The sequence below is a fragment of the Candidatus Rhodobacter oscarellae genome, from assembly GCF_001078595.1.
Taxonomy (GTDB): Bacteria; Pseudomonadota; Alphaproteobacteria; order Rhodobacterales; family Rhodobacteraceae; genus Rhodobacter_B; species Rhodobacter_B oscarellae.
Genome location: NZ_LFTY01000001.1, coordinates 297,763 through 407,943 on the forward strand (window position 1 = coordinate 297,763; position 110,181 = coordinate 407,943).

The following is a 110,181-nucleotide window of genomic DNA, read 5'->3' on the forward strand; positions in this document are numbered from 1 at the left end:
GTGCGCTGGATCTGCTCTTGGACAGCATCCAGGCGATAGCTGGCCGTGCCGCGCACATCATCAATGGGGGAGAGGTCCTCGAGGTCCTCTGGCGTGACGCGGAGATCCGCCGGGCGCATCCCGATCAGCCTTTTCTCGAGCCCCGCCAAGCGCTGCGCGACCGCCGAGCAGGCCCCCACGGCGACGCGCGCCTCGGCAATGCGGCCCCGGGCGTCCAGCAGGACATTGGCCGCCGTCATGCAAATCGAGATCACCAGGTAGGTCCGACTGCCGAGCTTTTCGAACGCGGATTGCATGCCCTCGGGCTGCGGCGGAACGCGAATGCCGCGCACCAGCTCGTCCGGCGCCAGCGCGGTCTGCCGAACGCCCGTGATGAAATCCGCAAGGGGCACGTCGCGCGCGCCGCGCGCAGCGCTTGCGATCTCGACAACGGCCTCGAGCGCCAGCAAGGCCGGGACCCCATCCGCCGCCGGCGAGGCGTTGCACAGATTGCCGGCCAAGGTACCCGCGTTCTGGATCTGCACGCTCCCGACCTCCCGCCCCGCGGCCTTGAGCGCGTCAAACGCCGGGTGCAGGTCAGCGCGCACGATATCGGTCCAGGTTACGGTCGCGCCGAAATACGTGCCTGCCGCGTTTTGCCGGATCGCCGACAGCGCGTCTACGCGCGTGAGGTCAAGGAAATAGTCGGGGCTCTCGCCCGGCCTGGCCGACGGGTAAACATCCGTCCCGCCTGCGATAATCTTGCCCGGACCGCGTGAGAGAATGTCGAGCGCGTCTGCAAGTGCGGTCGGGCTGAAATAGCTCACGAGGGCCTCTCTTCAAATTTTCATTAGCACACAAATGATATTGCCGCAAGACAATTCCTGTCAACAGAGATTCAAGGGGCAATTGGCGCGCATTGCAAGGCCGGCATCCCGCGCCCCAGGCGTGCCATTGCCAGGCATCAAGTGCGGGGCGTCAAGCGGGGCCATTGCCGAACCGCCCAATCGGCCCCATATTCTCCCCATGCTAAAGTTCACGCCCATCCTCCTGGCGGTCCTCTACGGGCTGGCGATGTACCGCTTCTCGGCCTGGCGCACCGCGCGCGAGCTGGACGACAAGTCGACCGAGCTCGCCGACCCGATGCTGAAGCTGCTGACCGACAAGATGGCCGCCGCGCTCGAGATCGAGCGCATCCGCGTCCACATCTACGAGATCGAGCCGGTGAACGGGCTGGCCGCGCCGGACGGGCGGATCTTTATCACCCGCGGGTTCTTCAACAAGTACCGCAAGGGCGAGGTCAGCTCGGACGAGATGGCGTCGGTGATCGCGCATGAGCTGGGGCATGTGGCGCTGGGGCATTCACGGCGGCGGATGATCGACTTCTCGGGGCAGAACGCGCTGCGCACCGCGCTGGCGATGGTGCTGAGCCGGTTCATCCCCGGCCTGGGCGTCTACATCGCCAACGCTTTGACCACCCTGCTGGCGGCGCGGCTCAGCCGCTCGGACGAGTACGAGGCCGACGCCTATGCCGCCGCGCTTTTGGTGAAGGCGGGGATCGGCACCGGGCCGCAGAAGGCGCTGTTCGGGAAGCTCGAGGCACTGACCAAGACCAATATGGGGGCGATGCCCGCCTGGTTCCTCAGCCACCCGAAGGTCGACGAGCGCGTCAAGGCTATCGAGGCGCTTGAGGCGCGCTGGGCACAGGTGCCCTCCCCCGACCAGGCCTAGGGCGAAAACGCTTTGGCCGGGCGCATCCCGCGCGCTATGCCTGCCCGCAAAAGATCGAACCAACATGAGGAGTGAGCCGTGGGACGCGAGCTGGGCGCGCTGGCGACGTTCGAGCGGATGGGGCAGCAGTGGATGTTCGACCTGGCGCGCTCTTGAGGGCCGGTTCCTGACAGCTCCAGCGCCGCGCGAGTGGCGCGGTCGGATTTGCGTATTTGGAACAAGGTGAAGGGGCTGGGGTTACTGCACCAGTTTCGACGCCAAATCCAGCAGGCGGGTCGCGAAATCTTGGATTTGTGGGGTCTGTGCGGCGTAGATCGTGACACCAGCGCCGATCGCCCATTTGGTTCCGGTCTTGCCCACCTCTTTGGCGGATTCCTTTAGCGCTGCATCGCCCAGTTCTGCGCAATAGGCGCCTATGGCTTTGAGGGCATCTAGGATCGAGCGCGCGCGGGCCTTGAGTTCCTCGCGCTCCGGTTCTGGTTGTTGAAGTTCTTCGATGGCGGCCTCAACATCCTCACGAATGCGCTGGGTCTGCAGCAACACGAGCGGCGGCGTGTCCACGAGCTCTGGCGGCATGTTGTGCGAGCGATGCTCTGTCGTTGCGGATTGCGTGGTAGCGAGTGGTCCAGAGAGCAGGTCTTTACCTGCGGTGATCAGGTCGTATTTCTCGACAATCTCAGAAATGCGGGCGTTCACCTCGGCATCGGAGCCCTTCCAGAAGGCGAACTCGTCATCAACGTTACCTTGGGTGGCGATCTCGGTGAGCATCTCAAGGTTGAGGCTGCTTCCCGCGCGGGCGGCCTCATAGAATCGAATCCAGAATTCCCAGCCCTCTTGGCGGGCAGCCATGGCCTCTTTGGCCTCTTCCCACATCTCCGCGAGCGGGTCTTTTGCACCGTGTCGGATCGGGTGGGAAAGCAGGTTTTGTTTTACCTCGACCAGTCGGCAATCCTCACGCAAGTCCGTCCAGATCGCATCCGAGTCGGCGGCGGAGGCGGAGGCGGAGTGGGCGGCGGAGGCGGCGGAGTAGGCGGGGTAGGCGGCGGCGGCGGCGGCGGAGTAGGCGGCGGAGTAGGCGGCGGAGGCGGCGGAGAAGGTGGAGGCGGCGGCGGAGGCGGAGTAGGCGGCCTGTCTAATATCTGCGGTTGGCACATTGGCGGCAACCGCGGAAATCAATATGGCACGAAAAACAGCGCCATGTGTCACATCATCCTTCCGTGAGCGGTCAAAGGCCCAGTCGGCATAGACCGGCAAGGCCCGCAGCGCGCTGCGATGCGCCAGGGTGATCGCCTCGGCCTGGCGCGTCTCTTTCGGGCGCGCCTTTAGCCAAGCCTCGAAGCTTTCCTGGTCCTTGATCTCGCTTACATCCACCATGCGCCCCGACTATGGCGTGATCGCGAATTTAGTCAAACACCGCCGCGATCTCGTCGATGCTGACGCCCTCCTTGATCTCGCGCAGGCGGGCGTAGATCAGCGCGGCCAGGATCCCGCCCAGCCCATAGCTGATCGCGCTGACGGCGCAGTAGACCAGGACCCCCGCCGCGGTGCCCTGCGCGTCATGCGCCATGTCGGCCAAAAACACCGCCGCGTTATCCACGATGTTCACCACCACGCCCACCAGGATCAGCGTGCCCACGATGGGCCAGAGATAGCCCTTGGTCAGCGCGTGGCTGCGGTGCAATCCGCGCAGGCCCACGCGCTCGATCACCACCGCCGGGGCGAGCACCGAGAACATCGCCATCACCAAGAGCCCCGGCACCACCAGCAGCAGCAGCCCGCCGATGGTCAGCAGCACCGACACCAACGACAGCACCAGCACCACGGGCAGCGTGAACAGCGCCGCCATCCAGTAGCGCTGTAGCCGCAGGGGGCGGCCCAGCTTGGAATCGTAGGACAGCTGCGCCACCAGGGCTCCGTTGAGGCTGTATGCCATGATTTCGACGACAAAGATGCTGACTAAGAGCGCGAACGTCATCACCGGGTCAAAGTAATCCTCGTTGATCGCATAAAGCAGCGCGCCGTCCCAGCCCAAGAACATCGCCGCGTAGAGCCTCGTCAAGAGCACCGGCGCAATGCCCATCACCATCACAGCGGGGATGTGCTTGAACAGGATCGAGAAGCTCTCGGAGATGATGGCGCCGACGCCAAGGGGCTCTTGCGCGGGTGGTGTTCTCGTTTCGCTCATGGGGCGCCTCTTCGTCTGAAGCGCCGCGCCGGGACCGCGCGGCGCAGGTGTTGCTTGGCTCTAGTCAAAGACCGCCGCGATCTGGTCGACGCCCACGCCTTCCTTGATCTCGCGCAGCCGCGCATAGATCAGCGCCACGACGATCCCGCCCAGGCCATAGCCCAGGGCGCCGATCAGGCCCGCGAAGAGCAGCAGGATGATCAGGCCGATCCCCGTGGTGCCCAGCGCGGCCGCCAGCAGCCCCAGCACAAAGGTGATCACGAATTGCAGGATGAAGATGCAGACCCACACCAGAATCAACGTGCCCACGATGGGCCAGCGGTAGCCCTTGGTCAGGCCCGCGCTGCGGCCCATCCCGCCAAAGCCCGCGCGCTCGATCACAATGGCGGGCACCGTGGCCGAGAACACCGCATAGACCCAGAGCCCGCCAACGATCAGCGCGATCATCCCAATCGTCGTGAGAATGCCCACCACGATCGAGAGCACCGCCACCGGCACCACCGCCGCCAGCGCGGGCCCAAAGTAAGCGCCCAGCGGCCGGCTGCGCCCCAGCTTGGCATCATAGGCCAATTGCACCACGATCCCGGTCACCAGCCCGTAGACGACCATGCTGACCACGGTCGAGATCCCGATCCCGGCGTAAAACCCAGCCAAGTTGTTAAGGTCGATCTGGGGCTCATCGATCCCAAGGGCAACGTCGAACCCAAGGGTCGCGCCGTTGACAAGATAGCCAATGAGCGTCCCCGCGAAGCCCAAAAGAACCACCTTCACAAGGTTGCCGAAAAGCACAGAGAAGCTCTCGGAGACGATACTGCCCGCGCCGAGCGGCGCCGAGAAGTTTTGGTTGTCGGTTGAAGTCATAATGTCACCTTTTGATCGCTACGAAAGGATGGGTGTTAAACTGTGGGTCGGACGGGGCGCCGGATGGCTTCCCCTTCAATTGTGCAATTTAAAGGCGCATGGGGGCTCAAGTGCAAGTGTTTTGGTGGCTTCGCGCCGCCGGGCCACCACATTTAGCGCTACTGTGGCGTCTCGTCCGCCGCGTGATGCTTGTCGGCACGCTTATCCCCAAAGAGCTGCCGCTGCTCTAGATGCGCCCGCTGCGCGTTGTAGAAGCTGCGCAGAAACTCCACCGCGCGGGCCGGGGGGATGGGGTCGGCAAAGCCGATCTTCTGGCGGATCTTCTCGACGATCGTGGCGACGGTTCTGCGGTTGCGGGCATGCACGTCGGGCGACATGAACTTGTCCTGCGCGCGCAATAGCGTCTCGAGCGTTTGCAGCTCGAACGCGCCGTAATGGTCAAGCTGGTGGGCGAGAAAGGCAAAGCCTTTGGCGCCGGGTTTCGCCGCCGTCATAGGCTTTGCCTCGCCGGCGAGGTCCTTCAGCAGGATGGGCTGCGGCAGGTGGATCACATGGGTGCCCGCCAGGATGTCGCCCAGCCGCTGCCGGTAGGGGTTCATCAGCGGGATCGCAAATGCCATCGCCACCCAGGCCAGCGCGATCCAAGAGGCCACCGGGCTTTCCTGGTCCAGCGTCAGCAACAGCGTGCCCGGCAGGAAGATCTCGGCCTCCTTCATTAGGTTCCGCAGCACCAGCGCGTGGGTGCTCAACGAGCCGCCATTATGCGCGACCACCTTGATCTTGAGGAACCGTTTGCCCAGGGTCTGCCCGTTCCAGGCCAGCTCTGACAGGATGTAATAGGGGACCCGGATCACGAAGAAGAGCAGCATGGCGATGGCCATGATCGTCTGCGGGCGCGTCAGCTCGAGGGCGCTGAACAGGATCACCAGGCAGACCGCCGCGACGGTGGTGATCAGCACGTCGGCGATCTGCGCGGCGAGGCGCACGCCAATGCTGGCCACGGGCAGGTTCAGGGGCACGCCCTCTGGCGGCAGGATGGTGCTTGCGGCGCGGCCGCGCTCTGCGCGGCGATCCTTGCGGGCCAGGCGCTGGGCCTTGCGGACGTCCGCTGCCGGGCTTCTCATTGCCGCGCCCTCCCGCCCAGCATGAACCAGGCCAGCCAGCCGAACCCAACCGTCCAGCCGATCAGATAGCGCGTCCACATGTCCTGCACCGTCTGGCGAAAGAAGCCCTCTAGGATCGCCGCCGCCACCAGCATGATCGCCGCCACGATCGCCAGCTTCACCGCGTCCTTGCCCGCTAGCCGCAGCGCCTCTTTGCGGGTGTTGCGCCCCGGGAACAGCACCGCCATGCCCAGCTGCATTCCGCCGCCGCAGGCGATGCAGATCGCCGACAGCTCGGTCACCCCATGGATCGACAGCCAGCCGCCCAGGTCCCAGCCCAGCCCGCGATCCACATGCAGCGCATAGAACGCCCCCAGGATCAGCCCGTTATAGAAGGTCAGCAGGAACGCCGGCGCGCAGGCGAACACCCCCAGCCCGAACACGAAGATCGCGATGCGGGTGTTGTGCGAGAACAAATACGTCGCGAAGGCCCCCAGCCCGCTGCTGCTATGGTCGTCGTCATAGATCACCGAGCGCAGGAAGGCCGTGGTGCTGTCCGGCCCGCGCCCGCCCGCCATCTCGGGCGGCATGAACACATAGAACCAGGACGCGTTTTCCAGGTACAGAAGATACCCCGCCAGCGCGCCTAGACCCATGCAGAGGAACCCCAGCAGGATGTAGAACCAGGACCGCCGCATCGCCTGCGGCGCGCTTTTGGTAATGAACCGCCCCACCAGCCCGCCCAGCCGCTCCTGCGGGGCATAGACGCTAAGATAGGCCCGCGCGGTCAGCGCCTCTAGATACTCCAGCAGCGCCTTGTCCAGCGAGATCTCGCGCGCAATCGCCAACGAGGTTGTGGCCTGCCGATAGAGCGACGCCAGATCCCGCGTGCCCGCAAAATCCATGTTCTGCAGCCCGTTCTTCTCGGCCTTCTCCACCAGGTCTTCCAGCCGCCGCCAATCCGCCTCGCGCTCCTTGCGGAAGCGGGCAGAGCGGATCAGGGCGCTGTCTTGCGGGGTGACGCGGGCGTTCATATCAGCTCCCGCGCTTTGATCTCGAGATAGGCCGAGATGAGCCGCGAGGTGACCTGCCCCGGTTTGGCGTCCACGATGGTCACGCCCAGCCGCGAGAGGCGCTCTAGCACCAGGCGGCGCTCGGAAATGGTCTGGTTCGCGGCCACCAAAGTGGCCACCCCGTCCATGTGGTCCGGCGCCTGCTCGACCAGCGCCTCGACCTCGGGGTCGCGGATCGCCACGAAGATCAGCAGATGCCGCTTGGCCAGGATGCCGATATTCTCGATCAGAAGCTCGGCCGAGTTGCTGTCGACGAAATCGGTGAAGATGATGATCAGCGAGCGCTTGGGCGTGCGCGCGTTCAGCTCGGTCAGGGCCAGGGTGTGGTTGGTCTCGCGGCTGACATAGTCCAGCTCGGCGGTCCAGCTGCGCAGGCGCGCGAAGGCGGTGCGCCCGGGCTCGGGCTTGGCGAAGGCGCGGGGCTGCACGTCGTAAGAGTAATGCCCCACCAGGTCGCCGCCGATGGCCGCGGCCCAGGCGGTGGCCAGCGCCGCCGTCACCGCGTGGTCGATCTTGGGCAGCCCGGCGATCTCCTCGCGCATCAGATAGCCGTTATCAATCGCCAGGATCACATGGTGGTTGCGCTCGGCGCGCAGCTCCTTGGCCACCAGCGCGCGCTTGCGGGCCGAGCGCTTCCAGTCGATGGTCTTCACATCCATGCCGCTGACGAAGTCGCGCAGCTGGTGGAACTCTGACCCCTCGCCGATGGCGCGGTTCTCTTTGACCCCGAACAGGGTGCTGACCACGGTGGTGGTGATCTGCCCGGACTGCACCAGGCGGATGTTGGGCACGACGCGGATCTCGGCCTCAAAGCGCAGCTTGGGCACGAACTCAAAGAGCTTCAACCGCGAGACCCAGTGCAGCCAAAGCTCGGTGAAGGCCCAGGTGCCGCGGCGGGTCGCGCGGCAGGTCACGCGCGCGGCGTCGCCGGTGAAGTCGACGTCATCGGGGCCGGTCAGCCCCTCGGGCCAGGCGATCCGCAGGCCCAGCCCCGGCGGCGCGTCGGGCAGGCGCAGCTCCAGCGCCACATCCTCGCCCACGAAGACCTCCGGCGGCAGCTTGTGCTCAAGCGGCATCCGGCGCCGCATCGACAGCACCAGATCGCCCGCCGCCAGCAGCGCCAGCACCGCCCAGGGCAGCGGCGCGATGTCGCGCGCCGGGCCGCCGATCACCGCCGCGATCAGCGTCAGCACCAGCACCGCCACCGCGATGCCCAACAATCTGCCAGAGGGGCGTATCAGCGCGGGGCCTCGATCTGGTTGAGGATGTTCTCTAGGACCTGCTCGGACGAGCGGCCCTCGATCTCGGCGGCCGGTCCCAGCACCACGCGGTGCCGCAGCGCGGGCACATAGAGCCGCTTGACGTCATCGGGCAGCGCGAAATCGCGCCCGTTCAACGCCGCCATCGCCCGCGCGGCCCCCGCCACGGCGTCCGCCGCACGGGTCGAGGCGCCATAGGCGATGTCGGCGCTCTCGCGCGTGGCGCGGATCAGCCGCAGGATATAGGCCAAGATGTCATCACCCAGGATGATGCTGTCGATCAGCGCGCGGCTCTCGGCCAGCGCAGCCGCGTCCAGCACCTGCCCCAGATGCGCGGTCTCCAGCCCCGCCTCCAAGGGCTGCGCGGCGTGCTGGGTCAGGATCGCCATCTCCACCGCCTCGGGCGGGAAGTCGATGATCAGCTTGAACAGGAACCGGTCGAGCTGCGCCTCGGGCAGCGGGTAGGTGCCCTGCTGCTCGATGGGGTTCTGGGTGGCGACGACGATGAACTCGGCGCCCAGCGAGTGGTCGGTGCCGTCGATGGAGACCATACGCTCGTTCATCGCCTGCAGCAGCGCGGCCTGGGTCTTGGGCGGGGCGCGGTTGATCTCGTCCGCCAGCAGGACCTGGCTGAACACGGGCCCCTTCGTCAGCACGAAGTCATTGGTCTGGAAGTTGAAGATCGAGGTGCCCAGCACGTCCCCCGGCATCAGATCCGGGGTGAACTGGATGCGCCCGAAATCCAGGTCCAAAGCGGCGGCAAAGCTGCGCGCCAGCAGGGTCTTGGCGGTGCCCGGCGGGCCTTCAAGCAGCACATGCCCGCGCGCGAACAGCGCCACCAGCAAAAGGTCGATGACGTCCTCCTGCCCCAGAACGGTCTTGCCGATCTCGGCGCGGAGGGCGTCAGCACGCTGGCTGAGTGTTTCAAGTGTCATGTCGTATTCGCTCCAATACCCGTTCTAAGTCGTCGACATGCGCCATGGCCTGGGCGGCGCTGGCGCGGGGCGAGAGGCTTTGCAGCCGGTTGAGGATTTCGGCCAGCGGGGCGGCCTGCTCGGGGTGCTTGCGTTTGGTGTAGCGCAGGAAGGCCTCGGCGCTGGCGTAGTGGCGCGCATGGGCGGGCCCGAAAAGCTGCGCGGCGGTGGCGGCGATACGCGCGGCGGCGTATTCGCTGACCAGGGCGCCGTCCTGGTTCGACAGCCGCATCAGCCGCGCCCGCGCGCCCACCGATTGCGACTTGGCCGCGCCCATCGCGTTTAGCACGTCGCGCACCGGGCCGAACCGCACCGCCGCGCGCCAGAAGGCCAGCGTCAGCGCGATCGCCGCGCCCAGCCACAGGATCGTAAAGGGCGGCTGGAAGAACCGCAGCAGGTCGGACCAGCTGCGCTCGCGCTTCCGCGCGCTGCGCGGATCGGTCAGCCAGTTGCTGCGGCTATAGTCGATGACCACGTTCTTGTCGCCGGCGGCCTGCCGCGCCAGGTCAGAGACGATGCGCGCGTTATCCCCCAGCCGCAGGCCGTGGTTGTTGATCAGGTCGGGGTCCGTGAGGATCATCACGTCGCCAGCGTCACCCTCGCCAAACAGCGGGCAACGCGCCAGCAGCATAGCGCCCTCGCGCCCCAGCAAAGGCTCGCAGCCCTCTCCGGTCATCATCTGCGCGGCATAGATCTTGGCGCTCAGCTCGGTGCCATCGGCGGCGGTATAGTCGAACTCGGTGAAGGGCGCTCGGCCATAACCGAGCGTCAGGGATTTGCGGCCGGTCACGCGGTTCAGCGTCGCCTGGATGCGCGCGCGCTCGGCCAGAAGGATCGGGTGGCCGAACCCGGTAAGCCGCAGCCCGCTGCGCCACTTGGGCAGCACCACCAGCGTGGGCACCTTGCGCTGCTTGCTGTGGATGGCTTCGGTGACCAGGTCGTACTCGTCCTGCTGGAACAGCAGCTCCTCCTTCGTGGCCGGGGTGGCGCGGTCCCGCACCAGATCGGTGTCGTAGAGCGGCACCACAAGCAGCCCCACGGTGGTCTGGTCCATCGGCCAGCCGCCGGTGAAGTTCTGCGCGCTGGCGCCCTCGGCGGTCAGCCAAAGCTGCAGGCCATCCAGCCCGGTGGGCGAGCTGCGCAGGGCCTGCTGGCGCTGCGAGGTGACATAAATCATCGCGCCGATGATCAGCAGAACAAAGAGCCCAACCAGCAGGTACTCGGTGCGCAAGGCGGGCGCCGGGGCGGCGGTATGCGACTGGTCGCGGCTCATGGCAGGGCCCGCCGAAACAGCGGCCTTATGCGGGCCACATGGGCGTCGAACTCTTCCTCGCTGACGTCGCGCCCGCCGAACTGCACGCGCTCGCCGGCCAGGACCAGCGACTGCAGCGCCTCGCGGTGCTCTAGGTTGCGCGGCACCCGGCGCAGGGCGTCGCGTGCGGTCCAGCTGCGCTGCATCAGCACGCCCTGCGCGCCGACGGTGCGCGCCAGCACGGCCTGGGCCAGCGCCACCAGCGCCTCGCGGCGGTCCCGGATCCGTAAAACGGCCTCCAGGCTGTCCGGCAGTACCGGTTGGTCGCCGTGCCGGCCGCCGCTGCCGCGCCGCCGCCGGCCGCTGGTGGTGTTCTCCGCCGCGCGCCCCAGCGAGACAGAGATGCCGCCGCCGAAGGTCATGAACAGATAGGTGATCAGCAGCAGGATCCCGGCGGTGAGGATGATCGCGGGCATACGCGGCAACTCGGCGCTTGCTGCGTCGCGGTTCTGGCTGCGCTGGCGCGGGGTCTCGGTGGTCTCCAGCGGCGGCGCGGGGCGCGTGGGGTCGTAATAGGCCACGTCCGTGCCAATGCGCCGGTAGCGGATGGACTTTAGATAGGCCTCGCCGCTCTCGCCGATCTCCAGGGGCTCAACCGCGGCCTGCTGCGCGCCCGCCGGGGCCGCGAAACAGGAAAGGCATAAAGCAATCGCAAGGCCGATGCGCAGGAACATGGCCAATTCGTAGCTCGCCTCGCGGCGGGCCGCAACTGTGCTTGGCGGGCGGGCTAATGCACCCCAAGAGAGGCTATCTCTTTGACATCCGGCGCGCGGGGGGCGAAGACAAGAGCAACCGATTTTTCATGGGTACGCGCATGACGAAACCCTGCATCATTTGTGTGGCGCTCACCGGATCCGTGCCCACCAAGGCCGACAACCCGGCCGTCCCGATCAGCGTCGCGGAGCAAGTGGAAAGCGCGCAGGCCGCGTTCGAGGCCGGGGCCAGCATCGCCCATTGCCACGTGCGCAACGCCGATCAGACGCCCTCCAGCGACCCCGAGAAATTCGCGCGGCTCAAGGAGGGGCTGGAAAAGCACTGCCCCGGCATGGTCATCCAGTTCTCCACCGGCGGGCGCTCTGGCGCCGACCATGCGCGCGGCGGCATGCTGCCCCTGCGGCCCGACATGGCCTCGCTGACCGTGGGGTCGAACAATTTCCCAACGCGGGTCTACGAGAACGCCCCAGACTTGGTGGACTGGCTGGCGGGCGAGATGCGCGCCCATGACGTGCTGCCCGAGATCGAGGCGTTTGACCTTAGCCATATCCACCACGCGGCGATGATGCAGCGGGACGGGCGCCTGCCGCGCAAGCTTTATGTGCAGTTCGTGATGGGGGTGAAGAACGCCATGCCCGCCGACAAGGACGTGTTCGACTATTACGTCAAGACGGTGCAGCGCCTGGCCCCCGGCGCCGAGTGGTGCGGCGCGGGCATCGCGCGGCACCAGATCGAGGTGAACGAGTGGTGCATCGCCGCGGGCGGGCACACCCGCACCGGGCTAGAGGACAACCTGCGGCTCGATAAGGCGACCCTTGCGCCCTCGAATGCCGCTTTGGTGGAGCGCGCGGTCGCTCTGTGCCAGAAATACGAGCGCCCCGTTGCTACATGGCAGCAGGCCAGAGAGATTCTAGACGCGCCGCTTCGCGCGGCCTAACCGATCAGGAGACGAGATGAAGAAGATCTATGACAGCGCAGCCGACGCCCTGGACGGGCTGCTGCAGGACGGCATGCTGATCGCGGCGGGCGGCTTTGGCCTCTGCGGGATCCCCGAGAACCTGATCGCGGCGATCCGCGACGCGGGCACCAAGGACCTGACCGTGGTGTCCAACAACGCGGGCGTGGACGATTTCGGGCTGGGGCTGCTGCTGCAGACCAAGCAGGTCAAGAAGATGGTCAGCTCTTACGTGGGCGAGAACGACCTCTTCATGCAGCAGTACCTGTCGGGCGAGCTTGAGATCGAGTTCAATCCCCAGGGCACCCTGGCCGAGCGCATGCGCGCCGGCGGCGCGGGCATCCCGGGCTTTTACACTAAGACCGGCGTGGGCACCCAGGTGGCCGAGGGCAAGGAGCACAAGGATTTCGACGGCGAGACCTATGTGCTGGAACGCGGCATCGTGGCCGACCTGGCCATCGTGAAGGCCTGGAAGGCCGACGACACCGGCAACTGCATCTTCCGCAAGACGGCGCGGAATTTTAACCCGCCCGCGGCGATGTGCGGCAAGGTCTGCGTGATGGAGGTCGAAGAGATCGTGCCGCGCGGCTCTCTGGACCCCGACGCGATCCACATGCCCGGCATCTATGTGAACCGCATCATCCAGGGCAGCCACGAGAAGCGGATCGAGCAGCGCACCACCCGCGCGGCTTAGGTCGGTCTTTCGAGGAGCACCGGTGGACCAGGCCTCCCCTTATAGCGATCTGCCCGCCCGCGCCTTCTGGCGCACGGGCGTGGCAGCGCGCGCGCCGCTGGACCCGGGCGATCTCTATCGCCCGCGGTTCCGGCTGGGCAAAGGGACGCGCGTGATGACCGCCGGAAGCTGCTTTGCCCAGCATGTGGGGGCCGCGCTGCGCGACGCCGGGGTGCAGGTGATCGACACCGAGACCGTGCCCAAGGTCGTCGCCGACGCGGCGGCACGGCGCTATGGCTACCGGCTTTATTCGGCGCGCTATGGCAACATCTACACCGCCCGGCACCTCTTGCAGCTCCTGCGCGAGGCCACCGAGGATCACGCCCCCGCTCTGCCCGTCTGGCAGCGCGGCGAGCGCTTCTTTGACGCCCAGCGCCCCGCGGTGGAGCCCGACGGGCTGGCCAGTGCCGACGAGGTCATGGCCCATCGCCGCGCGCATCTGGGCTGTGTGACGCGGGCCCTGCGTCAGGCCGAGGTCTTCGTCTTCACCTTCGGCCTCACCGAGGCCTGGGAGCACCGCGAAAGCGGCACCGTCTACCCTACCGCGCCGGGCACCATCGCCGGTGCCTACGACCCGGATATCTTCGGCTTTCGCAACTTCAATGTCGGCGAGGTTTTGGCGGATTTCCAGGCCGTGCGCGAGCTGTTGCGCAGGATCAACCCGCAGATGCGGTTCCTGCTGACGGTCTCGCCGGTGCCGCTGACCGCCACCGCCAGCGGCGCCCATGTGGAGGCGGCCACGAGCTATTCCAAGGCGACCCTGCGGGCCGCTTGCGGGGTCCTCTACGACACGTTCGAGGACGTGGATTACGTGCCCAGCTACGAGGTGATCACCTCGCTGAACAGCCGCGGCGCCTATTTCGACGCCAACCAGCGCAGCGTGACGCCGCAGGGCGTGGCCGCGGCGATGGGGATGTTCCTGGGCGCGCACGGGTTCGCAGCAAGGCCCGCCGCCTTGTCCGAGGCCCCGGTAGCGTTGCCCGAGGGCCAGCCCAGCGACGCGATCTGCGAGGACCTGCTGCTAGAGGCCTTCGCGTCATGACCAGCGTGACCATCATCGGCAGCAGCCATGTGGCCGCGCTCAAGACCGCCTGGGCGCGGATCTCGGCAGAACTCTCGGACCGCATCAGCCTGCGGTTCTTTGCGGCCCCCCAGCCCGCCTATGGCAAGCTGCGGCTGGAGCCCTGCGGGCGCTACGGCCTGCCGGCGGATGCGGACGCCAAGGACGCCGTCACTGTCGAGAAGGTCAACGGCGCGACCTCGGTGGATCTCAACGCGGCCGAGCATGTGGTCTGGGTCAGCCAGAACAGCGCGCTGACCTTCTGCGCGCGGCTGGTGAACAAGCTCGATGTCTATGGCGACGGGCCTGCGATGGAGCGCGGTACGCTGGTCTCGCGCCAGGCTTTCTCGGCCTTTCTGGGCGCCCATGCCGAGCGCGCGCTGCCCAGCGCGGCCTGGGGCCAGCTTAAGGCGCGGTTGATGGTGACCCTAACGCCCCGGCTGTCAGAGACGGTGACGGGGTCCAGTGACCCGACCCATCGGGTCGTGGCGCAGGCCGCCGCGGATGGGGATCGCCTGCAACGCGCGCTCTCGCAATACGAGCAGGCCTACGCCCAGGCCCTCGCCCGCAACGGGCACGCGCTGCTGCCGCAGCCGGTTGATACTCTGGCTGCCAACGGGCTCACCGCGGCGGCGCATTGCGAGGGCTCGGTGCGCCTGCGCGATAACAGCGCGCACCCCGCCGAGGACCACGCCCATATGAACACCGACTTCGGAGAACGCATGCTGCGGGCTCTGTTTGACCGCCTCGCGGGGGCGCGCGCCGCCGCAGAACACCAGATGACGTGAACACGAACACCCCGGCGCAGCCGCCGGGAGAAGAGGAGACAGAGAGAATGGCTTGGGATCGCAACCAGATGGCCGCACGGGCCGCGCTAGAGCTTGAAGACGGGATGTATGTGAACCTGGGGATCGGCATCCCGACCCTGGTGGCCAACTACGTCCCCGAGGGCGTGGACGTGACGCTGCAATCCGAGAACGGGATGCTGGGCATCGGCCCCTTCCCCACCGAGGACGAGATCGACGCCGACCTGATCAACGCCGGCAAGCAGACCGTGACCGCGCTCAGCCGCACCAGCTATTTCGACAGCGCCACCAGCTTTGGCATGATCCGCGGCGGCAAGATCGCCCTGGCGATCCTGGGCGCGATGGAGGTGGCCGAGAACGGCGACCTGGCGAACTGGATGATCCCGGGCAAGCTGGTCAAGGGCATGGGCGGCGCCATGGACCTGGTCGCGGGCGTGGGCCGGGTGATCGTGGTGATGGACCACACCAACAAGCGCGGCGAGACGAAGCTCTTGAAGGAATGCACCCTGCCGCTGACCGGCAAGGGCGTGGTGAACCAGATCATCACGAACCTGGGCGTGCTGGAGGTGGTCGAGGGCGGCCTGCGGATCGTCGAATGCGCGCCCGATGTGACCGAGGATGACATCCGCGCCGCGACCGAGGCGACCATCGTCTAGGCGCCCCGGACCGGCAGCAAAGAGAGGATCGCGGGCCCCAGGCCCGCCTCCCGGCCCGCCGATCCTCTCCTACGGGTCCTGGATCACCGCGTTCTCCCATTCCTCCAGGAAGGCGCGGCGCTTCAGCGCATCCAGATAGGTCATCAAGGCGGGCTCCAGCGCGATGGTGGCGCGTTGGCTGCGCTCCCCTTGCGAGCCCAGCGGCGGCAGCGGAAGCGCGCCCGAGCCCGCCGATTGCTCGCGGATCAGATGCGCCACGAACGCCGCGGCAAGCTCTGGCTGCGGCGCGGCGCCCGACACCATCGCCGTGCGCATCATGCTGGTGGGGAAGTCCGACGGCAGCACGATGGCCAGCGCCGCCTCGGTCTCAGCCCGCGCCGCGGCGTAGCTGCCCAGCACGTTATACGCCACCAGGATCTCGCCGGTCAGCAGGTCGTCGATCATCTCGCCCGAGCAGCAGTAAAGCCGCGCGCCCAGCCCGCCCATCACCTCCATGAGCCGCCAGAACGTGTCCGAGGCGCGGGCGTCCTGCGTCGCAAAGAGGTAGCCCAGCCCAGATCGCCGCACGTCATAGGTGCCGACGCGCCCGCGGAACAGCTCGGGGCGCTCGCGCAGCGCGCGAATCAGCTCTTGCCGGGTGCCCGGCACCGGCACCCCGTCAAAGGCGGCGCGGTTGATCACGATCGCCGCGGGCTCGGACGTGAAGGCAAAGAGGCTTTGCCGCCACTGCGCCCAATCGGGCAGGCCGGTCTGGTCCAGCCGCCGCGCGAAGCCGTCATTGGCAAGCTTAAGCTGCAGGTCCATCGCGCTGGACACCACGACGTCAAAATCCCCCGGCGCGGCGCGGAAGATGCGGTCGATATCCGCCGTGCTGGTCACCAGATACTCCACCGAGACGGTGGGCGCGCCCTGCAGGAAGCTCTCGATCAAGGGCGCGAAGAACAAGGTGTCGGTGCTGGAGATAATCCGCAGCGTATCGGTGGCGTCCTCGGACCCGAAAACGCGCCGGTCCTCCCAGCCCTGCGCCTGCGCGGCGCAGCCACAGACCCAAATCGCTAAAGCAAGAAGGTAACGCATGCGCCGCCCCCGTCTCTGTTGGCCAGCTCCAGCCGCCCGCCATGGGCGGCCAGCACGTCTTGGGCGATGGTCAGCCCCAGCCCGGACCCAATCGTGCCCTCGGCATTGGCGCCGCGGCGGAACCGGGTGGCCAGGTGGTCGATCTCTTCGGGCGGAAAGCCCGGCCCGCTGTCGCGGATCGCGATAAGGGGCGCCTCGGTCACGGCGATCTCCACCGCGCTGTCGCTGGGGGCGTATTTCAAAGCGTTGTCCAGGGCGTTGCGCAGGGCGCTTTGCAGCAGGATCGGGTCGCCCCGGTAGGGCACCGAGGCCGGGGCGGTCAGTTGCAGCTCTAGGTCGTTCATCTCGGCGATGGGGCGCATGCGCTGCACCAGCTCGGTCACCATCTCGACCAGGTCGATCTCTTGCCGGGCGAGGTTGTCGGCGCGGAAGGTGATCATCGCATGATCCAGAAGCTGCCCCGCCGCGCGCGAGCTTTCGTCAATGGCCCGCACCATCGCGCGCAGGGCCTGCCGGTTCTCCTCCTTGCCGACGCGCTGCAGCGTGGCCTCGGCATGCGAGCGCACCGTGGCCAGGGGGGTGCGCACCCGGTGCGCGGCCTCGGCGATGAAGTCCTCGGATTGCTGCAGCGAATGGTCCAGCCGCCGCACCAGCGTATTCAGCGAGCCCACAAGCGGCGTCATCTCGGTCGGCACCGGCTGGGTGAAGGGGCGCAGGTCCTGCGGGCCGCGCCGGGCCACCGCATCGGATAGGCGCTGCAGCTGCCCTACGGCAGAGGCGGTCACCCAGAAGGACAACAGCGCCGCGAGCGCGAAGAACCCGGTGCCAAACAGCGCCGCGTTGCGCGAGATGCGCGCCAGGGTCACCGCCAGCGCGTCCTGCGTCTGCGCCAGGGTCACGCTGATCCGGGTGCGCGCGCCGGAGCCCACCAGCGTGCGCGCCGCCGTCACCACCCGCACCGCGTCGCCCTGGAACTGCGCGTTGGCGAAGGCGCCCTGGCGCTCCTGCGGGGCCTCCAGCGGCGCCAGCGTGTCATAGCCCGACAGGAACCGCCCGTCCTGGTGGATCGCGTAGAACACCCGGTCGTCCGACGGCGTGTTCAGCATCGAGAAGGAGCCATAGGGCAGGTCGATCTGCGCCGCGCCGTCCTGGATCGAGGCCGCGTCCAGGATCGAGGCCACCGCCGCGCCCAGGATGTTGTCCTGGCCCTGCTGCGCGATCTGCGTCGCGTAGCCCCGGATCAGCAGGTACAACAGCAGCGCCAGCAGGGCCGCGCCCCCGATCAGCGTCAGCACCAGGCGGTTGCGCAGCGACCCGGCGACGCGCACCTGATCCGCGCCGGACGCCGCCTTTGCCTTCGCCTCCGCCGCCTTTCCCGCCCTAGTCATGGTCCAGCCTATAGCCCAGCCCGCGCAGGGTGGTGATGCGCAGCTCGGTGTCCTCCAGATGGCGGCGCAGGCGGCCGATATAGACCTCGATGGCGTTCTCGGACACGTCGTCATCGTAGGAGAACAGCCGGTCGGCCAGCTTCTGCTTGGGGAAGATCTGCCCCGGGGCGTTGATCAGGATCTCCAGCAGGCGCAGCTCGCGGTTGCGCAGGTTCACCATCTTGTCGCGCACCGTCAGATGCCCGGCGACGGGGTCGAAAACCGCGCCGCCCAGAGCGATCACGGTCTGCGCCTTGCCCGCCTTGCGGCGCAGCACGGCGCGGCAGCGGGCCTCTAGCTCGGCATGGTCAAACGGCTTGGTGACGTAGTCATCCGCGCCCAGATCCAGCATGCCGATTCGGTCCGAGACCTGGCTGCGGGCGGTCAAGACGATCACCGGGGTGTCCTTCTGGCCCTCGCGATGCCGCTTGAGAAAGCTGCGCCCGTCGCCATCCGGCAGCATGATATCCAGCAGGATAAGGTCGTATTCCTCGCTGTCCGAGAACGCCGCCGCGTCCTCTAAATTCTCCGCGTGATCAATGACATGGCCGTCAATGCGCATCCGCGCGGCGACCGCGTTGGCCAGCTCTATATTATCCTCGACAAGCAGGAACTTCATTCCGGGCGGGTGCCTTCCTGTGGGCGTGACAGGTCTGTGTCAGGTTACCATGTTTTCATCCCCGCAACTGAGCCGCGCGGCGGACAGTTGTCAAACGGGAGGAAAATCATGACTGCATTGAAGATGGGCCGCCGGGCCCTGATCGCGGCTGCTGTGGCGGCCATGGGAGTCGCATCGCCTGTGATGGCGGGCGGGCATCAGGTGCTCGACAGCGTGCACTTCTTGATCCCCGGCGGGGCGGGCGGCGGCTGGGACGGCACCGCGCGCGGCACCGGCGAGGCGCTGACCAAGGCGGGCCTGGTGGGCACCGCGTCCTACGAGAACATGTCGGGCGGCGGCGGCGGCAAGGCCATCGGCTACCTGATCGAGAACGCCGAGAGCAACCACGGCACGCTGATGGTGAACTCCACCCCGATCGTGATCCGCTCGCTGACGGGCGTGTTCCCGCATAACTTCCGCGACCTGACGCTGGTCTCGGGCACGATCGGCGACTACGCCGCGATGGTGGTGGGCAAGGACAGCCCGATCAACTCGATGGCGGACCTGATCGCGGCCTATGACGCCGACCCAAGCGGCACGGCGATCGGAGGCGGCTCGGTGCCCGGCGGCATGGACCACCTGGTGGCGGCCGCGGTGATGGAAGCGGCGGGCAAGGACGCGCTGAACGTCAAGTACATCCCCTATGACGCGGGCGGCAAGGCCATGGCGGCGCTGCTCTCGGGCGAGATCGCGGCGCTCTCGACCGGCTTCTCCGAGGCGGTGGACCTGGCCAACGCCGGCGAGGTGAAGATCATCGGCGTGACCTCCGAGGAGCGCGTGCCGGCGGCCCCCGACGCCATGACCATGATGGAGCAGGGCATCGACACGTCCTTTGTGAACTGGCGTGGGTTCTTCGCCGCCCCCGGCCTGCCGGCGGACAAGCTGGCCATGTACCAGAACGCCATCGCCAAGATGTATGAGACCGACGAGTGGGAAGAGGTCCGCGCCCGCAACGGCTGGGTCAACATCCACAACTCGGGCGACGCCTTCCTGTCCTTCCTTGAGGAGCAAGAGAAGGTGATCGGCGACCTGATGAAGAAGCTCGGCTTCCTTTAAGGAAAATGTGCGGCTGCGCCGCGCTTTACATGAAGGGTTGAGGGGCTGTCTGCCCCTCAAACTCCCCGAGGATATTTTCAGCAAGAGGAAGGGGAGACCCAAAAGGACCTCCCCCTAGAAGAAGGTTGCGACCTTCCCCTTGCACGGTCATCGGCTTCCCAGCCTGTACCGTGAGATCGAAAATAGCAGGCATTTAGTTAAAATTGTCTTTCCTCTTGCTAATAATATCCCAGGGGGGGCGTCCATTGGGCGCCATTGGTTCAAGAACAATGGACGGCGGGGGACTGGTCCCCCCGCCTCGAACCTAAAAACTGGAGAAATCGATGGCTTTGGATCGCTGGGTCGCATTGGTGTTGCTGGGCATCTGCCTGGCCTATGGCTACGCCGCTTGGTTCACCATGGACGGCGCGCTGGCGCCCTTCATGCGCCGCAACCCGATCTGGCCGTCGACCTTCCCAAAGGTGCTGTCGATCCTGGGCGTCGTCTTCTCGCTGATCATCCTTCTGGGGCTGGAGAAGTCCGAGACCAAGATCGGCGACATCGATTACCGCCGCCTTTGGGAGTACCACCTGGGCCAGGCGCTCCTGCTGCTGGCGCTGATGGTGGCCTACGCGCTGCTTTTGCGCCCCATCGGGTTCATCCTGGCCACGACGGGCTTTCTAATGGGCGGCTCGGCCATCCTGGGCGAGCGGCGCTGGCTGATCATGCTGATCGTCTCGGGGCTGGCCACGGGCGTGGTCTGGTATCTGGTGCAGGTGGTGCTGGGGATCTTCCTGCGCCCGCTGCCCGCGTTTATGGGGATATAAGACGATGCTAGAGGGTATCCTGCTCGGCCTGCAAACGGCGCTCTCCGTCCAGAACCTGCTCATGGTGATCGGGGGCTGCCTGATCGGCACCTTCATCGGCATGCTGCCGGGCCTGGGCCCGATGTCGATCATCGCGATCATGATCCCGGTGGCGATCTCGATGGGCGACGCCGCGGCGGCGCTGATCCTGCTCGCGGGGGTCTATTACGGCGCGATCTTTGGCGGCTCGACCTCGTCGATCCTGCTGAACGCGCCGGGCGTGGCGGGCACGGTGGCCACCAGCTTCGACGGCTATCCCATGGCGCGCCAGGGCAAGGCGGGCAAGGCGCTGACCATCGCGGCGATCTCCAGCTTTGCCGGGGGCACGATCGGGGCGATCCTGCTGATGATCTTCGCGCCGATGCTGTCCAGCGTGGCTTTGCTGTTCCACTCGTCGGAGTATTTCGCGCTGATGGTGGTGGGGCTCTCGGCCATCGCGGCCTTCGCGGGCACCGGCCAGGTGACCAAGGCGCTGATGATGACCGTGCTGGGGCTGATCATGGCCACGGTGGGCGAGACGGCGCAGTTCAACGCGCCGCGCTTCACCATGGGGATCATGGACCTGCAATCGGGCTTCGGCTTCATCACGCTGGCGATGGCGATGTTCGCGCTGCCAGAGGCGCTCTACCTGGTGCTCAAGCCCTCGCACTCGGCCCAGGAGAGCGGCGGCGAGATCAAGGACCTGCGCATCACCCGCGCCGAGGCCCGTGCCATCGCGCCGGTCATCGGGCGGCAATCGCTGCAGGGCTTCTTCATCGGCGTGCTGCCCGGGGCAGGGGCCACGATTGCCAGCTTCCTGGGCTACGCGGTGGAACGCAACATCGCCACCAAGAAGGAGCAGGACGCGTTCGGCAAGGGCTCGATCAAGGGCCTCTCCGCGCCCGAGACCGCCAATAACGCCGCCTGCACCGGCTCCTTCGTGCCGCTGCTGACGCTGGGCATCCCCGGCTCGGGCACCACGGCGATCCTCTTGGGCGCGCTGATCGCGCTGAACGTCACGCCGGGGCCGCGGCTAATGATCGACAGCCCGAACATCTTCTGGGCGGTGATCATCTCGATGTATATCGGCAACCTGGTGCTCTTGATCCTGAACCTGCCGCTGATCCCCTACATCGCCAAGGTGCTGGCGATCCCGCGCAACTACCTGATCCCGTTCATTCTGTTCTTCACCCTGATGGGGGCCTATATCGGCCAGAACAACGCCACCGAGCTTCTGATCCTGGTGGGCTTCGGCATCGTGGCGACGATCCTGAAATTCGCCGACTACCCGCTGGCGCCGCTCTTGATCGGGTTCATCCTGGGCACGATGCTAGAGGACAACTTCAGCCGCTCGATGTCGCTCTATGACGGGCCGGCCTTCCTGTGGGAGCGCCCGATGACCACCGGCCTTTTGGTGATCGCGCTGGTGCTGGTGCTGCTGCCCAGCTACCGGGCGCGCCGGGCCCGCGCGCGGCAACAGGGCGTGGCCGACGGCGATTGATCCGGGCGCGGCCAGAAAAACCAGAAGCGTGCGAATAGGAGTTTTGAGGCCTGATCGGTATGTGCATGAAATAGTGTAAGAACATCACCTCAAAAAAACGACACGACACATGTGTATCGACCCAGTGAAATTCTGCTCATGCTACAAGGAGGAAAGTAGCGATGAGTGGACCATTGGAACACGATATCCAGAGATGGACGGCGAAGCGTAAACCTCCGCGCGTGGCCACAGTCGCCATGGCTAACAAGACTGCCCGGATCATCTGGGCGGTATTGACGCGCAACGAAAGGTATCGGCCTCACACAGCATAAACGCCAACAAAGGAACATCAGAGACGCAAGACAACTGAATTGATGAAGCAATGTCAGTTCGCCAACCAAGACACCCCGTCGAAAGTCAGGGACACATGGTCGTCCGCCAACCGGTTTGGGACTTGGTCAGCGGAAACCACCAGGGCCAGCAGCCGTGTACGCTGCGCAAACAGGCCGGACACACGACTGCATCTGACAGGCGCTCATATCAGGTGTAAAACTTCAGACTTGATCTGACGGACACTCAGCTTGCGACGCTGAGATCGGGTTGAGCACTGTCCGATTGGTCGTGCGTTTTGATCGTGTTCTCGGCGGAGATGTGTAGCGTTTCACGGAAGGTCTTCATAGGCGTTTTGCCGTAGCAGTGTCTTCCCGAAAGTGGCCGCTGTTCGTTGTCGCTGGCCAACCACGCGTCCAGATCGGTCTGCAACTCTTCGACTGCCCCATAAAGCTTCTTGCGGAACGCGATGTCGTAGAATTCATCTTTGATGGTGCGATGGAAACGCTCGCAGGTGCCGTTCATTTGCGGTGAGCTTGCCTTGGCCCTGGAATGATCGACGTCTTCGACCGCCAGATAAAGCCGATAGGCGTGGTTTTCGGCCTTACCGCAATATTCCGTTCCGCGATCCGTGAGCGCCCGCAGCAGGCTGATCTTGTGGTCGGCAAAGAAAGGGATGCCGCGATCGTTCAGCAGGTCCGCCGCTGTGATCGCTGTTCTCCCGGTGTAGAGCTTGCAGATCGCCACGCGGGCGAATGTTGTTGACCAGCTTTTCAGCCGCGTCTTTCGATGTTCCGGATCTCTTAGTCATCTTCGCTCCTTAAAAGCTACGAAGAACCAGAAACCCTCCACTATTCAAATCCGCAAATCTGTCCCATAGGTGCCGACGTCGGACATGCTGGCCAGCGCGGATCCTCAAAAATCTTGCGGATTCTTCGGGGTCTCTTGGGATACAATGCAAGAGGTTTACATTCACCATCACCCTGATCATCAAGACGATGTCGTCGAGGCGGTCAACAAAGGTGGCCGAAAGTGAAACCAAGTGGCGGTCAGACGGCTGCCTCAGTCATGTGGGACGTTAATATTCCTCCCCGAATTCTGGCCTTTTGAAAGATGAACGCCTTGGTTGGCGACAGCAATGCGGGGAATGAGAATGTTCGATTTGAAGGATTTCTGGAGCCGGCCCCAGATACTGGGAGTGCAATAAACAAAAAAGACGCCCCAAAGGCGCCTTGTTTTATTGGTCGGAGTGGCGAGATTCGAACTCACGACCCCTGCCTCCCGAAGACAGTGCTCTACCAGGCTGAGCTACACTCCGAACCGAGCCGTTGGGTTAAAGCCAATGCGTCCGATTGGCAAGGCAAAACCGGCGAAGGTGACGCGCTTTGGGTGAACTTGGGTGCCGGCGCGCCGCCGCGCGCGGTCTCAGCGCAGTGCCCCGCGCAGGATTGCGCTGGTTTTCGCCGCAAAGCCGGGCTATTGCGTCGAGCCGCGATGGAGGCTCCGAATGGCAGTAGGCGCGCAGGAAAAGATGGTGCTGGCGTGCCCCCAGGGCGGGTTCAACGACATGCTGTGCCAATTGGAGCGCGCCTGGCGCTATTGCCGCCGCTTTAACAGGGCCCTCGTGGTAGAGACCGGCGCCTCCGGTCTGAACGACGATCTGTTTCGCTATTTCGAACTTCGCCGATCCGGCCCCGTGCCCATCCTTGCGCCCTCGGATCTGGGGTGGAGGATCCGCCTGCGCGAGGGCCAGATCCAGGGCGAGGCGGCGGACGCGACGCCGCTGTTTGCCCAAGGCGCAAAGCTCGGCGACACGTTCGACATGGGCGCCGATCACGCCGATCCGGTCCTGCTGCATGCCACCGCGGGGGGTGGCGACCTGGGCGTGCATTTCCTCGAAAAGCTCGCCCTGCGCCCCGAAATCAAAGCCCAGATAACATCCGCGATCGCGCCCCTGGGCCAGGACTACCTGTCGATCCACATCCGCAACACCGACTGGCAGACCGATTATGTCTCGGCGTTCCGCTCGATTGAGCGTCTCATCGAGGGGCGCAAGGTGCTGGTATGCTCCGATGACAGCCGGTCGCTGCTGTATTTTCAGGACACCTACGGCACGCGCTGCTCCTTCGCCACGACCTCAGAGCTCGGCAATCTCGATGGCAAGCCGCTGCATCATGGGCGCTCTGGCGACGCCTATGCGGCCAATCTGCGGATGCTGACGGACCTCTATGCGCTGGCCTCCGGGGCGCGGATCGTGATGGTGGACACCCAGAACACCAAGCGATCCGGGTTTGCGGTTCTGGCGGCGCATATGCTGCGGCGGCTGCGCCCGCTTGACGGCGATGGGGCCTTTGACCTGGGCGGGCGCCTGGCCTCATACCGGCGCGCGCTGCTCAGGGGCAGACCGATGCGCGTCTACCGCGCGCGAGAGATCCGGCCCGGGCGCCACCTCTGCCACCCGACCTATGAGTGATGCACCTCGCGCATCTGCATGCGCAGCTGGGTGCCGGTCTCTGGCCGCCCCCGCCCGCGCAGCACCGGGCGCGCCAAGGTCGTGCCGCCGAACGCCTCGCGCGCCACGATGTAGAGCCCGCTGGCGATCACGATGGCCGCACCGGTCCAGGTGGTCTGGTCCGCGCGCTCGTTGAAGAAGATCAGCCCGAACACCGACGCCCAGACGATCTGCGAGTACTGCATGGGTGCGACCACGCCCGCGTCCCCGGCCTTGTAGGCCGCGATCAGGCAAAGCCCCGCCAGGAAGGCCAGCACGGACATGCCCCCACCAGGCCCAGATGCTCCACCGGCATCGGCTGGTACACGAAAGGCAGGGCCGCGCCCATCACCACAAAGTTTGCCATCATCGGGTAGAGCATCAGCACCGCGCTGCGCTCGTCCTTGCCGATCTTGCGCACGATGACCGAGGCCAGCGCGCCCGAGAACGCCGCGACCAGCGCCGCCGCGTGGCCTAGGCCCAGCTGCGCCTCCGCCGGGCGCAGCACCACCAGCACGCCCACCAGCCCCGCCGCCACCGCCGCCCAGCGGTGCAGCCCGACGCGCTCGCCCAGGACCGGGATCGACAGCACAGTGATCAGCAGCGGCATCGCGAAGAGGATCGTGTAGACCTGCGCCAAGGGCAGCACCGAGAAGGCGTAGAACGCGCCCAGCCCCGTCACCATCGCCGCCGCGGTGCGCAGCGCCGTCCACCAAGGGTGCACCGGGATCAGCGTCGCCTCCGAGCGGTCCCGCATCAGCATCAGCGTCACCAGCGGGAAGGACAAAAGCACGCTGAAGAACAGGATCTGGAAGGTCCCATAGCTCGCGCCCAGCACCTTGACGATCACGTCATGCGTGGCAAAGAGCCCAAAGGCCAAAAGCGCGAACAGCGCGCCGCGGAGGTTGGATTTCGATTGCGCGGTCATGCGGGGATCAATCAATTAAACGGTTTGAGATACCGCTAACAAAAGGGGTGAAAGCCTCTCATCTGCAACCCCTAAGACGGCATAGTCGCTCTGCGCCCCGCGCAGGGCTGCAGAGCGCGGGGCGCCCCGGAGCTTGTGCGAGAGGCGCCCAGAGGCTCAAATCCCCAGCGCCTGCGACCCGAAAATGAACCGGCCGTGACAGGTGTCGCACTACGCTTGGCCGCTTCCGCCATCGCCCCGGTTGCGCATCACGCGCCAAGCATAGCCCAGCGGGATGAACAGCAGAAACCAGAACTTTTTGAGAAAGATCAGCGCCACCGCAAATAGCCCGGTCTTGGCCAGGACCTTCCCCGCGATCAGGCCGCCAATGCCGACGGCGGCAACCTTATCCAGACCGGGATCGAAATCCGCGTATCTGTGGCCGTCCGCGAAATCAATCATCGCCAGCATGTCGGGCAGGACCTGTTCAACCTCGCCCAGCTGCTCCATTCCTGCGATGAAGTTCACCACCAACACGCCGCGCCGTCCGAGCGCGCGTATGTTATAGTTCAGCGTGTTTTCCGGATCGCCGGTGAAGCTTATCTCCTTGGCCCAATGCAGCTTGCGCCCGGCGCGCTCATAGCTCGGTTCGGCAGCCCAGCCGACCAACTCTATGCCCTGATAGCCGTTTTCGACCCGCCATTCGTTTGCCGCGCGCGTATCTTTCTTCATCTCGACCAGCAGCTCGGAATAGTCATAGCTCTCGGCGTCCTCGTCCTTGACGTATCCGATTTCGTCAAAGTTCATCTCGGCCGCCCAGGTGTCGCTATGGAACGGCGTCGCATCGATGGGAAAGATCATGCCCAGCGTGTCCGGGTTGGGCGGGTTGCCCCAGAACTCCTCCAACACGATCCGCGCGTCCTTGCCGTCAAGATAGTAATAGCGGTCCGGGTCCACGTTCAGCTTGGCGATCCCGCCGCCGATTTGTACCTCTCCTTGTTTGAAATCCAGCCGCTTCAGATCCTCGACCAGTTCCGGATCCCCGGTCTGGGCGAGAAGCGGAAAGACCTCCTCAAATGGTTTGGCCTGGGGCGCGGTCCCGCCCAGGGCAATCGCAATGGCCATCGCGGCCGCGGTCAAAATCTGTTTCATCAAAAAAAAGCCCCTCGCATTTAGTGCGAGAGGCTATTCACAATTTAAGATTGTGCCAAGCGATTTAGCTTGTTGCGTCCAGCTTGGCCAGGATCGCGTCGGCCATCTGGGTGGTCGAGACCGGCTCCACCCCGTCCTCGCCCAAGAGATCCGCGGTGCGCACGCCGTCGCCCAGCACGTCGTTCACGGCGCTCTCCAGGCGGTCGGCCTCGTCGCCCGCGTCGTAGGAATAGCGCAGCGCCATGGCAAAGCTCAGGATGCAGGCGATCGGGTTGGCCTTGCCCTGCCCCGCGATGTCAGGCGCCGAGCCGTGCACCGGCTCGTACATCGCCTTGGGGCGGCCGTTCTCCATCGGCGCGCCCAGGCTGGCCGAGGGCAGCATCCCCAGCGAGCCGGTCAGCATCGCCGCCGCGTCGCTCAGCATGTCGCCAAAGAGGTTATCCGTCACGATCACGTCGAACTGCTTGGGCCAGCGGCAAAGCTGCATCGCGCCCGCGTCGGCATACATGTGGCTCAGCTCGACATCGCTATACTCGGCCGCGTGCACCTCGGTGACCACGTCGCGCCACAGGATGCCGCTCTCCATCACGTTGGCCTTCTCCATCGAGCAGACCTTGTTGCCGCGCCGCCGCGCCAGCTCAAAGGCCGACTTGGCCACGCGCGCGATCTCGGATTCCGTGTAGCGCTGGGTGTTGATGCCGACGCGCTCGTTGCCCTCGGTGATGATCCCGCGCGGCTCGCCGAAATAGATGCCCGAGGTCAGCTCGCGCACGATGACGATGTCCAGCCCGGCCACCACGTCGCGCTTCAGCGACGAGAAATCCGCCAGCGCGTCAAAGCACTGCGCCGGGCGCAGGTTCGAGTAGAGGTCCATCTCCTTGCGCAGGCGCAGCAGCCCGCGCTCGGGCTTGACCGAGAAATCCAGCTGGTCGTATTTCGGCCCGCCCACGGCGCCCAGCAGCACCGCGTCGACTTCTTGCGCCTTGGCCATGGTGTCGTCATGCAGCGGGGTGCCGTGCGCGTCATAGGCCGCGCCGCCCACCAGGTCCTCGGTCACGTCGATGACAAGCCCGCGATTGGCGCCGAACCAGTCGATCACGCGGCGCACCTCGGCCATAACTTCTGGGCCAATGCCGTCACCGGGAAGAATGAGAAGCGAAGGGTTTGCCATGGGTCGCGGATCCTCTAATTATGCTCGGTCCCCGCCTATCCCGGCGCCCCGGCGGGGTCAAGAAAGCAGAGGCGACAGGCCCTCTGCCAGGTGATCCCAGACCCGCCGCACCCGCGGCGTCCGGCGCAGCTTCTCGTGGGTCGTCAGCCAGACCGGAAGCGTCGGCAGCGCGACCTCGGGCATGATCTGCGACACCGCGGGGTCGCTCCGGCCGACCTCCAGCTGGCTCACCCCAATGCCGCAGCCCGCCCGCACCAGCTCCCAATAGGCGGTCTGGTTGTCGCATCGCACGGCGAACCAATCCCGTTCCGCCGGCACGCCCAGCGCCCGCATGCCCTGAATGATCTGGTCGCTGGCGTCGTAGCCGACAAAGTCATGCTCGGAGAATTCGGCGATGTCTCGTGGCCGGCCCCGGCGCAGCAGGTAATCGGTGGCCGCGAAGAGACCAAGCCCCACATCCCCAAGATGCCGCGTCACCATATCCAGCTGCGTGGGGCGATACATCCGTATCGCGATATCTGCCTCGCGAAACAGCAGGTTGTCCGTGGCATCCGTCGCCACAAGCTCGATCTCGATCTGCGGCAGCTCGCGGCGGAGCTGCGCCAGGAGGCGCGGCATGACGTGATGCGCGAAAAAGACGCTGGCGGTCAGGCGCAGCGTGCCGGCCAGGTCCTCGGCCTCACCCGCGGCGGCCAGGGACAGCCCGTTGGCGGCCTCCTGCATCGCGCGCGCGGCGGGCAAGAGCGCCGTGCCCGCATCGGTCAGCGCCATCCCCTTTGGGACGCGGTGAAAGATCTCGACCCCCAGCGCCTCCTCAAGCCCCTGCACCTGCCGGCCCAATGTGGGCTGGCTTTGCCGCAGGCTGCGCGCCGCCGCCGACAGCGAGCCGGTATCGGCCACCGCCAGAAAGGCTTGCACCAGGGACCAGTCGAGATCACGCACATCCATTCATATCTGAATATACCACCCACAGTTTTTGGCAATTCTTATTCTGATCTGGATTGTTATTTCTGGATCAGCATAACGAGGAGACCCTTATGACCCGAACCGTTTTGATCCTTGGCGCCTCCGGACGCTTTGGCCGCAACGCCGCGCAGGCCTTTGCCGCGCGGGGCTGGCAGGTCCGCCGATTTGACCGCAGCACCGATGATCTGCACCGCGCCGCGCGCGGCGCCGATGTCATCGTGAACGCCTGGAACCCGCAATACCCGGATTGGCAGCGCCAGCTGCCCGCGATCACCCAACAGGTCATCGCCGCCGCCAAACCCAGCGGCTCCACCGTCATCATCCCGGGCAACGTCTATGTCTATGGCGCCGACGCGCCAGAGCGCTTTGCTCCCGACACGCCGCACCGCGCCACGAACCGCTTGGGGCGTCTGCGTATCGAGATGGAGGCCGCCTACCGCGCCGCGGGCGTGCGAACCATCATCTTGCGCGCCGGCGACTTCTTGGACACTGAAGCCAGCGGCAATTGGTTCGACATGGCGATGGCCAAGCGCGCCGCGCGTGGGACGTTCACCTATCCCGGCGCGATGGACCGGGCCCACGCCTGGGCCTATCTGCCCGACCTGGCGCGGGCGGCGGTGGGCCTCGCCGGGATGCGCGACCGGCTGGACATGTTCGAGGATGTCACCTTTCCGGGCTACACGCTGACCGGGGCCGAGCTGGGCGCGGCGGTGAATGCGGTCACGCCCGTGCGAGTGACTCAGATGTCCTGGTGGCCTCTGGTTATGGCCTCACCGTTCTGGCCCTTGGCGCGCTATCTGCGCGAGATGCGTTATCTCTGGAACAAACCGCACCACCTGGACGCGGCCCGCTTTGACGCGCTGCTGCCTGGCTTCCAGCACACGCCGGTGCAAGAGGCCGTCGCGCGGGCGCTAGAGTTCCAGGTCAACCCAGACCAGATGGTGGCGCAGCCCGCCACCTAGAAGCGCGCGCAAGGGATCATCCTCGGCGGGCCAGAACACTCCCGCCGCGGTGGCCTCCAACCCGGCGCTGGGCAGAACGTAAGAGACGCGCAGGTTGCCCGGCCCGTCCTGGTCGCGCCAATCGGCGGTATCAAGCGCGGGATCGCCCCGGTGCTGGGCGTTCACCCCGCCTTGTGCCAAGGCAGCCTCCGCCCCGCCCATGCTGCGCGGCTTCGGATCCTGCAGTGTGGGATGGGCGAGAAGGCCATTTATGGCCTCCCGGCGCCCGTCGCCATCCGTGGGGTCAAGGTTCGCGTTCCCCAGGATCACGAGCGGCACGCGGGCCTCCCCGTCTAAAAGACGCGCCCAAAAGGTGATCTCGTCGTGGTTGCGGCGCCCGTTGCGGTCCTCCGGCCCGTCAAAAACGGGCGGTCCCGCCGAGAAGGCCAAAAGCCGCAGCCCGGAGACCCGCACCTCCCAATGCCCGACCGAGGACAGGCGCTGGACCTCATAGGCCGCCTCCGAGGGGAAGAGCTTGCCGTCCACCACCGGCAAGAGCGCGCCGGGCTGGTCTGCCCAGAGCGCGGCGGAATGATCCACCACCTTGCCAATCTCATGCTTGGACAGCAGCACCATCCCGCCATGGCCCCGGAACCGGCCGTAGCCCTGGGCGTCCGCGGGCCCGCCCAGCTTGCCGTCGCCATCCAGATCCAAGCCGGTCATCAAGCCCGCATTCGGCTCCAGGCTCAGCACATGGGCAAAGCCCAACTGGTCCGCCAGGCTGCGCGCGGTGGCGCCGCCAAAGTCCCAATCAACGCCGGTCAATAGCAGGATGTCGGGCGCCACATGCGCGGTGACATCGGCCACGGCCTTCACTTGGGGGTCGCCCCGCCCCATGTCGCGCAGCAAAAGCCCCGGCCCTTTGCGCATAAGCTCAACATGCCAAGTGGCCACGCGTAGGGTCTCTGCCTGCGCGGCCAGGGTCCAAAAGAGGAAAAGGATTAGGCCGGCTGCAAGCCCTTTGCCTGCTGCCGCGCCGTTTTGCGCCGTTTTTTCTGCACCAGCTCGGCAATGCGCCCCATAGCGAGGCCGCGCATCAACAGGCTGGCGGGAAGGAATGCCCATGCCGCCACGATCCAAATCATCGACTGCGGGTTGTCCAGCGTCACCTGGCCGAACAGGCTCTCGGATGCTTTCAACGCCGCTGGGATGAAGAATGGCAGGGTAAACCCTACGATAATGTTAAAGCGCGCGTCGCGCTCAAGCCGCTGCACCACGTCGCCGCTGGTGGTCGGGTCGAATGTGGGCATGTTGATCCACACGTTGAACGGGCCGGAATTCATCGGCCAATTCTTAACGCGCACGAAGAAGTAGAAGATAGCCAGGGCCAGCATTGAGCAAAAATAGCTCAGTCCCGCGGCGATGCGAACGCGTTGGATGTGCTCGGCGCCCACGCTTTCCGGCAGCAGCAGAACGATCTGGCGCACCGGCGAATAGGGAAAGTCGATGGCCTCGCCGACGCCCGTTCCGAACCGCGTGACCCACTGGTTCAGCGTGGTCGGCGCGACCTCGCCCCGGATCACCAAAGAGATCAGGAACACGGTCGAGAACAGGGCAAGGAACCGCAGGCGGTTGAATGGAGGGGCGCTCCGGAATTCGACGATGCCGGGGTAAACGCTGGCGTATTCAAAGATTGTCAGGGCGGCGGCGAAGATCGCCACCAGGGCGACGATCTGCGTCACGTCTGCGCCAATGCCCGGCAAAAGCAGGGCCGGCGTTGCAATCAGCAACACCATCAACGCCGCGCGCAACACTGCGCCTGCCATTCGGGTGATCACCGCTCTGTCCCCTCAAACTGGCCGAGCGCGGTCAGTGCCGCGACCCTTGTTCCAACTTGATCCCGCCAATTAAGGCGGTGTGCCTCATCTTCGCCCAACTTTTGCCCACTTTCACTCTACCCGGCAAGTGCCTGGAATAGATAACAAAAAAAATGAGGCGTTTTCGGGGAGAAACTGGTGCGCCTTTGCATCAATTTCGCGGGCGCAAAGAGGCGCGCCCAAGGCACGCCCCAACATGTAGTGGCTAGTTGGAAATTAGGCCCAGGGCTGCGACGCCGCGTGCTTGGCCTCAAACGCGTCAATTTTGGGCGCGTGCTCCATCGTCAGGGCGATGTCGTCGAGACCGTTCAGCAGGCACTTCTTGCGGAAGGGATCGATCTCGAACGTGATGACCTCGCCGTCAGAGGTGGTGATGGTCTGCGCCTCAAGATCAACCGTGATGCGCGCGTTCTCGCCCTTCTGGGCGTCCGCCATAAGGATATCCACCTGCTCCTGCGGCAGCGGGATCGGCAGGATGCCGTTCTTAAAGCAGTTGTTATAGAAGATGTCGGCAAAGCTGGTGGAGATCACGCAGCTGATGCCAAAGTCCTTAATCGCCCAGGGCGCGTGCTCGCGCGAGGAGCCGCAGCCGAAATTGTCGCCCGCCACAAGGATCTCGGCCTTGCGGTATTGCGGCTTGTTGAGCACGAAATCCGCAATCTCGGAGCCATCCCGGTTATAGCGCATCTCGTCGAACAGGCTCACGCCGAACCCGGTGCGCTTGATCGACTTGAGGAAGCGCTTGGGGATGATCATGTCGGTGTCGATATTGACGAGCGGCATCGGCGCCGCGACGCCGGTCAGGGTTGTGAACTTATCCATAAGCGGGCCTCTTTTGCTGGCGGCTACAGGTAACCGCAGAGGTCGCCGGACGCAAGGGCGCCGCGCCGATGTAGAAACTCAGCGGCACCCTGACTGCACGAGCCTCCTTTAATCTTGAACGACCGGGTCCCCATGGCCCAAATCTCTTCACAAAGAGATTTGCCAATTTCTTGCAAGAAATTGGCACCGGCCCGTGATGGGCGCTTCGAGAAAATAATCTTGCGCTGTTGTGAAATATTATTGCGCGCAGAGCGGCGCGCGCGTAAGCTCCCGCAAAACGACCCGAGGGGATTATGCCAGGCGCCAAGCTCGATCCGATAGACCGCCAAATTCTGCATGAGCTGCAGGAGGACGGTCGCATGACCAATGTGGAGCTTGCCAAGCGGGTGGGTATCTCTGCGCCGCCCTGCCTGCGGCGCGTCCGCACCCTGGAAGAGGCCGGCTACATCCGCCGCTACCACGCCGACGTGGACGCGCGCATGCTTGGCTTTGAGGTGCAGGTCTTTGCGATGGTGGGCCTGCTGAGCCAGGCCGAGGCGGACCTTAGCGCCTTCGAGGCCCGTTGCCGCGAATGGTCCCTTGTGCGCGAGTGCCACATGCTGAACGGCGAGGTGGATTTTATTCTCAAATGCGTCGCGCCGGACCTGTCGACCTTTCAGAGCTTCCTGACCGAGGAACTCACCGCCGCCGATAACGTGGCCAGCGTGAAGACCTCTCTGGTGATCCGCGGCGCCAAGGACGAGCCCGGCGTGCCGTTCGACGTGCTGGAGGCCCGCCTGGCCGAGGAGGCTTAGACGGGACGTGGACAGGCTCGGTTGGTCTGGAACTGGGCGCGCCAAATCTCTTGCAAGAGATTTGCACTTTCCTTCAAAGGAAAGTTGGGCCCGCAGACCAGCAAGGCGTGCGTTTAAGGGATCAATTCGCGGCGCGCGAAAGAAACTCTTGCAAGAGTTTCGCAATTTTCTTGCAAGAAAATTGTGGCGCGCCAAGATCCGCTGGGGGTCACAGATGCAGCCCTCCCGCTAGCCCGTCGCCGTTCAAGCGGCCGCGCGTATCCCGAGACCTGCGGGCAGCAAGCGCGCAGAGGTGATCCTGGGCAGGTCCATCTCGGGGATCTCGCGCGCGGGCCGGGTCGCGTCATTGTCGAAGGCGAGCTCTTGGTGCTGCGGCAGGTAGGTCTCTGCCGCCAGCCCCTCGGCCAGGATCAGCTCATGGCCGTCCGTCTCGACGTGGTAATAGGTGAAGCTCTCGGGCATCTTGGCGACCTGATAGATCGTCTCGCCATTCACCAGCGCGCCGGCATTCACCAGGTACCCGTCCAGATAGACCCCGTGGTCGGGCGAGAGCAGCAGGTCGCGCTCGTTGCCCAGCGCGCCCGCCGAGATGCGGATCGGGTTGACCTTGGCGGGATGCGCCAGCGGCGTGTCGATGGTGCTGCGGCCCAGCCAGCGCACGGTCGTGGTGCCGCCATCCGCGGTGGCCAGCAAATCGCCGTCGCAGAGGTCCTCGACCAAGGAAAAGCCCTGCGGCGTGGCGATCCGCGTGCCCTCGCAAAAGCAGCTCAGCGTGGCGTTTAGGGAAGTTAGAAAGAAACTTGCATTGCTACCAGTAAACGCTGTCGGCGTGAATCGGATCGCCGAGAATGACCCGACCACATCGGTGAAAGAAAAATTGCCAAGATTAGCTCCGCCACCCGCCACGCGTACGACATTTGAGGTGCCGTCGTTAGGCCCGACAAAAGTGACGTCCATCGTCGCGTTACCTATGCGGCCAGCCAACGTAAGCGGTGCGTTTACGGTGCCGTTAAAGACAGTCTGACCCATAGCGGTTGCAAGAAGGGTAAAGACCTCTTGCGTGCCAGCATTGCCTGCGGCTCCAGTATTCCAACCGGCGTTCAAAGAAGAAATAGACGCACTGCTAAAAGATGCAGTAATCCTGTTAGCTCCGTCACCATTCAATGTTTGGAACCGAAAGCTGGCACCAGAGTTGGTGAATGTGACTGAACCGGTATTGATGACTGAAGCCGTAAAATCCGAAACGGAAATCTCATAATCGAGGAACTGCACCATCTGTGCCTCCTTTGCTCAACTACGACCCTGTGCATGACGGGGGTCAGTCGGCGAATCGCCGTATACATTGATATGGTAACGACATATCGTGCAGATGTACATCTGTTAAGGATCGCCCTGCGGCGGCGGCCCCGAACGGCTGTCTTCTGGGAAAGCGGGGGCACCGCGCGGCCTGTTAACCATGGGCTCCGCCCGACCCGTGCCCGACGCAAGTCCGACGCTTTGCCGACGTTTGGCCGACCGCCGAATTGCCTGGTTTTGTTAGGGTTAACGGGCGATTCGCGTCAAAAACCGTCGCGGCGCGTTTACGATCTCTTAACCGAGCTCGAAAGCGCGCCCGAAACCCGGCCCTCCGCCGCCGCGCAGGCTTGATCCCGGGCCGCGAAGCGCGTAGCTAATCCCCCCATGATCCAAGTATTCAATATCGGCGACCACGACCGCCTGCCCTGGCGGTTCTTCGGCGCAAGGCGCGGCGTGCAAGCTGGCCTTTAGGGGGGCGGCGGGGTAAACCCCGCCCTACGCGCCTTTCGCAACCGAATTCCACGACACATCACGGGAGAGGACCCCACCCATGTCCCCCAAGACGCTCTACGACAAAATCTGGGACGCCCATCTGGTCAACGAGGCCGAGGACGGAACCTGCCTGCTCTATATCGACCGCCACCTGGTGCACGAGGTGACCTCGCCTCAGGCCTTCGAGGGGCTGCGCCTGGCCGGCCGGCCGGTGCGCGCGCCCGACAAGACCATCGCCGTGCCCGACCACAACGTGCCCACCACCGCGGGCCGCGATGACCCGGCCAACATGACCGAGGACAGCGCCATCCAGGTCGCCGCTTTGGACAAGAACGCCAAGGATTTCGGCATCCACTACTACCCCGTCTCGGACGTGCGCCAGGGGATCGTGCATATCGTCGGGCCAGAGCAGGGCTGGACCCTGCCGGGCATGACCGTGGTCTGCGGCGACAGCCATACGGCGACCCATGGCGCCTTCGGCGCGCTGGCCCACGGCATCGGCACCTCGGAGGTCGAGCACGTGCTGGCCACCCAGACGCTGATCCAGAAGAAGTCGCTCAACATGAAGGTCGAGATCACCGGCAAGCTGCGCCCGGGCGTGACCGCCAAGGACATCACCCTGAGCGTGATCGGCGAGACCGGCACCGCGGGCGGCACCGGTTACGTGATCGAGTATTGCGGCGAGGCGATCCGCGACCTCTCGATGGAGGGCCGCATGACGGTCTGCAACATGGCCATTGAGGGCGGCGCGCGCGCGGGCCTGATCGCGCCGGACGAGAAGACGTTCGAGTATTGCATGGGCCGCCCCCACGCGCCGAAGGGCGCCGCCTGGGAGGCCGCTTTGGCCTATTGGAAGACGCTCTTCACCGACGAGGGCGCGCATTTCGACAAGGTCGTGACCATCAAGGGCGAGGACATCGCGCCCGTGGTCACCTGGGGCACCTCGCCCGAGGACGTGCTGCCGATCACCGCCACCGTGCCCGCACCGAGCGATTTCGATGGCGGCAAGGTCGGCGCGGTGGAGCGCTCGCTTGCCTATATGGGGCTGGAGCCCGGCACGCCCTTGTCAGAGGTCGAGATCGACACGGTCTTTATCGGCTCCTGTACCAACGGCCGGATCGAGGACCTGCGCGCCGCCGCCGAGATCCTCAAGGGCAAGAAGGTCTCTGTGAAACGCGCCATGGTGGTGCCGGGCTCTGGCCTGGTGCGTGCCCAGGCCGAAGAGGAAGGCCTGGCGGACATCTTCCGCGAGGCGGGCTTTGAGTGGCGCCTTGCGGGCTGCTCGATGTGCCTGGCGATGAACCCCGACCAGCTGGCCGAGGGCGAGCGCTGTGCCTCCACCTCGAACCGGAACTTCGAGGGGCGTCAAGGCTTTAAGGGCCGCACCCATCTGGTGTCGCCCGGCATGGCCGCCGCCGCCGCCATCACCGGCAAGCTGACGGATGTGCGCGAGTTGATGTGACGCGCAAGGCCAGCAAGAACGTCTCTTTTTTGGATAGGTTCCAACTGACGAACCGTCGTAACTAGGCGTTTTTGCTGGTTGCCGCTATCAGCGCGTCACCCTATGGTTGCGCCCGGCGCTAGGTGTCGACGGCATCCTAGCGCCGAAGGGGCAAAGCTTCTTCAACCACAACAAATTCCCCGGAGGAATGACATGCAAAAGTTTTGCACCCTTACGCTGATCGCCGCGCTCTCTTTTACCGCAGCCTGCTCAACCAAGTCGGAAAAGATCCTGGCGCCAGAGAGTGAGGCCACAAACATCACCCTGCGCAGCGGCCAGTCGCGCGACGCAATCTTGGGCTTCCGAGCCACCGAGGTCGTGGTCACCAGCAACAAGGAAGAGCTTGAAGCCGTGCCTTGCCGGATCGACGGCACCGAATTCTTTGCCGAATTTACCGCCCCGGCAACGGTCAACCTGCCCAGCTACGGCCCGGACTCCAAATCGATCCGGCTTTCCTGCGAAGTCGAGGGCCAAAAGGCAGAGAAAGTTATCGCCGCTGAAAACCTCTCAGCCGCCGCCCGGCAGGGCAACTCTGTGGCAACGGCGGTCCTGCTGAGCCCCATCGTAGGCGTCGCGATGGCCGCAAGCGCTGGAAAGCACAAGGACGGTGACGCCTATGGGTACAAGGACATCAAACTAGAGCTCTAGGCCTCTCCCGCGCCACATCGGGCCCCTGCGAACGCCACGCTGCGATTGCCTCTGGGAAGGCGCGGCGCGCAGGGGTATATCCTTCTGACGCAAAGACTCACCCTGACCAGAGGCCGACTATGACCGACACTCGCCACACCAAGGTTTTGATCATTGGCTCCGGCCCCGCGGGCTACACCGCCGCCGTCTATGCCAGCCGGGCGATGCTGGACCCGATCCTGGTGCAGGGCATCCAGCCCGGCGGGCAGCTGACCATCACCACCGAGGTCGAGAACTGGCCCGGCGACAAAGAGGTCCAGGGCCCCGATCTGATGGTCCGCATGGAGGAGCACGCCCGCGCCGTCGGCACCGAGATCATCGGCGACCACATCAACAGCGTCGATCTGAAGGCCCGGCCCATCGTGGCCGTGGGCGACAGCGGCACGACCTATACGGCGGATGCGGTGATCCTGGCCACCGGCGCCCAGGCCAAGTGGCTGGGGCTGGACACCGAGGAGGAATTTAAGGGCTTCGGCGTCTCGGCCTGCGCCACCTGCGACGGGTTCTTTTATCGCGGCAAGGAGGTCGTGGTGATCGGCGGCGGCAACACCGCGGTCGAGGAGGCTCTGTTCCTGACCAACTTCGCCACCAAGGTCACCCTGATCCACCGCCGCGACGAGCTGCGCGCCGAGAAGATCCTGCAGCACCGCCTGCTGAACCACGACAAGGTCGAGCTGCTCTGGGACCACCAGCTGGACGCCGTTCTGGGCGCCGACAGCCCCAAATCCGTCGAGGGCGTGCGGGTCCAGAACGTCAAGACCGGCGAGATGTCCGAACTTGCATGCGCGGGCGTCTTCATCGCCATCGGCCACGCCCCGGCGAACGAGCTGGTCAAGGACCAGCTTGAGACGCATATGGGCGGCTATGTGGTGACCCAGCCCGACAGCACCGCGACCTCCATCCCCGGCGTCTTCGCGGCGGGCGACCTGACGGACCACATCTATCGCCAGGCGGTGACCAGCGCGGGCATGGGCTGCATGGCGGCGCTTGAGGCCGAGAAGTACCTCGCCGAGATGGACATGGATGCCGAGGTTCAAGCGGCGGAGTAACGCAAAAGACCGTTGACACGACCCAGCCCCGGGTTAATAGCGCGTTAACTAAATCTTGGGGGCGCATCATCTCACCTTTGGACGCAATTGCGCGACTCGAAGACCATCAGGCACACGCCAATCGTCACGCGGAATATCCGGATGAAGCCGGACTGCGTGCCTATGGAGCGTTGTCGTTTCTGTATCTTCGCTCGGGTCGGCACCAAAACGAACCACTAAAGCAGATCCGGCGGCTGATTCAGCCGCCCGTTGATCTCGGCTTCTACAAAATACTGGAACTGGACGGCGTGCCGCGCGCGGCTGTTCTCTGGGCGTTCTTAAACCCAGAGACCGAGCATGACTTGGTACATCACGGTCGCATCCTGCCCAAAAGCTGGCTATCGGGCGACCGGATGTGGATCGTCGAGATCATCGCCCCCTACAACCAACAACTCGGCGCTACCGCGATGAACTGGTTGCGTCGCGCGGTCCCCGAAGACGTCAAGCGCGTTCGCTATATGCGCACGACCCCGGGCCGCCAGAACCGCATTGTCGAGGTATCACGGGGTCCGGGCGCAATCCGCGGGGCCAAAGTGATATCGCCGGCAGACCTCTAAAGAAAAGGAAACGAGTATGGGTGTATTTCCAGGTGGGATAGAATTCTTTGTTGCCGACAATGAGCCGACAACCGACGCAACCGATACCGATCCAGGTGGCGGCAACGCCCAAGGCGACAGCCGTGACAACTATGTCTATGATTTTGACCTCACTTCACTTGCCGTTCTTGACCTAACTGGCTCTGTCTTCACTCGCAGCGGTGAAGCAATCAGTAATGTTAGCACAAACTATGAGTCCGTCGCGACGGTGGGCACGTTTACGCTCGACCTTCCGTTGCCAGATAGCACCCTAGCCAATTATACATATCAGGTTACGCGGGACGAGTTGATCGCCAACGGCGTGTCCTCAATCACATTCACGGTGACCGGCGATTGGACCCAAGCTGGCGGGGACCCAGCGTTTGGAACAGACACCGACACCGTCACCTTCAACTTTACGCTGTGCTTCGCCGCGGGCACCGGTATCGCCACCCCGAGCGGGAAGACCGCTGTCGAATCGCTTCTGATCGGTGATCTGGTCACAACCGCCGACGGCCGCGATGTGCCTGTGAAATGGGTGGGGCGCGTGACTGCGAACCCGATGTTCAACCCGGCGGACCGCCTGGCCCCAGTGAAGATCGCCAAGGGCGCGTTTGGCGACGCTCCGACCCGCGATCTGATCGTCACCGCCGATCACGGCATGGTGCTGGACGGAATGATCATCAACGCCTCGGCCTTGGTGAACGGCGACACGATCACCTGGCATGACTGGAAGGCGCTGGGCGCGAGCATCACCTATTACCACGTGGAAACCGAAAATCACGACGTGATCCTGGCCGATGGTGCTTTGTCCGAAACCTATCTGGACATGCCTGACCGTAGCAGCTTTGATAACTTCGCCGAATATATCGCACTTTACGGTGAAGAGACGCCGATTGCGGAAAACCCGATGCCACGTATCAGCTCCGCGCGGCTGCTTCCGGCCTCGCTCAGAGCAGCGCGCGCCGCTTAGGCAAGCACCGACGCAATACCAACGTCATACCGATGTGGGTTTTGGCGTAAAAAAACGCCCAGGCGGGACGTCCCCCGCCTGGCCGCCGCCAGAGTAGCGCGAGCGTCAACGCAGAGGCCCCGGATCAAACCCGGGGCCGCGCTTCGACTGACGCACACGCCCTTCCAAGCAACGCTACTGCAGCCCCGCCGGATCAATCACCGCCGCGTCGCAGCCCTGCGGTTGCCGCTCCGCGGCCTGCATCAGCGCTCCAAAGCTATCGGGGTCCGCGTGGTCGATCACGCCGACCATGGCCACGCGGATCTCTTGCAGCAGGAACCGATTGCCGTCATTGCGGCAGTGGAACTGCACCGCATCGCCCGCGTTCCCGCCGAAGACCTGATCAAAGAGCAGCCGGATCTCGGCCATCTCTACCTCTGTGCCCACATGCGCCTCAAGGAAGTCACCGATGGCGCTGTCGTTGATCGCATTGGTCACGGCGAGCGTGTCGAGGTAATAGCCTTCGGCGCCGCCCGCCTTGTGGCAGGTGCCGTGCTTGATCCACTCGTGCCGGTGCAGGAAGCTCGCCGCGCCGGGCATGGCCACCTCCAGCGCCTCTCTTGTGTCGGCGGTCAGGTCCAGCGCGGGCAGCTCGCCCCAGCGCCTTGCGTCGTCCAGCCGCTTGAGGCTGTCGGGCACGCCGCAGAACACGTTCCCGCGGGGCTGCGGCCAGAGCCCATGCACCGAGAATTGCGCCGCGGCATGCGGCAGGTCGCCGTCGTTGAGCACCTGGCACTCCGCCTTGGGCCGTCCGGCGCCGGTCTCGCAGAAGGCGGGCTGCCAGCTGAGCGCCAGCAGGTTGTCGGCGGATTCGCCGCCCGGTTCCGGGGTGACCGCCGGGGGCTCGGGCGGCGGGGCGGGCGTGGCGGTGCCCGCCGCTACCACGTGGAGCCCGCAGCCTGCATGCACCCAGCGATCCTCGGTCACCGGCTCGCCCGGCATCTTGACCTGAAAGAAGTCCCCGCCCGCCTTGTTGATGCCGATCATCTCATAGGCGCGCATCGGCTCGACCAAGGCAAAGCCGGGGTTGGTGCCCTTGTTCTTGGACTGGAACCCCTCGCAGATCTCGGTGGCGATGAAGAACCCGTCCAGCTTTACCTGCGACAGGGCGGGCTGGGCGACGGGAAGGAGAAGGCAGAATGGAAGGATAAAACGCATGGGGGGCCTCGCTAAAAACTGGTTGATTGAACGCACCCAGCTTACGCGAGACTCGTGACGTTTTGAACAACCCTAAGGGTAGGGTATCCCCTACCCCGCCGCCGCGTGCGCCTTGGCCATCACGCAGAGCATCTCGAACATGATCGACACGCCTAGGAAAGCCGTGCCCCCGGACTGATCGAAGGGCGGCGAGACCTCTACGAGGTCCGCGCCCACGATGTTCACCCCGTCCAAGAGCCGTGCCACCTGCAGCGCCTCGAAAGAGTTCGGACCGCCCACCTCCGGCGTGCCGGTGCCCGGCGCGAAGGTCGGATCGACAAAGTCGATGTCATAGCTGACATAGGTGGGCGCGGTGCCGACGATCTCACGCGCCTCGGCCATCACGTCCTCGGGACCGCGGGCAAAGTACTCCTCGATGGGGATGATGCGGATGCCCTCGGCCTTGGCAAAGTCCCGGTCCTCGGTGTCATAGGCCGTGCCGCGGATGCCGATCTGGACAACGCGCTTGGGGTCCAGCAGGCCCTCCTCCACCGCGCGGCGGAAGGGCGTGCCATGGGTGTACATGGTGCCGTCGAAATAGGAGTGGAAGAGATCCGTGTGGCTGTCGAAATGCACCATGCCGACGGGGCCGGATTTGGCGACGGCGCGCAGGATGGGCAGGCTGGAGAGGTGGTCCCCGCCGCCGGTGAGCGGCAGGATGCCCGCCGCGATCACCTGGTCGTAGAAGGCGGTGATCCGCGCCATGCTGTCCTGGATGTCTGCCGGGTTCGGCCCCACGTCGCCGAGATCGGCGCAGTTGACCGCCTCGAACGGGCGCACCCCGGTGGCGCCGTTCTGGGCCCGGATCATGGTGGAGAGATCGCGCAGCTGGCGCGGCCCGTGCCGCGGGCCGGGGCGGTTGGTGGTGCCGCTGTCCCAAGGCACGCCGATCAAACCGATCTGGACCTCGCCGAACCGCGCGTGATCCGGCGCCACATGCGGCAGGCGCATGAAGGTCGGCACACCCGCGAAACGCGGTAGGTCCATCCCCGAGACAGGCTGGAAGAATGGGTCGCTCATCTGGGAACTCCTTTGCGTCTGGGCGGGGCAAGAATTTTGGAAAATTCTTCCACCGCCCGGACTAGAGCTTAGCTTTCGGGGGAACGCAAGGGGACGACCTCGGCCGTCTCTCCCTCGGGGGCGAGTTCTTCGAAGTCGAAGTTGTCCAGGCGCCGCGCGCGACGCCCGGCCTTGTCGGCAGAGATCTTGATATCGGCGATGTCCTTGGCCGCCTGCCCGAAATGCCGATCCAGGTTCTCCACCCGCGTGCCCAGCCGGTCGACATCCTTAAACAGCGCGCCCAGCTCCTTGCGGATCGCGCCCGCCTGCTCGCGCATCCGCGCGTCCTTCAGCACCGCACGCATGGTGGTCAGCGTGGCCATGCAGGTGGTGGGCGAGACGATCCAGACCCGCGCGGCGAAGCCCTCGCGCACCAGCTCGGGGAAGTTCGCGTGCAGCTCGGCATAGATCGCCTCGGAGGGCAGGAACATCAGGGCGCCGTCGGCGGTCTCGCCGTCCAGTATGTACTTCTCCGAGATCGCCTTGATATGCGCCTTCACGTCGGTGCGCAGCTGCCGCGCGGCCAGGTCCAGCTCGGCTTGCGTGCCCGCGTTGCGCAGCCTCTCATAGGCCTCCAGCGGGAACTTGGCGTCCACCACAATCGGCCCCGGCGGGTTGGGCAGCTTGATCAGGCAATCCGCGCGCTTGCCGTTCGAAAGCGTCGCCTGCCAGTCATAGCTGTCCTTGGGCAGCGCCTTGGACACGATGTCCTGCAGCTGGATCTCGCCAAACGCCCCGCGGGTCTGCTTGTTCGACAGGATGTCCTGCAGCGACAGCACGTCGCCCGAGAGCTTCTCGATATTGGCCTGCGCCTTGTCGATGGTCTGCAAGCGCTGCTGCAACTCGCCCAGCGAGCGCGCGGTGCGGGTGGCCGAGCCCTGCAGGTTCTCGTTCATCTTGGCGGTGACCTCCGCCAGGCGCTGCTCCATCAGCTGCACCGTGCGGGCCTGCTGCTGGGCCTGCGCCTCGGTGACCGAGTTCAACCCGCCAAAGAGCTGCTGCTGCCCGTCGGCCAGCCCCTGCACGCGCTGGCCCAGCCCGCCCATCTGGCGTAGCATCGCCTCGGTGGCCGCGGCGCCCCGCGCCGCGCGGCGCCCGGCCGAGACCAGCAAGACCACGATCAAAAGCAGCAGGATCGCGGCCAGAAGCGCCGCCGCCGTCCAGGGATCGCTGAGGTCGATCATGGTGTCACCGAGCTGGATCATGTGCGCCCGAAGAGCTTTTCGATGTCCGCGAGCTTCAGCTCCACATAGGTGGGCCGCCCGTGGTTGCACTGCCCGGAATGCGGCGTGACCTCCATCTCGCGCAAGAGAGCGTTCATCTCCTCGGCATTCATGCGGCGTCCGGTGCGCACCGAGCCGTGGCAGGCGACCCGGCTGAGCACCGCCTCGATGCGCGCTTGCACGGTCTGGCTGGCGCCCAGATCGGCGAGCTCATCAAGGATGTCGCGGATCATCGCCGCCGCGTCCACCTGGCCCAGGATCGCCGGCGTCTCGCGCACCGCTATGGCCCCACCGCCAAAGGGCTCGATCCCCAGGCCCAGCCGCCGCAGTTCCGCGCCCATCTCCAAAAGCCGCGCCGCCTCGGCCTCGCTCAGCTCCACGATCTCGGGGATCAAGAGCGCCTGCGCGGCCACGCCGTTCTCGGCCATCTGGCGTTTCAGCTTTTCATAAACGAGCCGCTCATGGGCGGCATGGGCGTCCACCAGCACCATCCCGTCCTGGGTTTGCGCGACGATGTAGTTCTCGTGCAAATGCGCGCGCGCGGCGCCCAGGGGGTGATCTCCGGGCGCGACGGGTGCGTCTTCGACCCGGCCCGCAACGGGCACATCCATCAGCTCCGCGCCGGGCGCGGCGTCCCACGCAACATGCCGCTCGGCCAGACCCGGCGCCCCTTCCGGAGCAAACGCCGCCCGCGCGGCACCGAGCGCGCCCTGGCTGGGCCGGTCCATTTGGTAGACCCGAGCTGGGCCCGGCCCTTCGGGTCGCATCGCACCAAGTGTCGCCCCGGCCACGGTGGTCGACGCCCGGTGCCCGGCCTCCGCCAGAGCATGCCGCAGCCCCGACACGATCAGCCCGCGCGCCACGCCGGGCTCGCGGAAGCGCACCTCGGATTTCGCCGGATGCACGTTCACATCCACCCGCGTCGGCTCGCATTCCACGAACAGGACCGCCGCGGGGTGCCGGTCGCGGCTGAGGAAGTCCATATAGGCGGCCCGCAAGGCGCCGATCAGCATCTTGTCACGCACCGGGCGCCCGTTCACGAAGAGGAACTGCGCCACCGCCGCGCCGCGCGAATAGGTCGGCAGGCCCGCAAAACCCGTCAGCGTCAGCCCCTCGCGTTCGGCATCGATCTGCACCGCGTTCTCGGTGAACTCGCGGCCCAGGATACGGGCCAACCGCCCCTGCAGGGCCCCAAAGAGATCACCGCTTTCGGGCTCGGCGCGGAAGATCACGCGACCCTCGCCGCCGCCAGACACATCGCGCAGGGTGACGCCCACATAGGGCTCGGCCATGGCCAGCCGCTTGACCACGTCGCCAATCGCCTGCGCCTCGGCCCGGTCCGTGCGCATGAATTTCAGCCGCGCCGGGGTGGCGTAGAAGAGGTCTCGCAATTCGACAACCGTGCCGGAATTCAGCGCGGCAGGCTTCACCGGGCCAGGCGCGCCGCCCGAGACAACGATCTCGGCTGCGTCCGCCCCGGCGACACGAGAGGTGATCCGCAGCCGCCCGACCGCGCCAAGCGAGGGCAAGGCCTCGCCGCGGAACCCGAAGGTGTGAATGTTCAGAAGGTCCGAGCCGTCGATCTTGGAGGTCGCGTGCCGCGACAGCGCCAGCGGCAGGTCCTGCGCGGCGATCCCGTGGCCGTCATCGCTGACCCGGATCAGGGTCTTGCCGCCATCGGCATAGGCGACGTCGATGCGGCGCGCGCCCGCGTCCATGGCGTTCTCGACCAGCTCCTTGACGGCGGAGGCAGGCCGCTCGACCACCTCGCCGGCGGCGATGCGGTTGATGGCGGCCTCGTCCAACTGGCGGATCGCGGGCGGCTCTTGGCCCATCTTGGGGCCTATCTTGGGGTGCGTGGCGGGCATGCAGCTAGGGATAGCATGCCCGCCCCCGATTCGACCATCTCAAATCACGATCTATGGCAGCACGCCGGGGATCTGGATGTGCAGCTCGGCCCGGTCATCCATGGGCGGTGTCTGCGTTGCATCGCGGGACACCTCGGTGCCGGTGCAGGCAGTCAAAGTGGCGGCGAGCAGGGTGAAAGCAACAATGCGGGTCATCTTTTTGGGTCCCATCCGTTCGGGTTTCGATGGGATAGATGTCAGCATCCAGGGCGCCGCATGCGCGCCGATTTCGAAATCGGCGCTGCAATTTCGACTATGGCGCGGCTTTTTTAGGAATCGGCGCGGAACTCGCTGGGGCTCTCCCCGGTGATGTCGCGGAAGGCGCGATTGAAGGGCCCGAGCGAGGCGAAGCCCACGGCGTGGGCGATCTCTAGCACCGTGCGGTCGGCGCGCGCCGGGTCACCCAGCACCTCCTGCGCGGCCCGCACGCGGTAGCCGTTGATGAACTGCGCGAAGTTGCGGTGCCCCAGCCCCTGGTTGATCACCCGGCGCAGCCGGTGCTCGCCGGTCTGCAACTCCTCGGCCAGGGCGCCAATCGTCAGCCCCTCGCGCTGCCAGGCGCCCGCCTCCATCGCGGCCTCAAGCCGGGTCAGCACGGCCTGCTCTTTGGCGCTAAGCGGCTCTGCCGCGGGCGGGTGCGGGCTCTCATCCAGAACCGCCGGGCGCGCGGCCGAGCGCCGCCCGAAAAGCCAAACCATCGTGGCCATCAACAGCATCACCAACGCGGAGGTCTGCATAACGCCGACCCAGAGCGGCGCGCCGCCGGGCGCGAACTGCAGCTCCACCACGGCGAACAGGATGCCCTCCACCGAGGCGAGCACTAGGATCACCCAGCGTAGGCGGCGGCGCTCTTCTACTAGGTCGTCGGAATGCCCCGCCACCGCGACCCAGATGATGTGCGAATAGATGAGAATGGCCAGGACCAGACAGACCGCCTGCAGGCCGTAAGGCACCAGCGTGGCATAAGTGAGCAATTGCAAACCGGTCAGCACCGGCACGCCCACCCGGCGCGGCCAGTCGCCCTGCTCAAAGACCTCCATGGCGAACCACCAGATCATCACCGGGAAGATCGCCGAGAGGAGCCGCGTGGATAAAGGCTCGACGTCGAAGAACCCCGGAGCGGAACCGATCAAATATGCGGTCAGGCAGACCCCCGTGCAGCCCATCGCCCAGGAGACCGGCTCTCGCGGCGCGCGCGCCAGGCCCACCAGCCCGATGGCCAGCGACAGCGCGATGCCCGCGCCGCGCAGCAAGAGTTCAATGGCGATCAATCCAGACATGACTGGTCGTAGATTTATGCGTTTCGCCGCCGTTTACCAGGGGTAAGCGCTAATTCGTGGCCTCCAGCCCCTCTGGCGCGCCGACCACAACGAAGGTCAGCATCTCGGGATCCAAGAGCCGCGCCGCGACCCGCCTGACATCCTCAAGCGTGACCGCCCAGACCTTGTCATTGCGGGTGGCGATGTAGTCGATCGGCAGATCGCCGGTCTGCATCCCCACAAGGATGCCCGCGATCCGGGCGTTGCCATCGAACCGCAGCGGGTATTGCCCGGTCAGGAAAGTCTGCGCGACCTCAAGCTCGTCCTGCGTCACGCCCTCGGCGGCGATGCGGGCCCATTCGGCCTTGATGACGTCAATCGCCTCGGCGATCCGGTCGTTCGCGCTGGCCACCTGCCCCACCACGAGATCCGCGAGATCCCGCGAGGCCAGGTAGGAATTCACGCCATAGGTCAGCCCGCGCTTTTCGCGCACCTCCGTCATCAGCCGCGAATCGAACCCGCCCGCGCCGAGGATCGTGTTCAGCACGAAGGCCGGGAAGAAATCCGGGTCATCGCGCGAGATGCCCGCATGCCCAAAGATCGCCACGGATTGCGGCGTCTGGAAGGGCACCACCTCTACCCCGCCGTCAAAGCTGATCTCGGCGCGGTCCGGAATGGCGGCGCCGGTCTCGGGCAAGCCGCCCAGAAGGTCATCCAAAAGCGCGCCCAGCTCCTCGGCGGTGATGTCGCCCACCACGCCGACGAACAGCTTGTCTTTCGTCAGCACAGCCTGATGCGCGGCCAGGATATCGTCGCGCGTCAACCCGCCAACGCTCTCCAACGTCCCGTTGGAGGAACTGGCATAGGGGTGGTCGCCATAGGTGCGCGCGTTGAAGGCCCGGCGCGCAATCTCGTTGGGGTCCTTCTCGTCAGAGCGGATGATCGACAGGACCTGCCCGCGCACCCGGTCCACGGCGTCCTGGTCAAAGCGCGGCGCGTTCAGCGCGGATTTCAGCAGCGCAACCGAGGCGTCCCGGTTCTCGGTCAGGAACCGCGCCGAGACCGATAGCGCGTCGTCATAGACATCGAACTCGAACCGCGCGGCGAGGCTTTCCTGCGCCTGCGCGAAGCCGCGCGCGTCGAGATCGCCCGCGCCTTCCTCGATCAGTCCGGTCATGAGGTTTATCGCGCCGCGCTTGCCCGGCGCGTCCAACGAGGCCCCGCCCTTAAAGCGGATCTCTAGGGCCACAAACGGGATCTGATGCTCCTCGACCAACCAGGCGGTGATGCCGCCCGGCGAGATCACCTCTTGGATGTCCACGGCGGCGCGGGCCCCCGGCGCGGTCAAGGACAGCGCGGCGAGGACGACAAAAAACAGGCGGCTCATTGGGTCACCTCGACACTCGGTTTGCGCAGCCATCCGGTGACGGCCTTGTTGCGATCAAATATGCGCGCCGCGGCGGCCATGACTTGCTCTTTGGTGGTGGCCTGCAGGATGTCCGGCCAGGCCTCGATATCCTCTAGCGTCAGCCCGGAGGTCAGCGCCGCGCCATAGCGGCGCGCCAGGGATTGCGTGCTGTCCTCGGCATAGATGCGCGAGGCGCGTATCTGCTGCTTGATCCGCTCGAATTGGGCATCGTCGATGCCCTCCTCCATGAACTCGGCGATGGCGTTGTCCAGCGCCGTCTCGGCCTCTTGCAGGGACACGCCGGGCTTGGGCACGATAAAGACACCAAAGCTGCCGTCGTCATAGCTGAGCCCCTGGTAGAAGGCCGAGGCATAGATCGCCTCGCCGGCCCCGAACACAAGCTTTTGGCCCAGGACCGAGGTGGCCGAGTTCCCGCCCAGCACATCCGCCAGCAGCGCCAGCGCTGCGGCTTCTTCTTGCGCGCCGGGGTCGCGTTCCGGGGCGAGATAGGTGCGCACGACATAGGGCTCGGAGGCGCGCGGGTCCTCAAAAATCAAGCGGCGTTCGGCCAGATGCGGTGGCTCCTGCGGGCGCTGCCGGGCGCCCAGGCCCGGCGTGGGCGCCAGCGGGCCGTAATGCTTTTGCGCAAGCTCCAGCACTTCTTCGGGCTCCACGTCGCCCGCGACCACCAGGATCGCGTTGTTGGGGGCATAGAACTTCTCGTAGAAATCCAGGGCGTCTTGCAGCGTCAGCGCGCTTGCCTCATGCATCCAACCGATGATCGGGATGCCATAGGGGTGGTTCAGGAACAGCGCCGCGCGCCGCTGCTCGGAGAACAGCGCGCCGGGGTCGTTTTCGACGCGCTGGTTGCGCTCTTCAATGACCACGTCGCGCTCGGCCAGGATCAGGTCCTCCGACAGGCGCAGGTTGCGCATGCGGTCGGCCTCCATCTGCATCATCAGCTCTAGCCGGTCGGACGCGACCCTCTGGAAGTAGCCGGTGTAATCCTGGCTGGTGAACGCGTTGTCGGTGCCGCCATTGGCGGCCACGGTCGAAGAGAACTCGCCCGGCGCCAGGGTGTCGGTGCCCTTGAACATCAGGTGCTCCAGGTAGTGCGCGATCCCGGATTTGCCGGGCGGCTCGTCAGCGGCGCCTGCTTTGTACCAGACCATGTGCACGACCACGGGGGCGCGGTGATCTTCGATCACCACCACCTGCATGCCATTGTCCAGCCTGTAGTCCGTGACCGGCACGGCCAGGGCGGGCAACGCAATGACAAGTCCGATAAAGCTAAAGAAAATGCGGCGCATGGGCTCTCCTCAATGACCTGGGCTGCCTTCATACCTACTGCGCAGGGGCGTTGCTTCAACCCATCAAACGCAGATGTGAGAGTGGCGCAACATGGTTAATTTTGTATTAGGCGTTAACGCGCCGTTAGGACGGCGTTTTAGTGCCGAGCCTAACCGGGGCCCGGGGGCCTATTGCTCGGCGACTTCGGGCGGCGGCGCGGCGGGCGTGCGCACGCCCGCGCGGCGGAACCGCTCTAGCTCGGCATACTGATCCAGGGACTGGTTCTGATAGGCGCGGAAATAGACGTTCACGTTGAACAGCCGCTCTAGAATGCGGCCATCATTTCGGCGCCTGAACTCCAGGTCCTCGGACGCGAGCTGTTGCCGGATCGTGCCGGACCGCCCGTTGCGGCTGGCGTAGCTGACCAGGCCGGAATCGCTGGACGGGATGCCCCGCGACGCCGCCGCCGGGTTGCCGCCGAGCGCAATAATGGCATCCGCCTCTGGCGCCGGATCCACCCGGTTGGCCCCGCCCGGCGTGGGCGTCGGCAATTCCTTGAAGCTGGGCGGCTCCTGAAGCGGCTTATTGGGCAGAATCGAGAACTCGTCCGGGCCGTCCGTCGAGGACGAAATGTTCAGCAGACGCGGCTCTTTATTGCGGCTGCAGCCCGCCATCAGGCTGACCGCCAGCAAAACCACCAGAATTTTCGTGCCCGTTGCCCGCATTCGAAACGGCCCCTCACCAGCTTTGGAGTGATTTCTATCGCATCCGCGCAGCGGCGTCACGCGGACTTTTTCTCGCCCGTGAAAACGATCAGCCCGATGGCCCCGGCGAAGACGGCGATGTCGGCCACGTTGTAGGAGAACGGGTTATCGAACCCGCAGCAGGACATGTTCAGGAAATCCGCCACCGCCCCGTAGAGCAGCCGGTCCACCACGTTGCCCAGCGCGCCGCCGATCAACAGCCCGGCAAAGATTCGCGCCATGGGCCGGTGCGGATGCGTCATCCACCAGGCCACCCAGCCCGTCACCAGAAGCGCCACCGCGATCAGCACCCACTTGGTCACCGGGCTGTCGCCAGACAGCAGGCCAAAGTTGATCCCGGTGTTCCAGGCCATCGCCCAGTTCAGGTAGGGCGGAAAGACCTCCACGAACCGGAGCGTGTCCAGATGCACCACGTATAGAATGTAGTACTTGCTGGCCTGATCCAGCAGGAACACTGCCAGGGCTATGAGATACATCCGCGACATTCTGGGTCAGTGCCTGAAGTGACGCATGCCGGTGAACACCATCGCCAGCCCAGCCTCGTCGGCGGCCGCGATCACCTGGTCGTCGCGCATCGAGCCGCCGGGCTGGATCACCGCGGTGGCGCCGGCCTCGGCGGCGGCAAGCAGCCCGTCCGGGAAGGGAAAGAACGCGTCCGAGGCCACGACCGAGCCCTTGGCGGGCGTCTCGGCCAGGCCGATCTCCTGCGCCATGCGCGCGGCCTTCAGCGCGGCGATGGTCGAGCTGTCCACCCGGCTCATCTGCCCCGCGCCCACGCCCACGGTGGCCCCGCCCTTGGCGTAGACGATGGCGTTCGACTTCACATGCTTGGCCACGGTCCAGGCGAACCGCAGGTCGGTCATCTCCTGCTCGGTTGGCGCGCGCTTGGTGACCACCTTCAAGTCAGCGGCAGCGACGCTGCCCGCGTCGCGATCCTGCAGCAGGAAACCGCCCGCGACTTGCTTGAACGCAGCGCCCTTTGCGCGCGGGTCGGCCAGCGCCTCGGTCGTCAGCAGGCGCAGGTTCTTCTTGGCGGCGAAGATCTCCTTGGCGGCGTCGCTGGCGCCCGGAGCGATCACGACCTCGGTGAGGATGCCGGTGATGGCCCTTGCGGTCTCTTCGTCCAGCGGCTGGTTCAGCGCGATGATCCCGCCAAAGGCGCTGGTGCGGTCGCAGTCAAAGGCGCGGGCATAGGCCTCGCCCAGCGAGGCGCCGGTGGCCACGCCGCAGGGGTTGGCGTGCTTGATGATCGCGCAGGCCGGGCCCTGGCCGGCGAACTCGCTGATCAGCTCGAACGCCGCGTCGGTGTCGTTGATGTTGTTATAGCTCAGCTCCTTGCCCTGGTGCTGAACCGCGGTGGCCACGCCGGGGCGCGCCGAGCCATCGGTGTAGAAGGCAGCGCCCTGGTGCGGGTTCTCGCCATAGCGCAGCCCCTGGGCTAGTGTGCCCGCAAAGGCCCGCCGCCGCGGGGTGGCCTGGCCAATCGCGCCCGCCATCCAGGTCGAGACCGCCGCGTCATAGGCGCCCGTGCGCGCATAGGCGATCTGCGCCAGGCGCTGGCGCTGCTGCATATCGGTGCCGCCCGCCTGGACGGCCTCCAGCACATCATCGTAGTCCTCGACATCGACCACCGTGGCCACGAAGGCGTGGTTCTTGGCCGCCGCGCGGATCATCGCGGGCCCGCCAATGTCGATGTTCTCGACGCATTCGTCATAGCCCGCACCCTTGGCCACGGTCTCTTCGAACGGGTAGAGGTTCACCACCAGCAGGTCGATGGCGCCGATGCCGTGCTCTTGCATCGCGGCCACGTGACCGGCGTCATCGCGCAGCGCCAGCAAGCCGCCATGCACCGCCGGGTGTAGCGTCTTCACGCGCCCGTCCATCATCTCGGGGAAGCCGGTGACCTCGGCCACGTCCCGCACCGGCAGCCCCGCCTCGCGTATCGCGCGCGCCGTGCCCCCGGTCGAGAGCAGCTCTACGCCAGCCGCGGCTAAGCCCTGCGCAAAGTCCAGAAGGCCGGTCTTGTCGGATACAGAAAGCAACGCGCGTCGGACGGGCAGTCGGTCGGTCATAGAAGTCCCCTCGGGTCAGATCACATAGGCGCTGTCGTCGCGCTCTAGGTCGCGCACATGCGCGGGGGTATCCTGAGCCTTGGCCAACGTCCAGCGGATGCGCGTGGCATATTCCAAAGCCTTGGCGGTTAGAACGATCTGCTTTGTCGCACGCGGCTTAAGACGGCCCTTCTCAAGGTAGACGCTGGGCTCCAGGCTCAGAGTGCTGGCGCCGTCATGCCGGAAGACCCAGATCTCGCCGCTCTTTTGCACAAGCGAGATCGCGGCCCCGCCGAGGTCCAGATTGGGGTCCACATCCGGGTGCAGGTGGAAATGTATCTGGAAGGGAATGCCCTGCAGCTTGGCCTCGTCCAGCGCCTTATCAAAGCGTTTGTTGTCCTCGGGCGTGATTGTGGCCAGCGTGTCATCGCCCGCGATGCTGCGCCCGTCGACGGACAGGTCGATGCTGCGCACATGGGTCAACCCGAAGGCCGCAGAGTATCCGTCATGGCCCGCGATGAGGCCCGTGCCGCCCTCGTCGCCATGCTGGCGCATGCGCACGTCCTTGGGCACGTCGGTCAGAACGTTGCGGGTGCCGCCGTTTCTCCAGGTGCGCTCGCCGAAACGAGAAGAGGACAGGCCCTTGATATCAAGCACAGAATGCGACCCCGTCGCGCGCCCCACCCTGGACCATTTGGCACCAAAGGGCGCGCCCGATCCGCAGCTGACCAGCAAGGGGCGCCGCCCGGAGGTCACCTCTATCGCCAAGGTCGAGGCATGGGCGTTGACCTCTCCGGCGCCATGCGCGGGCGCGGCCACGTCCACGATGACCGATGTACGCCCGGCCGAGAGCCGCGAGAACCCCATCGCCAGCCCCTGCCCCGGCGGCGTGCGGACCCCAGAGGCCGCCAAGGCGTGATCAAGCCGCCCCTCCAGCCCCTTGCCGCCGCCGTGGAACCGCGCAAGGCTGCCGTCGGAATGCCGCAAGGCCCGGAGGGTCGGCGCGATCCGCTCAATCGCGCTGAGGATGCTCTTTGGCGGGATCTGCCCGGCCTCGGACAGGGCGGATGTCGCCCAGTTCAGCAGGGTGAAGACCTCCAACAGCGCTTCGGGGTTGCGGCTAGAGATGCCGCCGAGCGCGTCGATCTGGTGCTCGCATTCCTTGGACAGCGCCGCCGTAGCGGGCGCGACGTGCTGCTCCATCCCGATCAGCGCGAGCCCGGCATAGATCAGCCCGGTCAGGGCCTCGAACCGCGGCACGCCGCTGGGCGTCGCGGACCAACGCCGCGACAGAAAGATCGTCTGCTGGCCCAGCGAGCGGTAATAGGCCTCTGCGTCCTGCCGGTCCTGCGCGTTCAGCAGGAAAATCGCGTGGTTGATCCAGCGGATCAGGCGCCGCCCGGCGCTGTCCGGCATCCAGCCCGGGCCGCGCCCGTGGCCGTAGCGCGCGATCCACTCCTCGGTCCAGGCCTGGGCGTTCATGCGCGCCTTGGCGTCGCCGGTGGCGGCCAGGTCGTCCAGCCAGGTGAAGCCGTGGAGTTCCTCAAGGAAGGCCTGATCGGGCGGGTCCAGATCCCAGATCGACTTGCCCGGTGCCTCGATCATATGCCCCGCGAACATGAAGTTGCCGGCGCATAGCTGACGCCCGCGCGAGACCCGACCGATGGTGCGGGGTTCCGGCTGCGACACAAAGCCAGCCGCGGCCCGCGCGAAGGCGGCCCGCCGGGCATGCCAACGATTCAACAGGCGCGTGACCGCCCCGGGTGTCCAATCGGACTGATACACCAGAATGCTTAGCCTCAACCTCTGCGCCGAGACAGGCGCTTTTTTAGGGCACCTTAATCGCGCGGTGATTCTCTGTCACCGAGAAAAACGCCCTTACGGCGTTTTGCGAAGCGCCGCGATGAAAAAGCCGTCCAACCCGCCGCGCTCGCCCCAGTGGTCCGGGCGCAGGCGCAGCCCCGCCTCGATGACCCAATCGGGTTCGATCCCCGCGACGCGCAGGGCCTCGGTGTCCCGCTCGACATCTGCGCACCGGCCCAGGGCGGCCGCGACCTGTTGCTCGCCCTCCTCCGGCAGCAACGAGCAGGTGCAATAGACCAGCCGCCCGCCGGGCTTGAGCAAGCCCACGGCGTGGTCCAGCATCGCCGCCTGCGTCTCGATCAATGCGCCAAAATCGCCCTCGGCTTTGGCAATCGGCAGGTCTGGGTGGCGACGGATCGTGCCGGTGGCCGAGCATGGCGCGTCCAGAAGCACCGCATCGAACTGGCCGGTGATGTCCATCGCGTCGGCGACCTGCAACTGCGCCACCAGCTTGGTGCGTGCCAGGTTCTCGGCCACGCGCTCCATGCGTTTGGCCGAGGAATCCACCGCTGTGACCTGCGCGCCGGTGGCGGCAAGCTGCATGGTCTTGCCGCCGGGTGCGGCGCATAGGTCCAGCACGCGCTCGCCCGGCGCGGCGTTCAGGATCCGTGCGGGAAGTGCGGCCGCCGCGTCCTGGACCCACCAATCGCCATCCTCATATCCGGGCAGCGTAGAGACCTGGCCCGGCGCGTCCAGCCGCACCGATCCTGTTGGCAGCAGCACGCCGCCCAGCGCCTCCGCCGCGCCCTCAAACCCTGGCTTCAAGGTGACGTCCAGCGGCGCGCCCGCCGCATGCGCCGCCTCCATCGCCTCCACCGCGTGCTTGCCATAGACCGCCACGAGGCGCTTGCGAAACACCTTCGGCAGGCGCGGCGGCGGCAGCGTCGGCCATTTCGCGACGTCCTGTGAGACGCGCCGCAAAACCGCGTTGATCAGCCCTGCGCCGCGCTTCGTGTTGCCCTGCGTCTTGGCCAGGCCGACCAGCGCGTTCAGCACGCCGTGCGGCGCGGCGCCGCTCTGCGCCATCTCGACGGTGCCAAGGCGCAGCACATCCATGATCGGGTCATAGGGCTTGTTGCGCAGATACGGCCCCAGCATCCGGTCCGCGCGATCCGACCAGCGCAAGACCTCCAACGCCAAGCGCTGCGCCCGGGCGCGGTCGGGCGCCTCAAGATGCGCCACGGCCTTTGGCAAGAGCTCCGCCAAAAGCTTGCCCGCGCGCACCTGCCCCACCATGACAAGCGCGGCCTGGCGCGCCGCGTCGGTCGGCAGATCTGTTGCTCTTTCACTCATCGGGCGTATATCAACCTTGGGGCCGCACAAGGGAAGAGCCTATGACGGATGAACCAAAAGAAGAATTGCCCCCCGCCGCGCAGCGGGCCCTGGCCGAAGCCGAGGCGCGGCGCAAGAAGGCCGAGGCGGCGAAAGGCTTGCCAACAGAGCTCGGCGGCCGTGACGGGCCAGAGCCCGTCCGCTACGGCGATTGGGAGAATAAGGGGATCGCGGTCGACTTTTGAACGCGACGCTCTGCCAATTGCCGAAATAGAGTGGGCCACAGAGGTCCTTCCCCCAAACGGCAAGAAGGGCGTGCGAGAGGGTGAGACTGGCCTGGAACGGGCGTTGCCAACCCGCCCCGGACTTGATCCGGGACCTCTGCTCCAAACATCCCACACATAATACGCAACAAGCCCCTAAAGCCCTTGTTTTGATCAGAAAAACTTTAGCCAAAAGGGGAGGTTAAATTCTAAAGCGCAAGATGCGCAATAGAACGCAACCAGATTTTTGGTCAAATCCCCCCGACCAACAAGGCGTTGGCCCTGAGACGAACCGGAGGGATCAATTATAATGTCCGCTCCAGCCCAATCCTACAAATTAACACGTCCCGACATCAGAACATAACCTGGCCCGCTCACCTTCACCCCGGAGATGGCGTGGCGCGGGCCCAGGATCTCCACATCGGCCCGCCCCGGGCGGCCCAGCCAATGCCCCTGCTCGGCCACCAGCCTTGGCGCCTCGATCATGCCGTGCGCCCAAAGATACGCCGCCATTGCCCCCGTCGCGGACCCGGTGAACGGATCCTCGGGCGGGTTGGGCGGCGCAAGCAGGAGCCGCGAGAAGGTGTTGCCAGCCTCCGTTGCGCCCTCAAGCACCACCCAGAACGGCTCAATCGCGCCCGCCATCTCCGGCGGCAGCGCGGCGCGCAGCCGCCCCAGCGCATCCACGTCCAAGACCGCGCGCCGCAAGGCCTCCTGCGACCGCAGCGGCGCGATGACCACGGGCAGCCCGGTCGAGACCAGTTGCGGCGGCGCCAGCATGTCCTGCGCGTCCAATCCGCCCACCGCGGCCACCAGATCCGCAGGCAGTTCCGCGCCGAAGACCGGCGCGATCTGGGTCATGGTGACGTTTGGGACGCCCGCCTCCACCCCGACCTCGATCGGCACAAGCCCGGCGCCGGTTTCCAGCGTCAACGCCCCCGTCCCCGCCACGCCCCGCGCGACCATCGAGGCGACCGTCGCCACGGTGGGATGGCCCGCGAAGGGGATCTCGCGCTCTGCCAGGAAGTACCGCACCTTGATGTCGGCCACATCGGACGGCTCCAGGAAGGTGCACTCCACCAGGCCGGTCTCGCGGGTGAAGGCCATGCAGGTCTCTGCGCTCAGCCCGCCCGCGTCATGCACCACCGCGCAGCCGTTGCCGCCAAAGGCGCGGTCGGTGAAGGCGTCGACCCAGTCGAATTCAAGCGCCATGAGGTTCTCCTTACAAAACCGCGATGCGTTTCCCCGGCGGAGGCGTTCTCAAGCGCACCGGCACGCGCGAAGCAGCCAGTTCAGTGCACATTGACCGGTGCGTAATCGTGCTGTCGGGCCAAGGCAAATGCCAGCTTGCGATCCTTGACCAAGGCCAGCGGCGCGCCGTCGGCATCGTGCACCGAGTACACGGTCTCTGCCGAGCCGACCTGCTCGCGCACCTCATCGGGCAGATCGGTCGCCGCAACTGGGCGCACATATACGATTTTGCTCTCTGCGACCTCGCCGAAATCAAATTTGCTGTCCATTCCCACCTCCTGCTTAGCTTCTGCTGATCTTGATCGTCTGCACGATCTTTTCCGGCGCCGAACGGGCCAGGTCCACATGCAAGAGCCCGTTCTCCATTGCGGCCCCGACGACCTCGACGCCGTCCGCCAGCACGAATGTGCGCTGGAACTGCCGGGCCGCGATGCCGCGGTGCAGGAACACACGGCCCGCCTCGTCCTCGGCCTGGCGGCCGCGGATGACAAGCTGCTGGTCCTCGACGGTGATCGCCAGGTCGTCCTCGGCGAAGCCTGCGACCGCAAGGGTGATGCGATACGCGCTCTCGCCGGATTGCTCTATGTTAAAAGGGGGATAGCCGTTGTTGTCGGACTTCGCCGTCCGTTCCATCAACCGCTCGAACTGCTCGAATCCCAGCAAAAAGGGATGCGCGCCCAAAGTCATCTTGGTCATCGACACGTCCTTATCAAAGCGACAGTCCAGCGGGCCCCGTTGCGGCGACCCACAGCTAGAATATGGGGGCACGCCACCCAATCTGCAAGGCGCGGCAAGATGCGGCGTTTGGTGAATTGGCGTTTTGCGGTTACCCTTGCGTTACCCAGTTCCCGACTCACGGACCAGGAGATGAACGACTCATCCAAAATGGAGGCGAAGGACATCATGAAAGTTGAGCTCGAAGTGTTGAAGCGGGAGCACCGCGACCTGGACGAGGCAATCGCGGCGCTCCATGAAACACACCGCGCGGATCCGCTCCGCGTTCGAAGGCTCAAGAAACAGAAACTGGCCCTTAAAGACCGCATCAGCCGGATTGAGGACCAGCTTACGCCAGACATCATTGCGTAGCCCCTAAAAGGCTCTATATTGCGCGCTCCTGAAAGCGAAAGGGCGCGGCAGTGCAAGCGAAAGTCGGCATCATCATGGGCAGCCAATCGGACTGGCCCACAATGAAGGCCGCGGCCGAAATCCTGGAAGAACTGGGCGTCCCTCATGAGGCGCGCATCGTGTCGGCGCACCGCACGCCGGATCGGCTGTGGGAATACGGCAAGTCGGCCGTCGGGCGCGGCCTGCAGGTGATCATCGCCGGCGCCGGCGGGGCCGCGCATCTGCCCGGCATGATGGCCTCCAAGACTCGCCTGCCGGTGATCGGCGTGCCGGTGGAGACCCGCGCGCTGAAGGGCGTCGACAGCCTCTATTCCATCGTGCAGATGCCCAAGGGCTTCCCCGTGGCCACCATGGCGATCGGCGGTGCTGCCAATGCCGGGCTTATGGCCGCGGGCATCCTGGCGCTGCAGGACGCCGCGCTGGCCGAGCGGCTGGACGCCTGGCGCGCCGCCCTAGAGGCCTCGATCCCGCAAGAGCCCTCGGATGGCTAAGATCGGCTTCATCGGGACCGGTCAGATCGCAGCACCCATGGTGCGGTTTCTGGCCGCGCGCGGGCATCAGATCACGGTGACTGAGCGCTCGCGGCATCTCTCCTCCGCCCTTGCCGCCAGCCACGGCGTTGCCGTGTCTGACGCCGCGGGCGTTCTCGAGGCGTCCGAGGTGGTGGTGCTGTCGGTGCGCCCGCATCAGGTGGACGAGGCCATGCAAGGCCTCCAATGGCGGGCCGACCACCGGGTCATCTCGGCCATGGCCGCCACCCCGAGGGCGCGGCTAGAGGCGCTCTGCGCCCCGGCGACGTCCTTCGTGCAAACCATCCCGCTGGCCTTCCTCGAACAGGGCGGCTGCCCCCTGCCCGCCTATGGCGATGACGCGCTGCTAGCGGAGCTCTTTGCGCCGGAGAACCCGGTGATCAAGGTCGCCTCCGAGGAGGCCCTGAACGCGCATTTCGCGATCTGCGCCATGGTGCCGGGGCTGTTGGACCTGATGAGCACCGGCGCGGGTTGGCTGGGCGACCAGACCGGCGACGCGGCGGGCGCCGAGGCCTATACAAGCGGGCTGATGGCGGGGTTCATGGGCGCGCTCAGCGGCACCCTGGCCGAGGCGCGCGACGCGCTGGCCACCGAGGGCACGCTGAGCCTGCACATGACCCGCACGCTGCATCAGGGCGGCGCCCATGGCGCGCTGACCAAGGCAATGAATGATATCGGAGAAAGGCTGCGCGACGCATGAGTGACGCACTTCCCATTGGCGCCACGATTGGCATCCTCGGCGGCGGGCAACTGGGCCGCATGCTTGCCGTGGCGGCCTCGCGGCTGGGCTACAAGGCGCATATCTTTGAGCCCGGGTCGGATTGCCCCGCCGGACAGGTCGCCCACGCCGTGACCACCGCGGGCTATGAGGATCTAGACGCGCTGGCGGGCTTTGCCGCCAGCGTCGACGTGGTCACCTATGAGTTCGAGAACATCCCCACCGCCGCGCTGGACGCATTGGAGGCCGTGCGCCCAATCCACCCGGGCCGCAAGGCGCTGGCCACCAGTCAGGACCGGCTGGTGGAGAAGGGTTTTCTGTCCGGTCTGGGTCTGGCGGTTGCGCCCTTCGCGGATATCACGGGCGAGGCCGACCTGCGGTCGGCGATGGCTGAAATCGGGCCCAAGGCGATCCTAAAGACCCGCCGCTTCGGCTATGACGGCAAGGGGCAGCAGCGCCTGGATGCCGACAGCGACCTCTCGCAGGCCTCGGCGGAGCTGCGGGGCAGCCCCGCGATCCTAGAGGGCTTCGTGGCGTTCTCCCATGAGGTCAGCGTGATCGCCGCCCGCGGGCTCACCGGCGAGGTCGCCGCCTTCGACCCCGGCGAGAACCTGCACCGCGAGGGCATCCTGCGCACCACCACGGTGCCCGCGCGGCTCAGCGCGGCGCAGCGCACCGACGCGGTGCTGCTGGCCAGCCGCATCCTGACCGAGCTTGATTATGTCGGCGTCATGGGCGTCGAGCTCTTCGTCACGCCGCAGGGGCTGGTGGTAAACGAGATCGCCCCGCGGGTGCATAACTCAGGCCATTGGACGCAGGCCGGCTGCGCCGTGGACCAGTTCGAGCAGCATATCCGCGCCATCGCGGGCCTGCCCCTGGGCGACGGCAAGCGGCACGCCGATGTGGTGATGGAGAACCTCATCGGCGACGACATGGACCGCGTGCCGGGGCTGCTCGCCCAGCCCGACACCGCGCTGCATCTCTACGGCAAGGCCGAGACCCGCGCGGGGCGCAAAATGGGCCATGCGAACATCATCCAACGCCGCTAGGGCGGACCGAGCGGGCTTGCCACCGCCCCGCCCCGCCCCTATCTAAACGCCAACCCCAAGCAGGAGCACGCCCCCATGTTCAAAGGCCTCGGCAACCTCGGCGATATGGCCGGCATGATGAAGAAAGCCCAGGAGTTTCAAAGCCAGATGGCGGAGATGCAAGAGAACCTGGGCAATGTGACCGTGTTGGGCGAGAGCGGCGCGGGGCTGGTGAAGGCCACCGCCACCGCCAAGGGCGAGCTGACGGCGCTGGACATCGACCCCTCGATTTTCCAGCCCGACGAGAAAGAGGTGGTCGAGGACCTGATCCTCGCCGCGATCAAGGACGCCCAGCAGAAGGCCGCGCAGCGCAGCCAGGACGAGATGGGCCGCCTGACCGAGGGGCTTGGCCTGCCCAAGGACTTCAAGCTGCCGTTCTAGAAACTGGCCGCGCCCTGCTGCGTTTATAGAATCGAACTGTTGGTTCTGACGTGACGCTTATGGTCTTGAGCGGTCATTAGAAAACCACCGCCCCGGACTTGATCCGGGGCCTCTACGGTGACCCTCGCGCGACTCGGGCTGCGGCCGACCTGGAGGCCGCATACGCATCAGGTCAATCGATCACATCATTTCTGGAAATCGAAACGTCTCAACTAGCCACACGGTTGCAGATGCGGCCTCCTGGGGGAGGTCGGCCGCAGCCCAGGCAAGCTGGGCGGTCGCTCTATGTGAGTCCCGTTACATCTGGTGTCGGCAAGCGTTGTTAGGGCGGTGCGCTTGAGATCAAACGCCCCCTCCAGGCCAACCGCCGCCCACGAGTTGGGTCAAAAACCGACGGACCTAACCGATCACCGGACCAACATCCAGATACTGCAAGCGCATCTCGGCGCCCTGGATCGTGGTCACCCCAATCTGCGGCGCCTCATTGGCGCGCGCGGGGATCTTCACCTAGGACATCCCCCTCAGCCTGAAAATGCAGGTCCGACATCCAAACAAGTTTGACCATGAGCCCCCCGTGACGCGATTGGCTATGGATCGCATCACGGCATGGAATTTGCCAGGCAATCTGGTGCCGTTTCCGGCGGGTTCCCTCCGGCTCTGCTCGGCGCTATTGTCCGCCTATGTTTCGCATATTTCTTTTTGCACTTTCCCTGGCGCTCCTTGCGCAAAGCGCCTCCGCGCAGTTCTGGGCGACCGCCGAGGCCTGCGCGGTCACAGAGCCCAAGCTGGAGCCCGCTGACTTCCTGGATCCCAGCTTTGAAACGCTGCAGGCGCGCGGCGCGGCGATGTCGAATGGCCAGGGGCGGCTCTGGCGCATCACCGCGCCCGATGGCGCCACGTCGCACCTTTGGGGCACCTATCACTCCAGCGACCGGTTCATCCTGGACCTGCCAGACAAGCTAATAGAGCTCATCACCAACGCGCGTGTCGTCGCCATCGAGATTGACCCGATCCATAAGTCGCGCCGCGGCTTCGAGCATAGCCGCGAATACAGCCGTAATGGCTGGATGCGCGCGCCGGTGCGAGGCTTCACCTTCCCAGAGTTGCATGGCGAGATCACGGAATGGATCCGCTCGCGCACGGCCAGCCTGGGTTGGGGGCGCGGGGCACCGGATTACCTGAGCCTGGGCGGCCTTGCTTCGCTCCTGTTTTCTGACCCTTGCGATGATTTCGCGGCCGGGTCGCTGCCGATCCAAGACAACTACATCCTGATGCTGGGGCAGATCGCGGGCGCGCAAGTCGTTGGGTTAGAGGCGCCTGGTGACTTCTTACGCCACCTCAACAAGCAGCAAAACGAGGCGCTGGCCTATGATATGATCGAGCTACACGCCAGCTACCTTGACCCCAAAGGTTTCGGAACCGGGCGCGCGGCGCATTTTGCGGCCTATCTGCAAGGGCGCATCGGCCTCATAATGGCCTGGGACGAGGCCCACGCGCGCGGTTTCTTTGGCGACAACCGTGGCGCCGAGATCATTGCGCAGTTCAACGGCTACGTTCTGGCGGAGCGCAATGAGAGTTTCATGCGCATCGCAGCTCCCCTGGTCGAGCAGGGCGGCGCTTTAATCGCGGTGGGCGCGGCCCATCTGCCGGGTGACACCGGGATGGTCGCGCTTCTGCGCAAGGCCGGCCACATAGTGGAGCGCGTGCCGGTGCCAGGAGAGGTCGGCATGCGCTGAGCCTTGGTTGTGGTGCAAGTATGGCCTGGCGCGGGCGTTGGAGCGCCGCAATTTTCTTGCAAGAAAATTGCGAAACTCTTGCAAGAGTTTCTACAGCGTGCCCCAAAATGATCACTCTATCCCAACCTCTTACCAACGCGCGGGGCCACTTTCCTTGGAAGGAAAGTGCAAATCTCTTGCAAGAGATTTGGCGGGCCCAAAGGCCGGGGCTCCAGGCCAACTCCGTCCAACGTGACAAGCGCCGCATCCTCGCCTAGCCGCGCCGCCGCTCCCACCAATCCGCCGCATGCATCGCGCCATACATGCCGCGCACGCCCAGCCAGCGCAACGGCTCGCGCTCCCAGCGCCGCACCTGGCGGTTCACCCAGGGCAGATCGGTCAGCACGCTCGCCTGGCCCAGCACCAGATCCGCCAGCGTGCGGCCCGCGAGGTTCGATGTCGACACGCCCACGCCGACATAGCCGCCGGCCCAGCCGACCCGGGTCTGGGCGTCGAAGCCCACGCTCGCGCACCAGTCCCGCGGCACGCCCAGAACGCCGCACCAGGCATGGGCGACGGGCACCGTCGCCGCGACCTGCGGGAAGTAGCGCCTCAGGATCCCGCGCAGCCGCGCCACGGTGACCCCATCCGGCGCGCCGTCGGTGTCGGTGGCCGAGCCCCATTTATAGGGCACCCCGCGCGAGCCCACGGCGATGCGCCCATCGGCGGTGTGTTGGCAATAGCAATAGACCTGGGACATATCGCCCAAGAGCTCGGCCTTCTCCCAGCCGATCTCGGCCCAAAGGCTCTCGGGCAGCGGCTCGGTCACGATCTGGGCGGAGTTCAGCGGCAGCCAGTCGCGATGCGCTTGCGGCAATCCGGCAGTGTAGCCCTCGGTGGCCCGCAGCACCGCGCCGGCGCGGACAATGCCCCGGTCGGTCGCGACCCGGCCCGTCTCAATGCGGGTGGCCGAGGTGCCCTCGGCGATCCTCACGCCCATGGCTTCAACCGCCTTGGCCAGCCCCTGCACCAGCTTCGCGGGCTGGATGCGCGCCACGCCGGTCTCGACCAAGGCGCCCTGCACGCCGGGCACGTTAACGCGCGCCTGGGCCTCCTGCGCGCTGATCTCAAAGAGCTGTTCGGGCCCGTCGCCGATCCTGCGGCGCTCTTCGAGCCCCAGGCGCATGCGGGCCATCTGACCCGCGTTGGTGGCGATGGTCAGCTCGTCGGTGCGGTGGATATCGGCCTCGATCCCTTCGGCCTCGGCCACGCCGATCACCTCGTCCACCGCGCCATGCAGCGCCCGCGCCATCCGGTCCACGCCCGCGCCATAGGCGCGGTGGTCCCAGGCGAAGCCGCCGGTCAGCCAGCCGCCATTGCGCCCCGAGGCGCCGTAGCCCGCGAACTCTTTCTCCACGATCAGGATGTCCAGCGCAGGGTCCGCTTTCTTCAGGTAATACGCCGCCCAAAGCCCGGTATAGCCCGCGCCGACGATGCAGACATCCGCGCGCGCGTCGCCCTCCAGCGGCGCGCGGCGCGGCGGCAACCCGCCCAGCGCGCGGTACCAAAAAGAAACGTCCCCGGTTTTCATTCCTGCATTCTCCGCTACAACATGTCGGGTGACCAGTCTAAACCTGTCCATATGAGCGACGCGCCCAAAGAGATAGACGCCCTGATCGACATGATGGCGCGCCTGCCCGGCCTGGGCCCGCGCTCGGCCCGGCGCGCGGCGCTGCATCTGATCAAGAAGCGCGGCATGCTGATGAAGCCCCTGGCCGAGGCGATGGGCGCGGTGGCCGACACCGCGCGCGAATGCCTCAATTGCGGGAACATCTCCACCGCCGACATCTGCTCGATCTGCACCAGCGAAAAGCGCCGCATCGGCGAGATCTGCGTGGTCGAGGACGTGGCCGATCTCTGGGCGATGGAGCGCGCGGCGGTCTTTAAGGGGCGCTACCACGTGCTGGGCGGCACGCTGTCGGCGCTGGATCAGATCGGGCCAGAGCAGCTTGGCATCCCCAAGCTGATCGAGCGCGTGTCCAGCGAGGAGGTGACCGAGGTGATCCTGGCGCTCAACGCCACCGTGGACGGGCAAACCACGGCGCATTACATCGCCGACCAGCTAGAGCACCGCGTGCGGGTGACCTCATTGGCGCAGGGCGTGCCGATCGGCGGAGAGCTGGACTACCTTGACGATGGCACGATCACGGCGGCGCTCCGGGCGCGCAAGCAGGTCTGAAGGCGGCGAAGCCGACAAGGGCGCAAAGAGCGGTCGCCTTACCCCGCCATCATCTCGCAACTCGCCGCGTCGAACCGGATCGCGGCCCAGCCCACGGCCACGACCTCGCCCTCCGTCATGGCCTCGACAAAGCTGTACCCGTCCGCGTCCTCGTATTGCAGCAGCAGATCGACCCCGTCGAACACGGTCGCCATCTTCGCCGCGTCCTGCCCGCGCCCGGCAAAAAGCGACAGCGGCCCGCCGCGCCACCCGATGCAGGCGCTCTCATATATCGACGGGAATGGCTGATCGGTGAGCCGCTTGCGCGCCTCGCTAAGCGACACCGAGACCCGGCCCGCGGATGTGTCCACCCGGCAGCCCTCCTCCGCCTCGCTGGCGCGCAGGCGCGCCACGAACGCCGCCTGCCGCGGGGCCAGCGTGACATCCTTGCCGACACAGCCGAAATTGCCGAACACCGCCTGCCCCAGATTGGACCCAAAGCAGTACCCGGCCTTGTGGAAGGCCATGTTGCGCGCGAACCAAAGCTCCTCGCAATAATCAAGCGCCATCGCGGGCCCGCCAAGGCACAGCGCACCCAGGGCGGCGGCCCGCAGCAGCGGCGCGGGTCTCAAAGCGCCGAGGCCAGCAGGCGAATGGTGGTCTCGCGCGTCACATACCCGGTCACCGCCAGCCCTGCGGCGCGCTGGAAGTTGCGCAGCGCCTTGCGGGTCTGCTTGTCGAACTTGCCGTCCGCGCGCCCCGGCTCCATGTTCAGAGCGTTCAGCTGCCGCTCGATCAACTGCCGCGTCACAAGGTTCAGCCGCAGGCGTTTCTCCTCGGCGGCGGCGGCCTCTATGACGTCGCGCGGCGTCTCCGGCTGGGCCATCGCCTGGATCCGGGCGTTCGCCTCCCCGGCGAAGAGCCCGCGCGGATAGGCGTCCAGATAGGCGCGATAGGCCTCAACGGTGTTGAAGATGGTGGCCTGGTTCCAGGCCTCCCGCTCCTGCGCCTCGGCCAGGCGGCGGCTGTCGCGCTCGATGGCCGCAAGGCGGCGGCGCGCCTCGTCGGAATGGATCCCGTCAGGGTAGTTCTCCAGGTAGGCCCGCAGGCCGGCCTCGTCGCCGCTGGCCCCGGTCTGGTTCCAATAGAGCCGGTCGCGCTCTTCGGCCTCTCGGCGGCGCTGCTCGGCCTCTAGGCGCAGCTCCTCGGCGCGCACGGCGGCGGAGGCCTCGATCTGCGTGACCTGGTTGCCGGTCAGAAAGCCCATGCGGGGCTGCCCGACGCTGCCCTGCCAGCGCGAGATGGCGGTGCGCGAGTTGCGCCCGAAGACGCCGTCAATGCCGCGGGTGTCGAACCCTAGAAGCGTAAGCTGGCGCTGCACGGCGGCGCGCTGCTGGCGGGTCAGGCCCAAGGCGGCCTCGGCGCGCTGGGCGCGCTCCTGTGGCGTTAGGCTTAGCTCGCGCTCGCGGCGCAGGGCCTCCTGCGTGTAGGGGCCATCGCGGAAACGGCGGATGAAGGCGCGGTAGGCCTCAAGCGTGTCCTGCGCCTGCGCGTCGCGCCAGGCCAGCATCTCGATCTGCGCAAGCAGCTCGGGGCTGTCGCCGCCGCCGTCGACAAAGGCCTTGTTGCGCGGCACGTAGCCCATAAAGCGCACGCCGTTGGAGGCGCGGTCGCGCGCGCCCGCGATGCTGCGCCCGGGCTGCAGGATGTCCTCGCGAATGGCCCGCGCCACCGGCCCCGGCGGCCCCGCGATCACGGTCAACCCGTTCGCAACACCGCGCTCCCGAAAGCCAGAGCGGGCCCCCAGGGCGTCCACCGCGGGCCGGGGCGCCTCGGCGATGGCCACGATCGCGTCCCCCGGCCGCTGCCCGGCCAGCGCCAGGAAGGGCTCCAGCGGCAGCGCCTCGCGGCCAATCAGCAGCCCGTTCACCGGGCCCGCATCCACATGCAGAAGCCAGTTCTGCCCCGCCCCGTCCACGATATGGCCCGCGATCACGATGACTAGCCGGTCCGCCGCCTCCATGCGCTGCCACAGCGCGTCCGCCTCTTGGATCGACGCGGTCTTGCGGGTGTTCGAGATCACATCGACCGAGAACCCCGCCTCGCGCAGATCACCCTCCAGGGTGCGCGCCTGGCCGGCCTCTAGCACGCGCGGGTAGTCCTCGTAGAATTGGTTGGCGATGATGATGGCGACGTCCTCGGCGCTGGCCACCCCAGGCCAGGCCAGGACAAAGGCGGCGATCCAAGCTCTTAGCATCCGCGACATGTGTTCCCCTTAAAATGGCTCAATGGTTAACTTGGGCTATGGTCAGTCATAAACCCGTTGGTCGTCAATGACTTTGCCGTCTTTGGGCAGGCTGCCCTCCGGCACCAGGGTGACGGTGCCGCTCAGCTTCAGGACCTCCTTGAGGCTCGCGGCGTAGGGTGCGGGGTCGCTGGCCGGGGTCTCAAGCTGCACCTCCATGGCGTCGGCCTCGCCGGCGCGGGTGGCGATGACGCGGGCCTTGGTGACCTCGGCGTGGCGCGCGACCAGGGCGGCGACCTGCTCGGGGCGCACGAACATGCCCTTGATCTTGGTGGTCTGGTCGGCGCGGCCCATCCAGCCCTTGATGCGCCTGTTGGTGCGCCCGCAGGGGCTTTGGCCGGGCAGCACGGCGCTGAGGTCGCCGGTGGCAAAGCGGATCAGCGGGTAGTCGGGGTTAAGCGCGGTGACCAGCACCTCGCCGACCTCGCCCTCGGGCACGGGGTCGCCGGTGCCGGGCGTGACGATCTCTACGATGGCGCCCTCGTCGATGATCATGCCCTCCATGGCGTCGGATTCGTAGGCGATGTTGCCCAGATCGGCGGTGGCGTAGCATTGCAGGCAGGCGATGCCGCGATCGGCGTATTCTTGCCGCAGGCTGGGGAACAGGGCGCCGCCGCCCACCGCGGCCTTGGTGATGCCAAGGCTCAGGCCCAGCGCGTCGGCCTTGTCGAGAATCACTTTCAGGTAATCCGGCGTGCCCGCATAGGCGGTGATCCCCATGGCATGGGCGGCCTGGGCCTGCAGCTCGGTCTGGCCGGTGCCCGCGGGGAAGACCTTGGCGCCCACCGCCCGCGCGCCGCTCTCAAACATCATGCCGGCGGGGGTGAAGTGATAGGCAAAGCAGTTCTGCACCACGTCGCCCGCGCCAAAGCCCGCCGCGTGCAGGAACCGCGCAAAGCGCCACCAGTCGGGCTTTTCCACATGGCCCGGCTCATAGATCGGCCCGGGGCTCTGGAAAAGATGCGTGTAGTCGCCCATCTCGACGCCGCCGAATGGCGGGCGGGCGGACTGCCAGCCGCCAAGGTCGCTCTTGCGCAGAACCGGAAAGCGCCGCAGATCCGCCAGATCGGCCAATGCGCCCGAGGGCCAGGCCGCGCCAACCGCGGCCTGGATGCGTGCGACCAGCGCCTGCGCCTGGCTCAGTTGATCGGCCTCCCGCGCGTCCTGGCTGCGGGTCTCTAGATCGTCGTAATAGGCTGCCATGGCGCGCTCCCTTTATGCTTCACCTTGTTGAAAATACGCATGCGCGCCCTCGCCAATCAACGCCCGGCTCATGTTTCGCGTCGCCGCGCCGCGCGCTTAGGAAAGAGCGTGCGGAAGCACTCATTTGGATTGCGGCGCGCTTAGCTCAGCCAACGCTTGCGGCGGCGGTACGAGCGCACGTCGCGATAGCTCTTGCGGCCCTCCTCCGAGAGCCCCAGGTAGAACTCCTTCACGTCCGGGTTCTCGCGCAGCTCATCGGCGGGGCCGTCCATCACGATGCGGCCCGATTCCAGGATGTAGCCGTAATGCGCGAACCGCAGGGCGACGTTGGTGTTCTGCTCGGCCAGAAGGAAGCTCACGCCCTCCTTCTCGTTGAGGTTCTTGACGATGCCAAAGATCTCTTCCACCAGCTGCGGCGCCAGGCCCATGCTGGGCTCGTCCAGCAGGATGGTCTCGGGGCGGCTCATCAGGGCGCGGCCGATGGCGGTCATCTGCTGCTCGCCGCCCGAGGTATACCCGGCCTGGGATTTGCGCCGCTCGGCCAGGCGCGGGAAATAGGTGTAGACTAGGTCCAGATCCTGCTTCACCGCGGCGCCGTCGCGGCGGGTATAGGCCCCGGTCATCAGGTTCTCCTCGACGGTGAGGTGCTCAAAGCAATGCCGGCCCTCCATCACCTGGATCACGCCGCGCTTGACCATGTCGGCGGGATCAAGATGCGCGGTGTCCTCTCCGCGGTAATGGATCGAGCCCTTGGTGACCTCGCCGCGCTCCGAGCCCAGCAGGTTAGAGATCGACTTCAGCGTCGTGGACTTGCCCGCGCCGTTGCCGCCCAGCAGCGCGGTGATGCCGCCCTTGGGCACGCTCAGGCTCACGCCCTTCAGGACGAGGATCACGTGATTATAGATCACCTCGATATTGTTGACCTCAAGCAGGGTCTCGTCTGTTCGGCCCGCGTCCAGCATGTCTTGCCTCACCGGTATAGAGGGGCGCAGTTCCCCTGCTTCATCTTGTCATAAATACGCAAACACCCGGCCGCAGCGCGCGCCGCGGCCGGGATGCTCACGCGCCTAGTTGCAGCGCGCTTCGATGTTGTTCTCCGAGGCGTAGGCCTCTGAGTCGGCCATCACAAGCGGCCCGATCACGTCGGCGTCGGGCGCCTCAAAGTCCGAGATCAGGGACCACTGTCCAGAGCCCGCATCCCACTGCGCCACGGCGCCAAGACCGTCGCCGCCGTGGTTCTCGCAGCTCACCTTGAAGGTGGGGCCGAAGTTCGGCAGGCCCAGCTCGGCCATCTTCTCGGCGCTCATATCAAGCGCCTCCATGCCGTCGCGCATCATCGCGGGGGTGATGTCACTCACGCCGTGGATGCCCTGCGCGGTGCGGGCGGCCTCGGCGGCCAGCATCGCGGCATAGACGCCCCGGTTGTAAAGCACGGTCCCGACCTGATCGCCCGCGCCCGCGGCCTTGCCCGCGTCCAGCACGTATTGCTGGATGTCGCCAAAGAGCGGGAAGTCCGAGCCCACATTGTGGAAGGCCAGCGCCTTATAGCCGGTCGCCGCGTCGCCCGCGGGCAGCACGTCATTCTCCGAGCCGGACCACCAGATGCCGATGAAGTTCTCCATGTTGAAGCGGATGTTGGCGGCCTCCTGGATGGCGACCTGGTTCATCACGCCCCAGCCCCACATGAACACGTAGTCCGGGCGCTCGCGGCGGATCTGCAGCCATTGGCTCTTCTGCTCCTGGCCAGGGTGATCCACGGGGATCAGGGTCAGGTCAAAGCCGTGCTTGGCCGACAGGTCCTCAAGCGTGCGGATCGGCTCCTTGCCATAGGCGGAGTTGTGGTAGACCAGCGCGATCTTCTTGCCGCTGATGTCGCCGCCGTTCAGCTCCAGGGTGTGGTTCACCGCGATGGAGGCGCCGTTCCAGTAGTTGGTGGGGTAGTTGAACACGTGGCTGAAGACCTTGCCGTTCGCGGCCGAGGTCCGGCCGTAGCCCATCGAGTGGATCGGGATGCCATCCGCGGTGGCCTTGGGGATCAGCTGGTAGGTGATGCCGGTCGAGAGCGGCTGATAGACCAGCGAGCCTTCGCCCTTGGTGGACTCGTAGCACTCAACGCCCTTCTCGGTGTTGTACCCGGTCTCGCATTCCAGCACCCGGGCCATCTCGCCGCCGATGCCGCCGTCGCGCTCGTTCAGCAGGGTGAAGTAGTCCTGATAGCCATCCGCGAAGGGGATGCCGCCCGCGGCGTAGGGCCCGGTGCGGTAGGACAGCGACGGGAACACAAGGTCCGCCATCGCGGGGACAGCGGCGGTCATCGCCCCCGCCAGCGCCATAGTCGCAAGTTTCAATTTCATTTTTTTCCTCCCATTAGTTTTCTTTTTTACGCGTGAGGCGGGACAAGTCCCGCCCTACGGGTTCGGTCGGTAGGGCGGGACTTGTCCCGCCGCACCCAATGGCCCCACCTTAATACGGGAACGGCCAGAGTCTCAGTTTTTCTTTCGCCAGTCTCCACAGCTGCGCCAGCCCATGCGGCTCTGCGATCAGGAAGACCATGATCAGCCCGCCCACGACCATGAAGATCATGTGCTCGGCCAGGTCCGTGGGCCAGCCCATCTGGCCGACCATGACGTTCTTGAGCAGCACCGGCATCAGCACCATGAAGGCCGCCCCCGCGAAGGAGCCGAAGATCGAGCCCAGCCCGCCGATGATGATCATGAAGAGCACCAAAAAGGACTTCTGGATGCCAAAGACCTCGCCGACCTCCACCGCGCCCAGATAGACGCTGAAGAACAGCGCGCCCGAGACGCCCACGAAGAAGCTCGAGACCGCGAAGGCGCTCAGCTTGGCGCGCAGCGGGTTCACCCCGATGATCTCGGCGGCGATGTCCATGTCGCGGATCGCCATCCATTTGCGCCCCACCGCGCCGCGGGTGAGGTTGCGCGCCAGCCAGGCCAGCAGCACCGCGAAGACCAGGCAGAACAGATAGCTCGCCGCCGGGCTCGCCGTGGCGCCGGTGACCTCGAACCCGAACACGCCCCGCGTGGGCGCGTTGATCTGGCCCGAGGCCGAATAGTTGTAGGACCACTCCCACTTGTTGAAGAGCCACACCAGGAAGAACTGCGCCGCCAGCGTCGCCACGGCCAGGTAGAAGCCCTTGATGCGAAGGCTTGGCAGCCCGAACAGGAGCCCCACAAAGGCCGTCACCAGCCCCGCCAGCAGCACGCTAAAGAAGATGTTGATCGGCGGCAGCGCGTAGCGGATCCACTCGCCATCCGCGCCCATAAAGTAGATGTCGATCCCGGTCATGAACTTGTAGCAGGCATAGGCGCCCACCGCCATGAACCCGCCCGTGCCCAGGCTCACCTGCCCGCAATAGCCCGTCAGGATGTTCAGCCCGATCGCCGCGATGGCGTAGATCAGGAAGGGCAGCAGCACCGCGTTCGCCCAGTAGTCGTTGATGATGAACGGCACCACCAGGAAGGCGAAGGCCAGAACCACGTAGTACCGCCAGCGATCAAACGCGATGGGGAAGGTCTGGCTGTCCTGACTGTAGGTGGTGCTGAAGTCACCGGATTCACGATAGAACATCTAGATCTTCCCTACGGTTTCGACTGGGTCTGGGCGGGTGAGGGATTGCGCTCCCTTCGGGATCGCGGTGGCGCAAATTCCTTGGAAGGAATTTGAAAATCTCTTGAAAGAGATTTGGTCCCGCCCGCCGCACGGTAACGCTTTGTTCACCCCGTCACACGCTTCCACGATGTTGCCACATTTCGCCCCATTTCCCGCGGCATCTCTGGTCCGGCGAGTAAGGGTGGACGACATGACTGCAATCCTGGATGCGATCCGGCGGCTGGAGGCCGCCCATGAGCGCGGCGAGATCGACGAGGACGAGTACCACGACGTGCGCCGCTCGGTGATGAACATCGTCGAGGACGCCGAGGAGGTGGACCTCGACGCGCCGGAATATGACACCGACATCATCACCGACGAGCCGCCGTACTCTGAGGTGGCCCAGATCGCGCTGCTGGCGGGGCTGGGGTTCATCACCTGCATGGGGCTGGCGACCTGGTTCATCGGCGACGTCATGGCGGCCTTCACGGTCTCGCTGGGCCTCTTCACCGCGGCCACCATCGGGGTGGCGCACCGCATGGGTCTGATAGAGGAGCCGCTGAACGAGTTCTTCGCGCGCAGCGACGACGACGAAGAAGAGGACGGCGCGGACCCGCAGGACGCAGACGACGAGGTGCTGCTCGACGACAGCCTGCCCGAGAACCGGGCCAGGGGCTGACACCAACGCGCGCTCATTCGAACACCCCCGCGTCCACCACGGGCGGCGGCCGGAACCAGCGCCAGCCCGAGCGGATGTAAACCACCGCCATCCAGCCCGACAGCACCGTGGGCATCGCGAGAAAGCCCACCAGCTGGATGAAGCCTATGGCCCCGCGGAGCGGCGCTTCGAACCCAATAACAACTGTGATCAGCCCGAACCCCAGCGCGGCGACGGCCAGCGCCAAGGCGATGAGGAAATCCGCCCCACGATGGACGCCCGCTTCCACCTTGCCCAATCGCCAGATCGCCGCGATGGCCGCGCCGGCGGGCAATAGAAACAAGAGCGGCACGCCCCCGACGACAACGATCTGGCCTAGCAACAACAGCAGCAGGCCGGAATACCCCACCGCGTAGAGCGCCAGCAGCCAGGCCGCGAGCTTTGTCGCCGTCTGCAAGGTCACACTCTCTCAATGATCTTCTCTCCGAACAGGCCCTGCGGGCGGAACACCAGGAAGATCAGCGCCAGCACATAGGCGAACCACAGCTCGGTGGCGCCGCCCAGATAGGGCACCCCGATCAGCAGCTCGAACAGCTTCTCGCCCATGCCGATGATCAGCCCGCCGACGATGGCGCCGGGGATCGACGTAAAGCCGCCCAGCATCAGCACGGGCAGCGCCTTGAGCGCGATCAGCGACAGCGAGAACTGCACGCCCGACTTCGACCCCCACATGGCCCCCGCCACCAGCGCCACCACGCCCGCGATGGACCAGACCAGCACCCAGATGAACCGCAGGCTGATGCCCACCGACAGCGCCGCCTGGTGGTCGTCGGCCACCGCGCGCAGCGCCCGGCCCTGCTTGGTGTACTGGCTGAACAGCGTCAGCGCGATCACCAGCACGGCGGCGGTGATCGCCGCGATGATATCCAGCTGGTCGATGAAGAAGCCATAGAAGTTCTCGCCCCCCAGCCAGGCGGTGTTCTCCTCGATCCAAAAAGAGCCGCCCTGCGGGATGCCGATATCCAGCTTCTTGATGTTGGAGCCCCACATCATGTCGCCGAAGCCCTCCATGAAGTAGGCCAGGCCGATGGTTGCCATGAAGAGGATGATGTCGGGCTGGTTCACCAGATGCCGCAGGATGAATCGCTCCACCGCTATGGCGATGATCACCATGACCACCACCGTCAGGGCGATGCCCAAGAGGGCGGGCGCGTGCCAGCCGAAATGGTGCACATCCGTGCCGAACAGCGCGTTGATCAGATGCGCGAAGGGCACCTGCCCGTCCATGATCCCCACCAATGTGAGCGCCGCGAACAGCGCGAAGACCCCCTGGGCGTAGTTGAAGATCCCCGAGGACTTGAAGATCAGCACAAAGCCCAGCGCCACCAGCGCGTACAGCACCCCCGCCATGAGCCCGTTGATCGCGGCCTCCACCGCATAAAGAAACTGGTCAGGCATCGCTCGGTGTCTCCAACTTGAAGCCGTAGTTCAGTCTTAGGCCGTCATGCGGCGGCGCTTGGTGCCCCCACCGCGCCAGCATCAGGAACTCCTGCGGGTCTGGCACCCGGTCCTTGAACACGTGGAACAGCGCCGCGTTGTTTTGGGCCGCAATATCCTCGTGGATCGCGCCCGGCATCATGTCCGCCGCCATTTCCAGGAACGCCGTCGCAAGTGCTGCCTCTTGCGCGGGATCGAAGGGCACGATGTCGGCAATGACGCTGCAGCGGTCTATGTCGACGCTCAGCCGCACCTCTGCCTTTGGGTCCCAAAGCTCTTCGGCCATGCTGCCGCCCGCAATCGTGCCCGGATAGGGGATCAGCCCGTCATAGGCGCTTGAGTGGATCACCGGCTCCCGAGAGCCGGGTTTGCACAGCGCCACGAACCGGTCCATCACCAGCGCCACGCGGTCCGGCGCGGCGAACCAGCCCAGCGCCCATGCCACAGCCGCCATCGCCACGGCGCCCGTGGCGAACCCGCTCAGCCGAGCGCGATATGTCGGCGAAAGCGCCATCTAGCCGCCGCACCCCATCCGATGCGCGGCATAAAGAGACTGGTCAGGCATCCCGCGACCTCTCATCCGCAGACCTCGTATCGGGTGGCGTCGGTTATGAATGCGGCGAAACGCAGCTCGCCGGTGAGTTTCTCGGTGGCCCCAACCAAAACCTCGTCAATGAAGGGTGCCATCGTCGTCGCGCTGGCCGAAACCGCCCAATAGCGCGGGTCGCAGCGCACCATGGCGTGCAGGCGGTACTCTGGAAAGGTGTCGTGATGGTGGGGTCGCGCGTATCTGGCCCCAAACCAATGATCCAGCGTGTCTTGCGCCTCATAATACTCGATGGCGTCCGCGCCGTCGGGCGTTGGAAAGGTCAGCAGCGTGCAGTCAAAAAGCACACCCTCGCGGATGCTCGCCTTCACGTCGATCTCGCCGGACGCTGTCACCGCCTTGCCGCGCCAGATTTCGTTGATCGCAGTCTGCCATTCGTCGACCCCATGAAACGCCATCTTATAGGGCGTGAGGTAGTCCAGCCCGCCGCCATCCACCGCATCCCAGCAATCGGTCAAGAGGGTGTCCAGCGCCTCATCGACCGCAGCGTTGGATCGTTCGGCATGGGCCGCCAGAAGCAGCGACGAGCAGGCTATGCAAAGGAACCGCTTCACCCGCCGCACCCCATCCGATACGCGGGCACGGTGGCCAGTTGCGCGGCGAAGCCCCGCCCCTTCGCGGTCGGGTCCAGGAACAGCGCCATGCCGCGCGTCTCCGCGCAGGTCAGGATCACCTGCCCCGCCTGGGCGAGCTCCACCTTGCTGCCAGGTTTCGCCATCTCGGCCACGGCCAGCGCTTCGGAGAGCTGCGCCAGAGCGGTCAGCTCCGCCGCGTCCGGCCCGAGTGGCCGATAGGCCACGTCGCAGACGCCAGAGGCCTCGCCCCGCCGCAGCAGGCTCACCGTCAGCCCGCCCTCATCGGCCCCGCGCCACCCGAGGATCGTGACCGTCTCGGTCACCGCCCGTGTTTCCTCCTCCAGATCGGCGAAGGCGCCGACCTCTCCGGTCAAGAGCGCCGCCCGGCAGCCCTCGACATAGCCCGCCAAGCGCTCGGCCATGCCCGCCTGGGTGGCGGTCGCCGGCCCGACAGCTAAGCCGCTGATAACGCACAAAAGCCATACACTTGCCCGACAGAAGTCCGACGGAAAGCCGACGCTTATCCGACGCCGGATTTTAGTCATGGCTGACCCCAAGATAGGCGTCGATCACGGCCTGGTTGGAGCGCACCTCGTCCGGCGTGCCGTCGCCGATCTTCTTGCCGTAATCCATCACCACGACCCGGTCCGAGAGGTCCATGACCACGCCCATATCGTGCTCGATCAGCGCGATGGTGGTGCCGAACTCGTCGTTCACGTCCAGGATAAAGCGGCTCATGTCCTCCTTCTCCTCAACATTCATGCCCGCCATGGGCTCGTCGAGCAGCAAGAGCATTGGCTCGGCGGCCAGGGCCCGTGCCAGCTCGACCCGCTTTTTGAGGCCGTAAGGCAGCCGCCCCACCGGCGTCTTCCTAATCGCTTGAATTTCAAGGAAATCAATGATCCGCTCGACCTTCTCGCGGTTCTCGTTCTCTTCCTTTTCGGCAGCGCCCCACCACATCGCCTGGGCGACCATGTTGGTCTTCATATGGGTCAGGCGCCCGGTCATGATGTTGTCGAGCACGCTCATGCCCTCGAACAGAGCGATGTTCTGGAAGGTGCGCGCGATGCCCTCCTGGGCGACCTGGAAGGGCTTGACCGGGCCGCGCACGGCGCCCCTGAACCAGACCTCGCCCTCCTGCGGCTTGTAGAAGCCCGAGATGACGTTCAGCATGCTCGACTTGCCCGCGCCATTGGGCCCGATAATGGCCCGGATCTCGCCCTCGCGGATATCGAACGAGATATCCTTGATCGCCGTAACACCCCCAAACTTAAGGGTAATATTCTTCATCTCCATCAGCACGCCGCCGATGGTGCGCCCGTCTGCGGTCACATAGCTGTCGCCCGTATCAAGCACCACATGGTCCCTTCTTCGGTTTGAAAATATCCCAGGGGGGTCTGGGGGGACAGCGTCCCCCCAGTTGGTCGGATTTCGCGCATGCGAAATTCGAAACCAAAATCATTCCGCCGCCATCCTCTGACCGACCGGCTGCACGGCGGCATCCCGGATCTCCAGCGTCGCCGTGATCTTGCCCTTGCGGCCGTCCTCATAGGTGACCTCGGTCTCGGTGTAGATCTCCTTGGAGCCGTCATACAAGGCGTCCACCAGATCGCCGAACTTGTCGTTGATCACCGCCCGGCGGACCTTCATGGTGCGGGTCAGCTCGCCGTCATCGGCGTCCAATTGCTTGTGCAAAACCAAGAACCTATGGATCTGGCAGCCGTTCAGCATCTCGTCCTGGGCGACGCTCCGGTTCACCTCCTCGATATGCTCCTGCACGGTCTGATAGACCTGCGGATGCGCGGCCAGCTCCTGGTAGGAGCCATAGGCGATGTTGTTGCGCTCCGCCCAGTTGCCCACCGCGGTGAGGTCGATATTGACCATCGCGCAGCAGTGATCGCGGCCCGCGCCGATCACCACGGCCTCTAGGATGTTGGGGTAGAACTTCAGCTTGTTCTCGACGTATTTCGGCGCGAACATCTGCCCGGTGGACAGCTTGGCCACGTCCTTGGCGCGGTCGATGATCCGCAGGTGCCCAGAGCTTTCCTCGATGAACCCCGCATCCCCCGTGGCGACCCAGCCCTCGGGGTCCTTTGTGGAGGCGGTGCTCTCGGGGTTCTTGTAGTATTCGACGAAGGTACCGGGCGAGCGGTAATAGACCTCGCCATTGTCGCCGATCTTGATCTCCACGCCCGGGATGGGCACGCCCACCGTGTCCGAGCGCACCTCGCTATCGGGCTGGTTGGTGATGAAGACCGAGGCCTCGGTCTGGCCGTAGAGCTGCTTGAGGTTGATCCCCAAGGAGCGCCAGAAGTCGAAGATCTCCGGCCCGATGGCCTCGCCTGCCGTGTAGGCCACGCGCACATGGGACATGCCCGCGCGGCTGCGCAGGGGGCCGTAGACGCAGATATTGCCCAGCCAGTACTTGAAGCGGTCCCAGCCGCCCACCGGCTTGCCGTCAAGGATATCCGGGCCCACCTCGCGGGCATGGGCCATGAAGTACTTGAACATATTGCGCTTCAGCCGGCCCGCATCCTCCATCCGGATGGTCAGGATGGTGATGCGCTCCTCGAAATAGCGCGGCGGGGCGAAGAAATAGGTTGGGCCGATCTCATGCAGGTTCTCATACATGGTCATGGCGCGCTCGGGGCAGTTCACGCAGAAGCCGTTCCAGAAGGACTGGCCCACCGAGAAGATGAAGTCGCCGACCCAGGCCATGGGCAGGTAGGCCAGGATCTGCTCGTCATGCGTGAGGCTGTCGAACTCGGACGAGGCCTTGGAGGCCTCGATGATGTTGCGGTTGCTCAGGACCACGCCCTTGGGGCGGCCCGTGGTGCCCGAGGTGTAGAGCATCACGCAGGTGTCGTCATAGGTCAGCGCGGCCTCGCGGGCCTTGAGGTCAGCGCGGAGGCTGGCCTCCGCCGCCCGCCCCGAGGCCATCATGCCCTCCAGCGAGGTCATCTTAGAGTGGTCGTATTTGCGCAGCCCGCGCGGGTCGTAATAGACCACATGCTCGACGCTGCTGACCTTCTCTTGGCACTCGATGACCTTATCGACCTGCTCCTGGTCGCCGCAGATCACAAAGCGCGCGCCGCAATGCTCCAGCACATAGGCCATCTCCTCGGCCACGGCGTCCTGGTAGAGCGGCACGGGGATGGCGCCGCATTTCTCGGCGGCGACCATGGCCCAGTAAAGCTTGGGCCGGTTGCGCCCGATGATGGCGACGTGGTCGCCCTTGGCCAGGCCCAGCCCGGCGAGGCCCAGCGCCATGGCCTCGATCTCTTCCGCGACCTCACTCCAGGTCCAGCTCTGCCAGATCCCGAACTCCTTCTCGCGGAAGGCGTCTTGGTCGCCAAAGTCGCGCACGTTGCGCGCCAGAAGCGCGGGTATAGAGATCAGGTCGTCGACCTGGTTTTGCGTACCGGTCACGTAGTCCTCCCTGGTGGCTCTTGCGGCCTTGGATCGCTTTGCGCGATTCCGTGTGTCACTATTCAAATTTGGGGGCCTTGCGTCAACTCACTTTTTGAACAGATGTTCAGTTAATCGCCAGCCGGGGCGCGGCCCGCTTTACGCGGCGCGGGACTTTGCTAGACTGCTAAGCATGGACCCGATCGCAATCGCCTTCTATGCCGTGATCTGCGGCTGCCTCGGCGCAGCCTCGCCGGTTATGCCCTCATTGCCGGCGCGCCTTGGCGTCGGCGTGGTCGTGGGCGTGCTGGCGGCCATCGCCCTACCGATGCTGAAGGGCTGGTTGACCGCCTACCCGTAAACGCGGGTTTTCCGATCTGGAAACGGCTTGTACCTTGCCCGCGAATGTCGGATCACTCCGGCTCCGCAACTGCAAAAGACGAAGGCGCGACATTGGGAGAGATCGTTCTAATCCGCCACGGCCAGGCGAACTCCACGGCCAAGACCGAGGAGGAGTATGACCGGCTCTCAGAGCTTGGGCACCAGCAGGCCGCCTGGCTTGGGGCGCATCTGCGCGCCCATGAGGCCCCCTTTGACCGCGTGTTGACGGGCTCGCTGCGGCGCCACAAGGAAACCGCCGCCGGGATGGGCGATATGGGTGCTGCGGCAGAGGAAGACGCGCGCTGGGACGAGATGGATTACTACCGGCTCAGCCAGGCGATGGAGGACGTGCACGGCGTGCCGCATCCCACGCCCGAGGAGTTTTCGGACCATGTGCCAAAGGTCATGGCCGCCTGGCAGGCGGACACGATCCGCGGGCGCGAAAGCTATGCCAGCTTTGCCGGGCGCATCGCCGAGGCCCTGGCTGCGGCCAGCGCCCCCGGCGCGCGGGTGCTCTGCGTGACCTCCGGCGGCGTGATCGGCACGCTGATCGGCCAGGCGCTGGGGCTGGACACCGCGCGGACCTGCCACATCCTGCTGCCGATCCGGAACTCCTCGGTGCACCGATTCCAGGTCCGCGACGAGGGCACGCTGCTCGCGGGCTTCAACGCGCACCCGCATCTGGACCCGCCGGAGCGGGCGCATGCGCGCACGACCTACTAGGCGATTGAACGCGCCAGAGCACAGAGGCCGGACCCACCGCGCGCATTGTTAACCCCGGCCTTTCTGTACACGATGCCCGACGGAAGTCCGACGTTTTGCCGACAAATGTCCGACACGGGATTCGCCAGTAATCATTGGGGTTAACCCGCGATTCGCGGAACTGCGCGGTGCGCAAGCGCAAGACTCGCTTAACCAATTGTGGCGCGCCTCGGAATTCAGGCTGTACCTGGCCGCGCCTCTCATGCCAAACCACCACCCGCAAAGGGGACGCATCAATGACACATCTTTGGGTCCGCGCCGAGCAGCGCGACAACGAGGAACGGGTGGGCCTGACCCCCGACGGGGCGGCGGCCCTGCTGGCCGCGGGCCTTCAGGTGACGGTCGAGGAAAGCTCGGTCCGCGCGATCCCCATCGAAGGCTACCGCGCCGCGGGCTGCATCATCGCGCCGGAAAATTCCTGGCCGGAAGCCCCTGATAACGCTGTCGTTTTTGGCCTCAAGGAGCTGCCCGAGGACGGCTCGCCGCTGCGGCATCGCCACATCATGTTCGGGCACGCCTATAAGGGCCAGCCCGCGGGGCTCGACCTGCTGCGCAGGTTCAAGGCCGGCGGCGGCACGCTCTATGACCTGGAGTATCTGGTGGATGGCAGCGGGCGGCGGGTCGCCGCGTTCGGCTATTGGGCGGGCTATGCCGGGGCCGCTGTCTCGCTGATGTGTTGGGCCGCGCAGCAGACCGGCGCGACCTGCCCGCCTGTCACAACTTACCGGAATCACACGGAACTTTTGCAGGACCTAGGATCGCGCCTCGCCGAGGCGCCGCGCCCCAACGCCCTCGTGATCGGTGCTCTGGGCCGGGTCGGCACCGGCGCCGCCGAGCTCTGCGAGGCGATGGGCGTTGGCCTCACTAAATGGGACATGGCCGAGACCGCCCAGGGCGGGCCCTTCCCGGAGGTGCTGCAGCATGACATCTTCCTGAACGCGATCCTGGCGCGGCCGGGCTGCCCGGTCTTCGTGCCCCCCGACGCACCGGCAAGCCCCCGGAATCTCACGGTTATTGGCGATATCGCCTGCGATCCGACCTCTGATTTCTCGCCGATCAAGATCTATGACCGCACCACCACCTGGGAGGCCCCCGCCCTGCGCGTCCATGACGCGCCGCCGCTGGACGTGATGGCCATCGACAACCTGCCCTCGCTCTTGCCGGTGGAGAGCTCCCAGGATTACGCCGCGCAGCTTCTGCCCACACTCTTGACGCTCCCCGCGCTTGACCAAGGCGCCTGGGCGCGCGCAAAGTCCGACTTCGACGCGCATATCGCGCAGCTATAGGGAAAAAGACATGACGATACATTGGTGCGGAACAGGCCTGTCGGCGATCCCCGGCCTGCGGCGCCTGCTCGAGGCCGGGCAGGATGTGCAGGTCTGGAACCGCACTTTGGGGAAGGCGCAAGAGGCGGTGGGCGATCTCACGGATCGGATCTCGGGCTTTGATATCAACGCCTTAGACGCTGCGGTGACCGAGGGCGACTGTGTCGTCTCTATGCTGCCGGGCGATTGGCACGTGCCATTGGCCGAGCGCGCCATCGCCAAGCGCGCCCATTTCGTCAGCTCCTCCTACATCGCGCCAGAGATGCGCGCGCTGGACGGGGCCGCCCGCGACGCGGGCGTGGCGCTGGTCAACGAGGTCGGGCTCGACCCGGGCATCGACCACTCCATGGCGCATTGGCTGGTGGCCGATTACCGCGCGAGTGCGGCCTATGACGCCGGCAACGCGATCAGCTTTCGCAGCTATTGCGGCGGTATCCCGAAACACGCGAACCCGTTCCGGTACAAGTTCTCCTGGTCGCCGCTTGGGGTGCTGAAGGCGCTGCGCTCGCCCTCGAAATCCATCAAGGAATACAGCGCGTTGAACGTCGACCGCCCCTGGGATGCCATCAGCAGCTACACCGCGCCGCTGCCCTCGCCAGAGGTGTTTGAGGTCTACCCCAACCGCGACTCGCTGCCCTTCATGGCGGACTACCAGTTCGACCCCGACTGGCCGGTGCGCGCCTTCGTGCGCGGCACGCTGCGGCTAGAGGGCTGGGCCGAGGCCTGGGCGGACGTGTTCGCCGAGATCGAGACGCTGCAGGGCGAGGCCGGCGAGGCGCGCCTGCGCCAGATGTCCGATCAGTTCTGGGCCGAGAACGCCTATGACCACGGCGAGCCCGATCGCGTGGTCTTGTTTGTCGAGCTCAAAGCCGAGGCCAAGGGCGCCAGCGCGCCCGCCTACCACAAGACCTACACGATGGACGCCTGGGGCGATGATCGCGGCACGGCCATGGCCCGACTGGTATCCGAACCCGTCGCGCTGGCCGTCGAGGCCACGCTGGCGGGCGAGATCGCGCCGGGGGTCAGTGCAGCGCCCAGCGACCCGGTGCTGGTGGCGCGCTGGATGGACAATGTGGCCACGCTGGCGCAGCATCTCAGGGTCGTCGACCATCTCGAATGAAGCGAACCCATTGCATCGCGCGCGACCCAAATCTCTTCCAAGAGATTTGCAAATTCCTTGCAAGGAATTTGCCCCCTTCGGGCGTTAGCGCCCGAAAATCGGGTAGTAGAGCCAGTCTGGCAGGAACTGCCCGCCCCGGAACAGCGCCGCGAATATCGCCGGAAAGCTCTGCGTGAAGCGAAAGCTGCGCATATGCGCAACCATGCGATCCGCCGCCGGTGCGGGATCCATGATGAACGGCATGCGGAACGCGTTCTTTTCGGTGAGCCGCGTGCGGATGAAGCCCGGATTCACCAGCTGTATGTCCAAGCCTGACCCGCGCAGGTCGGCATGCAGCGCCTCGGCCAGATACATCACCCCGGCCTTCGACGACCCGTAGGCGGCGGCCCCGGGCAGGCCGCGGAAGCCCGAGAGCGACCCGGTCAAGACGATATGCCCCGCGCCGCGCGCCCGCATCCCCGGCAGCACCGCGCCGATGGCGCGCAGCGCGCCGGTATAGTTCACATCCGCCATCGCCTCGGCCCGGCTGGAATCCCAATCCTGCGCCGCCATGGGCCAGTAAACACCGGCCAGAAAGACCATGCCGTCGATCTCGCCCGCAGCGTCTGCCGCTGCCATCACGGAACCGGTATCCGCCACATCGCAGGGCAGCGCAGAGGCGGGCCCTGGCAGCGCCTGGACCAGGTCATCCAGCCGGGCCGCGTTGCGCCCGCTGACGATGACCTCGACGCCCTGCGCGCTCAGCCGCTCCGCAAGCGCGCGGCCCAGCCCCTCGGAGGCCCCAATCAGCCAGTATCGCTTGCCGCTCAGCTCCCTCACTCTGCGGCCATGACTTTCTCATCGCCCACCACCGGGCGCATCGTCGCCACCAGCTCGGCCACCTTGATGCCGAACTTGCGGAACTGGCTGCGGTTGATGATCGTGCCGTTCTCCATAAGGTACATCCAGTCGGTCACGTCCAGCACATGCCCGCCCGCATCCTGCGGCAGTTGGATCTTGTAGCTCAGCCGCACCCCGGCGCCCGATTGCACGCCGGTTCCCTGCCCCACAACGTCGGGCGCCTCGGCGGTGATCATGCCGTCGCGCCCCAGCGTCAGCGACCAGAACCGGTCCTGCGCCCGCCCGCTATCGTAGCGGAAGTGCTCGGTCAGCGTGCCGCTGTCGCCATCCCAAGTGCCCTCCATATCCGCCACGAAGCGCGACGCAACGCGCCCCGTGGGGCCGTAGATCACGCCCTCGCAGAGGATCGGCCCCGACAGGTGGCGCTTGAGGTCGAACGCGGGCCCCTGGCCCGAGTAATCCTCCGGCGACTGTGCCAGAAAGCCCATCCGCCGCGTCCACACAAGCACCCCAAAGAGCGCAAGGACCGCACCGGCCAACATAAAAATCAGAACATCCATCGGTTAACTCTCTTCGATTGGGGTGGCGATCAAGACAAGGATCGCCAGGGTTTTCAGAACGCAGGGCAGCAGCGCATAAAGCAGCGTCAACGCTGTCAGCGCGGCGGCATCGTTGACGGCGCCGGATTGGAAGCCCGAGAGCTCCAGCACCGGCAGCACCACACCCGCGGCCAGCGCCAGCGTGGCCTTAGAGGCAAAGGACCAGAGCCCAAAGGCGCGGGCAGAGCCCGGCGCGATCCTGGCCAGGCGGGCCGAGAACAGCGCGGGCAAGAGCGTCAGGTCCGCGCCGAGCGCCGCGCCAGAAGCCAGGCAGACCAGCGCGAACAGCGCCACGTCGCCCGAGCCCAGCCCCAGCGTCAGCCCAAAGGCCGCCACGGAGAGGCACATGCCCATAAGCAGCACGCGCTTGGCACCGAACCGCTCCGCCGCGCGCGCCCAGAGTGGCGCCGCGATGGCCGCGGCCAGGAAAAACAGCACCAGCAAGGGCCCCTCCCAGCCTATCGCGCCCAACCGGCTCTCGACAAAGAACAGGAACAGCGTCGAGGACACGGCCACGGGCGCGGCGTTGAACAGCGCCACGAGCAGCAGCCGCGACGCGATGCGATCCGCCAGGATGTCGCCGAATTTCATCGGCACCGCCGGGCGCCGCTCGGGCATCGCCCACTGACCGCGCATCGCCATCAGCGCCAGCATCACCAGCACGCAGAACCCGGACGCGAAGGCCGCGAAGGGCGCGGTACTGCCTTGGGCCAAGAGCACCGGCGCCGCCGCCGCGGCGCACACGCCCACCAAGGCACCGGTCTCGCGCCAGGCCGCCAGGCGCAGATGCCCGCCCGCGCCCAGGCGCGCCGCACCGGTCACGCCGTTGGCGTAGAAACTGATCGTCAGAAAGCTATAGGCCGAGAACAGCACCGTCAGCGTGATCGCGAACCACCAGACCGGCGCGATGGGCGCGGGCACCGCAAAGAGGTTCACCATCGCCAGCGCCATCAGCGCGCCCGCGCCGATCACCCAGCGCCGCATGCCAGGCCCGGCCCGGTCAGAGAGCCAGCCCAGCAGTGGCTCCTGCACCACGTCAAGAAGGCGCAGCGCGAAGAGCACTCCTCCCAATAGCGCCAGGCTGACCCCATATTGGTCTACGAAGAACTTCGGCGCGTGGATGTATATCGGCAGGCCCGCCGCGGCGAGGCAGGCGCCAAAAAGCGCGTAGCCCGGCAGGAAGGGGGCCGTGGCGCGGGCCTGGACATCCGCTAAAGAGCTCACCGCGTGATCTCCTGCGCGGGCGGCTCGGGGCGGTTGCGGAACGCCGCGCCCTTCCACCAGAGCTTCAGCGCCTGCCAGTGGATCAGCCCCAGCACCCGGCGCGACCCGAAGGGGCGGCGCAGGCAGGCCGCGATGAGGCCCCATGTGGTCGCCGGCGCCCGCTTGCCGGTCAGCGTGGCGTAGACCCCGCCATTGCCGGACCGGAAGTCGATCCAGATGCCCAGCCGGTCCTCGCGGATGTCAAAGCGGAAACTGTACTCGCCCTCCACGGGCTGGAACGGCGAGACATGGAAGATCTTGCGCGCCGTCAGCGTGTCAGCGGCGGTGATCGGCGCCAGGTCGTCGCGGTGGCAGAAGTAAGAGTGCCGGTCGCCATATGTGTTGCTGACCTCGGCGATCACCACGCGCAGCGCGCCGGCCTCGTCATGGCACAGCCAGAAGCTGACCGGGTTGAACACATGGCCCAAAACGCGCGGCTGTGCGACCAGCAGGATGCGGCCATGCAGGTGCAGCCCATGGTCACCCAGAACCTGCCGCACCCAGGCCGCGCCTCGGCCCTTGCCCGGCGCGCCGCCGTGGTCGCTATCCCACAGAGAGAGCAGCCCGCGCCGGTTCCGCCGCAGGATCGCGGGCCGCATGCCCGCCCCCGCTTCCAGGTCCAGGCACAGGTAGTCCACGCGGTAGCGGAACGCGTTCTCCACCGCGCCGTGGCGGGCGTGGTGGGTCTCGCCGCGTATATGATCGACGCGGTTGCTCATTCGGCGGCCACCACAAACCCAGCCTGGTCGCGCAGCGCCATCGCCTCGACCACATCAACCGCGCTGGCCAGCCCGTCCTCGTGAAAGCCGTTCTTCATCCAGGCGCCGCAGAACCAGGTGTTGTTGGCGCCGTTGATGGCGCGGATCACGCCCTGGGCCTCCAGCGCCTCGCGCGTGTAGACGGGATGGGCAAAGCTCACCTCGTCATAGATCAGCTCCTCGCGGATCGCGCGCGCGCCGTTGAGCGTCACGAACATCGGGTCGTCCTGCGGGATCGGCTGTAGGGAGTTCATCCAATAGCTCAGCCCGATCCGGTCGTCGCCTGCGCCGTCCTCGGTATAGACCCAGCTGGACCAGCATTGCCGCCGCCGGGGCATCACCCCCGTGTCACGGTGCAGCACGGCGCGGTTGGGCTGGTACTTCACCGCCGAGAGCGCGGCGCGCTCCACCCCGTTGGCGTCCTGCAACAGCCGCAGCGTCACATCGGAATGGGTGGCAAAGATCACGTCGTCAAAGCTCTCCCAATCCTGGCCATGCAGCTTGACCCGCGCGCCCAAAGCGTCCCGCCGCACCGCCTGCACCGGCGTGCCGATGCGGATCGCCGTGCCCCGCGCCTCCAGCGAGCGCGTCAGCCGCGTCACGTACTCCCGGCTGCCGCCCTGCACCGTGTACCACTGGTGCTGGCCCGTTGCGCCCATAAGCGCGTGGTTCTTAAAGAACGCCAGCAGCGCGTCGGCGGGGAAGTCCAGGATCCCCTTCGCGGGTGTGGACCAGATCGCGCCCGAGAAGGGCAGCAGATAGCGGTCGCGGAACCACTTGCCCGTGCCGAGCTGCGCCAGCAGGTCACGGATCGACATCCCGGGCCGCGCCAGGTCCAGCGCGCGGGCGTTAAAGCGGAAGATGTCGCGCAGCATCGCCATGAAGCGCGGGTCCAGCACGTTGCGCCTTGTGGCCAGCAGGCCATTGAGATCGCTCAGGCAGTACTCCCAGCGCCCGGCGTCCAGGGACACGCCAAAGCTCATGCTGCTCTCAGTGATGGGCACGCCCAGCCGCTCGAAGAGCTTCACGATATGGGGATAGTTCACGCGGTTGAACACGATGAACCCGGTATCCACCGACTGGTCGCCGCGCTTGCCCGCCATCACGGTGCGCGCGTGCCCGCCCAGGCGCGGCTCCGCCTCGATCAGGGTCACCCTATGGTGCCCCGCCAAGAGGTCGGCGGCGCCGAGGCCGGATATACCGCCGCCGATCACCGCGATCTTGCGCGGCGGGGCCGCATTTTGCTCAAAAGGCATTCAAGTTTTCCTGCGTGAACCTGTTTTGCAATACACTACGTGCCAAAGCTCTCACCGGATTGAATAAAAATTTGTGATCCGGAGTGATCCAGTTCACACTCTGGGCCGTATTGAGTTCATGTTTCAGGACTCCGACACTCTAGTGGAAGAAAAACCGCGCGGTTGCACGCGCGCTGTCGGGATGCTGAAAGCCGTGCGAGGGGGCAAGGCGAAGTTGCGGGTGAGTAAGGACGGAACACCAGAGGCGCATTGGGTGGCCTGCATGCAGGCCATTCACTCAGCGTCTGACCGCAAGGCCTTTGCCGAGCTGTTTCGGCATTTTGCGCCACGGGTAAAGGCCTTCTTGGTGAAATCCGGCGCCGACATGTCGATGGCCGAGGAGTGCACCCAAGAGGTCATGGCCATCGTCTGGCGCAAGGCCGCGCTCTTTGACCCCAGCCGGGCCAGCGTGGCCACCTGGGTCTTCACCATCGCCCGGAACCGAAAGATCGACGCGTTACGCAAGCAGCGCCGCCCAGAACCAGAAGAGTTGACCTGGGGGCCCGAAGCAGAGCCCGAACAGGCCGACATAATATCATTCCAACAGGAAAGCGCGCGGCTGGCCAAGGCGGTGGCCGCGCTCCCCGAGAAGCAACGTGTCTTGGTGGAACAGGCCTACTTTGGCGACCTCAGCCATTCCGAGATCGCTGACAGCACAGGGCTGCCGCTCGGCACGATCAAATCCAGGCTAAGGCTGGCGCTCGACCGTTTGCGCCATGCGATGACATGAGTACCCAGATGACGATCAAACACCATCTCACAGAGCCGATACTGATGGCTTACTCCGCCGGGACCCTGCCCGAGGCGTTCAGCCTCGTGGTGGCGACCCACCTGTCGATGTGCGAAGAATGCCGCGCCCGGGCCGCCAGCTATGACGCCGTGGGCGGCGCGATGCTGGACGGCGCGACGCTGGACATGGACGAGGGCGCGCTCGAGGCGACGCTGGCGCTGTTGGAGGCGCCGGTGGAGCGGCCGATCAAGGCGGACGTGCCCGCCGATGCCGTGTTCCCGGGACCGCTGCGGGACTATGTCGGCGGCGATCTGGACGCGGTGCAGTGGAAGGCAGTGGGCGGCGGCGTGCGCCAGGCGATCCTGCCCACATCCAAGGACGCCTCGGTGCGGCTTCTGCACATCCCGGCGGGCATGGCGGTGCCGGATCATGGCCACCGCGGCACAGAGCTGACGCTCGTGCTGCAGGGCGCGTTCCGCGACGAGGAGGACCGGTTCGGCCCCGGCGATGTCGAGGTCGCCAACGAGGACCTCACCCACACGCCCGTGGCCGAGGAAGGCATGGACTGCATCTGCCTTGCGGCCACCGACGCGCCCCTGCGGTTCAGCGGGCTTATCCCGCGGCTGGCGCAGCCGTTCCTGCGGATATAAATCGCTTAACAGTTTTGGCTAAAGCTGCTTAGCTCTCCCCAGCGGGAGGGCTATTTCATGGGCAAGGACACCAAGAGCTTTATGGCGATGAAGGGCGCGGGGTATTACTCGCGCGCCACAATCGGCGCCAAGCATGTGATGGACAACGCCGCCGAGCTGGTGCTGGACGCCGTGGCGCGCATGGACCCTGCCGATGACGCCACCATGCCTTTCCGCATCACCGATATGGGCGCCGCGGATGGCGGCACCTCGCTGGACCTCTGGCGGCGCGTCCTGGGGGACATCCGCGCCCGCGCGCCGGGCCGCCCCATCGAGATCATCTATACCGACCTGCCGCGCAACGACTTCGCGCAGACCTTCCAGAACGTGCATGGGCTGACGGGGCTTAAGACCTATGCGGATGAGGTCCCGGGCGTGCATGTGCTGGCCTCGGGCACCTCCTTTCACCAGCAGATCCTGCCCGCGGGCACGCTGGATCTGGGGTTCTCGTCCACCGCCTCGCATTACATCACCCATGTGCCCGGGCCAATTGCGGAGCATGTGCATATGGTCGGCGCGGCCCCGGGCGAGCGGGCGCTCTACGCCGCCAAGGGCGCGCAGGACTGGGAGGCAATGCTGCTGCATCGCGTCGCCGAGATGCGCCCCGGCGCGCGGCTCTGCCTGTTCAACTTCGGCATCGACGCCCAGGGGCGCTATCTGGGCAACACCGGCGGCGTGAACATGTTCGACACCTTCGCGCGGCTCTGGGGGGATCTGCGCGACCGGGGCGTGATCACGGGCCAGGAGTTCCGCGACACGAACTTCCCGCAGGTCTACCGCACCGAGGCCGAGTTCACCGCCCCGCTGCTGGACAAGAACGGCCCGGTGCATCGCGCCGGGCTGCGGCTAGAGCATGTGGAGGCGCGCGTGGTACGCTGCCCGTTCGAGCAGGACTTCACCGAGCGCCACGGCGACGCCGCCGCCTTTGCCGAGGCCTATATCCCAACGCTGCGGTCCTGGTCGGAACCCACCTTTGCGGCTGGGCTGGACAGCGCGCGCCCAGAAGAGGAGCGCGCGGACATCTTGAACGCCTTCTATGCGGGTTATCAGAGCCTCGTCGCGGCGGAACCCGAGGGCCACGCGATGGACTATGTGCATATCTACCTGGTGGCGCGCAAGGCGGGGTGAGCCGCACCCGACCGGGCTACGTCCAATGCATATCGGCGCCGCCGGGCAGGGCATGGCGCGCGTGCATAGGAATTTCGTAAGAAATATTCTCAGAATCACAGAATCCGATAACCCATTTGTCATCCATCAGGATGAAATCGAGGACCGAAACCAGGAAGGCGGGGTCGCTGGCCTGGGCCCGCAGGTCATCGGCCGAAGAGCCGGTCGCGCCAAGAAAAACAGGCATCAAGTCGTCGTCCTGGGCAAGCCAGGCCAGGGCGCTGACGGCGATTTTCTCGGCATATTCTGGTGTCACGGGCGGATTCCTTTAGTTCGCAACTAATTCTTAACTAATCCCAGCGATAGATGAACGCGAAAGGTACAATTCTCCACAAATCTGAGGGTTTCATGGTAGGCCGCATTCTAATCGCAGATGAGGACTCATCGCACCGAATCTGGCTGAATTCCAGCCTGGCGGGCGCGGGCTATTGCGTTGAGGCCGTCTCGGATGCGCAGGCCTTGACCGACCGGGCGCGGGCGACCGCGCCCGACGTGATCTTGCTGCCCGAACGGTTGGCGAAACGGTCGGGCAATGTGTTATGCGCAAAGCTGCGCGCCCTGCCAGAGACCCGTAACGCTGCGCTGGCACTGATTGCCGATAATGCCACCCGCGCGGGTCGCTTGTCCGCGATAGAGTCCGGTTTTGACGCGATCCTGCGGCACGCGCCCGCGCCCCGGCTGCTGCGGGCCTGGGTGCGCAACCTGCTGCGGCGACAGGCTGCGGAGGCCGAGCTGCAGAACGCGTTGGCCCCCGCCGCGCCGCTGGGATTTGCCGAGGCGTCGGATCAGTCCATGGCGCCTCCGGGCCAGATCTGCATCATCGCCAATTCGCTGTCCGAGGGGCTCTTGTGGCGCAACAATCTGACCGCGCGCATGCGCGACCGGATCTCGGTTCTGGACCCGCAGCGGGCGCTGCAGGAACTTGGCAACGGCCAAAGCGCCGACGCCATTGTGATTTCCCATAGCGCGGAGGATCCCGACCGATCGGCCCAGCTGGTATCCGAGTTGCGGTCGCGCTCTGAAACCCTGCGCGCGGCGATCGTCCTGGTGCAGGAGGAGCCTGATCAGGAGAGCACGATCTCCGCGCTCGATTTTGGGGTGAACGACGTGCTGGAGGATGGCTTTGAGGCCATCGAGCTCAGCCAGGTCCTGCGCCGCGAGATGGCGCGCAAAGCCCGCGATGACGACCGCCGCGCCTCGTTGGAAAGCGGCTTGCGGATGGCCACGTTTGATTCGCTGACAGGGCTGCACAATCGGCGAAGCGCGCTGACGTTGCTGGATCGCATCACCGAGGCCGCGGAGCGCACGAAAGAGCAGTTTGCGGTCATGGTTCTGGATTTGGACCGCTTCAAGAGCATCAATGACAGGTTCGGGCACCGCGCCGGGGATGCGGTGCTCAGCGAGGTCTCGCAGCGGATGCAAAACTGCCTGCGGCAAGGCGACGTTATGGCCCGCATCGGCGGTGAGGAATTCCTGGCCGTCGTTCAGTCCTGTGACGCGGCGACGGCGCGGGTCGCGGCGGAACGTCTGCGCCGGGTCGTGGCCGACAGCTCGGTCAAGCTTGGCGAGGACGGCCCCGAGATCAGCGTTACGATCAGCATTGGCATGGTGCTTGGCGGAAGCGGCGGGTCCGAGGGCTCCGCAGCCGAGCTGATTGATCTGGCGGATCGCGGGCTATACGCCGCAAAATCCGAGGGCCGCAACCAGGTCACCATCTATCAAAGCGCGGCGTAGAGGCGCCGGCAGGCGCGGGCCCAAAGCGGATCACCGCTGACCGCTTTAGCGCCGATTTTGGCCGTGGCGGCGCACCATCTCGTTCAGGCGCTCGGCATATTGCGCGCGTTCCGCGTCGCTCATCTCAGTTATGCGCTGCAGCAACAGCCGCTGCCCCAGTTCTTGCCGCTCGGTGATGCGCCCGCGATGCTCTTTGACCAATACCGCAAGCGCGTCTGCGTCGAACGGTTCCGCCCGTAGGGCGGCCAGGAAAGCCTCAAACTGGCGCCGCAGCTCCTCGCGGTTCTTGCGGAACGAACCCGCCTCCGCGCGGATCGCTGCGGTCAGGGCCTTCTTATCGGCCCACGGCAGTGCATGCCCGAAAGGACCAAGGCCCATATCCCGCCAGATCGGGTTGCGGTCCCTATCGCGCGGCCCGCTCAGCACAAACCCCGCCACGAGCCCGGCGATCAGCAGGTTGATCGCAAGCGAGGCAAACAGCGTGATCTTAAGCCAGGGCCAGCGCCGCTTGGGCACAGCTTCAGGGTTTGGGGCAGGGTTCGGGGTCGCGTTTGGGGTTGGCTCCGTCATCGCCTAGCCCTCCTCAAAGAGGCCGCCATAGGACGGCATGAAATCATCCAGCTCAAAGGCGTTGGCGGCGCCCAGATAGTCGCTGGTCAGGGTCTCGATGGCCTCGGGCGTGGCCAGGCCAATGGCCAAGCCCGCCACGCTGGCCGTGACCAGCCCCGCGGCCCCGGGCCAGCCGCCGATCGCGCCAAGGATCCGCTGCATCAGCCCCTCTGGGGCGGCGGTGGCACGGGGCGCGGCGGTCTGCGCAGCGGCGACATGGGCCGCATCCGCCAGCACCCGCGCCATGAGGGCCGGTGCGGGCGCGGGCGCGGTGCGACGCTTGGCGGCGAATAGATCGTCCAGCTCCAAATCGCTCAGGGGAGGTTTCTCAGCCATCTTCATACCCTAGTTCTGCGCGCTGATCCGCAAGGGCCGCGGCCAGCGCTCGTTTGCCGCGGGCGGTGAGACTTTCCACCGCCTCCACGCCGATGTCCATGATCTCGGCAATCTCGGGGTTGGACAGCCCCTCGATATGGCGCAGCGAGACCGCCTGGCGCTGCCGCTCGGGCAGCCCCGCCAGGGCCGCGTCCAGCGCCCGCGCGCGCGCGGCGTCTTGCAGGCCCGCCTCGGCGCCGGGGCGGTCGTCCTCGGGCTCGGGGATCGCATCAATCCCCACCCCGCGCGCCTTTCGCAGCCGGTCCGTGCAGAGGTTCGCCACCACGCGGTAGAGCCAGGTCGTGACCTGGGCCTCGCCCTGGCGCCACTCCGGCGCGACCTTCCACAGCCGCAGCATCGCCTCTTGCGCCACGTCCTCGGCCTCGGCCCGGTCCCCGCCCAGCATCCGCGCCGCCTGGGCCAGGGCCCGCGGCGTCAGGCGCATCGTCAGGGCGCGCGCCGCGTCCATGTCGCCATTGCCGAAAGCGACCAACAAAAGCTCGTCAGAGACCGAAGAGAATGCGTCCAGTGCCAAATCCATCGTCCTTTGGGCGTATCCTGGTTCTTGGTGGCAGACAATCGTGGGCGCGGGTTTGGAGGCCGGGCCCCGAGGGGCCCGACCGACTGGTTACGCTTGCACTAGTTATTCTCGGTCTTGTTGCGCTTGCCGTGGCGCATGCCACGCGCCTGCTCGGCCTCGGCCTGGGTGATCACGCCATCGCCATCGGCGTCGAGCCGCTCAAAGAGGCGCCCCTGGCGGTCGCCATGCCCGGCCTGCATCTCTTCCAGGCTCAGCTGGCCGTCGCCGTTGGTGTCGTGGCGCTCGATCCGCTTGGCGATCCGTTCGGCGCGGGTCTTGTCCTGGGCGGCGGCCATCTCGTCGGCGCTCAAAAGCCCATCGCCGTTGCTGTCGGCGGTGGCAAAACGCGCCGCGGCGGCGCCCTCGGCCTCTGCCTTGGTGATGGAGCCATCGCCATCGGTATCGAGCATCTCAAACAGGCGCTCGACGCCGCCGCGCGGCCCGCCCTTGGCGGTGGCGATGACGGCGGTCGAGGCAACGGCGATCAGAACGGTGCCGGCGATCAGGATGAGTTTGCGCATTTTTGGGTTCCTTCCAGGTTCATATTGGGGGCGACGCGGGCGGCTCTTTCCGCCGCATCTTGCCTATGAAACGGGCGCCCGCGGGCTTTCCGTCGCCGCGGGGCCCAAAAAAGTCGCGGCAAGATCGCGACAAGCCGCCGCAAGGACATTGCGCCCCATCGCATCAGCCCCGGATGCGGCTATGTTTCGGGGCAAAGTTATAGGTGAGAAATGACTCAGGACACCGCGCAGATTAACCGAGAGATGAAGCCCGCGATGCTGCGAGGCTGGCGGCGGCGCTGCCCGAACTGCGGATCGGGCCCCCTGCTGCGCGGCTACCTGAAGCTGCGCGAGAGCTGCCCGGTCTGCGGCGAGGCACTGCACCACGCCCGCGCCGATGACGGCCCCGCCTACCTGACCATCCTTGTCGTCGGGCATATCATGGCGCCGCTGATCCACGTGGCCTTCACCACCTACCGGCCCGACCCGCTGGTGCTGGCCACGATCTTCTCGGTTGGCTGCGTGGCGCTTTCGCTGTACCTCTTGCCGCGATTGAAGGGGCTGATCGTGGCGATCCAATGGGCCAAGCGCATGCATGGCTTTGGCGAGCGGAACACGTAGCGGCCCAAGGGAGAGGCCCGCTCGCGTGGACAAATCAGCGATCCGAAACGCCGCGACCGTGATCGTGGTGCGCGACCCGGGCGACGCGCCGAAGGTGCTTATGGGGCAACGCGGCGCGAAGGCCGCCTTTATGCCCAACAAGTTCGTCTTCCCGGGCGGCGCGCTGGACCCCGGCGATCACGACGTGCCCCTGGATGCGCTGCCAGAGCCCTGCACCGCGCGAATGGCACATGACAGCACGCCGGGGCTTGCCTCGGGCCTCTTGGCCGCCGCCATTCGGGAGCTTTGGGAGGAGACCGGGCTTGCGCTGGGGCGCCCCTGGCCCTGGCCCGGCGCCGTGCCCCATGACTGGGCGGGCTTTGCGGATTTGGGCCTCGTGCCCGACGCCACCAACCTGCGCTTTGTGTTCCGCGCCATCACGCCGCCCGGTCGCCCGCGCCGGTTCGACGCGCGGTTCTTTCTGGTCGACGCGTCCCAGCTTTGGGGCGACCCGGATGACTTCAGCCGCGCCTCTGACGAGCTCAGCCACCTGCAATGGATCCCGCTGCCCGAGATGCGCAACTTTACGCTGCCGTTCATCACCGAGGTCGTTCTGGCCGAGGTCGCCGCGGCGCTACCTGGGCTGGGCGCGCCCGATAGCGTGCCGTTCTTTGACAATCGGCACGAGGAAAGCGTTTTCCGGCGGCTGTGAACGCGTGGGTTTTGCGGGGTGAACGCGGGGCGCTATATGTTGTGGGTTCACGTATTATTAACCCGAATCGCCGGAGAATGGGTGGAGGACGGGGGAAATCCCCACCGGGTAAAAAGGCGCGTGCTCCCCGTGCCACCGGCAATGATGCTATCTGGGGCGGCCTTAAGAAACCGTGAACGCGACAGGGTTGGCGCGCAAATTCCTGCGCGCGGCGCCGTCTACCCCAACAGCACCAGCACCAGGATCCCCGCCGTCAGAACGGCGATCCCGGTATATTCCCGCGACGTGATCTTCTCGCGAAAGAACAGCGCCGAGGCCGCGATCGAAAAGATCAGCTCCACCTGCCCAAGCGCGTTCACATAGGCCACGTTCTGCAACGTGAAGGCGGTGAACCAGCAGAAGCTGCCGATCATCGACATCACGCCGACCACTGCCGCCACGCGCCAGGCGCGCAGCACCGCCATGATCTGCCCGCGCTCGCGCCAGGCCAGCCAGATCGCCATCGCCAGGGTCTGCGAGGCGGTCACGATGGCCAGGGTCACGCCCGCGCGCAGGGCCGTGTCGCCGCCCTCCAACGACAGCGACGCCCCGCGATAGCCCACCGCCGAGATCGCAAAGAACACCCCCGACGCGATGCCCAGCCCCGCCGAGCGGTTGAAGATGCGCGCGCTCCAAGCGCCCTCGCCCCCCGGCGGGTCCGACAGGACCAGCACGCCGACCAGCCCGATCGCGATGGCCACGCCGCCCCACAGGCCGACCCCCTCGCCCAGGATCAAAAAGCTCGCGATGGCGGTCATCACCACCTCGGTCTTCTTAAACGTGATCCCCACGGCGAAGTTGCGATGCGCGAATATCGCCACCACGCACATCGTGGCCAGGATCTGCGCCAGCCCGCCCGACATCGCATAGGCCCAAAAGCGCCCGTTCACGCCGGGCAGCGGCTGCCCGGAGGCGTTTGCGTAGATCAGGATCAGCACCGCCACCAAGGGCGCCGAGTACACAAAGCGCGCGAATGTCGCGCCGCCGGTCGACAGCCCGGCTGTCTTCAGCTGCTTTTGCGCCATGAACCGCACGGTCTGCGCCAGGGCGGCCATGATGGTGATTGGAATCCAGGCTTCCATGGCCTTGGCCTATGTCAGGCGCAGTCGCCTAGCGCAAGCGGGGGTGCGGAACCGGGTCCTTGCGGCGGAAAAGGTGGCGGCGGAAGACCTCGGTGTAGGAGGCGTAGACATAGCCGCCATTCTGGGCGTGGAACCGTTCCTTGCGGGCGCGGTAGAGCTTGGGCAGGCGGTACCAGGGCACGGCGGGATGGGCGTGGTGGACCACGTGCAGGTTGTTGTTGAGAAACAACAATCCGAACAGCCCGCGCGCCTCGACGATGGCGGTGCGGCCGCTGGCGCGCTCATGCGCCTGGTGCTCTAGGAAGGTGCGCACCTTGATCAGCGACAGGCCGATATAGGCCGCCAGGATATAGCCCCAAAGCGGCATGGACCCGACCCAGATCAGCCAGGCGAAGACCGGCACCAGCGCCGGGATGTGCCACAGCCAGCCGCCGATGATACGCCGGTCGCCGAACCCCGCGCGGCGCAGGTCCCCCAACATGAACGCAATCTGCGAGATCAGCGCCCCGATCAGCATCCGCCCCGCTAGAGTGTTGTTGAACAATAGGACCCGCTGCACCCAAATCGGCAGCCCGGCCCAGACCTCTGGATCGAGGTAGTTCGATTCCGGGTCGTCATAGGGGTCCGTCAAATCGGCGTTCACATGGTGGTCCAGATGCGAGTCGCGGAACCGCACGAAGGGGACCGCCAGGGTCAGCGCCGGAAACACCAAGGCCTCGTTCAGCCAGCGCGCGCGAAACGGATGGCCGTGGATGACCTCGTGTTGCAGCGAAGAGAAAAGCGCCACGGCCAGCCCGGTGATCGGGATCGCCAGCCATAGCGCCGCCGCTGCAAGCCAGGTCGTGCCCATGCACCAGGCGCCATAGCATAGGGCGATCAGGGCCAGGGTTGGCCATTCGATGCGCATAGCTCGGGCTTTGCCAGGGGTGGTCCCAGCGGTCATAATGTCTCCACTCACATGATTGTGACAATTTAATAACGGCGCGCTAAGGCTTGGTGAATTCCGTAAATAGTTAACCTAATACGGCAATCTGTGATATAACGCAGCAATGGTGACAAAAACTGACAAAAGGGAGCGGGCGGACCTGTTCCGCGCTCGCCTGAGCGAGGCGATGCAGAACCGCGACGCAACGCAAAGCGGTCTGGCGCGCGCGATCGGCGTGGACCGCTCGACGATTTCTCAGCTGCTGTCCGGCGATACGGCGCGGCTTCCCAACGCGCAGGTCGTGGGCGAATGCGCCACGCAGCTGGGCGTCTCCGCCGATTGGCTGCTGGGGCTCAGCGAAAGGCCCGAAAGCGCCGCCGACCTGATGGCGATCAACCTGTCTATGACCGCCGCGCCGCGCGCGCTGGTGGATGAACAGGTCTTTGCCTGGCACCAAGAGGCCAAGGGCTACAAGATCCGCCATGTGCCCGCCGCCCTGCCCGACATGATGAAGATCCGCGAGGTGCTGGAATGGGAATACCTCCCGCATCTGGGCCGCACCACCAAGCAGGCGATTGGCGCCTCCGAGGACCGGCTGGAATTCATGCGGCGCGGCAATTCGGACTTCGAGATCGCCTTCCCGCAGCACGAGCTGGCCGCCTTCGCCTTGGCGCAGGGGTATTATGTGGGCCTCGACGCGCAGCTGCGCCGGGCGCAGCTTGAGCACCTGATCACCCTCTACGACCAGCTTTACCCGCGGCTGCGCATCCACCTCTACGACGCGCGCATGTTGTTCTCGTCACCGATCACCATTTTTGGGCCGATGATCGCCGTGCTCTATGCGGGGCAGCACTATGTGGCCTTCCGCGACACCGAGCGGGTGCAGACCTTCACGCGCCATTTCGATGGGCTGATCCGGAAGGCGGCGGTGTCAGAGCGCGAGATCATCCCTTATATGCGCACGTTGCTCGACGCGGTGGAGTGACCCTGGAAGGCCTCGGCCAGGGCGTCGAACACCACCCGGATGCGGCGGCTGGTATGCAGCTCGCGATGCGTTGTCAGCCAGACCGGGAATTTGATCGGCGCCAGGAAGGTCATCACGCGCTCGATCCCCGGGGTCGCCATCGCCACGCTCTCTTCCATCGTGGCGATGCCCAGCCCGCGGCGCACCATCTGCCAGGACACGATGCCGTTCTCGCAATGCAGCTTAAAGTTCTCGCGCTTTAGGTTCAGCCCGAATGGCTGCATGTATTCGATCATGCGCTCGGGCTCGCCGAAGCTGATGAAATCGTGGCCGTCCAGCTCTTCGGGCGACTGCGGGCGCCCGCGCCGGTCAAGGTATTCCGTGGTGGCGTAGAAATGCGCCGTGGCCTCCTGCACCAGCTTCGCGATCAGCTCGGGCTCTTCGGGGCGCACATGGCGCATGGCGATATCGGCCTCGCGGTGCTGCAGGTCGCTGATCTGGTTGGTGGCCAGCACCTCGATCTCGATCAGCGGCGTGGCGCGGCGCAGCTTGGCGATGATCGGCGGCAGGAAATAGGCGGACAGCACGTCGCTGGCCGAGATGGTCACCTTGCCCTCCACGGCCTGGCTCTGCCCCGAGGCCGCCAGCGAGATCCGCCCCGCCGCCTCGCCCATCGCGCGCACATGGTCCAAAAGCTCCCGGCCCGACGGTGTCAGCGACAGGTTCCGCCCGACCCGCTCGAACAGGACCACGCCCAGGCTTTCCTCTAAGGCCGCGACCTGCCGTCCCAGCGTGGGCTGGGTCAGCCCCAAAGCGCGCGCGCCCGCCGACAAGGAACCCTCTTCCACGGTGGCCAGAAAGCCCCGCACCTGGTTCCAATCGAAATTCACCGCCGCCCAATTCATGCAAATACGTATAGCCGAAATGCGGATTTCCGCAATTTCATTCGCCTGCGCGCATGGGTACTCAGCCGCCAAAGGAGTAATGATTATGCAAGCCGAAGCAAAATTCTGGGACCGCCTAGCGCGCAAATACGCCGCCAGCCCGATTAAGAACATGACCGCATATGAGGCCACCCTGGCGCGGGTCCAGGCGCGGTTGGGCGCGGATGACAACGTGCTCGAGATGGGCTGCGGCACCGGCACCACCGCCCTGCGGCTGGCCGGAGGCGTGGCGCATTACACCGGCACGGATCTCAGCTCTGGCATGATTGATGTCGCGCGCGAGAAACTGGCCGAAAGCTGGCTGCCCAATGTCACCTTCACCGTCGCCCCGGCCGTCGAGACCCGCTTTGAGCGCGCCAGCTATGACGCCGTGCTCAGTTTCAACCTGCTGCACCTGCTCGAGGACGTGCCCGCCGCGCTGAGCCGCGCGCATGACCTTTTGAAGCCCGGCGGGCTCTTGATCACCAAGACCCCCTGCCTGGCGCAGATGGGGCTGCATGTGCGGATGATGGTGCCGGTGATGCGGTTCTTTGGAAAGGCGCCCTATGTCGGCTTCTTCAACGCCGCCGAGCTGAGCCTCATGATCGAAAGGGCGGGGTTCGCGCTGGAGGAGTCCCGCAGCTTTGAAGGCGCGCCGAACGCGCTCTACGTGGTTGCGCGGCGCCTATAGCGACGCGCGCGTGGCGTAGGATTACTTGTCGGACTTGCCGCTGAGGTAGTCCGCCCAATGCGGGCAGGGCTCGGCGCGCAGGAAAGCGGCGATGCGGGCGAAGGCAATCGGGAACAGGCGGGTCATCGGTCCATCCTATGGGTGTATCCAGCGTCTGATCGGCTCATACGCCCGGTTGGCGCACCGATCCACTTACAATCTGGTCAAGGCGCTATGCGCTGCGCGCATGGCGTCGGTTGGTTATCGGCTCCCCCTTAAACCAAGCGCAACTTGGGCTGCGGCCGACCTGGAGGTCGCTTGCGCATCAGATCAACCAACCGAAACACCTCTGGAAATCGCAAGGTTTCAGCTAGATACGCGGTTGCAATTGCGGCCTCCTGGGGGAGGTCGGCCGCAGCCCAGGCAAGCTGGGCGGTTGCTCTATGTGAGGCCCGTTGCGTCTGGTGTCGGCAAGCGTTGCTAGCGTTACGCTCAAGACCAATGCCCGCTCCCGGCCAAACATGACCCTCGGAACCATCCCCCAACAACGAAAAACGCCCCAGTGTCTCCACTGGGGCGTCGTTTTCTTTCCCAAGGGGAGGGGCGTTTAGCCCTTCTCCTCCACGATCTCGACCAGGTGCGGGACCTTGCGGATCATGCCACGAACCGAGGGCGTGTCCTCAAGCTCGCGGGTCTTGTGCATTTTGTTCAGCCCCAGGCCGATCAGCGTCGCGCGCTGCTTCTCGGGGCGGCGGATCGGGCTACCGATCTGCTTGACGACGATGGTCTTTGCCATGGTTTAGGCCTCCTCGGTCTCGGCGGCGGCGGGCGCGGGCGCCGGGGCCTCGTCCCGCTTGGGCAGGATGTCGGCGACCTTCTTGCCGCGGCGCTGCGCGACCATGCGGGGGCTCGACTCTTTGGTCAGGCCGTTGATGGTGGCGCGGATCATGTTGTAGGGGTTCTGGCTGCCGATCGACTTGGCGACGACGTCCTGGACGCCCAGCATCTCGAAGACGGCGCGCATCGGGCCACCGGCAATGATGCCGGTACCGGCGGGGGCGGTGCGCATCACGACCTTACCGGCGCCGTGGCGGCCCTCGATGTCGTGGTGCAGGGTGCGGCCCTCGCGCAGCGGCACGCGGATCATGGCGCGCTTGGCGGCCTCGGTGCCCTTGCGGATCGCCTCGGGGACCTCCTTGGCCTTGCCCTTGCCGAAGCCCACGCGGCCCTTCTGGTCGCCAACGACGACGAGCGCGGCGAAGCCAAAGTTCTTGCCGCCCTTGGTGGTCTTGGACACGCGGTTGATCGCGACCAGGCGGTCGGCGAATTCTGGGGTCTCGTCGCGGTCGCGACGGTTGCCCCGGCGGTTGTCTCGTTCAGCCATTGGCTTCCCTTTGTTGCAGGGCCGCGGATGCGGGCCCGGATTGTCCAACCTCGGTGGCCTTGCGGCCCCAGGTCATCGGGGCGTGATTGCCCTCAGGGTGAAGGTCGCGGCCCGCAGGGCCGCCACCCTCTTGTTTAGATCTTCAGCCCGCCCTCGCGCGCGGCTTCGGCCAGGGCCTTCACCTTGCCGTGGAACAGGAAGCCGCCGCGGTCGAAATAGGCCTCTTCCACGCCGGCTTTCTTGGCGCGCTCGGCAATCGCCGCGCCGACCTTGGTGGCCGCCTCGACGTTGTTCTGCCCAACGCAGCCCAGGTCCTTCTCGAGCGACGAGGCGGAGGCCAAGGTGACCCCGTTCACGTCGTCGATCAGCTGGACGCTGATGTTCTTGTTCGAGCGATGCACGCTGAGGCGCGCACGCCCCGCGTTCACCTTGCGAAGCTTGTTCCGGACGCGCAGGCGGCGCTTGAGGAACAGTGTCCGTTTGCTGTTTGCCATCTGTCTGGTCCTTACTTCTTCTTGCCTTCCTTACGGAAGATGTACTCGTCTTTGTACTTGATGCCCTTGCCCTTATAGGGCTCCGGCTTGCGCCATTCGCGGATGTTGGCCGCGACCTGGCCGACGAGCTGCTGGTCGGCGCCCTCCACGACGATCTCGGTCTGCTTGGGGCAGGTCACGGTCACGCCTTGGGGCACGTCAAAGTTCACTTCGTGGCTGTAGCCCAGGTTCAGCTTCAGGGTGTTGCCCTGCATCTGCGCCCGGTAGCCCACGCCGTTGATCTCAAGCTCTTTCTTGAAGCCCGCGGACACGCCGGTCACCAGGTTGGCGATCTGCGTGCGGCTCATGCCCCATTGCTGCTTGGCACGCTTGGAGCTGCCGCGCGGGGTGACGCTGACCTTGCCGTCGTCGACGGTCAGGGTCACGTCGTCGGTGGCGGTGAAGCTGCGGGTGCCCTTGGGCCCCTTCACCTCGACCGTCTGGCCGCTGACCTTGGCTTCAACACCAGAGGGCAGATCAACCGGTCGCTTTCCAATTCGAGACATATCAGCCCTCCTTAGAATACGGTGCAGAGCACTTCGCCGCCAACATTCTGGCTGCGCGCGCTTGCGTCCGACATCACGCCCTTGGGCGTGGACACGATCGACACGCCCAGGCCCTGACGGACCGAGGGGATGTCCTTGACGCCCATATACACGCGGCGGCCCGGCTTGCTGACCCGCTTAAGCTCGCGGATAACAGGGGTGCCCTCGTAGTATTTTAGGCTGATCTCGATGGCGGGATGGCCGTCCACACCCTGGGTCTCTTCGTAACCGCGGATGTAGCCTTCGTCGGCCAGAACATCGAGCACCCACTTGCGCAGCTTGGAGGCCGGCGTGAGTGTGGTTGACTTGCCTCGCATCTGCGCATTGCGGATCCGGGTCAGCATATCTCCGAGAGGATCGTTCATCTCATACCCTCCTTACCAGCTCGACTTTACGAGGCCGGGGATCTGTCCGATCGACCCCAGCTCGCGCAGTGCGATCCGGCTGATTTTCAGCTTGCGATAATAGGCGTGCGGGCGGCCCGTCAGCTGGCAGCGGTTGTGCAGCCGAGTGGCGGACGAGTTCCGCGGCAGTTTCGCCAGCTTCATCGACAGGCGCACGCGGTCGCCCAGGGGCAGCTCGCGGTCCTGCAGTTGCTCTTTCATCGCGGCGCGCTTGGCGGCGTATTTGTCCACCAGCTTCTGGCGCTTCTTCTCGCGCTCGATCATTGCTTTTTTAGCCATGTCTTTGTTCCTCCGCGCTTAGGCTCTGAAGGGCATGTTGAAATGCTTCAACAGCGCCTTGGCTTCCGCGTCGGTGTTCGCGGTGGTGGCAATTACGATGTCCAGGCCCCAGATCTCGTCGACCTTGTCATAGTCGATCTCGGGGAAGACGATGTGTTCCTTCAGGCCCATGGCGAAGTTGCCGCGGCCGTCAAAGGACGGCTTCACGCCGCGGAAGTCCCGCACGCGCGGCAGCGCGACGGTGACCAGGCGGTCAAGGAAGTCGTACATGCGGTCGGCGCGCAGCGTCACCTTGGTGCCTAGCGCCATGCCCTCGCGGACGCGGAAGGTCGCGATGGACTTCTTGGCGATGTTGACCATGGCCTTCTGGCCGGCGATGGCGGTCAGGTCAGCCTGGGCCGACTTGGCCTTCTTGCTGTCCTTCACCGCCTCGGCGCCGCAGCCGATGTTGAGAACGATCTTCTCAACGCGCGGGATCTGCATGTCGTTCTTGTAGCCGAATTCCTCTTTCATCGCGGCACGGATGGTGTCCGCGTAGAGGGTCTTCATGCGCGGGGTGTAGGTTGCGGCATCAAGCATCGATCACGTCCCCCGTGGTCTTGGCAAAGCGGACCTTCTTGTCGCCTTCCATGCGGAAGCCAACGCGGGTGGCTTTGCCGTTGGCGTCTACATAGGCCAGGTTCGACAGGTCGATGGGCATCGCCTTGGGCTGGCGCCCGCCCTGGCTGGTCTGGGTCTGGCGGGTGTGGCGGATGGCCACGTTCAGCCCGTCGACCACGGCCTTGCCGGCCTGCGGGTCCACCGACGAGATCTCGCCCGTCTTGCCCTTGTCCTTACCGGTCAGCACGACAACGGTGTCGCCCTTCTTCAGTTTCGCGGCCATGATTACAGCACCTCCGGAGCGAGCGAGATGATCTTCATGAAGTTCTTGCCGCGCAGCTCGCGCACGACGGGCCCGAAGATACGGGTGCCGACGGGCTCGTTGGCGTTGTTGAGGATCACCGCGGCGTTGCGGTCAAAGCGGATGGCGGTGCCGTCCTCGCGACGGACCTCCTTGGCGGTGCGCACGACAACGGCCTTGCGGACGTCGCCCTTCTTGACGCGGCCGCGCGGGATGGCTTCCTTGACCGACACCACGATGATGTCGCCCACAGAGGCGTATTTCCGCTTGGACCCGCCGAGCACCTTGATGCACTGAACCCGGCGCGCGCCAGAGTTGTCAGCGACATCCAGATTAGTCTGCATCTGGATCATTTGGTTTCTCCCGACTTCCCGGACCGCCTAAGGTTTGGACATAGGCCCGGGGGTTTCGCTTAAACTGAGAAAGGTGACCGCCTATTCGGCAATCACCTCCCAGCGTTTGGTCTTCGAGATGGGCGCGCATTCCTGAATGCGTACGGTGTCGCCTACCTTGAATGAATCGTTCGCGTCATGGGCGCGATACTTCTTGGACTTCTTGATCGTCTTCTGCAGCAATGGGTGCTTGTAGCGGCGCACCACCTGCACGGTGACGGTCTGGGCGTTCTGGTCCGAGGTTACGGTGCCGGAGAGGATTCGCTTGGGCATCTGGTCTTACTCCTCGGCAGCCGCGGACGCGGCCTTTTCGTTCAGGATGGTGAGCACGCGCGCGGTGTCACGCTTGACCACCCGCATCCGCGCGGTGTTCTCCAGCTGGCCCGAGGCCTGCTGAAAGCGCAGATTGAAGCTCTCTTTTTTCAGGTTTGCCAACTCGTCACGGAGCTGGTCGGGAGTCTTCTCCCGCAGTTCGCTGGCGTTCATGCCATTTCCTTTTTCAACAGTCACCGGCGGGCCGCACTGGGGCGTGACCCCGATTCCGGTGGAGATCGTGGTAAGATGCGCCGTATAGGGCCCCTACCCTAACCACGCAAGCCCTAAATTTCTTCGCCGCATCTTTCGCCACCGACCTCAGACCGCGCGTAGCAGTAGCGCCAAAATACGCGACCTTCGGTTGACAGGCGCAGGGCGATGAACGCGGGCTCAACATGGTCGGCCTTCTCTGCAAGCTACGGAAGTCTCGCTGGGCTACTTAGTGAGCTCGATGCAATGCTCCACCTCATCCAGCAGCCCCCGCGTCTCGGCATCCTCGATCCCCAGCTGGTCGAGTTTCTCCACCAGCTTGCGCAGGTAGTCCGCGGCAGTGCCCAGGATGCCCTGCCCTGTGGCGATCATCCGCACCTGGTCGTCTCGGCTGATATCCGGGCGCACGTCCGGGGCGTCGTGGTCGGCCACAAACGCCAGCGCCTCGACCGCGCCCTGCGGCGTCTCGGCGGGCATGAACACCGCGTGATAACCCGCGCAGATCATCTCGCGGTGCCACAAGAGGTAGGTCTCCGCCTCCAGCACCTCCGCCGAGATGCGAAAGGCCAGCCCCTCGCAGCCCGCCCCCGCGTCCAGCGCCGCCATCAGCCCTGGTTGGTCCTCGGTGCCGCGCCCGCCATAGGTCTCCAGCAGGATGAACTTGCGTGCGTAGCCCTCGATGCGCGCCCGGCGGATCTCGGCGAAGTGCAGCGCCGGGTCCCACATCAGCGAGCCATAGGCAAAGACCCAGAGGTCGCGCCCCATCCGGCCCGCCAGGGTCTGGGCGCGCAGCGCCTCGCGCTCCGCATCGGAGTACCACCAGCCGCCGGGCAGGTTATGCGTGCGCCCCAGCTCCTCTAGGAACGGGATCGACATCTTGCGCATGAACGACCCCGCCGGGTCGTCGATCTTGCCGCGCAGCTCGGGGTGGTGGCGGAATGGGTCGGCCATGACAGGGTCCTTTGCGGCGGTCTGCGCGCAGCCTAGCCTCCGCGCGGCCTGTTAACCATGGGGGAGGCCCGACAAGGTGCCATACGCAAGGCCGACGCTTTGCCGACGTTTTGCCGACACGCGGTTTTCCATGGAAATAAGGCGTTAAGAGGTGATTCTCCGGGCGCGGCACCGGATGCGCCGCGCGGCGCGTTAAGGTTTTGAACACCCGCCCCGCGCGCTCGGCGCGCTAGGGCGCGCTCCGGGACCTTTGGCGCCAGAACGCGAAGACCGCGATGAACAGGAACAGCGCCGCCAGCGTGAGAGAGAAACCGGACGTGCCCGCAAGCTCCATCGCCACCCCCGTCGCCGGCGCCCCCACGACGCCGCCAATGCCGAAGGCCAGGGCGAAGGCCGCGTTGCCCGCCACCAGCTCTCCGCCCTCGAAGCGATCCCCCAGCTCTGACATCGCCATCGTGTAGAGCCCGCCCGCCACGGCGCCCCAAACGAACAGCACCGACAGGAACAAGGCCGGGCTATGGACCACCGCAGGCAGCGCCAGGGCCCCCGCCACGCCGAGGCAGGCGCACAAGATCATCATCCCGCGCCGGGACGTGCGGTCCGACGCCCAGCCAAGCGGTATCTGAAGGAAGGTGTTGCCCAGGATGCAGACCGACAACGCGATGGCGATAAAGCCAACGCCCAGGCCGCTCTCCAGCCCGTAGACCGGGAACAGCGCCAGGATCGCCGCATCCCAGAACGCAAACGCCGCCACCGCCGCCAAGAGCACCGGCGCGCGCCGCAAGAACGCCCAGCTTGATGTCGGGCTGTCCTCGGCAAAGCTCGGCATGTCGCGGCGGATCGCCAGCACCAGCGGGATCGCCGCCCCGCAGAGCCCCGCCCCAATGGCAAAGGGCCAATAGCTCTCGACCCCCGCGAAGGACAGGATCAGCGGGCCCAGCCCGAACCCCGCCGACAGAGCGGTCGCGTAAAGCCCAATGACGCGCCCCCGAGACCGCGGGCTGGCCAGCTGATTGATCCAGGTCTCCGAGACGATGAAGACCCCGACATCGACCACGCCTAGGCAGAACCGCAGCGCCATGATCGCCACGAAGGATTGCGTCAGGCCGAGCAGCGCGATCACCAGGCCCGAGACCGCCAGGCACACCACCGCCACCGGCCAGGCGCCCACCCGCCGCACCAGCCGGGGATAGAAGGGCGAGGCCAGCAGCACGCCGATGGGCGTCATCGCCGCGTTCAATCCGATCGCGGTTTTGTCGTGCCCCGCCGCCTCTAGCACGAAGGACAGCAGCGGATAGGTCAGCCCTATGGTCAGCGAGAATATAGTGGCGCAGGCGATGGCCCCGATGATCCCCGCGCGGGCTGCGGCGGCGGGTGACGACGGCTGGCTCATGCGGTGCTCGGAGCCTTAGCGCCAAGCGCGGCGCGGGTCACGAATACACCCTGTCATGCCTCAGCGGAGCGTCGCGGTCGACATCCGCCTCTAACGCGCGGGCATACCGATGACCGGCAAAGACCGCGGCGGCAATGATCGCGGGCGCGTCGCAATCCCCGATCTTGGCGACGCTCTTTAGGGGGCCGTCGCTGGTATGGAGCGGGTACTCTAGGATCTGGCGGTAGAGGGCGTCCTTGGGCTGCCTGGCCGTGACCAGCACCAGGTCGTCGGCCGCAACCTCGGTCTCGCGCCCCGTATAGGTGCACCCCGAGACCACCCGCGCCCCGTCAAAGGACCGCAGCGACCGCGCCACCGAAAGCTGCACGCCAAGCTCCAGCAGCCGCGCCTGGGCCCGCCATCGGTCATAGGTATAGGCGCCCCAGGTCGAGACCAAGTCCTCTGGCGTCATCAGCGTGACCGCGCAGCCCTTCAGGCGCAGAAGCTCTGCAACCACGGTGCCCATGTAATAGTGATCATCGTCATAGACGACCACGCGCCCCTCCGGCAGTCGGCCCGCCATGATGTCATCGGGGGTAAATATCGGCGCGGCGGGGCCGAGCCCCGCGATACCTGCCAAGGCATTCGCCCCGTATCCGTCGCGCCGCCAGGTGGCGCCGGTGGCGATGGCCACGTGGTCGGGGGCGATCTCGAACACCTGCTCGGCGGTCAGCGCGCTCTCGCGGAAGACCTCCACGTTGGGAAGCTTGTCGATCTGCTGCAGGCGGTAGTCGCGCACCCGCGCCCATTGGGTCAGCCCGGGCAGCCGCGCCTCTTGGGTGACGCGCCCGCCCAGCACGCGCGTCGCCTCGGCCAGCATCACGTTATAGCCGCGCTTGCCCAGCGCATGCGCGGCCTCCAGCCCGGTTGGGCCCGCCCCCACGATCAAGACCGTGTCGTCAGAGCGTTTCGCGTTCATCCGCTCGGGATGCCAGCCGCGCCGCCACTCCTCGCTCATCGTCGGGTTCTGCGTGCAGCGGATCGGCACGCCCTTGCCGTCGCCGGTGTAGCAGATGTTGCAGCCGATGCATTCGCGGATGTCCTCCAGCCGCCCCTCGCGGATCTTATTGGGCAGGAACGGGTCGGCAATCGAGGGCCGCGCCGCGCCAATAAGATCCAGCACGCCCCGCCTCACCTGGCTGGCCATAGTGTCGGGCGATGTGAAGCGCCCCACCGAGACCACGGGCTTGCTGGTCAGGGATTTGATCCCGGCGACATAGGGCTCTAGCGCGGCCTCCGGCGTGAACCGCGACAGCCCCATCTCGTAGGAGTAATCCTCGATATTGATGTCCCAAAGGTCGGGCAGCTCTGCCAAAAGGCCGAACATGTCCTCGGTCTCGCCAGGGATGGGCGCGCCGTCGGCCCCGCCGCCGCCATTGGTCTCGGCCGAGAAGCGCACGGCGACCGCCATCGTGTCGCCCACCGCGTCCTTGGTGTCCTCGATGATCTCGCGCAGCAGGCGCACCCGGTTCTCCAGCGCCCCGCCATAGGCATCGCCGCGGTGGTTGGTGGTCTTGGACAGGAACTGCGACAGCAGGTAGCCATGCGTGGCGTAGACATAGACCAGATCGAAGCCCGCGGTCTTGGCGCGCAGCGCCGCGTCGCGGTGCCAGCGGCGCGCGTCGCGGATGTCAGACAGGTCCATCGCCCGGCTCTGGAACGGGTTGCCCGCGAGGTTGGGCAGGTTGCCCGCGCTCAGCGGCACCTCGCGAGTGTCCAGGTTCGCCATCCGCGCGCCGCCCAGCATCAGCTCGACCCCGGCCAGGGCACCATGCGCGTGCACCTTCTCGGTCATCTCGGCATGGGCCTTGATATCGCGATCGTCCCAGAGCGTGGCGCTGACGTAAGGCAGGTCATCCGACGACGGGTGGACCGAGCAGTACTCGGTGTTCACAACGCCCCAACCGCCCTCGGCCTTCACCTCGCGCATATGCGCCTGGATGCGCGGGCGCAGCGCGCCGCTGCCGGTGCAGTGCGGGACCTGGTAAAAGCGGTTCTTGGCGGTAACGGGTCCGATTTGGACGGGTTCGAACAGGATGTCGAACGGGCTGGCGCTCATCCGCCGCCCCGCTCTGCGAGCTGCTCGTCGCGCAGGTCGCGCTTGTGCTGGCGGTACATGATCAGCGCGGCTATGGCGACGCAGACCGCGACCACAAGGATGATGATCGTGGCCAGCGCGTTGATGTCGGGCCGCAGCCCCAGCCGGATGCGCGAGAAGATCAGGATCGGCAGGGTGTTCGCGCCGGGGCCGGTGACGAAGCTGGCGATCACCAGGTCGTCCAGCGACAGCGTGAAGGCCAAGAGCCAGCCCGAGACCAGCGCCGGCGTCAGCCGCGGGATGGTGATCGCCGTCAGCACCTTGAAGGGCTTGGCGCCCAGATCGGAGGCGGCCTCTTCCAGGTCCTGGCCCATACCCGTCAGCCGCGCCTGCACGGTGATGGCGACATAGGCCAGCGAGAAGGTGATATGCGCGATGGTGATCGTGGTGAAACCACGCTCGGCGGGCCAGCCCACCAGCTGCTGCAGGGTGATGAACAGCACCAGCAGCGAGATGCCGGTGATCACCTCGGGCATCACCAGCGGCGCGACCAGCATGCCGCCGAACAGCGTGCGCCCCCTGAACCGCCCGAACCGCACCATCGCCAGCGCCGCCAGCGTGCCGATGATCACCGCGCAGGTCGCGTTCACAAAGGCGATCTGGAGCGACAGGCGCACCGCCGCCCAGACCTCTGGGCTTTCAAAGAACAGGACCTCGTACCAGCGCGTCGACCAGCCGCCCCAGACCGGCACGATGCGGGAGTAGTTGAACGAATAGATCACCAGCAGGATCATCGGGATGTAGAAGAACGCCATCCCCAGCGTGATCATCACCGTAAGAAATCTGGACCGTGTGCCCTGCATTATGGCGCCTCCGCCGCTTTGCCCTGGAAGTACTGGAACAGGATGATCGGCAGCACCAATAGGAACAGCAGCACGACCGCCACGGCGCAGGCCACCGGCCAATCGGTGTTTAGTGAGAACTCGTTGAACAGCACCCGCCCGATCATCTGCACATTCCCGCCGCCCAGAAGGTCTGGGATCACGTATTCCCCCGTCGCCGGGATGAAGACCAGCAACGAGCCCGCCACGATCCCCGGGATCGTCAGCGGCAGCGTGACGCGAAAGAACGTGTTCATGGGCTTCGAGCCCAGGTCCGCCGCGGCCTCGTTCAGGCTCATATCCAGGCGCTCCATGTTGGCGTAAAGCGGCAGGATCATGAACGGCAAATAGGTGTAGACGATGCCGATATAGACCGCGAACTCGGTGTAGAGCATGCGGATCGGCTCGTCGATCAGCCCGATATAGATCAAAAGGTTATTGATCGTGCCCTGGTCCGACAAAAGCCCCATCCAGGCATAGACCCGCAGCAGGAACGACGTCCAGAACGGCAGGATCACCAGGAACAACAGCACCGGCTTTGCCACCGGGCCAGAGCGCACGATCCCATAGGCAATCGGGTAGCCGAACAGCAGGCAGATCAAGGTCGAGGTGACCGAGATCTTCAGCGAGTTCAGGTAGGTGTTCACATAAAGGCTGTCCTCCATGATGAAGATGAAGTTGTCGAACACCAGCCGGATGGTCATCACCCCGTCGCCGGTCCATTCGATCATCTCGGTGAAGGGCGGGCTGGAGATGCGCAGCTCGGCCAGGCTGATCTTGGCGACGATGAAGAACGGCGCCAGGA

Annotated in this window: 117 protein-coding genes, 1 tRNA gene and 3 pseudogenes (2 of these 121 cut by a window edge); 39 read left to right on the plus strand and 82 right to left on the minus strand. The window is 65.8% G+C overall.

What is annotated here, in order from left to right; genetic code table 11:
• Window positions 1–806 carry the 5' portion of an FAD binding domain-containing protein gene (locus AIOL_RS01330; protein ID WP_049641231.1) on the minus strand. 25 nt of this gene lie to the left of the window's left edge, so only the first 806 of its 831 coding nucleotides appear in the window; the start codon lies at window positions 804–806; its stop codon lies beyond the left edge, outside the window.
• 199 nt (window positions 807–1,005) lie between these two features.
• On the opposite strand from AIOL_RS01330, the gene AIOL_RS01335 reads away from it, so the two are divergent.
• Window positions 1,006–1,710: a M48 family metalloprotease gene (locus AIOL_RS01335; RefSeq protein WP_049641232.1), complete on the plus strand. Its 705-nt coding sequence runs from the start codon at window positions 1,006–1,008 to the stop codon at window positions 1,708–1,710.
• Window positions 1,711–1,947: 237 nt separating this feature from the next.
• Here the strand turns inward: AIOL_RS01335 and AIOL_RS25640 are convergent, their stop codons facing one another.
• The 9 genes from AIOL_RS25640 to AIOL_RS01380 all read right to left on the minus strand — a co-directional run bounded on the left by AIOL_RS25640 (window position 1,948) and on the right by AIOL_RS01380 (window position 11,151).
• On the minus strand, window positions 1,948–3,084 hold the full coding sequence (locus tag AIOL_RS25640) for a hypothetical protein (RefSeq protein ID WP_049641233.1): 1,137 nt from the start codon (window positions 3,082–3,084) through the stop codon (window positions 1,948–1,950).
• Between the two features lie 28 nt (window positions 3,085–3,112).
• A complete protein-coding gene (locus tag AIOL_RS01345; RefSeq protein ID WP_049641234.1) occupies window positions 3,113–3,895 on the minus strand; it encodes a hypothetical protein in 783 nt (260 codons plus the stop codon).
• Between the two features lie 60 nt (window positions 3,896–3,955).
• Window positions 3,956–4,756 (minus strand): hypothetical protein, encoded by an 801-nt coding sequence (locus tag AIOL_RS01350; protein WP_049641235.1) that lies wholly within the window; start codon window positions 4,754–4,756, stop codon window positions 3,956–3,958.
• A 158-nt stretch (window positions 4,757–4,914) separates the two neighbouring features.
• Window positions 4,915–5,880, minus strand: a complete 966-nt coding sequence (locus AIOL_RS01355; RefSeq protein WP_049641236.1) for an RDD family protein — start codon at window positions 5,878–5,880, stop codon at window positions 4,915–4,917.
• Complete coding sequence (locus AIOL_RS01360) at window positions 5,877–6,893, minus strand: stage II sporulation protein M (RefSeq protein WP_049641237.1); 1,017 nt, start codon at window positions 6,891–6,893, stop codon at window positions 5,877–5,879. Before AIOL_RS01360 ends, AIOL_RS01355 begins: the two co-directional genes overlap by 4 nt.
• Window positions 6,890–8,152 carry a DUF58 domain-containing protein gene (locus AIOL_RS01365; RefSeq protein ID WP_235438819.1) on the minus strand — a complete coding sequence of 421 codons (1,263 nt, stop codon included), beginning with the start codon at window positions 8,150–8,152 and terminating at the stop codon, window positions 6,890–6,892. The genes AIOL_RS01360 and AIOL_RS01365 overlap by 4 nt, the downstream gene beginning before the upstream one ends.
• A 17-nt stretch (window positions 8,153–8,169) precedes the next feature.
• Entirely contained in the window at window positions 8,170–9,126 is a 957-nt protein-coding gene (locus tag AIOL_RS01370; protein ID WP_049641238.1) for an AAA family ATPase, read from the minus strand.
• On the minus strand, window positions 9,116–10,438 hold the full coding sequence (locus tag AIOL_RS01375) for a hypothetical protein (RefSeq protein WP_049641239.1): 1,323 nt from the start codon (window positions 10,436–10,438) through the stop codon (window positions 9,116–9,118). Before AIOL_RS01375 ends, AIOL_RS01370 begins: the two co-directional genes overlap by 11 nt.
• On the minus strand, window positions 10,435–11,151 hold the full coding sequence (locus AIOL_RS01380) for a DUF4129 domain-containing protein (protein ID WP_049641240.1): 717 nt from the start codon (window positions 11,149–11,151) through the stop codon (window positions 10,435–10,437). The genes AIOL_RS01375 and AIOL_RS01380 overlap by 4 nt, the downstream gene beginning before the upstream one ends.
• 140 nt (window positions 11,152–11,291) lie before the next feature.
• Between AIOL_RS01380 and AIOL_RS01385 the strand changes: the two genes are divergently transcribed.
• The 5 genes from AIOL_RS01385 to AIOL_RS01405 are packed head-to-tail and all read left to right on the plus strand — an operon-like array spanning window position 11,292 to window position 15,401.
• Complete coding sequence (locus tag AIOL_RS01385; RefSeq protein ID WP_049641906.1) at window positions 11,292–12,128, plus strand: BKACE family enzyme; 837 nt, start codon at window positions 11,292–11,294, stop codon at window positions 12,126–12,128.
• Between the two features lie 16 nt (window positions 12,129–12,144).
• Window positions 12,145–12,840, plus strand: coding sequence for a CoA transferase subunit A (locus AIOL_RS01390; protein WP_049641241.1), 696 nt, complete (start codon window positions 12,145–12,147; stop codon window positions 12,838–12,840).
• Window positions 12,841–12,862: 22 nt separating this feature from the next.
• Window positions 12,863–13,921, plus strand: a complete 1,059-nt coding sequence (locus AIOL_RS01395) for a GSCFA domain-containing protein (protein ID WP_049641242.1) — start codon at window positions 12,863–12,865, stop codon at window positions 13,919–13,921.
• On the plus strand, window positions 13,918–14,727 hold the full coding sequence (locus AIOL_RS01400; RefSeq protein ID WP_049641243.1) for a hypothetical protein: 810 nt from the start codon (window positions 13,918–13,920) through the stop codon (window positions 14,725–14,727). Before AIOL_RS01395 ends, AIOL_RS01400 begins: the two co-directional genes overlap by 4 nt.
• A 47-nt stretch (window positions 14,728–14,774) precedes the next feature.
• The gene (locus tag AIOL_RS01405; protein ID WP_049641907.1) at window positions 14,775–15,401 is read left to right on the plus strand and encodes a CoA transferase subunit B; all 627 of its coding nucleotides are present in this window, start codon (window positions 14,775–14,777) and stop codon (window positions 15,399–15,401) included.
• A 69-nt stretch (window positions 15,402–15,470) separates the two neighbouring features.
• Here the strand turns inward: AIOL_RS01405 and AIOL_RS01410 are convergent, their stop codons facing one another.
• From AIOL_RS01410 to AIOL_RS01420, 3 genes are read right to left on the minus strand one after another with little or no spacing between them, the layout of a single operon-like run.
• Complete coding sequence (locus AIOL_RS01410) at window positions 15,471–16,478, minus strand: ABC transporter substrate-binding protein (protein WP_049641244.1); 1,008 nt, start codon at window positions 16,476–16,478, stop codon at window positions 15,471–15,473.
• Entirely contained in the window at window positions 16,457–17,866 is a 1,410-nt protein-coding gene (locus tag AIOL_RS01415; RefSeq protein WP_049641245.1) for a sensor histidine kinase, read from the minus strand. The genes AIOL_RS01410 and AIOL_RS01415 overlap by 22 nt, the downstream gene beginning before the upstream one ends.
• Entirely contained in the window at window positions 17,859–18,524 is a 666-nt protein-coding gene (locus AIOL_RS01420) for a response regulator transcription factor (protein ID WP_049641246.1), read from the minus strand. Before AIOL_RS01420 ends, AIOL_RS01415 begins: the two co-directional genes overlap by 8 nt.
• A gap of 108 nt (window positions 18,525–18,632) precedes the next feature.
• Here AIOL_RS01420 and AIOL_RS01425 point away from each other — a divergent pair, with 108 nt between their 5' ends.
• From AIOL_RS01425 to AIOL_RS25645, 4 genes and pseudogenes are all read left to right on the plus strand, one after another.
• A complete protein-coding gene (locus AIOL_RS01425; RefSeq protein WP_049641247.1) occupies window positions 18,633–19,619 on the plus strand; it encodes a Bug family tripartite tricarboxylate transporter substrate binding protein in 987 nt (328 codons plus the stop codon).
• Between the two features lie 323 nt (window positions 19,620–19,942).
• Window positions 19,943–20,425, plus strand: a complete 483-nt coding sequence (locus tag AIOL_RS01430) for a tripartite tricarboxylate transporter TctB family protein (RefSeq protein WP_049641248.1) — start codon at window positions 19,943–19,945, stop codon at window positions 20,423–20,425.
• A 4-nt stretch (window positions 20,426–20,429) separates the two neighbouring features.
• Window positions 20,430–21,944: a tripartite tricarboxylate transporter permease gene (locus tag AIOL_RS01435; protein WP_049641249.1), complete on the plus strand. Its 1,515-nt coding sequence runs from the start codon at window positions 20,430–20,432 to the stop codon at window positions 21,942–21,944.
• 203 nt (window positions 21,945–22,147) lie between these two features.
• A pseudogene (locus AIOL_RS25645) lies at window positions 22,148–22,255 on the plus strand (IS110 family transposase); the annotation flags it as partial.
• A gap of 244 nt (window positions 22,256–22,499) precedes the next feature.
• Here AIOL_RS25645 and AIOL_RS01440 read toward each other — a convergent pair.
• Window positions 22,500–23,012: pseudogene (locus AIOL_RS01440) on the minus strand (integrase core domain-containing protein); the annotation flags it as partial.
• Between the two features lie 482 nt (window positions 23,013–23,494).
• Window positions 23,495–23,571: transfer RNA gene (locus tag AIOL_RS01445), tRNA-Pro, on the minus strand.
• Between the two features lie 189 nt (window positions 23,572–23,760).
• Between AIOL_RS01445 and AIOL_RS01450 the strand changes: the two genes are divergently transcribed.
• Window positions 23,761–24,726, plus strand: coding sequence for a hypothetical protein (locus AIOL_RS01450; protein ID WP_049641250.1), 966 nt, complete (start codon window positions 23,761–23,763; stop codon window positions 24,724–24,726).
• On the opposite strand, the pseudogene AIOL_RS01455 reads toward AIOL_RS01450, so the two are convergent.
• The 4 genes and pseudogenes from AIOL_RS01455 to AIOL_RS01470 form a co-directional block, all read right to left on the minus strand.
• Window positions 24,717–25,672 (minus strand): annotated as a pseudogene (locus tag AIOL_RS01455) (DMT family transporter). The gene AIOL_RS01450 and the pseudogene AIOL_RS01455 sit on opposite strands and share 10 nt — an antisense overlap.
• A 210-nt stretch (window positions 25,673–25,882) precedes the next feature.
• Entirely contained in the window at window positions 25,883–26,803 is a 921-nt protein-coding gene (locus AIOL_RS01460) for a DUF2167 domain-containing protein (RefSeq protein WP_053101143.1), read from the minus strand.
• Window positions 26,804–26,867: 64 nt separating this feature from the next.
• On the minus strand, window positions 26,868–27,974 hold the full coding sequence (leuB, locus tag AIOL_RS01465) for a 3-isopropylmalate dehydrogenase (RefSeq protein WP_049641251.1): 1,107 nt from the start codon (window positions 27,972–27,974) through the stop codon (window positions 26,868–26,870).
• Window positions 27,975–28,031: 57 nt separating this feature from the next.
• The gene (locus AIOL_RS01470) at window positions 28,032–28,922 is read right to left on the minus strand and encodes a LysR family transcriptional regulator (protein WP_049641252.1); all 891 of its coding nucleotides are present in this window, start codon (window positions 28,920–28,922) and stop codon (window positions 28,032–28,034) included.
• 89 nt (window positions 28,923–29,011) lie between these two features.
• Between AIOL_RS01470 and AIOL_RS01475 the strand changes: the two genes are divergently transcribed.
• Window positions 29,012–29,902: an epimerase gene (locus AIOL_RS01475; protein WP_049641909.1), complete on the plus strand. Its 891-nt coding sequence runs from the start codon at window positions 29,012–29,014 to the stop codon at window positions 29,900–29,902.
• On the opposite strand, the gene AIOL_RS01480 is transcribed toward AIOL_RS01475, so the two are convergent.
• The 3 genes from AIOL_RS01480 to leuD form a co-directional block, all read right to left on the minus strand.
• Complete coding sequence (locus tag AIOL_RS01480; RefSeq protein WP_082152371.1) at window positions 29,852–30,835, minus strand: endonuclease/exonuclease/phosphatase family protein; 984 nt, start codon at window positions 30,833–30,835, stop codon at window positions 29,852–29,854. The genes AIOL_RS01475 and AIOL_RS01480 overlap by 51 nt on opposite strands.
• Before the next feature lie 47 nt (window positions 30,836–30,882).
• Window positions 30,883–31,695 carry a hypothetical protein gene (locus AIOL_RS01485; RefSeq protein ID WP_326973076.1) on the minus strand — a complete coding sequence of 271 codons (813 nt, stop codon included), beginning with the start codon at window positions 31,693–31,695 and terminating at the stop codon, window positions 30,883–30,885.
• A gap of 279 nt (window positions 31,696–31,974) precedes the next feature.
• The gene (gene leuD / locus AIOL_RS01490) at window positions 31,975–32,580 is read right to left on the minus strand and encodes a 3-isopropylmalate dehydratase small subunit (RefSeq protein WP_049641254.1); all 606 of its coding nucleotides are present in this window, start codon (window positions 32,578–32,580) and stop codon (window positions 31,975–31,977) included.
• Window positions 32,581–32,873: 293 nt separating this feature from the next.
• Here leuD and AIOL_RS01495 point away from each other — a divergent pair, with 293 nt between their 5' ends.
• Window positions 32,874–33,374 carry an Lrp/AsnC family transcriptional regulator gene (locus AIOL_RS01495; protein WP_049641255.1) on the plus strand — a complete coding sequence of 167 codons (501 nt, stop codon included), beginning with the start codon at window positions 32,874–32,876 and terminating at the stop codon, window positions 33,372–33,374.
• 243 nt (window positions 33,375–33,617) lie between these two features.
• On the opposite strand, the gene AIOL_RS24180 is transcribed toward AIOL_RS01495, so the two are convergent.
• A complete protein-coding gene (locus AIOL_RS24180; RefSeq protein WP_235438823.1) occupies window positions 33,618–34,403 on the minus strand; it encodes a Hint domain-containing protein in 786 nt (261 codons plus the stop codon).
• Window positions 34,404–35,220: 817 nt separating this feature from the next.
• On the opposite strand from AIOL_RS24180, the gene leuC reads away from it, so the two are divergent.
• The 5 genes from leuC to AIOL_RS01525 all read left to right on the plus strand — a co-directional run bounded on the left by leuC (window position 35,221) and on the right by AIOL_RS01525 (window position 39,986).
• Window positions 35,221–36,624, plus strand: coding sequence for a 3-isopropylmalate dehydratase large subunit (leuC, locus tag AIOL_RS01505; protein WP_049641257.1), 1,404 nt, complete (start codon window positions 35,221–35,223; stop codon window positions 36,622–36,624).
• Between the two features lie 192 nt (window positions 36,625–36,816).
• A complete protein-coding gene (locus tag AIOL_RS01510) occupies window positions 36,817–37,311 on the plus strand; it encodes a hypothetical protein (protein ID WP_049641258.1) in 495 nt (164 codons plus the stop codon).
• Between the two features lie 119 nt (window positions 37,312–37,430).
• Complete coding sequence (trxB, locus tag AIOL_RS01515; RefSeq protein ID WP_049641259.1) at window positions 37,431–38,399, plus strand: thioredoxin-disulfide reductase; 969 nt, start codon at window positions 37,431–37,433, stop codon at window positions 38,397–38,399.
• A gap of 77 nt (window positions 38,400–38,476) precedes the next feature.
• The gene (locus tag AIOL_RS01520; protein ID WP_160314383.1) at window positions 38,477–38,995 is read left to right on the plus strand and encodes a toxin-activating lysine-acyltransferase; all 519 of its coding nucleotides are present in this window, start codon (window positions 38,477–38,479) and stop codon (window positions 38,993–38,995) included.
• A gap of 16 nt (window positions 38,996–39,011) precedes the next feature.
• A complete protein-coding gene (locus AIOL_RS01525; protein WP_082152374.1) occupies window positions 39,012–39,986 on the plus strand; it encodes a Hint domain-containing protein in 975 nt (324 codons plus the stop codon).
• Window positions 39,987–40,160: 174 nt separating this feature from the next.
• Here the strand turns inward: AIOL_RS01525 and AIOL_RS01530 are convergent, their stop codons facing one another.
• The 13 genes from AIOL_RS01530 to AIOL_RS01585 form a co-directional block, all read right to left on the minus strand.
• Window positions 40,161–41,183 (minus strand): ribonuclease T2 family protein, encoded by a 1,023-nt coding sequence (locus tag AIOL_RS01530; protein WP_053101145.1) that lies wholly within the window; start codon window positions 41,181–41,183, stop codon window positions 40,161–40,163.
• A gap of 90 nt (window positions 41,184–41,273) precedes the next feature.
• The gene (speB, locus tag AIOL_RS01535; RefSeq protein ID WP_049641262.1) at window positions 41,274–42,242 is read right to left on the minus strand and encodes an agmatinase; all 969 of its coding nucleotides are present in this window, start codon (window positions 42,240–42,242) and stop codon (window positions 41,274–41,276) included.
• Between the two features lie 68 nt (window positions 42,243–42,310).
• On the minus strand, window positions 42,311–43,486 hold the full coding sequence (locus AIOL_RS01540) for a DNA recombination protein RmuC (RefSeq protein WP_049641263.1): 1,176 nt from the start codon (window positions 43,484–43,486) through the stop codon (window positions 42,311–42,313).
• Entirely contained in the window at window positions 43,483–45,372 is a 1,890-nt protein-coding gene (gene mutL / locus AIOL_RS01545) for a DNA mismatch repair endonuclease MutL (RefSeq protein WP_049641264.1), read from the minus strand. The genes AIOL_RS01540 and mutL overlap by 4 nt, the downstream gene beginning before the upstream one ends.
• A gap of 51 nt (window positions 45,373–45,423) precedes the next feature.
• Window positions 45,424–45,567, minus strand: coding sequence for a hypothetical protein (locus AIOL_RS25360; protein WP_160314384.1), 144 nt, complete (start codon window positions 45,565–45,567; stop codon window positions 45,424–45,426).
• Window positions 45,568–45,680: 113 nt separating this feature from the next.
• On the minus strand, window positions 45,681–46,691 hold the full coding sequence (locus tag AIOL_RS01550; protein ID WP_049641265.1) for a helix-turn-helix domain-containing protein: 1,011 nt from the start codon (window positions 46,689–46,691) through the stop codon (window positions 45,681–45,683).
• Between the two features lie 49 nt (window positions 46,692–46,740).
• Window positions 46,741–48,057 carry a M16 family metallopeptidase gene (locus tag AIOL_RS01555; protein ID WP_049641266.1) on the minus strand — a complete coding sequence of 439 codons (1,317 nt, stop codon included), beginning with the start codon at window positions 48,055–48,057 and terminating at the stop codon, window positions 46,741–46,743.
• Entirely contained in the window at window positions 48,054–49,388 is a 1,335-nt protein-coding gene (locus AIOL_RS01560) for a M16 family metallopeptidase (RefSeq protein WP_049641267.1), read from the minus strand. Before AIOL_RS01560 ends, AIOL_RS01555 begins: the two co-directional genes overlap by 4 nt.
• A gap of 168 nt (window positions 49,389–49,556) precedes the next feature.
• On the minus strand, window positions 49,557–50,093 hold the full coding sequence (locus AIOL_RS01565) for a DUF3035 domain-containing protein (protein WP_049641268.1): 537 nt from the start codon (window positions 50,091–50,093) through the stop codon (window positions 49,557–49,559).
• A gap of 56 nt (window positions 50,094–50,149) precedes the next feature.
• The gene (gene lspA / locus AIOL_RS01570; RefSeq protein ID WP_049641269.1) at window positions 50,150–50,617 is read right to left on the minus strand and encodes a signal peptidase II; all 468 of its coding nucleotides are present in this window, start codon (window positions 50,615–50,617) and stop codon (window positions 50,150–50,152) included.
• A 6-nt stretch (window positions 50,618–50,623) separates the two neighbouring features.
• Window positions 50,624–52,204, minus strand: coding sequence for a bifunctional phosphoribosylaminoimidazolecarboxamide formyltransferase/IMP cyclohydrolase (gene purH, locus AIOL_RS01575; protein ID WP_049641270.1), 1,581 nt, complete (start codon window positions 52,202–52,204; stop codon window positions 50,624–50,626).
• A 15-nt stretch (window positions 52,205–52,219) separates the two neighbouring features.
• Window positions 52,220–53,986 (minus strand): heparinase II/III family protein, encoded by a 1,767-nt coding sequence (locus tag AIOL_RS01580; RefSeq protein ID WP_235438826.1) that lies wholly within the window; start codon window positions 53,984–53,986, stop codon window positions 52,220–52,222.
• 75 nt (window positions 53,987–54,061) lie between these two features.
• Complete coding sequence (locus tag AIOL_RS01585; protein ID WP_049641271.1) at window positions 54,062–55,339, minus strand: RsmB/NOP family class I SAM-dependent RNA methyltransferase; 1,278 nt, start codon at window positions 55,337–55,339, stop codon at window positions 54,062–54,064.
• 41 nt (window positions 55,340–55,380) lie between these two features.
• On the opposite strand from AIOL_RS01585, the gene AIOL_RS01590 reads away from it, so the two are divergent.
• A complete protein-coding gene (locus AIOL_RS01590) occupies window positions 55,381–55,563 on the plus strand; it encodes a DUF1674 domain-containing protein (RefSeq protein ID WP_049641272.1) in 183 nt (60 codons plus the stop codon).
• A 348-nt stretch (window positions 55,564–55,911) separates the two neighbouring features.
• On the opposite strand, the gene AIOL_RS01595 is transcribed toward AIOL_RS01590, so the two are convergent.
• The 3 genes from AIOL_RS01595 to AIOL_RS01605 all read right to left on the minus strand — a co-directional run bounded on the left by AIOL_RS01595 (window position 55,912) and on the right by AIOL_RS01605 (window position 57,528).
• Window positions 55,912–56,793, minus strand: coding sequence for a PhzF family phenazine biosynthesis protein (locus tag AIOL_RS01595; protein ID WP_049641273.1), 882 nt, complete (start codon window positions 56,791–56,793; stop codon window positions 55,912–55,914).
• 80 nt (window positions 56,794–56,873) lie between these two features.
• The gene (locus AIOL_RS01600) at window positions 56,874–57,101 is read right to left on the minus strand and encodes a DUF1150 family protein (RefSeq protein WP_049641274.1); all 228 of its coding nucleotides are present in this window, start codon (window positions 57,099–57,101) and stop codon (window positions 56,874–56,876) included.
• 13 nt (window positions 57,102–57,114) lie between these two features.
• Window positions 57,115–57,528: an Hsp20 family protein gene (locus tag AIOL_RS01605; protein ID WP_049641275.1), complete on the minus strand. Its 414-nt coding sequence runs from the start codon at window positions 57,526–57,528 to the stop codon at window positions 57,115–57,117.
• Window positions 57,529–57,699: 171 nt separating this feature from the next.
• On the opposite strand from AIOL_RS01605, the gene AIOL_RS01610 reads away from it, so the two are divergent.
• The 6 genes from AIOL_RS01610 to AIOL_RS01635 all read left to right on the plus strand — a co-directional run bounded on the left by AIOL_RS01610 (window position 57,700) and on the right by AIOL_RS01635 (window position 62,410).
• The gene (locus AIOL_RS01610) at window positions 57,700–57,918 is read left to right on the plus strand and encodes a YdcH family protein (protein ID WP_049641913.1); all 219 of its coding nucleotides are present in this window, start codon (window positions 57,700–57,702) and stop codon (window positions 57,916–57,918) included.
• Between the two features lie 50 nt (window positions 57,919–57,968).
• Window positions 57,969–58,448, plus strand: coding sequence for a 5-(carboxyamino)imidazole ribonucleotide mutase (purE, locus tag AIOL_RS01615; RefSeq protein ID WP_152912307.1), 480 nt, complete (start codon window positions 57,969–57,971; stop codon window positions 58,446–58,448).
• Window positions 58,441–59,187 (plus strand): NAD(P)-binding domain-containing protein, encoded by a 747-nt coding sequence (locus AIOL_RS01620; protein WP_049641276.1) that lies wholly within the window; start codon window positions 58,441–58,443, stop codon window positions 59,185–59,187. The genes purE and AIOL_RS01620 overlap by 8 nt, the downstream gene beginning before the upstream one ends.
• Window positions 59,184–60,254, plus strand: coding sequence for a 5-(carboxyamino)imidazole ribonucleotide synthase (locus tag AIOL_RS01625; protein WP_049641277.1), 1,071 nt, complete (start codon window positions 59,184–59,186; stop codon window positions 60,252–60,254). Before AIOL_RS01620 ends, AIOL_RS01625 begins: the two co-directional genes overlap by 4 nt.
• 75 nt (window positions 60,255–60,329) lie before the next feature.
• A complete protein-coding gene (locus AIOL_RS01630) occupies window positions 60,330–60,674 on the plus strand; it encodes a YbaB/EbfC family nucleoid-associated protein (protein ID WP_049641278.1) in 345 nt (114 codons plus the stop codon).
• Between the two features lie 680 nt (window positions 60,675–61,354).
• A complete protein-coding gene (locus tag AIOL_RS01635; RefSeq protein WP_049641279.1) occupies window positions 61,355–62,410 on the plus strand; it encodes a TraB/GumN family protein in 1,056 nt (351 codons plus the stop codon).
• Window positions 62,411–62,663: 253 nt separating this feature from the next.
• On the opposite strand, the gene AIOL_RS01640 is transcribed toward AIOL_RS01635, so the two are convergent.
• Entirely contained in the window at window positions 62,664–63,980 is a 1,317-nt protein-coding gene (locus tag AIOL_RS01640; RefSeq protein WP_049641280.1) for an NAD(P)/FAD-dependent oxidoreductase, read from the minus strand.
• Between the two features lie 51 nt (window positions 63,981–64,031).
• Between AIOL_RS01640 and recR the strand changes: the two genes are divergently transcribed.
• On the plus strand, window positions 64,032–64,628 hold the full coding sequence (gene recR, locus AIOL_RS01645) for a recombination mediator RecR (RefSeq protein WP_049641281.1): 597 nt from the start codon (window positions 64,032–64,034) through the stop codon (window positions 64,626–64,628).
• Window positions 64,629–64,666: 38 nt separating this feature from the next.
• Here recR and AIOL_RS01650 read toward each other — a convergent pair whose 3' ends face one another.
• The 6 genes from AIOL_RS01650 to AIOL_RS01675 form a co-directional block, all read right to left on the minus strand.
• Complete coding sequence (locus AIOL_RS01650; RefSeq protein WP_049641282.1) at window positions 64,667–65,239, minus strand: DUF4453 domain-containing protein; 573 nt, start codon at window positions 65,237–65,239, stop codon at window positions 64,667–64,669.
• Window positions 65,236–66,873: a peptidoglycan-binding domain-containing protein gene (locus tag AIOL_RS23875; protein ID WP_053101147.1), complete on the minus strand. Its 1,638-nt coding sequence runs from the start codon at window positions 66,871–66,873 to the stop codon at window positions 65,236–65,238. Before AIOL_RS23875 ends, AIOL_RS01650 begins: the two co-directional genes overlap by 4 nt.
• Window positions 66,874–66,915: 42 nt before the next feature.
• Window positions 66,916–68,115 (minus strand): phenylacetate--CoA ligase family protein, encoded by a 1,200-nt coding sequence (locus tag AIOL_RS01660; RefSeq protein WP_049641283.1) that lies wholly within the window; start codon window positions 68,113–68,115, stop codon window positions 66,916–66,918.
• Window positions 68,116–68,255: 140 nt separating this feature from the next.
• Window positions 68,256–69,077, minus strand: a complete 822-nt coding sequence (locus AIOL_RS01665) for an ABC transporter ATP-binding protein (RefSeq protein WP_049641284.1) — start codon at window positions 69,075–69,077, stop codon at window positions 68,256–68,258.
• Between the two features lie 105 nt (window positions 69,078–69,182).
• Window positions 69,183–70,469 carry an ABC transporter substrate-binding protein gene (locus AIOL_RS01670; RefSeq protein ID WP_049641285.1) on the minus strand — a complete coding sequence of 429 codons (1,287 nt, stop codon included), beginning with the start codon at window positions 70,467–70,469 and terminating at the stop codon, window positions 69,183–69,185.
• Between the two features lie 109 nt (window positions 70,470–70,578).
• Entirely contained in the window at window positions 70,579–71,703 is a 1,125-nt protein-coding gene (locus tag AIOL_RS01675) for a branched-chain amino acid ABC transporter permease (RefSeq protein ID WP_049641286.1), read from the minus strand.
• Between the two features lie 232 nt (window positions 71,704–71,935).
• Between AIOL_RS01675 and AIOL_RS01680 the strand changes: the two genes are divergently transcribed.
• Complete coding sequence (locus tag AIOL_RS01680; RefSeq protein ID WP_152912308.1) at window positions 71,936–72,403, plus strand: hypothetical protein; 468 nt, start codon at window positions 71,936–71,938, stop codon at window positions 72,401–72,403.
• Window positions 72,404–72,416: 13 nt separating this feature from the next.
• On the opposite strand, the gene AIOL_RS01685 is transcribed toward AIOL_RS01680, so the two are convergent.
• The 7 genes from AIOL_RS01685 to AIOL_RS01715 form a co-directional block, all read right to left on the minus strand.
• Window positions 72,417–72,845 carry a hypothetical protein gene (locus tag AIOL_RS01685; RefSeq protein ID WP_049641288.1) on the minus strand — a complete coding sequence of 143 codons (429 nt, stop codon included), beginning with the start codon at window positions 72,843–72,845 and terminating at the stop codon, window positions 72,417–72,419.
• Window positions 72,842–73,840 carry a branched-chain amino acid ABC transporter permease gene (locus tag AIOL_RS01690; RefSeq protein ID WP_049641289.1) on the minus strand — a complete coding sequence of 333 codons (999 nt, stop codon included), beginning with the start codon at window positions 73,838–73,840 and terminating at the stop codon, window positions 72,842–72,844. The genes AIOL_RS01685 and AIOL_RS01690 overlap by 4 nt, the downstream gene beginning before the upstream one ends.
• Window positions 73,833–74,393: a hypothetical protein gene (locus AIOL_RS01695; RefSeq protein WP_049641290.1), complete on the minus strand. Its 561-nt coding sequence runs from the start codon at window positions 74,391–74,393 to the stop codon at window positions 73,833–73,835. The genes AIOL_RS01690 and AIOL_RS01695 overlap by 8 nt, the downstream gene beginning before the upstream one ends.
• Window positions 74,394–74,455: 62 nt before the next feature.
• Complete coding sequence (locus AIOL_RS01700; protein ID WP_152912309.1) at window positions 74,456–75,040, minus strand: hypothetical protein; 585 nt, start codon at window positions 75,038–75,040, stop codon at window positions 74,456–74,458.
• On the minus strand, window positions 75,037–75,483 hold the full coding sequence (locus AIOL_RS01705) for a hypothetical protein (RefSeq protein ID WP_152912310.1): 447 nt from the start codon (window positions 75,481–75,483) through the stop codon (window positions 75,037–75,039). The genes AIOL_RS01700 and AIOL_RS01705 overlap by 4 nt, the downstream gene beginning before the upstream one ends.
• 115 nt (window positions 75,484–75,598) lie before the next feature.
• The gene (locus tag AIOL_RS01710; protein ID WP_049641916.1) at window positions 75,599–76,417 is read right to left on the minus strand and encodes an ABC transporter ATP-binding protein; all 819 of its coding nucleotides are present in this window, start codon (window positions 76,415–76,417) and stop codon (window positions 75,599–75,601) included.
• A gap of 102 nt (window positions 76,418–76,519) precedes the next feature.
• Complete coding sequence (locus AIOL_RS01715) at window positions 76,520–78,490, minus strand: AMP-binding protein (protein WP_049641293.1); 1,971 nt, start codon at window positions 78,488–78,490, stop codon at window positions 76,520–76,522.
• A 172-nt stretch (window positions 78,491–78,662) separates the two neighbouring features.
• Here AIOL_RS01715 and AIOL_RS25650 point away from each other — a divergent pair, with 172 nt between their 5' ends.
• The 4 genes from AIOL_RS25650 (at window position 78,663) to AIOL_RS01730 (ending at window position 82,057) form a co-directional block, all read left to right on the plus strand.
• Window positions 78,663–78,830 carry a hypothetical protein gene (locus tag AIOL_RS25650; RefSeq protein ID WP_200898713.1) on the plus strand — a complete coding sequence of 56 codons (168 nt, stop codon included), beginning with the start codon at window positions 78,663–78,665 and terminating at the stop codon, window positions 78,828–78,830.
• A gap of 92 nt (window positions 78,831–78,922) precedes the next feature.
• Window positions 78,923–79,573, plus strand: a complete 651-nt coding sequence (locus AIOL_RS01720; RefSeq protein ID WP_049641917.1) for a histidine phosphatase family protein — start codon at window positions 78,923–78,925, stop codon at window positions 79,571–79,573.
• Window positions 79,574–79,848: 275 nt separating this feature from the next.
• Complete coding sequence (locus tag AIOL_RS01725; protein ID WP_049641294.1) at window positions 79,849–80,898, plus strand: saccharopine dehydrogenase; 1,050 nt, start codon at window positions 79,849–79,851, stop codon at window positions 80,896–80,898.
• A gap of 10 nt (window positions 80,899–80,908) precedes the next feature.
• A complete protein-coding gene (locus AIOL_RS01730) occupies window positions 80,909–82,057 on the plus strand; it encodes a saccharopine dehydrogenase C-terminal domain-containing protein (protein WP_049641295.1) in 1,149 nt (382 codons plus the stop codon).
• Between the two features lie 84 nt (window positions 82,058–82,141).
• On the opposite strand, the gene AIOL_RS01735 is transcribed toward AIOL_RS01730, so the two are convergent.
• Genes AIOL_RS01735 through AIOL_RS01755 form a run of 5 tightly spaced genes read right to left on the minus strand, consistent with a single transcriptional unit; the run spans window position 82,142 to window position 86,773 of the window.
• A complete protein-coding gene (locus tag AIOL_RS01735) occupies window positions 82,142–82,876 on the minus strand; it encodes an SDR family NAD(P)-dependent oxidoreductase (RefSeq protein ID WP_049641296.1) in 735 nt (244 codons plus the stop codon).
• Window positions 82,873–83,457: a DUF3833 domain-containing protein gene (locus AIOL_RS01740; protein ID WP_049641297.1), complete on the minus strand. Its 585-nt coding sequence runs from the start codon at window positions 83,455–83,457 to the stop codon at window positions 82,873–82,875. Before AIOL_RS01740 ends, AIOL_RS01735 begins: the two co-directional genes overlap by 4 nt.
• Before the next feature lie 3 nt (window positions 83,458–83,460).
• Window positions 83,461–84,720: an MFS transporter gene (locus AIOL_RS01745; protein ID WP_200898714.1), complete on the minus strand. Its 1,260-nt coding sequence runs from the start codon at window positions 84,718–84,720 to the stop codon at window positions 83,461–83,463.
• Window positions 84,717–85,478, minus strand: a complete 762-nt coding sequence (locus AIOL_RS01750; RefSeq protein WP_049641298.1) for a DUF1365 domain-containing protein — start codon at window positions 85,476–85,478, stop codon at window positions 84,717–84,719. Before AIOL_RS01750 ends, AIOL_RS01745 begins: the two co-directional genes overlap by 4 nt.
• Window positions 85,475–86,773, minus strand: coding sequence for an NAD(P)/FAD-dependent oxidoreductase (locus tag AIOL_RS01755; RefSeq protein ID WP_049641299.1), 1,299 nt, complete (start codon window positions 86,771–86,773; stop codon window positions 85,475–85,477). Before AIOL_RS01755 ends, AIOL_RS01750 begins: the two co-directional genes overlap by 4 nt.
• Before the next feature lie 262 nt (window positions 86,774–87,035).
• Between AIOL_RS01755 and AIOL_RS01760 the strand changes: the two genes are divergently transcribed.
• From AIOL_RS01760 to AIOL_RS01770, 3 genes are read left to right on the plus strand one after another with little or no spacing between them, the layout of a single operon-like run.
• Window positions 87,036–87,542, plus strand: coding sequence for a sigma-70 family RNA polymerase sigma factor (locus AIOL_RS01760; RefSeq protein WP_235438884.1), 507 nt, complete (start codon window positions 87,036–87,038; stop codon window positions 87,540–87,542).
• 8 nt (window positions 87,543–87,550) lie between these two features.
• Window positions 87,551–88,192 (plus strand): ChrR family anti-sigma-E factor, encoded by a 642-nt coding sequence (locus AIOL_RS01765; protein WP_049641301.1) that lies wholly within the window; start codon window positions 87,551–87,553, stop codon window positions 88,190–88,192.
• Window positions 88,193–88,249: 57 nt separating this feature from the next.
• Entirely contained in the window at window positions 88,250–89,359 is a 1,110-nt protein-coding gene (locus AIOL_RS01770; RefSeq protein ID WP_049641302.1) for a hypothetical protein, read from the plus strand.
• 16 nt (window positions 89,360–89,375) lie between these two features.
• On the opposite strand, the gene AIOL_RS01775 is transcribed toward AIOL_RS01770, so the two are convergent.
• Window positions 89,376–89,654 carry a DUF3572 domain-containing protein gene (locus AIOL_RS01775; protein ID WP_049641303.1) on the minus strand — a complete coding sequence of 93 codons (279 nt, stop codon included), beginning with the start codon at window positions 89,652–89,654 and terminating at the stop codon, window positions 89,376–89,378.
• A gap of 92 nt (window positions 89,655–89,746) precedes the next feature.
• Here AIOL_RS01775 and AIOL_RS01780 point away from each other — a divergent pair, with 92 nt between their 5' ends.
• Window positions 89,747–91,132, plus strand: a complete 1,386-nt coding sequence (locus AIOL_RS01780; RefSeq protein WP_049641304.1) for a diguanylate cyclase — start codon at window positions 89,747–89,749, stop codon at window positions 91,130–91,132.
• Window positions 91,133–91,177: 45 nt separating this feature from the next.
• Here AIOL_RS01780 and AIOL_RS01785 read toward each other — a convergent pair whose 3' ends face one another.
• From AIOL_RS01785 to AIOL_RS01800, 4 genes are all read right to left on the minus strand, one after another.
• A complete protein-coding gene (locus tag AIOL_RS01785; RefSeq protein WP_049641305.1) occupies window positions 91,178–91,702 on the minus strand; it encodes a periplasmic heavy metal sensor in 525 nt (174 codons plus the stop codon).
• Between the two features lie 3 nt (window positions 91,703–91,705).
• Window positions 91,706–92,077 carry a dihydroorotate dehydrogenase gene (locus AIOL_RS01790; protein WP_152912311.1) on the minus strand — a complete coding sequence of 124 codons (372 nt, stop codon included), beginning with the start codon at window positions 92,075–92,077 and terminating at the stop codon, window positions 91,706–91,708.
• Window positions 92,070–92,657, minus strand: coding sequence for an RNA polymerase sigma factor (locus AIOL_RS01795; protein ID WP_049641307.1), 588 nt, complete (start codon window positions 92,655–92,657; stop codon window positions 92,070–92,072). The genes AIOL_RS01790 and AIOL_RS01795 overlap by 8 nt, the downstream gene beginning before the upstream one ends.
• Window positions 92,658–92,755: 98 nt before the next feature.
• Window positions 92,756–93,217, minus strand: coding sequence for an EF-hand domain-containing protein (locus tag AIOL_RS01800; protein ID WP_049641308.1), 462 nt, complete (start codon window positions 93,215–93,217; stop codon window positions 92,756–92,758).
• A gap of 210 nt (window positions 93,218–93,427) precedes the next feature.
• Here AIOL_RS01800 and AIOL_RS01805 point away from each other — a divergent pair, with 210 nt between their 5' ends.
• Together AIOL_RS01805 and AIOL_RS01810 are read left to right on the plus strand one after the other, a co-directional pair.
• The gene (locus AIOL_RS01805) at window positions 93,428–93,817 is read left to right on the plus strand and encodes a DUF983 domain-containing protein (protein ID WP_049641309.1); all 390 of its coding nucleotides are present in this window, start codon (window positions 93,428–93,430) and stop codon (window positions 93,815–93,817) included.
• Window positions 93,792–94,508, plus strand: coding sequence for an NUDIX hydrolase (locus tag AIOL_RS01810; protein ID WP_049641310.1), 717 nt, complete (start codon window positions 93,792–93,794; stop codon window positions 94,506–94,508). The genes AIOL_RS01805 and AIOL_RS01810 overlap by 26 nt, the downstream gene beginning before the upstream one ends.
• A 218-nt stretch (window positions 94,509–94,726) precedes the next feature.
• On the opposite strand, the gene AIOL_RS01815 is transcribed toward AIOL_RS01810, so the two are convergent.
• Together AIOL_RS01815 and AIOL_RS01820 are read right to left on the minus strand one after the other, a co-directional pair.
• Complete coding sequence (locus AIOL_RS01815) at window positions 94,727–95,629, minus strand: DMT family transporter (RefSeq protein WP_049641311.1); 903 nt, start codon at window positions 95,627–95,629, stop codon at window positions 94,727–94,729.
• A gap of 28 nt (window positions 95,630–95,657) precedes the next feature.
• Window positions 95,658–96,536, minus strand: a complete 879-nt coding sequence (locus AIOL_RS01820) for a fatty acid desaturase (protein ID WP_049641312.1) — start codon at window positions 96,534–96,536, stop codon at window positions 95,658–95,660.
• Between the two features lie 142 nt (window positions 96,537–96,678).
• Between AIOL_RS01820 and AIOL_RS01825 the strand changes: the two genes are divergently transcribed.
• Window positions 96,679–97,539: a helix-turn-helix domain-containing protein gene (locus AIOL_RS01825; protein WP_049641313.1), complete on the plus strand. Its 861-nt coding sequence runs from the start codon at window positions 96,679–96,681 to the stop codon at window positions 97,537–97,539.
• Here the strand turns inward: AIOL_RS01825 and AIOL_RS01830 are convergent.
• On the minus strand, window positions 97,506–98,423 hold the full coding sequence (locus AIOL_RS01830; protein WP_049641314.1) for a LysR family transcriptional regulator: 918 nt from the start codon (window positions 98,421–98,423) through the stop codon (window positions 97,506–97,508). The genes AIOL_RS01825 and AIOL_RS01830 overlap by 34 nt on opposite strands.
• A gap of 85 nt (window positions 98,424–98,508) precedes the next feature.
• On the opposite strand from AIOL_RS01830, the gene AIOL_RS01835 reads away from it, so the two are divergent.
• Window positions 98,509–99,132, plus strand: a complete 624-nt coding sequence (locus tag AIOL_RS01835; RefSeq protein ID WP_200898716.1) for a class I SAM-dependent methyltransferase — start codon at window positions 98,509–98,511, stop codon at window positions 99,130–99,132.
• A gap of 586 nt (window positions 99,133–99,718) precedes the next feature.
• Here AIOL_RS01835 and rpmD read toward each other — a convergent pair.
• The 16 genes from rpmD to AIOL_RS01915 all read right to left on the minus strand — a co-directional run.
• Window positions 99,719–99,907 (minus strand): 50S ribosomal protein L30, encoded by a 189-nt coding sequence (gene rpmD / locus AIOL_RS01840; protein ID WP_049641316.1) that lies wholly within the window; start codon window positions 99,905–99,907, stop codon window positions 99,719–99,721.
• 3 nt (window positions 99,908–99,910) lie between these two features.
• The gene (gene rpsE / locus AIOL_RS01845; RefSeq protein WP_049641317.1) at window positions 99,911–100,495 is read right to left on the minus strand and encodes a 30S ribosomal protein S5; all 585 of its coding nucleotides are present in this window, start codon (window positions 100,493–100,495) and stop codon (window positions 99,911–99,913) included.
• Window positions 100,496–100,629: 134 nt separating this feature from the next.
• A complete protein-coding gene (gene rplR / locus AIOL_RS01850) occupies window positions 100,630–100,989 on the minus strand; it encodes a 50S ribosomal protein L18 (protein WP_049641318.1) in 360 nt (119 codons plus the stop codon).
• An 11-nt stretch (window positions 100,990–101,000) separates the two neighbouring features.
• A complete protein-coding gene (rplF, locus tag AIOL_RS01855; protein WP_049641319.1) occupies window positions 101,001–101,534 on the minus strand; it encodes a 50S ribosomal protein L6 in 534 nt (177 codons plus the stop codon).
• An 11-nt stretch (window positions 101,535–101,545) separates the two neighbouring features.
• Window positions 101,546–101,938 carry a 30S ribosomal protein S8 gene (gene rpsH / locus AIOL_RS01860; protein ID WP_049641320.1) on the minus strand — a complete coding sequence of 131 codons (393 nt, stop codon included), beginning with the start codon at window positions 101,936–101,938 and terminating at the stop codon, window positions 101,546–101,548.
• Window positions 101,939–101,950: 12 nt separating this feature from the next.
• Entirely contained in the window at window positions 101,951–102,256 is a 306-nt protein-coding gene (rpsN, locus tag AIOL_RS01865) for a 30S ribosomal protein S14 (protein WP_049641321.1), read from the minus strand.
• A gap of 18 nt (window positions 102,257–102,274) precedes the next feature.
• Window positions 102,275–102,835: a 50S ribosomal protein L5 gene (gene rplE / locus AIOL_RS01870; RefSeq protein WP_049641322.1), complete on the minus strand. Its 561-nt coding sequence runs from the start codon at window positions 102,833–102,835 to the stop codon at window positions 102,275–102,277.
• Complete coding sequence (gene rplX / locus AIOL_RS01875) at window positions 102,828–103,139, minus strand: 50S ribosomal protein L24 (RefSeq protein WP_049641323.1); 312 nt, start codon at window positions 103,137–103,139, stop codon at window positions 102,828–102,830. The genes rplE and rplX overlap by 8 nt, the downstream gene beginning before the upstream one ends.
• Window positions 103,140–103,141: 2 nt before the next feature.
• Entirely contained in the window at window positions 103,142–103,510 is a 369-nt protein-coding gene (gene rplN / locus AIOL_RS01880) for a 50S ribosomal protein L14 (protein WP_049641324.1), read from the minus strand.
• Between the two features lie 81 nt (window positions 103,511–103,591).
• A complete protein-coding gene (rpsQ, locus tag AIOL_RS01885; protein WP_049641325.1) occupies window positions 103,592–103,822 on the minus strand; it encodes a 30S ribosomal protein S17 in 231 nt (76 codons plus the stop codon).
• A 6-nt stretch (window positions 103,823–103,828) separates the two neighbouring features.
• Window positions 103,829–104,035, minus strand: coding sequence for a 50S ribosomal protein L29 (gene rpmC / locus AIOL_RS01890; protein ID WP_049641326.1), 207 nt, complete (start codon window positions 104,033–104,035; stop codon window positions 103,829–103,831).
• A gap of 264 nt (window positions 104,036–104,299) precedes the next feature.
• Complete coding sequence (locus AIOL_RS01895) at window positions 104,300–105,025, minus strand: gamma-glutamylcyclotransferase (protein ID WP_049641327.1); 726 nt, start codon at window positions 105,023–105,025, stop codon at window positions 104,300–104,302.
• Between the two features lie 229 nt (window positions 105,026–105,254).
• Complete coding sequence (locus tag AIOL_RS01900; RefSeq protein WP_049641328.1) at window positions 105,255–106,418, minus strand: MFS transporter; 1,164 nt, start codon at window positions 106,416–106,418, stop codon at window positions 105,255–105,257.
• 37 nt (window positions 106,419–106,455) lie between these two features.
• Complete coding sequence (locus AIOL_RS01905) at window positions 106,456–108,516, minus strand: oxidoreductase (protein ID WP_049641329.1); 2,061 nt, start codon at window positions 108,514–108,516, stop codon at window positions 106,456–106,458.
• On the minus strand, window positions 108,513–109,358 hold the full coding sequence (locus tag AIOL_RS01910; protein WP_049641330.1) for an ABC transporter permease subunit: 846 nt from the start codon (window positions 109,356–109,358) through the stop codon (window positions 108,513–108,515). The genes AIOL_RS01905 and AIOL_RS01910 overlap by 4 nt, the downstream gene beginning before the upstream one ends.
• Window positions 109,358–110,181: the 3' portion of an ABC transporter permease subunit gene (locus tag AIOL_RS01915; protein ID WP_049641331.1), read on the minus strand. 127 nt of this gene lie beyond the right edge of the window; only the last 824 of its 951 coding nucleotides appear in the window; its start codon lies off the right edge, out of view; it ends in the stop codon at window positions 109,358–109,360. The genes AIOL_RS01910 and AIOL_RS01915 overlap by 1 nt, the downstream gene beginning before the upstream one ends.

Coding starts and splice junctions, on each gene's coding strand:
- AIOL_RS01335 (WP_049641232.1), top strand. CDS start 1,006: ATGCTAAAGTTCACGCCCATCCTCCTGGCGGTCCTCTACGGGCTGGCG.
- AIOL_RS25640 (WP_049641233.1), bottom strand. CDS start 3,084: ATGGTGGATGTAAGCGAGATCAAGGACCAGGAAAGCTTCGAGGCTTGG.
- AIOL_RS01345 (WP_049641234.1), bottom strand. CDS start 3,895: ATGAGCGAAACGAGAACACCACCCGCGCAAGAGCCCCTTGGCGTCGGC.
- AIOL_RS01350 (WP_049641235.1), bottom strand. CDS start 4,756: ATGACTTCAACCGACAACCAAAACTTCTCGGCGCCGCTCGGCGCGGGC.
- AIOL_RS01355 (WP_049641236.1), bottom strand. CDS start 5,880: ATGAGAAGCCCGGCAGCGGACGTCCGCAAGGCCCAGCGCCTGGCCCGC.
- AIOL_RS01360 (WP_049641237.1), bottom strand. CDS start 6,893: ATGAACGCCCGCGTCACCCCGCAAGACAGCGCCCTGATCCGCTCTGCC.
- AIOL_RS01370 (WP_049641238.1), bottom strand. CDS start 9,126: ATGACACTTGAAACACTCAGCCAGCGTGCTGACGCCCTCCGCGCCGAG.
- AIOL_RS01375 (WP_049641239.1), bottom strand. CDS start 10,438: ATGAGCCGCGACCAGTCGCATACCGCCGCCCCGGCGCCCGCCTTGCGC.
- AIOL_RS01380 (WP_049641240.1), bottom strand. CDS start 11,151: ATGTTCCTGCGCATCGGCCTTGCGATTGCTTTATGCCTTTCCTGTTTC.
- AIOL_RS01385 (WP_049641906.1), top strand. CDS start 11,292: ATGACGAAACCCTGCATCATTTGTGTGGCGCTCACCGGATCCGTGCCC.
- AIOL_RS01390 (WP_049641241.1), top strand. CDS start 12,145: ATGAAGAAGATCTATGACAGCGCAGCCGACGCCCTGGACGGGCTGCTG.
- AIOL_RS01400 (WP_049641243.1), top strand. CDS start 13,918: ATGACCAGCGTGACCATCATCGGCAGCAGCCATGTGGCCGCGCTCAAG.
- AIOL_RS01405 (WP_049641907.1), top strand. CDS start 14,775: ATGGCTTGGGATCGCAACCAGATGGCCGCACGGGCCGCGCTAGAGCTT.
- AIOL_RS01410 (WP_049641244.1), bottom strand. CDS start 16,478: ATGCGTTACCTTCTTGCTTTAGCGATTTGGGTCTGTGGCTGCGCCGCG.
- AIOL_RS01415 (WP_049641245.1), bottom strand. CDS start 17,866: ATGACTAGGGCGGGAAAGGCGGCGGAGGCGAAGGCAAAGGCGGCGTCC.
- AIOL_RS01420 (WP_049641246.1), bottom strand. CDS start 18,524: ATGAAGTTCCTGCTTGTCGAGGATAATATAGAGCTGGCCAACGCGGTC.
- AIOL_RS01425 (WP_049641247.1), top strand. CDS start 18,633: ATGACTGCATTGAAGATGGGCCGCCGGGCCCTGATCGCGGCTGCTGTG.
- AIOL_RS01430 (WP_049641248.1), top strand. CDS start 19,943: ATGGCTTTGGATCGCTGGGTCGCATTGGTGTTGCTGGGCATCTGCCTG.
- AIOL_RS01435 (WP_049641249.1), top strand. CDS start 20,430: ATGCTAGAGGGTATCCTGCTCGGCCTGCAAACGGCGCTCTCCGTCCAG.
- AIOL_RS01450 (WP_049641250.1), top strand. CDS start 23,761: ATGGCAGTAGGCGCGCAGGAAAAGATGGTGCTGGCGTGCCCCCAGGGC.
- AIOL_RS01460 (WP_053101143.1), bottom strand. CDS start 26,803: ATGAAACAGATTTTGACCGCGGCCGCGATGGCCATTGCGATTGCCCTG.
- leuB (WP_049641251.1), bottom strand. CDS start 27,974: ATGGCAAACCCTTCGCTTCTCATTCTTCCCGGTGACGGCATTGGCCCA.
- AIOL_RS01470 (WP_049641252.1), bottom strand. CDS start 28,922: ATGGATGTGCGTGATCTCGACTGGTCCCTGGTGCAAGCCTTTCTGGCG.
- AIOL_RS01475 (WP_049641909.1), top strand. CDS start 29,012: ATGACCCGAACCGTTTTGATCCTTGGCGCCTCCGGACGCTTTGGCCGC.
- leuD (WP_049641254.1), bottom strand. CDS start 32,580: ATGGATAAGTTCACAACCCTGACCGGCGTCGCGGCGCCGATGCCGCTC.
- AIOL_RS01495 (WP_049641255.1), top strand. CDS start 32,874: ATGCCAGGCGCCAAGCTCGATCCGATAGACCGCCAAATTCTGCATGAG.
- AIOL_RS24180 (WP_235438823.1), bottom strand. CDS start 34,403: ATGGGTCAGACTGTCTTTAACGGCACCGTAAACGCACCGCTTACGTTG.
- leuC (WP_049641257.1), top strand. CDS start 35,221: ATGTCCCCCAAGACGCTCTACGACAAAATCTGGGACGCCCATCTGGTC.
- AIOL_RS01510 (WP_049641258.1), top strand. CDS start 36,817: ATGCAAAAGTTTTGCACCCTTACGCTGATCGCCGCGCTCTCTTTTACC.
- trxB (WP_049641259.1), top strand. CDS start 37,431: ATGACCGACACTCGCCACACCAAGGTTTTGATCATTGGCTCCGGCCCC.
- AIOL_RS01525 (WP_082152374.1), top strand. CDS start 39,012: ATGGGTGTATTTCCAGGTGGGATAGAATTCTTTGTTGCCGACAATGAG.
- AIOL_RS01530 (WP_053101145.1), bottom strand. CDS start 41,183: ATGCGTTTTATCCTTCCATTCTGCCTTCTCCTTCCCGTCGCCCAGCCC.
- speB (WP_049641262.1), bottom strand. CDS start 42,242: ATGAGCGACCCATTCTTCCAGCCTGTCTCGGGGATGGACCTACCGCGT.
- AIOL_RS01540 (WP_049641263.1), bottom strand. CDS start 43,486: ATGATCCAGCTCGGTGACACCATGATCGACCTCAGCGATCCCTGGACG.
- mutL (WP_049641264.1), bottom strand. CDS start 45,372: ATGCCCGCCACGCACCCCAAGATAGGCCCCAAGATGGGCCAAGAGCCG.
- AIOL_RS25360 (WP_160314384.1), bottom strand. CDS start 45,567: ATGACCCGCATTGTTGCTTTCACCCTGCTCGCCGCCACTTTGACTGCC.
- AIOL_RS01550 (WP_049641265.1), bottom strand. CDS start 46,691: ATGTCTGGATTGATCGCCATTGAACTCTTGCTGCGCGGCGCGGGCATC.
- AIOL_RS01555 (WP_049641266.1), bottom strand. CDS start 48,057: ATGAGCCGCCTGTTTTTTGTCGTCCTCGCCGCGCTGTCCTTGACCGCG.
- AIOL_RS01560 (WP_049641267.1), bottom strand. CDS start 49,388: ATGCGCCGCATTTTCTTTAGCTTTATCGGACTTGTCATTGCGTTGCCC.
- AIOL_RS01565 (WP_049641268.1), bottom strand. CDS start 50,093: ATGCGGGCAACGGGCACGAAAATTCTGGTGGTTTTGCTGGCGGTCAGC.
- lspA (WP_049641269.1), bottom strand. CDS start 50,617: ATGTCGCGGATGTATCTCATAGCCCTGGCAGTGTTCCTGCTGGATCAG.
- purH (WP_049641270.1), bottom strand. CDS start 52,204: ATGACCGACCGACTGCCCGTCCGACGCGCGTTGCTTTCTGTATCCGAC.
- AIOL_RS01585 (WP_049641271.1), bottom strand. CDS start 55,339: ATGAGTGAAAGAGCAACAGATCTGCCGACCGACGCGGCGCGCCAGGCC.
- AIOL_RS01590 (WP_049641272.1), top strand. CDS start 55,381: ATGACGGATGAACCAAAAGAAGAATTGCCCCCCGCCGCGCAGCGGGCC.
- AIOL_RS01595 (WP_049641273.1), bottom strand. CDS start 56,793: ATGGCGCTTGAATTCGACTGGGTCGACGCCTTCACCGACCGCGCCTTT.
- AIOL_RS01600 (WP_049641274.1), bottom strand. CDS start 57,101: ATGGACAGCAAATTTGATTTCGGCGAGGTCGCAGAGAGCAAAATCGTA.
- AIOL_RS01605 (WP_049641275.1), bottom strand. CDS start 57,528: ATGACCAAGATGACTTTGGGCGCGCATCCCTTTTTGCTGGGATTCGAG.
- AIOL_RS01610 (WP_049641913.1), top strand. CDS start 57,700: ATGAACGACTCATCCAAAATGGAGGCGAAGGACATCATGAAAGTTGAG.
- AIOL_RS01620 (WP_049641276.1), top strand. CDS start 58,441: ATGGCTAAGATCGGCTTCATCGGGACCGGTCAGATCGCAGCACCCATG.
- AIOL_RS01625 (WP_049641277.1), top strand. CDS start 59,184: ATGAGTGACGCACTTCCCATTGGCGCCACGATTGGCATCCTCGGCGGC.
- AIOL_RS01630 (WP_049641278.1), top strand. CDS start 60,330: ATGTTCAAAGGCCTCGGCAACCTCGGCGATATGGCCGGCATGATGAAG.
- AIOL_RS01635 (WP_049641279.1), top strand. CDS start 61,355: ATGTTTCGCATATTTCTTTTTGCACTTTCCCTGGCGCTCCTTGCGCAA.
- AIOL_RS01640 (WP_049641280.1), bottom strand. CDS start 63,980: ATGAAAACCGGGGACGTTTCTTTTTGGTACCGCGCGCTGGGCGGGTTG.
- recR (WP_049641281.1), top strand. CDS start 64,032: ATGAGCGACGCGCCCAAAGAGATAGACGCCCTGATCGACATGATGGCG.
- AIOL_RS23875 (WP_053101147.1), bottom strand. CDS start 66,873: ATGTCGCGGATGCTAAGAGCTTGGATCGCCGCCTTTGTCCTGGCCTGG.
- AIOL_RS01660 (WP_049641283.1), bottom strand. CDS start 68,115: ATGGCAGCCTATTACGACGATCTAGAGACCCGCAGCCAGGACGCGCGG.
- AIOL_RS01665 (WP_049641284.1), bottom strand. CDS start 69,077: ATGCTGGACGCGGGCCGAACAGACGAGACCCTGCTTGAGGTCAACAAT.
- AIOL_RS01670 (WP_049641285.1), bottom strand. CDS start 70,469: ATGAAATTGAAACTTGCGACTATGGCGCTGGCGGGGGCGATGACCGCC.
- AIOL_RS01675 (WP_049641286.1), bottom strand. CDS start 71,703: ATGTTCTATCGTGAATCCGGTGACTTCAGCACCACCTACAGTCAGGAC.
- AIOL_RS01680 (WP_152912308.1), top strand. CDS start 71,936: ATGACTGCAATCCTGGATGCGATCCGGCGGCTGGAGGCCGCCCATGAG.
- AIOL_RS01690 (WP_049641289.1), bottom strand. CDS start 73,840: ATGCCTGACCAGTTTCTTTATGCGGTGGAGGCCGCGATCAACGGGCTC.
- AIOL_RS01695 (WP_049641290.1), bottom strand. CDS start 74,393: ATGGCGCTTTCGCCGACATATCGCGCTCGGCTGAGCGGGTTCGCCACG.
- AIOL_RS01705 (WP_152912310.1), bottom strand. CDS start 75,483: ATGGCCGAGCGCTTGGCGGGCTATGTCGAGGGCTGCCGGGCGGCGCTC.
- AIOL_RS25650 (WP_200898713.1), top strand. CDS start 78,663: ATGGACCCGATCGCAATCGCCTTCTATGCCGTGATCTGCGGCTGCCTC.
- AIOL_RS01725 (WP_049641294.1), top strand. CDS start 79,849: ATGACACATCTTTGGGTCCGCGCCGAGCAGCGCGACAACGAGGAACGG.
- AIOL_RS01730 (WP_049641295.1), top strand. CDS start 80,909: ATGACGATACATTGGTGCGGAACAGGCCTGTCGGCGATCCCCGGCCTG.
- AIOL_RS01740 (WP_049641297.1), bottom strand. CDS start 83,457: ATGGATGTTCTGATTTTTATGTTGGCCGGTGCGGTCCTTGCGCTCTTT.
- AIOL_RS01750 (WP_049641298.1), bottom strand. CDS start 85,478: ATGAGCAACCGCGTCGATCATATACGCGGCGAGACCCACCACGCCCGC.
- AIOL_RS01755 (WP_049641299.1), bottom strand. CDS start 86,773: ATGCCTTTTGAGCAAAATGCGGCCCCGCCGCGCAAGATCGCGGTGATC.
- AIOL_RS01760 (WP_235438884.1), top strand. CDS start 87,036: ATGCAGGCCATTCACTCAGCGTCTGACCGCAAGGCCTTTGCCGAGCTG.
- AIOL_RS01765 (WP_049641301.1), top strand. CDS start 87,551: ATGACGATCAAACACCATCTCACAGAGCCGATACTGATGGCTTACTCC.
- AIOL_RS01770 (WP_049641302.1), top strand. CDS start 88,250: ATGGGCAAGGACACCAAGAGCTTTATGGCGATGAAGGGCGCGGGGTAT.
- AIOL_RS01780 (WP_049641304.1), top strand. CDS start 89,747: ATGGTAGGCCGCATTCTAATCGCAGATGAGGACTCATCGCACCGAATC.
- AIOL_RS01785 (WP_049641305.1), bottom strand. CDS start 91,702: ATGACGGAGCCAACCCCAAACGCGACCCCGAACCCTGCCCCAAACCCT.
- AIOL_RS01790 (WP_152912311.1), bottom strand. CDS start 92,077: ATGGCTGAGAAACCTCCCCTGAGCGATTTGGAGCTGGACGATCTATTC.
- AIOL_RS01795 (WP_049641307.1), bottom strand. CDS start 92,657: ATGGATTTGGCACTGGACGCATTCTCTTCGGTCTCTGACGAGCTTTTG.
- AIOL_RS01800 (WP_049641308.1), bottom strand. CDS start 93,217: ATGCGCAAACTCATCCTGATCGCCGGCACCGTTCTGATCGCCGTTGCC.
- AIOL_RS01805 (WP_049641309.1), top strand. CDS start 93,428: ATGACTCAGGACACCGCGCAGATTAACCGAGAGATGAAGCCCGCGATG.
- AIOL_RS01810 (WP_049641310.1), top strand. CDS start 93,792: ATGGCTTTGGCGAGCGGAACACGTAGCGGCCCAAGGGAGAGGCCCGCT.
- AIOL_RS01815 (WP_049641311.1), bottom strand. CDS start 95,629: ATGGAAGCCTGGATTCCAATCACCATCATGGCCGCCCTGGCGCAGACC.
- AIOL_RS01820 (WP_049641312.1), bottom strand. CDS start 96,536: ATGCGCATCGAATGGCCAACCCTGGCCCTGATCGCCCTATGCTATGGC.
- AIOL_RS01825 (WP_049641313.1), top strand. CDS start 96,679: ATGGTGACAAAAACTGACAAAAGGGAGCGGGCGGACCTGTTCCGCGCT.
- AIOL_RS01830 (WP_049641314.1), bottom strand. CDS start 98,423: ATGAATTGGGCGGCGGTGAATTTCGATTGGAACCAGGTGCGGGGCTTT.
- AIOL_RS01835 (WP_200898716.1), top strand. CDS start 98,509: ATGCAAGCCGAAGCAAAATTCTGGGACCGCCTAGCGCGCAAATACGCC.
- rpmD (WP_049641316.1), bottom strand. CDS start 99,907: ATGGCAAAGACCATCGTCGTCAAGCAGATCGGTAGCCCGATCCGCCGC.
- rpsE (WP_049641317.1), bottom strand. CDS start 100,495: ATGGCTGAACGAGACAACCGCCGGGGCAACCGTCGCGACCGCGACGAG.
- rplR (WP_049641318.1), bottom strand. CDS start 100,989: ATGGCAAACAGCAAACGGACACTGTTCCTCAAGCGCCGCCTGCGCGTC.
- rplF (WP_049641319.1), bottom strand. CDS start 101,534: ATGTCTCGAATTGGAAAGCGACCGGTTGATCTGCCCTCTGGTGTTGAA.
- rpsH (WP_049641320.1), bottom strand. CDS start 101,938: ATGAACGATCCTCTCGGAGATATGCTGACCCGGATCCGCAATGCGCAG.
- rpsN (WP_049641321.1), bottom strand. CDS start 102,256: ATGGCTAAAAAAGCAATGATCGAGCGCGAGAAGAAGCGCCAGAAGCTG.
- rplE (WP_049641322.1), bottom strand. CDS start 102,835: ATGCTTGATGCCGCAACCTACACCCCGCGCATGAAGACCCTCTACGCG.
- rplX (WP_049641323.1), bottom strand. CDS start 103,139: ATGGCCGCGAAACTGAAGAAGGGCGACACCGTTGTCGTGCTGACCGGT.
- rplN (WP_049641324.1), bottom strand. CDS start 103,510: ATGATCCAGATGCAGACTAATCTGGATGTCGCTGACAACTCTGGCGCG.
- rpsQ (WP_049641325.1), bottom strand. CDS start 103,822: ATGCCCAAGCGAATCCTCTCCGGCACCGTAACCTCGGACCAGAACGCC.
- rpmC (WP_049641326.1), bottom strand. CDS start 104,035: ATGAACGCCAGCGAACTGCGGGAGAAGACTCCCGACCAGCTCCGTGAC.
- AIOL_RS01895 (WP_049641327.1), bottom strand. CDS start 105,025: ATGGCCGACCCATTCCGCCACCACCCCGAGCTGCGCGGCAAGATCGAC.
- AIOL_RS01900 (WP_049641328.1), bottom strand. CDS start 106,418: ATGAGCCAGCCGTCGTCACCCGCCGCCGCAGCCCGCGCGGGGATCATC.
- AIOL_RS01905 (WP_049641329.1), bottom strand. CDS start 108,516: ATGAGCGCCAGCCCGTTCGACATCCTGTTCGAACCCGTCCAAATCGGA.
- AIOL_RS01910 (WP_049641330.1), bottom strand. CDS start 109,358: ATGCAGGGCACACGGTCCAGATTTCTTACGGTGATGATCACGCTGGGG.